Source organism: Rhizobium sp. 18055, assembly GCF_902706285.1.
Lineage (GTDB): Bacteria > Pseudomonadota > Alphaproteobacteria > Rhizobiales > Rhizobiaceae > Rhizobium.
In genome coordinates this window covers 1-115343 of record NZ_CACSKD010000012.1, presented here as the reverse complement: position 1 = coordinate 115343, position 115343 = coordinate 1, and the positions used below count along the sequence as shown (strand labels likewise).

Sequence of the window (115343 nt, the reverse complement as noted above, 5' to 3'; positions counted from 1 at the left end):
TTCAGAACCAGATGCCGCGTTGTATCGACGAAGGCGGCCTTGCGCTGCGCATAGGCGCCCCAGAGGATGAACACCACCGCATCGCATTCGTCGTTGACCTTTCGGATCACCGCATCGGTAAATGTTTCCCAGCCCTTTTTCTGGTGCGAAGCGGCTTGCGCCTGCTCGACTGTCAGCACGCTGTTCAGGAGCAACACGCCTTGCCGTGCCCAATGCTCCAGAAAGCCGTGACGCGCCGGGGCAATGCCGAGATCGCTTTGCAGTTCCTTGTAGATATTGACCAGCGATGGCGGAATCCGCACGCCGGGCTGCACGCTGAAACATAGCCCGTGTGCCTGCCCCTCGCCATGATAGGGGTCCTGCCCCAGGATCACCACCTTCACATCGGCAAGCGGCGTCAGATCCAGAGCGCGGAAATACTCCGATCCCTTCGGAAAAATCTGCTTCCCCATCTGCTTCTGTTCGACCAGAAACGCCTTGAGTTTCTGCATATACGGACTTTCGAACTCCGCAGACAGCGCACCCTTCCAGCTGCCTTCGAGCGCGATGGTCTGTTCATTCATGCGATTGTCTCCATCGTCGACGTCTTGAACGAGCGTCAAATTTGCGTCTACAAGGGATTTGGCGGACATTTTATCGGTCGCCACCCGTCAAAATTTACGAACTCCATGTAGTTTGCTTTCAAAACACCGATGAATTCAAGCGTATCCGAGGGCTTATCAGGATGAAATTTGGCACAAGCGGGCTTCGCGGCCTTTCCGAGGACCTGAAGGGCCGGGCGTCGGCACTTTATGCGACGGCGTTTGGCCACTATCTGCTGGAAAGCAAGCGCGCCCACACCGGCGACGCTATCCTGATCGGCCGCGACTTTCGCGATTCAAGTCCTGAAATCACTGCGGACTGCGCCAAAGCGCTCGCAAAGCTCGGCTTCAAGGTCATCGACTGCGCAACGCTGCCGACACCGGCGCTGGCGCTCTATGGCCTGCAGCGCAACGCGGCCTGTCTGATGATCACCGGCTCGCATATTCCAGCCGACCGCAACGGCATCAAGTTCTACCGCCCCGATGGCGAGATCGACAAGGATGACGAAGCGGCGATCACCACGGCCGCAGCCGAACTCGACCGTGCTGGCTTTGTGCTGGCTGACGGCACCGGGCAGACCGAAGATCGGTCCGCAGAATGCCTGGCGATGTTCACGGAGCGCAATGCGAACCTTCTTTCCGCTGGCGCACTTGAGGGCCTGAAGGTCGGCGTCTACCAGCACAGCACCGTTGCACGGGATTTGCTGGTTGATCTGCTCAAGCAGTTCGGCGCCGAGGTGATCGACTTTGCCCGCTCGGACACCTTCATCCCCGTCGATACAGAAGCCGTTTCAGAAGAGACGATTGCCCTTCTGAAGAAGGCGTCGAAAGACCATGGTCTTGACGCCATCGTCTCGGCCGACGGCGATGGCGACCGCCCGCTGGTGACCGATGAAACCGGCACACCGCTGCGCGGCGACCTTCTCGGCCTGATCGCTGCCAATTTCCTTGGTGCCAGTTCCGTCGTGACACCTGTGACGTCGAACTCCGGCATCGAGGCATCAGGCACGTTCGGCGTCATCCGCACCCGCGTCGGCTCACCCTTCGTGATCGCAGGCATGCAGGCGGCGCTTGAAGCCGGCGAAAAAGGCGTCGTCGGCTTCGAGGCCAATGGCGGCACGCTCGTTGCCAGCAACTTCACCATCAACGGCAAGACGCTGCTCGCTTTGCCCACCCGCGATTGCTTCCTGCCGATGCTGGCGACACTGTCGCTGGCGGCAGCGAGAAAGCAGCCTCTATCGGTGATCGCCTCGGCCTATCAATTGCCATTTGCTGCCGCTGACCGGCTCGAGAATTTCCCGGTGGAAACAAGCGCGAAACTGATGGCCCATCTCCGCGCCAGCCCGGACAATCTCGCCGCTTTCCTGCAGCCGATCGGTACCGTCGGCAGCGCCAGCGATATCGACGGTCTCCGCGTGACGCTGGACGACAAGCGGATCATCCATTTCAGACCATCGGGCAACGCGCCGGAAATGCGCTGCTATGTCGAGGCGGAAACCGACGCTGCGGCCACAGAGCTTCTTGCCACCGGCCTAGCGCGCATCCGCGCATGGGCAAATGCAAACTGATCGACGACATAAGAACTTTCAAGGACAGACCCAGATGACGCAGAAGATCGTTCCCGTAATCATGGCCGGCGGCAAGGGCACACGCCTCTGGCCACTGTCGCGTTCCACTGCACCCAAGCAGTTCATCCGCTTCATCGGCGACACGACGCTGTTCCAGGAAACCCTGCTTCGCGTCTCCGACAAGGCTCTCTACGAGCCGGCGATCGTCATCACCAACGAGGAGTTCCGCTTCCTGGTCGCCGAGCAGGCCCGCGAACTCGACATCGCGCTTTCCACCATCCTGCTGGAACCGATGGCCCGCAACACGGCCGCCGCTGTTGCTGCAGCCGGCGCGCTGGTGCGTGACAGCCTCGGTGAAGACACCATCATCCACGTGCTCGCCTCCGACCACGAGATCGACGCCGACGAGATCTATTTCAACGCCGTGCGCACCGCGATTGCGGCCGCCTCGCAAGGCAAGCTCGTCACCTTCGGCATTGCGCCCACAGAACCCGCAACCGGCTATGGCTATATCGAAGGTGGGGACGCTCTCTCAAGCGGCGCCCAGTCGGTGAAGCGCTTCATCGAGAAGCCACCACTGGCCGAGGCCGAGAAGATGCTGGCCTCTGGCGGTTTCTACTGGAACTCCGGCATGTTCATGTTCCCGGTCGCCTGCCTGCTCAACGAGATGGCGAGCTTTGCGCCCGCCGTCCTGAAAGCGGCAACCGAGGCTGTTGCCCACGGCGTCAAGGATCTCGACTTCATCCGGCTCGACAAGGCGGCCTTCGCCGAGAGCCCTGACATCTCGATCGACTACGCGATCATGGAAAAGACCAGGAACGCAGCCGTCGTTCCCTCACCCTTCAAGTGGTCGGATCTCGGCAGCTGGGATGCGATCTGGAAGAGCGGCAATGGCGATGCCGAGGGCAATGTCGCCGCCGCCAACACCACGCTCGTCAATACCCGCAACTCGCTGGTGATGACCCATGGCGTCCATCTCGCCGTCCACGGCATGGACGACATCGCCGTCGTCGCCAGCGAAGACGCCGTCTATGTCGGGCGGCTGCAGGACGCCCAGGACGTCGGGGCCATCGTCAAGATGCTGGCCGCCAAGCCGGCCACCGCCAAGCTGACCGAGACCCATCCGACCTCCTACCGTCCCTGGGGCGGCTACACCTCGATCTTCAACGGCGACCGTTTCCAGGTGAAGCGCATCTTCGTCACCCCGGGCAAGAAGCTCTCGCTGCAGAAGCACCACCACCGGTCCGAACACTGGATCGTCGTCAAGGGTACGGCTGAAGTGACGATCGGCGAAAACGTGCAGATGCTGCGTGAGAACGAGTCGGTCTATATTCCGCTCGGAGAGGTCCACCGCCTCGCCAATCCCGGCAAGATCCTGCTCGAACTGATCGAGGTCCAGACCGGCTCCTATCTCGGCGAAGACGACATCATCCGCATTGTCGATGAGTTCGGCCGTAACTGATCCCGCAGTCGAGCCTTTGTCTTGAACTTATAAAACTAGCCCTGTAACACCATCGCAGCCTCGCCGGTCGGCCGGGCTGCGATTGATGTTTCAGGGAATGAACCCATGCGTATTGTGATGATTGGCTCGGGCTATGTCGGCCTTGTTTCCGGCGCCTGCCTTGCCGATTTCGGCCATCATATCACCTGTGTCGACAAGTCCGTGGAGAAGATCGATGCGCTGGAGCGCGGCGAAGTGCCGATCTTCGAACCCGGCCTCGACACCATCATTGCGCAGAATCGCGCTGCCGGACGCCTGGATTTCTCCAAGGATCTCGCAGCCCCCGTCGCCTCCGCCGATGTCGTCTTCATTGCCGTCGGCACGCCATCGCGCCGCGGCGATGGCCACGCCGACCTCACTTACGTCTATGCAGCAGCGCGTGAAATCGCCGCAGCTGTAGAGGGCTTTACCGTCGTCGTCACCAAATCGACGGTTCCCGTCGGCACCGGCGACGAACTTGAGCGCATCTTCCGCGACGAGTTCCCCGACAAGGACATCTCGGTCGTATCAAACCCCGAATTTCTGCGCGAAGGCGCCGCCATCACCGACTTCAAGCGCCCCGACCGCATCGTTCTCGGCACCGAGGAACCACGCGCCATCGAAGTCATGCGCGAAGTCTACCGCCCGCTCTATCTCAACGAGGCACCGCTCTATTTCTGCGAGCGCCGCACCTCCGAGCTGATCAAATACGCCGCCAACGCGTTTCTCGCCATGAAGATCACCTTCATCAACGAGATCGCCGACCTTTGCGAGCAGATCGGCGCCGACGTGCAGAAGGTCGCCAAGGGCATCGGCATGGACAAGCGCATCGGCGACAAGTTCCTTCATGCCGGCCCCGGCTATGGCGGCTCCTGCTTCCCCAAGGACACGCTGGCGCTGGTCAAGACCGCGCAGGATTACGACAGCCCGATGCGGCTGATCGAAACCACCGTCGCCATCAACGATAACCGCAAGCGCGCCATGGGCCGCAAGGTGATTGCCGCCTGTGACGGCACCGTCCGCGGCAAGAAGATCGCCATCCTCGGCCTCACCTTCAAGCCGAACACCGACGACATGCGCGACGCCCCCTCGATCACCATTGTCCAGGCGCTGCTCGACGGCGGCGCCGACGTGCACGTCTACGATCCCGAAGGCATGGATGCCGCCCGCGAAGTGCTCGGCCCTGTCGTATATGGCAGGGACCCCTACGAGATCGCCGACGGCGCCGACGCCGTCGTTCTGATCACCGAATGGGACGAATTCCGCGCCCTTGATTTCAAGCGCCTGAAGACACTGGTCAGCCAACCGGTGCTGGTCGACCTGCGCAACATCTATCCGATCGCCGAAGTCACCCGGCATGGCTTCAGTTATTTCGCAGTCGGCAAGAAGAGCGGATCATAAGCATGCGTTATTTCATCACCGGAACCGCCGGCTTCATCGGCTTCCATCTCGCCCGCCGGCTGCTGCAGGACGGCCACGAGGTCACCGGCTTCGATGGCATGACGCATTATTACAACATCAGGCTCAAGCACATGCGCAACGCAGCGCTGGCGCAGTTCCCGAGCTTCCGCCCGGTCACCGCCATGCTGGAAGACCGCGCAGCGCTTGAAGAAGCGGTCGCTGCCGCCAGGCCTGACGTGATGATCCACCTCGCAGCACAGGCCGGCGTCCGCTACAGCAACGAGAACCCTGAGGCCTACCTGAATTCGAACCTGATCGGCTCCTGGAACATCCTGGAGATCGCCAGGACCGTCGGCGTCGCCCACCTGATGCTGGCTTCGACCTCGTCGATCTACGGCGCCAATCCGACCGTTCCCTTCCACGAGACCGACCGCGCCGACGAACCGCTGACCTTCTACGCCGCCACCAAGAAATCGATGGAACTGATGGCGCACAGCTACGCCCATCTGCACAAGATTCCGACGACGGCGTTCCGCTTCTTCACCGTCTACGGCCCCTGGGGCCGGCCCGACATGGCACTCTTCAAGTTCGTCAAGAACATGCTGGAAGATCAGCCGATCGAGATCTACGGCGAAGGCAAGATGAGCCGGGATTTCACCTATATCGACGATCTCGTCGAAGCCGTCCTTCGCCTTTCGTCCGTCATGCCCGCCGAGAGCAATCGGATCGCCTCGGAGAAGGTCGAGACGCTGTCGCATCAGGCCCCGTTCCGGATCGTCAACATCGGCGGCGGCCAGCCGACCAGCCTGCTCGATTTCGTCGATACGGTGGAAAAGGCACTCGGCCAGAAGGCCAAGCGTATCATGATGCCGATGCAGCAGGGCGATGTCCCGCGCACCTTCGCCAGCCCCGACCTGCTGACGGCGCTGACCGGCTACACGCCGGATACCTCGCTTGAGACAGGCGTCGCTGCCTTCGTCGATTGGTATCTCGAGGCGCGTGGCGAACTCGACCCGGCCTGAAATCAGATCCCGATACCGGATCAGGCAGACGGGCAAGCCTGCTTTAACTGGCAAGCAGTGCCGAAAACTTGCGGTCGATCTCTTCAGCCGGTGCAGGCCGGCTGAGCGCAAACCCCTGCAGCGCATCGCAGCCGAGCCTGGCAAGCGTCACTGCATGCTGTTCGGTTTCCACCCCTTCAGCAATCACCTTGACGCCGAGCGCCTTGGCGATCTCGACGATCGACTTGACGACGCGGCGCTGCTCCTCCGACGTATCGATGGCATCGACCAGCTGCCGATCGATCTTCAGCCGCGTCGGGCGCAACCGCACCAGGCCGATCAGCGACGCGTGCCCGGAGCCGAAATCATCGATCTCGATCTCGATCCCCATCAGCTTGATCCGATCGACGCTCTGCATCAGCTCGTCGTCGCAATCGTCGAGAAAAATTGTCTCGATAAGCTCGAACACGATGGCGTTGTCGGGAATATCGAGCGCCTGCAGATCGCCGATCAGCAGCGGATCGTAGAGCCGCTGGCCCGATATGTTCACCGATATCCGCGGCACCCGCACGCCATGGCGCAGCCATTCACGTCGGTCGATCAGCACCCGTCTCAGGATCGACGCATCGATTTCGGCGGTCAGTCCGTGCTCGTCGGCGACTTTGAGAAAATCGGCGGGTGCAAGGATGCCGCGCTGCTTGTGGCGCCAGCGCGCCAACGCCTCGACGCCGACGATTTCGCGTGTCCTGGCGTCGAACTGCAGCTGATAATAGGGAACGATTTCGCCGGCCACCAGCGCCAGCTTGAGCTCTTCGGCGATCCGCCGCTTGCCCATCAGCTCGTCTTTCAGGCGCTGCGTGAAGAACTCGATGCGGTCGCGCCCGCTGGCCTTGGCCGTGTAGAGCGCCATGTCGGACTCGGCCAGCAGGTTTGAATCACCCCGATCCGCCGACCATGAAATACCGATCGAGACACCTGATTGCAGCATTTCGTGGCCGAACCGGATCTTCTTGCGCAACCGCTTCTGCACATGGCGCGCGATCTGCTGCAGTTCGTCCATGCTGGCAAAGTTCACAAGCACGACAACGAACTCATCGCCACCGATGCGCGCCGCCATGCCGGTCTCTGGAAGCGCCGCGGTAATCCGCAGGGCAGCGGCCCGCAGCACGGCATCGCCCGCGGCATGGCCGTAAGCGTCGTTGATCTGCTTGAATTCATCGAGATCCAGATGCATCACCGCAAGTGTCGAAACACTCTCGTCCTCGGCCAGCTGCGCGATCCGCTTGTCGAAGAACCGCCGGTTCGGCAGGCCGGTCAGATAATCGTGCTCGGCTGCATGCTCGATACGGGCGTTGCTCTCTTCGAGCGCCAGCGCCCGCGCCTCCGCCACCGCTTTCTGCCGAGCGGCCTCTTCGTTGAGAAGCACATCTGCCGTCACATCCCATTCCGCACCGATGAAGGACGGCGCCCCTTCCTCGCTGACATAAAAATGCGCACGCGACCGAATGTAGCGGATCTCGCCATCGGGCCAGCGGATGCGAAATTCCGAATTGTACTGGCCACGTCTGGCGACGGCATCCTTGAATTCCGCATAGGCGCGTTCGCGGTCGTCCGGGTGGATGGCGCTCGACCAGATCGACGTCGGCACGGGACCGCTTCGCAGTCCCGTCTGATAGAGGCGGTGCATCTGCACGTCCCAGGATATCTCTTCCTTTTGCAGGTCATGCTGCCACACACCGATCTGCGATGCATCCAGCGCCAACTCCAGCCGCCGCAAGAGATCCTGAAACTCTCGCTCTGACCGTATGGAGTTTTTAGATACCAAAGCCATCCAATGCCTCACGTAACGTCAAAGCAGCATAGTCTCGACTGCCCCGTGGCAGCAACATTCACCCGCGAAAAGATCGCTGAGCGAGACATTAATTAGAAGGCACTAAAAATCTATCAATGATTGCATATCAATAGATTGGCGCTATTTTTTGTTTTCTTGTCGTCCACCCAGCTTATGAATTTTCTCCTGAGCGGCCATTCTTTCGCTCCAGCTGCAGCAGCAATCCGCTGTGATCCGTCTCTCCGCCGCCATCTGCCACGAAGGCCGAGAATTCCGTGCGAACGGCCTCGGTCAGCGGCAATGTCAGCGATAGGCTCCCAGCCTCCGCGACGATGTTGTTGAGGTCCTTCAGCTGCAGCTTCGATGGCCCCGCATGCCCGAAATTGCGCTCCACCATACGTTGACCGTGAACCTCGAGGATTCGGCTTTCGGCAAAGCCACCGCGGATGGCACGGCGAAACGCCTCCGGCGATCCTCCTCCCGCTTCGACCAGCATCATCGCCTCGGCAATGGCACCGATGGTGATGGCAACGATCTGTTGGTTGCCGAGCTTGGCAAGCTGGCCGGTGCCGCTCGGGCCGACATGGGTGACGCGCCCAAGCGGCGCGAACACATCCGCCAATGCCTCAACGACATCCGCATCGCCACCCGCCATGATCGCCAGCGTTCCGGCCGACGCACCGACGACACCGCCGGAAACCGGCGCGTCAAGGTGGCCGATGCCGCGTTTACCAAGGTCTGCAGCATGGTTGCGCGCAGCACCCGGGGTAATCGAGCTGCAATCGATGACGATGGCGCCGCGGTCCAGCGCATCGGCGACACCTTGCGAAAACAGCACGTCGCCAACCGCATTGTCGTCGGTCAGCATCGTGAACACAACGGATGCGCCCTGCGCTGCCGCCGCAGGCGTGTGGGCAACCACGGCGCCATCACTTGCGAGCGCTTCGGCCTTTTTGCCATCGCGGTTCCACACGGTAACGGAGAACCCGGCCTTGAGGAGACGCCGCACCATCGGTGCGCCCATCAGCCCGGTCCCTAGAAATGCTATGCTACGCTCTGCGCCGTTCATCAGATCTTGCCTTCCAATTCGTCTTCTATATGCACGCGAATAATCTCTTCAAAGCTTGTCTCGGCCACGAAGCCGAGGCCTGCCGCCCGCTCGGGCGCAAACGCCCGCGCCCAGCCGCTGACAATCTTCATTACCAAGGCGTCAGGCTCTCGCCGGATCAGCGCCACCGCCTTGTCGCCGGCAATCGAGCGCAACGCCTCGATCTGTTCGCCGACCGAAGCGCTGACGCCGGGCATGGTGAGGCTGCGCTGCGAGCCGAGCGGCTCGAGATCGATGCTGGCGGCATGGATCAGGAAGCCGATCGCAGACCGTGGCGATGCATGCCAATGGCGAACCGTATCCGGCACCGGCAGGATCGCCGGCTGACCGGCAAGCGGCTCACGGATGATGCCGGAAAAGAAGCCGGAGGCCGCCTTGTTCGGCTTGCCGGGACGCACGCACACCGTCGGTAGCCGAATGCCGATCCCGTCGATGAAGCCGCGTCTGGTGTAATCGGCGAGCAGCAGCTCGCTCATCGCCTTCTGCGTCCCGTAGCTGGTCAGCGGCGTCAGGTTGAAATCATCGGGGATGACATCGGGCATCGGCGTGCCGAACACGGCGATCGAGGAGGTGAATACCACGCAAGGCCGGTAGCCATCCTGAAGATGCGCAAGCCGGATCGCCTCGAACAGCGCCCGCGTCCCCTCGAGATTGATACCGTAGCCCTTCTCGAAATCGAGCTCGGCTTCCGCCGAGACGATCGCGGCCAGATGGAAGATCACATCGGGCCTGGAGCTAACGACCCTGCCTGCCTGTCCGGCGCTGGAAATATCGACGGCGCTGGCATCGACCCGACCGGAAAATCCCTGCGGCACGCTGGGCTGGACGACGTCGACCAGCGACAGGCGGGTGACGGCCTGCCCGGCCAGACTGCGGTCCGACACCAGCCGCTCGGTCAGCTTGCGCCCGATCATCCCGGCAGCACCGATAATGGCGATATGCATCCATAACTCCCTGTTGCCCGGTCAAGACCGAAGCACCTGCACGCAGTGTTTTCCCAATTGATAGGGCTAACGTCCCTTGATGCAAGACAAAACCGGCTTGCTGCATGGCAAACAAAAGACTGGACACGCTGCCGGAGATGCGAGACCTGAGGCCGAGCACACCCTGTAAGGATCGCCACCATGAAGCTTCCGCCGCTGCCCTACACCTCCGTTGACTGGCACGCCCTTCCCGCCACCGAACACAAGGGCGAAACCGGCACGGCGACATGGCGGACGCTGAACAATGGCGACGTGCGGATGCGCATCGTCGAGCTGTCGCCGGGCTATCTCGCCGACCATTGGTGCGACCGCGGCCACATCGTCTATGTACTGGAGGGCGAGGTCACCAGCGAGCTGAAGGACGGCCGTTCCTTCGTGATGACGCCGGGCACCGGCTACACCGTCTCGGACAGCGGCGACGCCGCCCACCGCTCCTGGACGACCTCGGGCGCCAAGATGTTCATCATCGACTGACGACGTCGTTCGGCAAAGAAAAAAAGGCGGAACCGTGGTCCCGCCCTTCGATAGCTTCAGAGTTGGCCGACCTATTCGGCCGCCATCCGGATCACCTGGGCACCGCCGTGCCCCTCGTGATCGTCGTCCTTGTGCTGCACCAGCGGACGGTTGCCCGCCAGCTTGCGGATCAGCACGTAGAACACCGGCGTCATGAAGATGCCGAAGAAGGTGACGCCGATCATGCCGGAGAACACTGCAACACCCATGGCAGCGCGCATTTCGGCACCGGCACCGGTGGAGACGACGAGCGGTACGACACCCATGATGAAGGCCATCGACGTCATCAGGATCGGGCGCAGACGCAAGCGGCTGGCCTCGACCGCAGCCTGAACGGGCGTGCGACCTTCGAACTCCAGTTCGCGGGCAAATTCCACGATCAGGATCGCGTTCTTCGCCGACAACCCGACAAGCACGATCAGGCCGATCTGGGTGAAGATGTTGTTGTCTCCGCCGGTGAGCCAGACACCCGTCAAGGCAGCAAGCACACCCATCGGCACGATCATGATGATCGCCAGCGGCAGCGTCAGGCTCTCATACTGCGCAGCCAGCACGAGATAGACCAGAAGCAGTGCCAGCGGGAACACCAGGAAGCCCGAGCTGCCGGCCAGAATCTGCTGATAGGTCAGATCCGTCCACTCGTAGCCGATGCCCTTCGGCAGCGTCTCGTCGGCAATCCGTTCGACCGCAGCCTGCGCCTGCCCCGACGAGAAGCCCGGTGCCGGACCGCCGTTGATATCGGCAGCCAGGAAGCCGTTGTAGCGCGTCGTGCGTTCGGGGCCCGTGGTTGCACTCACCTTCAACAGTGCCGACAGCGGGATCATCTGGCCCGATGCAGAGCGAACCTTCAGCGCGCCGATATCGTCCGCATGGGCGCGGAACTTGGCATCGGCCTGCACGCGGACGCTGTAGGTACGGCCGAATGCGTTGAAGTCGTTGACATAGAGAGAACCCAGATAGATCTGCAGCGTTTCGAAGACATCGGTCACCGAGACGCCGAGCTGTTCGGCCTTGGCACGATCGAGGTCAGCATAGAGCTGCGGCACGTTGATCTGGTAGCTGGAGAACAGGCCAGCAAGCTCAGGCGCCTGGTAGGCCTTGGCAAGGAATGCCTTGGTCGCCTCGTCGAGCGTGTTGTAGCCAAGCCCTGCCCGGTCTTCGAGCTGCAGCTTGAAACCACCCGTCGTGCCCAGACCCTGGACCGGCGGCGGCGGGAACATGGCGATGAAGGCATCCTGGATGGCGCCGAACTTCTGGTTCAGCGTCATGGCGATTGCCCCACCCGAGAGATCCGGCGTCTTGCGTTCCTCGAAAGGCTTCAGCTTGACGAACACCACACCGGCATTCGAACCGTTGGTGAAGCCGTTGATCGACAGGCCGGGAAACGCGATGGCATGTTCGACGCCAGGCGTTGCGAGGGCGATATCGCTCATCCGCTTGATCACGTCTTCCGTGCGGTCGAGGCTGGCGGCATCAGGCAGCTGCGCGAAGCCGATCAGGTATTGCTTGTCCTGCGCCGGCACGAAGCCGCCGGGAACCGCGTTGAACAGCGCATAGGTCGATCCGGCCAGCGCCAGATAGATCACCATGACGATGCTCTTGCGCGACACCAGACCGCCGACACCCTTGCCATAGGCATTCGAGCCCGCACTGAAGGCACGGTTGAAGCCACGGAAGAACCAGCCGAACACGAAGTCCATGCCACGCGTCAGCCAATCCTTCGGCGCATGGTGACCCTTCAACAGAAGAGCGGCCAGGGCCGGAGACAGCGTCAGCGAGTTGATCGCCGAGATGACCGTCGAGATTGCGATCGTCAGCGCGAACTGGCGATAGAACTGGCCGGACAGACCGGTGATGAAGGCCAGCGGCACAAACACCGCCACCAGCACCAGCGCGATCGCCACGATCGGGCCTGACACTTCCTTCATCGCCTTGTAGGTGGCATCCCTTGGCGACAGGCCATTCTCGATGTTGCGTTCGACGTTTTCGACGACGACGATCGCGTCATCGACGACGATACCGATCGCCAGCACCAGTCCGAACAGGCTGAGCGCGTTGATCGAGAAGCCGAATGCATACATCACCGCAAACGTACCGATGATCGACACAGGAACGGCGATCAGCGGAATGATCGAAGCGCGCCACGTCTGCAGGAACAGGATGACGACGATGACGACAAGCGCGATGGCTTCGAGCAGCGTATCCACGACCTTTTCGATCGATGCACGAACGAACTGCGTGGTATCGTAGACGATCTCGTACTTGACGCCTTCAGGCATCGCCAGTTGCAGCTCGTTCATGGTCTTGACGACCTCGTCCGAGATGGTGATGGCGTTGGAGCCCGGTGCCTGGAACACGGGAATGGCCACCGCCGACTTGCTGTCGAGCAGCGAGCGCAGCGAATAATCAGACGCACCGAGTTCGACGCGTGCAACGTCGCGAAGACGGGTGATCTCGCCGTTCGAGCCGCTCTTGACGATGATGTTGCCGAATTCCTCAGGCGTCTGCAGGCGACCCTGCGCATTGACGTTCAGCTGGATGTCGATACCGGGAAGGCTCGGCGACGCGCCGATGGTACCGGCCGCGGCCTGAACATTCTGGGCGCGGATCGCATCGGTGATGTCGCTGGCGGCAAGATTGTGCTCGGCAGCCTTCTGCGGATCGATCCAGATGCGCATCGAATAATCGCCCGACCCGAAGATCTGCACCTGGCCGACGCCCTCGATGCGGGCAAGCCGGTCCTTGACGTTGAGAACGCCGTAATTGCGCAGATAGGTGATGTCGTAGCGATTGTCCGGCGAGGTCAGGTTGACCACCATCATCAGGTCGGGCGAACTCTTGACCGTGGTGATGCCGAGGCTGCGCACTTCGGTCGGCAGGCGGGGTTCGGCTTGGCTGACGCGGTTCTGCACCAGCTGCTGTGCCTGGTCGGGATTGGTGCCGAGCTTGAAGGTAACCGTCAGCGTCATCACGCCGTCGGATGTCGCCTGGCTGGACATGTAGAGCATGCCCTCGACGCCGTTGATCTGCTCTTCGAGCGGCGTGGCGACGGTTTCGGCGATGACCTTCGGGTTGGCGCCCGGATAGGTGGCGCGCACGACGATCGATGGCGGAACGACTTCCGGATATTCGGAAATCGGCAGCGACCGCATGCCGATCAGGCCGGCGACCACGATGAGGACCGATAGGACCCCGGCAAACACCGGGCGGTCGATAAAGAACCTAGAGATATTCATTTCAAAGCCCTCTCCGGGATGAAATTGGGATGCAACGACCCTCTCCGGCGGTTGGGATGCCGCCGGTGGGTTGGAACATTTCGGGTAAAAGTCCTTCTCCCCGAGAGGAGAAGGGAAATTCAGTCTACTTCGCTGCCGCGACTTTCTCTTCCATCTCAGGCGCCACCACGGCACCCGGACGGATACGCTGCAGACCATTGACGACGATCTTGTCGCCGACGGCCAGGCCGCTCTCGACAACCCGCTCGCCTTCGGCGGCAATGCCGAGCTGCACCGGCCGGTAGCTAACCTTGTTTTCGGCATCGACCACGAACACGAATTTCTTGTCCTGGTCGGTTCCGATCGCGCGTTCGCTCACGAGGATCTTGTTCTCGGCCTTCGGCTGGCCCATGCGGACGCGAACGAACTGGCCGGGGATCAGCTTGCCACCCGGATTGTCGAACACGGCGCGCACCCCGATGGTGCCGCTGGCGGCATCCACCTGGTTGTCGATCAGCTGCAGGTTGCCCTTGATCGGCGTGCCCTGATCGGCAAGCGTGCCGACTTCGACCGGGATCTGCTCGATAGGCTGCACAGCACCATCGGAAACCGGAAGCTGCGCAAGCGCCCGTGTGACCATCTCTTCGCTGGCATTGAAGCTGGCGTAGATCGGATCGACCGACACCAGCGTCGTCAGCGCCGGCGAGGTCGAGCCTGCAGCGATCAGATTGCCGGCGGTAATCTCAAGCTTGCCGACGCGACCGGCAACGGGAGCGCGAACCTCTGTATAGCCGAGCTGTAGCTGTGCTGATTGCAGCGCTGCCTGCGCGGTGCGCAGACCGGCCTGCGCTTCGGTAAAGGCGTTCTGACGCTGGTCCATGTCGCTCTGCGAAATGGTCTTGTTGTCGGAAAGCCTGCGACCGCGCTCAAGCTCGATCTTCGCCAGATTGACCTTGGCATCGGCCGAAGCCACCTGCCCTTCGGCCTGCGAAACGGCGGCCTGGTAAGGGGCCGGATCGATGGTGAACAGCAGATCGCCGGATTTTACCAGCGCCCCTTCGCGGAAATGCACCGACTGGACAGCCCCATCGACGCGCGAGCGGATCTGCACGCGGTCGATGGCCTCGAGACGGCCCGAAAACTCTTCCCAGGCGGTCACGTCGCGGCTGGCGACGATGGCAACCGTGACAGGCACCGCGGGAGCCGGCGCCTCCGCGGTTGCGGCCGTGGCCGTTGCACTCATCGGCAGTTCGAAAAAGATAGCTGCGGCCGAAACGGACGCAGCAAGGCTCAGACCGGCGCCCACAAGGGCCCAGCGCTTCTTACTCGACGTCATTGTTATTCTCCTTACGGCCTCCGCGGCCGGAACATCAGGTCTGGTTTAGTGCGATCAATGTCTCACGCTCATTTTCTGAACGAACATTTTGAATTCATTTGTAATCGAAGACTGCCAGGTCGGTGCCTCGGCAGTCTTGCCGCCATAAATTCCCGTCCAGCCCGTCCCGGCAGGAAGGACATTCTGACGGACTGCAACACCGGCCTGCTTCAGGCGGTCGGCGAACCCAAGCGTTTCATCGCGCAGAGGATCGTCGGCAGCGGTGAAAATCAGAGCGGGCGCAACGCCCGCAATTCGTGAACACAGGCACGGCGCCGCATAGGGATGGCAGCCGCCGCCGCTGAGATAGTGGCTCCAGCCCGCCGCCCAGCGCTCACGCATGCCGATCGCATCGGCCTCGCGGATCGAGGACGTCCCCATGAAGGGATCGACCAGAGGAGAGATCAGCACCTGGCCGTCCAGCGCATCGGCGTAATGGTCGCGGGCCTTGAAGGCGACGCTGGCCGCGATGTTGCCACCGGCCTCTTCACCTGCGACCAGCAACAGCGAATTGCGGTCGCCGAGACCGGACGCCCGCTTGTTGGCCATGTAGGAAAACAGCGAATAGCCGACTTCCAGCGGCTTCGGGAAAACCCCGCCGAGCGGTGCATTGTAGTCGGCAACGACGACGATGGCGCCAGCGCTGGCAATGGCTTCCGCCACAGGGCTGTCCTGGAGCCCGGAGCCCTGAAATGCGCCACCGTGGAAGAACAGCACGATCGGCGAACCCTTGCCGTATTCGGCGCCCTGGTAGACGCGGGTAGAGACGGGGCCGATGGCCACCTTCTCGAACACCATGTCTTTCACCTGCACCGTCATCGTATCGATCTCTGCTTCATCGGCGTAACATATTGCCTGCCGCAACGGCTTGCAATTTCCAAGAAAAAGATATTGTTATTCCAGTCACGGAATAAGCGGCCTCATTACGATTACACTGTTCCGTATTTCGAACAATACCGCACTGCAACCTACTCAGGTGACTTCCGATGGACCAGCTCTCGGCAATGCGCGCTTTCATTCGCGTCGTGGAGACGGGCAATTTTACACGGGCCGCCGACACGCTCGCCATGCCCAAGGCGACGGTGACCAATCTCATTCAGGGGCTTGAGGCGCATCTGCACACCAAGCTCCTCAACCGCACCACCCGCCGCGTCATGGTGACGACCGATGGAGCTCTTTATTACGAGCGCGCCGCGCAGATCGTCTCCGAGATTTCGGAGCTGGACGGCAGCCTCACCAACTCGCAAGGACTGCCTGGCGGGCGGCTGCGCGTCGAGATGGCCGGGGCCTTCGCCGACTGGATCGTCGTGCCGGCGCTTTGCGATTTCTACCAGAAATATCCCGACATCCGCATCGATCTCGGCGTCGGCGACCGCACCGTCGATTACCTCGCGGAAAACGTCGATTGCGCGTTGCGCGCGGGCACCCCGGCAGACCAGTCGCTGATTGCCAGGCGCGTTTCGGAGGTGGAGATGATCACCTGCGCCGCACCGCTCTACATCGAGAGGTACGGCCGACCGGAGCGCCCGGAAGAGCTTGAAAACGATCACTATTCGGTCAGCTACTTTCGCGCACAGACCAACCGGACGCTTCCGTTCGAGTTCCGCAGGGACAACGAGGCACTGGAGATCAATGCCCGCTATCTGGTCTCTGTCAACGACAGCAGAACCTTCGTGACGGCAGCGACTTCAGGCCTTGGCATTGCGCAGCTGCCGCGCTTCATGATCCGCGATGCGTTGGAAAAAGGAGAGCTGGTACAGATCCTGCCGGAATGGAACCGCGAGCCGCTCGGGCTCTATATCGTCTATCCCCCGAACCGCCACCTCAGCAACAAGGTGCGCGTCTTCGTCGATTGGCTGGTGAAGCTGCTCGTCGATGCCAAATTGGATGCAGCCTGACAGAACTGCGGCCCGCAAGAAGAGATCTCCGACGGGCCGCAACTATATGTTTTTCATTTCATTCTTTCATTCCCTGCCGCGTCACCAGGGAAAAATGGCCCGGCAGTTATCGAGGCCTGACATCCGGGTTTGGAGGGGTCCCGAATGTCCCTACCAAGCTAATATAGCCAATCCACATATAAATGTAAGGGGATATTGCTCGGCGGCATCATTCGGCGAAATGAAACAATCGAGCGCAGGCTGGACGCTCACACAATGTCCCGGATGGAGCGCGGTATGCGCGACTCGCTGCAGGAAGCGATCTTAGCAGGCTGCGCGGCGAGCACTTTCCCGCCGCGCAATTTTCAGAATCAGACGATGCCGCCATTGGCGCGCAGCACCTGGCCGTTGATCCAGCCACCATCCGGTCCCGCCAGGAACGACACCGAAGCCGCGATATCCTCTGGCGTGGCGAGGCGTTCGAGCGGGTTCATCTTCGCCATCCGGGCAACCAGTTCGTCGGACTTGCCGGTGAGAAAAAGATCGGTCGCGGTTGGTCCCGGCGCCACCGCGTTGACGGTGATGCGGCGGCCGCGCATTTCCTTCGACATGATCGCGGTCATCGTTTCGACAGCCGCCTTGGTGGCAGCGTAGACACCATAGGTCTCGAGCTTGAGACCGACCACAGAGGTCGAGAAGTTGATGATCCGGCCACCATCGCGCAACCGCTTGCCGGCCTCGCGCAGCGTGTTGAAGGTGCCCTTCAGATTGACGCTGATCTGCCGGTCGAAATTGGCATCGTCGGCATCGGCAAGTGACGACAGCATCATGATCCCGGCATTGTTGACGAGCACATCAACACCGCCAAAGGCGGCTTCGGCCGCGTCGAACATCCGGCGAACCGCGTCGGCATCGCTGACATCGGCCTTGGCCGTCAACGCCTTGCCGCCAGCCTGCTCGATTCTGGCAGCCAGTTGCTCGGCCGGCGCCGCATTGCCGGAATAGTTGATGACGACGGTGAAGCCATCCTTGGCCAGACGCTCGGCAATCGCAGCACCAATGCCTCTGGAAGCGCCGGTGATGAGCGCAACCTTGTTGTCTGAATCGGCCATTGTCGTTCTCCTAAGTCATCTGCGCCGCAGCGCGTTGTGGGGTGAGCAACAGATGCGCCTTTTCTCTTGGCGGATAATCATCCATTATTCGCCAACACTATCCGGGGATCGCGAACAAACAGATGGACAGGTTTGATGCCATGCGGGTGTTTTCCCGCGTCGTGGAGCGCCGCAGCTTCACCGCCGCCGCTGAAGACACCGGCCTGCCGCGCTCGACGGTCACCGATGCGGTGAAACAGCTCGAAGCCCGCCTTGGGGTTCGTCTGCTGCAGCGCACGACGCGCCATGTCAGCCCGACGCTCGATGGCGAGGCCTACTATCGCCGCTGCCTGTCGATCCTCGCCGATATCGAGGATGCAGAGGGTGCATTCGCCGGCGCCAAGCCGAAAGGCATGCTGCGGGTCGATGTCCACGGCACGCTGGCGCGCCACTTCGTGCTTCCGAACCTGCCGTCATTTCTGGAAACCTACCCCGAGATCGAGCTTTACATGAGCGAGGGTGATCGGCTGGTGGATCTGGTTCGCGAAGGCATCGACTGCGTGCTCCGCGTCGGCACGCCTGGTGACAGCGACATGGTCGCCCGCAGGCTGGCAATGCTCGAGGAAGTCACCCTCGCCTCACCCGCCTATCTCGAGAAACACGGAATGCCGGAACATCCGGACAGGTTGGACGGCCACCGCATGGTCGGCTTTCAATCGAGCGCATCAGGTAGCCTGATCCCGCTGGAGTTCATGGTGAATGGCCAGATCCGCAACGTCACGCTGACGGCCACCCTCTCGGTCAATGCCGCCGAGAGTTTTCATGCTGCCGCCCTCCTCGGCCTCGGCATCATCCAGGTGCCGCGCTATCATATAGAACGCTACTTACAATCGGGCGAACTCGTCCACATTCTTTCGGAGTACCCGCTAACGCCGACGCCGGTCTCGCTGCTTTATCCGAAGAGCCGCCAGCTATCGCCACGCGTGCGGGTTTTCATCGACTGGTTGACGACGGTCTTCGCAAGGCAAACATAGTCAAACGAGTTCGACGTCTTCAACCGCTCATCAGGGAAGCAGACCATGACCATCACCGACATCAGAGTGAATGCCAGAGACGGCGGTTTCGTCGTCGAATTCGGCGACAAGGCAGGCAACGGCATCTCCGTCACGCTCTATAACGTCGCCACACCGGGCCTGACCCGAGACACCGCCCTGTCACATGCGCGCCATTTGTTGACAACAGCGCTGGAAAATTCCGCCGGCGACGGTCCGCACAGCAAGGATGCGGCGACGCTGGAAGAGGAACTGGACGAGGGCCTTGAGGACACCTTCCCGGCCAGCGATCCGGTGTCCGTCACCAACCCCTCGCTCCCGCTGCACGATCCCAAGGCAGGCCGATAGGCCGAGATGATCGACATCGATAGCGAAACTGCCACGGCACCGCTTGCGGGCGAAAGCCTGACACGCTTCTTCGAGCGCGACGCCATTGCGGTCGCCCGCGATCTGCTCGGCTGCCTCTTCCTCGCTGATGGCATCGGTGGACGCATTGCCGAGACCGAAGCCTACTTCCCCGACGACGAAGCCTCGCACGCCTTTCGCGGCCCGACCCGACGCAACGGCGCGATGTTCGGCCAACCCGGCAACGTCTACATCTACCGCATCTACGGCATGCACTGGTGCCTCAACTTCGTCTGCACCCCGGGTTCGGCCGTGCTGATCCGGGCAATCGAACCGGAGATCGGAACCGCTGCGATGACCGAACGCCGTGGCACCGACAGCCTGACCCAGCTCTGCAGCGGCCCGGGAAAACTCTGCCAGGCGCTGGATATCGGCATCGCCCTGAACGACCGACTGCTCGACCGCGAGCCGTTTTCGCTCACGCCGGCCACGCCGCCCGAGCTCGTCACGGGCAAGCGGATCGGCATCACGAAAAATGCCGAAGCACCATGGCGCTTCGGCATTCTCGGGTCTCGTTATCTCAGCAAACCGTTCCGCTGATCATTCCATCACGGCGCTGTGGTCCATGACAGGCGCCACCTTCGGCTTGCGCAGCAGCAGTGCCAGCGGAATGACCGCGAGCGACATGATCATCAGCAGCTTGAAATCGTCGATATAGGCGATGATCGTCGACTGCAGCGTGATCACCTCGTTCAGTGCCGCACGACCGACTGCCGTGAACGGGCTCATCCCCTGCGCCGCAGCGGCATCGAAGGCATGGTTGAAGGGCGTCACGTAGGCGGCGATGTTCTCGTGGTTCACCTGCGCGTTTTCGACCAGCAGCGCCGAAACGATCGAAATGCCGACGCTGGAGCCGATGTTTCGCGACAGATTGTAGAGACCGGTTCCATCACCGCGCATCTCTGCCGGCAGCGTCGAGAAGGCGATCGTCGTCAGCGGCACGAATAGGAAGCCGAGCCCGGCACCCTGAACGAAGCCGACGGAGATGATCGTCCACTGCGACACATCGGGCGTCCAGCCGGTCATGTCGTACATCGCCCATGCCGTCAGGCCGAGGCCGAGCACCAGCAGAAGCCGTGTATCGACCTTGCCGATCAACCGGCCGACGATGAACATGCACAGCATCGTCCCCATGCCGCGAGGCCCCATGACGATACCGGCGGTGATGACGGGATAGCCCATCAGCGTTTGCAGGTAGGGCGTCATCAGCGCCAGCGAAGCGAGATAGGTGATGCCGATCACGAAGATGAAGATCATGCTGACGGCAAAATTCCGATCGAGAAACAGCTTCGGATTGACGAAGGATTTCTCCGCCGTCAGCGTGTGCACGATGAGGAGATAGAATGCCGATGCGCAGATGACCGCCTCGATGATGATCTCGCCCGATGCGAACCAGTTGAGCTGCTCGCCGCGGTCGAGGAAGAGCTGCAGCGACGCGATGCCCAAACTCATCATCCCGAAGCCGAACCAGTCGAGCTTCGCCAGCGCATCGCGTTTCGTCTCCGTCACGTAGATGACGATACCGGCAAAGGCGAGCGCCCCGATCGGGATGTTGATGTAGAACACCCAGCGCCAGCTGATATTGTCCGTCAGCCAGCCGCCGATGACGGGGCCGAGCACGGGCCCGACCATCACCGAGACGCCGAACAGCGCCATCGCCGAGCCGCGCTCTTCAGCGGTATAGATGTCCAGAAGAATGCCCTGCGACAGAGGCACCAGCGCGGCGCCGAACAGGCCCTGCATCAGGCGAAAGGCGACGATCTGGTTCAGCGATTGCGCCAGGCCGCAAAGCACGGACGCGACCACGAAGCCGATGATCGCCGTCAGCAGCACGTTCTTGCGGCCGAACTTGGCCGCGAGGAAACCCGATGGCGGCGTCATGATCGCGGCCGCAACGATATAGGATGTCAGAACCCAGTTGATCTGGTCGGCGCTCGCCGAGACGCTGCCCTGGATATAGGGCAGTGCCACGTTGGCGATCGTCGTGTCCAGCGCCTGCATGATGACGGCCAGGATGACGCAGGCCGTGATCATGCCGCGATTGGCAACCGGTGTGACCGGAGCGGAGGAAGCGTTACTCATGATCCTTGCCGCCCGAGCGGCCCATCAGCTTGGAGATGAAATCAGGAAGACCGCGGGCATGGCCGGTATCGACATCGACGACCGTGCTCATGCCGACGCGAAGCGGCGGCTTGCCGGCCGTATCCTCGATGCTTACCCGCATCGGAATGCGCTGCACCACCTTCACCCAGTTGCCCGTCGTATTCTGCGCCGGCAGCAGCGAGAAGCTGGAACCGGATGCCGGGCTGATGCTCTCGACCTTGCCCTTCCAGGCAACACCCGGATAGGTATCGACATAGATGGTCACGGACTGGCCGGGCTTGACGTAGGTCAGCTCGGTTTCCTTCGGGCTGGCGGCAATCCAGAGATTGTTGTTCGAAACCAGCGAGAATGCCTGCGTCGCGGCTTCGAGATAGGAGCCCGGCTGCAGCGCGTTGACATTGGTGGCAATGCCATCGAACGGCGCCTTGACGACGCTGTGATCGAGCTGACGCTGCGCATCATCGACCTTGGCCTTAGCTTCGAGGTAGAGCGGATTGGCCTCGACAGGCTGATCGGCATTGCCGCCGAGCTGCGCCAATGTGGCCGCAGCCTCTGCCTTGGCGACAGCGACCTTCTGATGGCCGGCATCGAGATTGTGCTTGGCCTGATCATAGGCTGTGCGGGTCGCCGCAGAGCTGTTCAGCAGGTTCTGCTGGCGATCGAACTCTGTCTGGTAGTAGGGGATGTCAGCCTCGGCCTGCGTGATCTCGGCAAGCGACTGCTGATAGCTGGCCTTCACGTTGAGGATCTGGTTGCGCACCGCCCCCATCTGCGCCTCGGCGCCATCGAGCGCGATCTTGAACGCATCCTGGCTGAGGCTGAAGAGCACCTGGCCCTTCTTGACCGACTCGTTCTCATGAACGTTGATCTGATCGACGATGCCCGAAACGTCGGTCGTCAGCCCGACCATGTCGGCCTGCATATAGGCATTGTCCGTCGACATCACCTGACCGCCATTGACGTAGTAATATCCGCCGACGACAAGCGCGACAGGCAGCAGCGCGAACAGCACCGGGCGCGTTAAGCTGCGCCGGCGACGGACCTTGGTGTCGCCAGGCGCAGCCACTGCGGTGACGGGCGCTGAATTGGATGAAGGCGCCTCGCCGACCGTTTCCTCGCGGGGGGAAACGTTGTTTTCGTCTATTGGGTTCTTGGCATTTGCGTCTGCAACGACGCGCAGGGGGGATTTGTCAGCCATGATCGGTCTCATTCTCGGCCAATGCCAGGGGGGTCCGGCAGGCCTGCACTAGGTTGGTTTTCATTTGGGATAGAACCTCGAACAGTTGTTCCCGCTCCTCAGCGGACACAGCTCCCAGGGCTTCACCGCGCGTCGCATCGCCGAGGTCGCGCATTTCCGCCAAAAGCGGATGGGCTTCCTCGCGCATGTAGAGCAGCCAGACCCGACGATCCGTCGGGTGCTGGCGGCGCTCGATCAGGCCGCGTTCGGCCAGCCTGTCGAGAATACGGACAAGCGTGATCGGCTCGATGTCCAGCATGTCCGCCAGCCCGCCTTGGTGAATTCCCTCATTGTTGGAGAGATACGCCAGCGTCTGCCATTGCGACCGCGTCAGCCCAAGGCACTTCGCCCGCTGCTCGAAGCGTTTTCGAAGCAGACGTGCGACGTCGTGCAAAAGGAAGCCGAGGGTGGGATTGCTGTTCATTGATAACTGCGCCAATCATAAGCACGCTTATAATATGCTCAGATATATTGAGCTTGTGCGTTGCACAAGGGGTCTTGTTTCAGATTCCGCAACTGCGGCCAAATTGTCGCACCACCCGGCTAAGGAAAAGCGAGCCGATTTCCATGTGATTTTTCGGATCTGGCCATACGCTCCCAGATTACATCGGTGCCGGCGGTTTCAACCCATCGGCATTTGCAATTTCGCGCGTCACCCGTTTATATGGAAATCCAGAGGCTTACCGGGGAGCGATGTCTCCGGCCAATCGACCTTGACAGCATGCAAGTCGTGAACGGCGTCCACCGCCGTCATTGCGGGACAGCATTGAGCATAGGCGAACGAGACCTTTTCGTTCGAAGACCGTCTGACATGAACAGCATTCTTTCAGCATAGTCATGGCGGTGCATTTCGGCCGCCCGAATGGGAGCCGCCATGCCTTTCTCGCTTCGACACCTGCTGGCCCTTGGCAGCATCGTCCTCATTCCCCTCACCGCCAATGCCCAGCAGGCAGCCGCCCCGCCCCCTCCGCCGGTCACCGTAGCCAAACCCGTTATTCGTGATGTCATCGACAACGACGAGTTCATTGGCCGTTTCGAGGCCGTGGACGAGGTCTCGGTGCGCTCGCGCGTCGGCGGCTACCTGCAGGAAGTGCACTTCACCGACGGCGCACTGGTCAAACAGGGCGATCTTCTCTTCGTCATCGACCAACGGCCCTTCGTCACCGCGCTGAACGAGGCGAACGCCGCGCTGGAAGTGGCGAAATCCACGCAGACCTATGCCGAAGCCCAGTTCAACCGTGCCGAAAGCCTCGCCACCAACGGCAGCCAGTCGGTCTCCACCCTCGACGACCGCAGGCGCGAGTGGATTACGGCGCAGGCCAACGTCCGCGGCGCCCAGGCGACCGCCGACCGGGCGGCACTCGACATGGAATACACCAGGATCACCGCTCCCTTGAGCGGCCGCATCGATCGCCGGCTGATCTCCGTCGGCAATCTGGTCCAGGCCGATCAATCGATCCTGACGACCATCGTTTCGCTCGATCCGATCGACTTCTATTTCGACGTCGATGAACGCCGCCTGCTGAATTTCGCCGATACCGCCCGCAAGCAGGGCAAGGATCTGCAGCTGGGCGGCGGCGGGGTGAATGTCTCCGTCACCATCAGCGATCCGACCGCCAAACCCTTCACCGGCAAGCTCGACTTCGCCGAAAACCGCATCGACAACCAGAGCGGCACAATCCGCATCCGCGCCCGCTTCGCCAATCCCGATCTCGTGCTGCAACCCGGCCTGTTCGGCCGTATCCAGGTCGCGGCATCCAACACCTACAAGGCGATCCTCGTGCCCGACGAGGCAATCGGCTCAGACCAGAACGAACGCGTCGTCTTCGTCGTCGGCGCCGATGGCAAGGTCTCCACCAAGGCGGTACGCCCCGGCCCGCGGCTCTACGGCTACCGCGTCATCCGCGAGGGGCTGGACGGCACAGAAACGCTGATCGTCAACGGCCTGATGCGCGCCCGCCCCGGCGCAACCATCACCCCGCAGATGACCGAACTGCCGCAGGAACGGCGAGATACGCCACCTGAATCGGCCGGAACGGAGAGCGGACAATGAGATTTGCTCATTTCTTCGTCGACCGCCCGATCTTCGCGGCGGTCATCTCGATCGTGCTGCTCGTCGTCGGCAGCATCGCCTACACGCAACTGCCGGTCTCGCAATATCCGGAGATCGCGCCGCCGACGATCGTCGTGCGCACCTCCTATCCGGGCGCCGACCCGCAAACCATCGCCGACACCGTCTCGACGCCGCTCGAACAGCAGATCAATGGCGTCGAGGACATGCTCTACATGTCCTCCTACTCCAGCGCCGATGGCGCGATGTCGCTGACCATCACCTTCAAGCTCGGCACAGATCTCGACAAGGTGCAGGTCCTCGTCCAGAACCGCGTCTCCATCGCCCTGCCCCGTCTTCCCGAGGAAGTGCAGCGGCTCGGCGTCACCACCGACAAGAGCTCGCCCGACCTGATGATGGTCGTCCATCTCCTGTCGCCGTCGCACCGCTATGACCAGCTCTACGTCTCCAACTACGCCCGCAACCGCATCCGCGACGTCCTCGTCCGCCTCGATGGCGTCGGCGACGTACAGATCTTCGGCGAGCGGCAATATTCGATGCGCATCTGGCTCGATCCGGAAAAGCTCTCGGCCTACGAAATGACCTCCGACGATGTGGTCGCCGCCCTCAGGGACCAGAACGTCCAGGTCTCCGGCGGCAAGATCGGCGCACCGCCGGTCACCGGCAAGAATGCCTTCGAATACACGGTCCGAACCGACGGCCGCTTCTCCGACGTCCGCGAGTTCCGCTACGTCATCGTCAAGTCGACGACATCGGGCCGTCTCGTGCAGTTGCAGGACGTCGCCCGCATCGAGCTCGGCGCGCAGGATTACGTCACCAACAGCTATCTCAACAACGACCCCGCCGTGGCGCTCGGCATCTTCGCCCGCCCGGGAACCAATGCGCTCGACACCGCCCATCAGATCCAGGGGATCATGAAGGACATCTCGCAGACCTTCCCCGAGGGACTGGAATATCGGATCGTCTACGACACCACCGAGTTCATCGCCGACTCGATCTCCGAGGTCTACCGGACCATCGCCGAAGCGGCGATCCTGGTCGCCATCGTCGTTCTCGTCTTCCTGCAATCCTGGCGCACCGCCCTCATCCCGATCATCGCCATACCGGTATCGCTGATCGGCACCTTTGCCGTGCTGCTGGCCTTCGGCTTCTCGCTCAACATGCTGACCCTGTTCGGCCTGGTGCTGGCAATCGGGATCGTCGTCGACGATGCCATCGTCGTGGTCGAAAACGTCGAGCGAAACCTGGCGCGCGGCATGACGCCGAAACAAGCGGCGCATGTGACGATGGACGAGGTCGGCACCGCCGTTATTGCCATTTCGCTGGTGCTGATCGCGGTCTTCGTCCCCACCGCCTTCATTCCCGGCATTTCCGGCCAGTTCTACAAGCAGTTCGCCGTCACCATCTCGGTGACCACAGCCATCTCGGCGCTGAATTCGCTGACGCTATCGCCGGCACTCGCCGGCATCCTGCTAAAACCCCACGACCATGAAGCCAAGCCCACCAACATCGCCTCGCGCTTCGGCAAAACGCTGGCCGACGGCTTCAATCACGGCTTCGACCGGCTGAGTTCCGGCTATTCCTGGATCATCCGCCATCTGGTCAGCAGCTGGATCGGCCTCACCGCCTCGCTTCTGGTTTTCGCCGCCTTGCTCGGCGCTACATATTTTATGGCCAACAAGGTCCCGCAGGGCTTCATCCCGACCATGGACCAGGGCTACGCCATCATCGTCATCCAGCTGCCGGACGGCGCCTCGCTGGCCCGCACGGACGCCGTGGTCAAGCAGGTGGGTAACATTGCCCGCACGGTTCCCGGTGTCGGCAATGCCGTCCAGTTCGCCGGTTTCAGCGGCGCGACCTTCACCAATGCGTCGAATGCCGGCGTCGTCTTCGTGCCCTTCAAGTCTTTTGCCGAACGCGAGGAAGGCGGCGAGACCGCCAACAAGATCATCGGCCAGCTGTTCGGCAAGCTGCAGAGCATCCAGGAAGCCTTCATCATTGCCATCCCGCCACCATCGGTGCGCGGCGTCGGCAATTCCGGCGGCTTCAAGATGCAGATCCTCGACCAGGAAAATCCTGACATGACCCGCGTGCTCGGCCTCGCCCGAGAGATGATGGGTGCCGCCGCCACGACCGAGGGCCTGACCGGCGTCTTCACCACCTTCTCGGATGCCAGCCCGCAATACTTCCTGGCAATCGACCGCGACAAGGCACGCTTCCTCAACGTGCCCATCCCCAACATCTTCAATGCCCTGTCGATCAATCTCGGCGTCGCCTACGTCAACGATTTCAACGCCTTCGGCCGCGTCTACCAGGTGCGCGCCCAGGCAGACCGGCAATACCGCATGGACCGCGAGGATATTCTGGCGCTGAAGGTCCGCTCCGCCACCGGCGCGCTGGTGCCGCTCGGCACGCTGATGGATATCCAGGATTCCAGCGGTCCGGCGCTGGTCCAGCGCTACAACATGTATGTCTCGGTGCCGCTGCAGGGCAATCCGACGCCCGGCACATCGACCGGCGATGCCATCAAGAAGATGGAGGCGCTGGCAACCAAGATCCTGCCGCCCGGCACCAGCTTCGAGTGGACGGAACTCGCCTATCAGGAAACCCACACCGGCAACACGGCGATCTATATCTTCGCGCTCTCGGTCATCTTCGTCTTCCTGGCGCTGGCCGCCCAATATGAAAGCTGGGTGCTGCCGCTGGCGATCATCCTGATCGTCCCGCTCGCAGTCCTGGCCGCGCTGATCGGCGTCTGGCTGCGGGGCATGGACAACAACGTGCTCACCCAGATCGGCCTGATCGTGCTGATCGGCCTCGCCGCCAAGAACGCCATCCTGATCGTCGAGTTTGCGCGACAGGCGGAGGAGGAAGGCAAGTCGCCGGTGGAGGCCGCCGTCGAGGCCAGCCATCTACGCCTGCGCCCGATCCTGATGACGGCATTCGCCTTTATCTTCGGCGTGCTGCCGCTCGCAATCGCCACCGGCCCCGGCGCCGAAATGCGCCAATCACTCGGGACGGCCGTTTTCTCAGGGATGCTCGGCGTAACGTTCTTCGGTCTTTTCCTGACACCCGTTTTCTATGTCGTGTTGCGCTCGCGCCGGAAGAAGGTCGCCCAGCCCGCCGAAACCGGAACACCCGGCGCAGAGGCACCGCCGGCCGAAGCCTCGTCATGAAGGACGGCGCGCCAGCGCCCCCTGCTTCGAGCGTGCGCCGGAGAAGGTCTTCTTCATCGGCGTCTCGATCATCTCATAGGCGATGCAGCCAAGGATCACGCCTGATATGACAGACGTGAACGTGATCATCACCGGAGACATGCCGATCATCTCGCCTGCCTTGACGACGACCGAGACAGCGAAGGTGTGCCAGAGGTAGATCGAATAGGAGGCACCGCCGAGATAGGTCAGCACCGGCACACGCCCGATGCTCCCGTCCGCTTCCAGCGACACCATGCCGTAGACCAGCACCATCGCGAGCGGCCCGCAGATGCCGGCGTTGAAGGCCGCACCCGTGACATGGATCGCGGCAAAGCCGGCCAGCGAAGCGCCGACACAGGCAAGCCCCATGCTGGTGCCGATAATCCACCGGCGCAGCCAGAGCTCGGCCAGGAAGACCCCACCGAGGAATTCGAGAATGATTGGCCGCGTATAGGTGTAGAGCGCCGGCGTTGTCGGATGCAGCATTTGCCCGGCCAGGAAGAAGCCGCCGAACAGCGCAGAAAGAAAAAGCAGCCGCCACTTGCGCGGCAGGAACAGCGCACCGGCAAACAGCACGTAGAAGAAAATCTCGAAATTCAGCGTCCACCCCTGCACCAGCACCGGCCAGATCTGGTCATCGCTCGGCGAATGCGCCGGAATGAAGAAAAGCGACGCGGCGATGTGCGATGCCGTCAGTTGCAGATTGGGAAACAGCCCGGCCAGGGCACCGGCGATCATGATCGCCGTGACCAGCCAATAGGACGGTGCGATCCGGCGAAAGCGGTCGAGCAGGAACCCCTGCGGGGTCATCGGCCGGCGCTCGCTGATCACCCACATGATGAACCCGCTGATGACGAAGAACACGTCCACGCCGGCTGCGCCGATCATGAAAGGCTCGCCCGACTTTTCAGCTGCGTGGAACACGACCACAGCAATGGCCGCAAAGGCGCGCAGATATTGGATGCCGTAAAGGGTCTTCATCCGGTTTCCTCAAATGACCGGTCGCGCCGGTCGAGAAATGAAAATTTGCTAGGATACGACGGGCTCGGACGCCCTATGCTGCATCCAGGCCGCAACAGCTGGCCGTTGGCGTGCAATCACCAGTTTTCCAGCGCAGAAATAGAACAGGAAGGTGCCGACATTGTAGGGCGTCAGAATATCGATCTCGACGAAGGAGCGGATCGCCAGCAGCACCGAGATGGAAAACAGCAGATAGGACTCGTCGTTCCTGATATCCTCGATCAGGCGGCGGAGATGGCCCCACATGATCTTCAACAGCGTCAAGGCAAGGATCACCAGCCCGACGAGACCGAGTTCCACCGTCGTCTCGATATAGGTGTTGTGGAAATGGAAGCCACTGCGCGAACCGATGAAGAACTCTTCCCAGAGGCGTTCCGGCTCGGAGAACCCCTGGACCCAGTAGGCCTGATAGCCGACACCGAAGTACGGATTGTCCATCGCCGCCGCGATGCCCTGCTGCCACAGATAGGTGCGCCCGGTCAGCGTCGAATCCTTGCCGAAGATCCCCAGCACGGCATCGACAGCCCCGAGATAGACGCCGGCAACCGCAAGCACGATGACCGCGACGCCGCCACCAATGACCAGCAGCTTGCGCTGATCAGGCGTCAGCGCCAGAACCACCCGCAACCCGACCATCAATGCGATGACAACGACGGTGGTCAGAACTGACGTCGCGGACTGGCAGACGATCAGGCAATAGGCCGACAACAGCCCGACCACACCGGCAGCGCCCATCCACAGACGCCGTTCGCCGAAGATGAACACAGCCGCGAAGCTGACGATCAGACCGAGCGACGCATAGAACCCAAGCTGGTTCTTCGAGGCGAAGGCGCCAACGAAGCTGTACGTGCCGTCAAGCACGTCAAGCTCGTAATAGCCGAACAGCAGGGAGTAGACGAGAACGATGCCGACGCCGGCGATCATCCCGATCGTCAGCGTTCGCGCATCAAGGATGCGCACCGCGATCAGCGTGCAGATCACCTGCGTCAGATACTGGATGCTGGCGCGCATCGAAACGCTGGGCGCCGCCGACCAGAAGGTTGACAGCAAGGCCAGCCCGCCGAAGGCGAAGAGCCAGACGTAACGATTGTAGTTGCCGAGCACCTTGCGATAATCGACCGCGATCAGCGGCAGCCACAGCGCATAGTAAAGCAGGATCGACACCTGCCCGAACTTGATCGAGTAGGCGAAGGAAAACAGCGATAGCGCCACGGCGGGAACGGCATAGGCCGCGTTCCCGCCGGGCTGAATGAGCGCCGACTTTGCGATACGCATACTGCCTCGTTACCTCATGGCCAGTCCGGACGTGACCTTGATCAGGTCGCCGGGCTGCAACGCGGTGTTCTCCTGCACCGGGATTTCCTTCGGCTTTCCATCCACGTCGCGGATGATCGAGTAGGCAACGGTGGCAGCGCCGCTCGAATTATCGAAACGTGCCGCGTCCGTAGACTGCGTCAAAGCCTCCGACATCAGCGAATTGCTTGTTTCCAGCTTCAGATTGAGGTCGTCGATCTGAGCATCCGTGCTCTGCTGTTCCTCCGCCAGTTGCGCATCCCAGTCGTTGCGAAGCGTGATCTCGTCCTGGTTGGCCTTGCTGATATCCTGCTTGGCCTTGAGCGAATTGGTGTCGATATCGAGCAGAGTGGCTTCAAGATCGGCGGCCCGCTGCTCGGCAGACATCTTTCGGGCACTGAGCGCCAGGCCCTTTTCGGCAAGATCCTCGACCTTGTCGCGGTCAGCGGTTGCAAGCTGCAACTGGCGTGTCTGCGTCTCGGTCTTCTTGGCAAGCGTTTCGACCTCGCTTTGCAGCAGGGCGCGAAGATCATCGAGTGCCTGTAGCTGCAGCGTCAGCCGCTTCTTGCGTGATGTCATCAGTGCCATTTCGCTGGCAACAAGGGCCTTGGCCTCCTGCTTGCCCTCGAGTTCCTTCGGCGTATCGAAGGTCTCCTTGTTTGCGCTCTCGGCCCGCAGGCGAGCCTGCTTCACCAGAAGCCGCGCCCGATCCGCCATATAGACAACGGCGTCGCCCTTGGCGTTGATGAGATCGCGGGCAAATCGCTGGCCGGCATCGGCACGCCGCAGACCGCCGGCAAGGCTGACCGCCTTGATCACGGTAAGGCTGGGAGCGAATGGGTATTCGCCCGGCTTCTCCAGATCTCCGGAGAGATACACCGGACGGAATTCTGACAGTTCCACGGATGCAGACGGCCTGTCCTTCAAAGCGAATTGCTTCTGCAGGGCCAAGCCGATCTGCTGCGCGATGGCATCGGTCGTCTGCCCGGCCGCCGGCAGATCACCGACGAATGGCACTGAAATGCTGCCTGAAGGCCCGACTGTGTAATCGCCGCTGACGACCGACCAGTCGCGGATCGTCCCATCCGCAGTCTGCCATTCGGCCACCCTGATCTTCAGCTTGTCCATGGTCCCAAGACGATAGTCATCTGCACTGGCAATGAATGAAGACAGCAGAAATGCGCTCAGCCCGGCAGCGATTGCGACGCCGGATTGCAGGGCACGGGATCGCCCAGCCTTGCTGTCAAAGATACGTTTGTTCATGGCTTTCCCCGTGTTTCGGCGCGACAAAGCAGAAAGCCTTGCCGCACGCGGGCGCTCGTCGAGCGTTAAGGATGCGGCTTAGTAACTGCCGCGCTGGGCGCAGACCGCAGGAATGGTGCGTGCGATGATGGCGACGTCCCGTGCCATCGACCAGTTTTCGACGTAGTGCGTGTCGAAAGCGATGCGGGCGGCGTAGGATACGTCGTTTCTGCCGCTGACCTGCCAGAGACCGGTCAGGCCCGGACGCGACTGCAGATAGAACACAGCTGCGTTCTCATACATCTCAAGCTCGTCCTGAACCACGGGCCGTGGGCCGACGACGCTCATTTCGCCGCGAATGATATTGAAGAGCTGGGGCAGCTCATCAAGGCTCAGCTTGCGTAGCACGGCACCGACCGCAGTGACCCGGGGGTCGTTTTGCAGTTTGCGTGTGGCACGCCACTCATCCATGGCACCGGGGGTGCTGCGCAGATAGTCCTGCAGTACCTTGTCGCCATTGGTCACCATCGTCCGAAACTTCAGGCAACGGAATTCCTGGCCGTTGTGGCCGATGCGACGGTGCCCGTAGAAAGCTGGACCCTTGTCGGTCAGCTTCACAAGCAGCATCACCATCAAAAAGATCGGGCTGAGAAACAAAAGCCCGAGGCAGGCGGCGGACACATCGAATGCCCGTTTTGCGAAACCGCCTGTGGGCGGAAACGCGTTTGCGTGAACTGCGCCATAGAATGGCGAACTGTCCGATCTCGTCGCAGACTTCATAGAGGTAACTCCACTTATGTTTGCCGTTTGGTCGGTTAAGGCTCAGGGCGCATAGCTAGCGCCGACGAGTTGGGAGTGTATGAGCGGAATTTGTTTTTTTAAGCCACGTTTTTAAAACGCCTCGTTTTCGACGGGTTTTGGAAACGTTTGTTCAACTTTTTGTATTTCAGTAAGCCCTTAAAAACCCATGGATTTTACCTTAAAACGTGAAATAATAGATAGAATTTCAATAGAAAATAATCGCGTTGCTTTGTCTTTCAAAAATACCGAAGGTTATATGTTAAGATTGCCCTCATGGGATATTCATGTTTTCATGGAAAAGTTCTGTGAGAGATCTATATTTAACCTTGCAAAGGCCAATTTTATTGCACTGCAGCACACTTTTTGCGATGCACCTACAAATCGTTTGAAATTAAAACTTTGTAATAAAAGTTGAATGCAAAACACCGCGCGTACCCCCCTGAAAGAATGGAATGTGGCACAAACAAGAACGTGCATTGTCAAATTCCACACAACCGACGGATCGTAAGATAGCTTTAATGATCTTTTTGGATTGGCGCCAAACACAGCCGATAAGTGGCATTTTTACCAATGCTCGGAATAAAGCTTTAATATCGCACTTGTACTGAATGACCACGGAAGCAAAAAATATCTTCGCCGCTTTAGTTACATGACAAAGTCCTGTAAAACGAATCTAGAAAAAGGTCCTGATGGACCGTCGTATTCAATGACTGTTCATTGAGCGCCGGCCATATGGGGAGGCAACAATGTATGCACCTCGCGTTTTTGTCAGCATGTTCGGCGCACTCGCAGTGTTTGCCGTCGCGACCTATTTTCTAAGTGGCTCCCTCTCCGGCGCATTGATCAAGACAGCCGTTTGCGCAATTTTGCTGCAAGCCGGCTACTTTGGCGGCGTTCTGTACCTTGTATGGAAGGAAGCCAAGGAGCGCAGCGGCAGCAAGGTCGCTCCGGCGCGTAGCGAGGAAGCTGAGAAGCTCCACGTGACCCCGTTCAACAGCTCCGAACCGTTCAATCGTTGAGCCTCGGCCTGCCAGGATTTTTGGCGAAACGACGTCACGAAACGCTCCCCCGTAACATCATGTGAAGCGCCATACGTTGTCTGCCGCGCTGCAACGTCCTAGGTCTTGGGCGAAACAACGGAGGTAGAGCGTGGCTGAAACAGCTAGCATATGCGTCATCATCGCTGCCAAGAATGCAGCCGATACCATTGAAACCGCTGTCGTATCAGCACTTCGCGAGCCGGAAGTGTCGGAGGTCGTGGTCGTCGATGACGGATCGAGCGATTCCACGGCGGATGCCGCCAGGGGCGGCGATGACGGAAGCGGCAGGCTGAAAATCGCCCGGTTCGAGCAGAACAAGGGGCCATCCGCGGCCCGCAACCATGCCATCGACATATCCTCGGCACCTCTGATTGCGATCCTCGATGCCGACGATTTCTTCTTCGCCGGCCGCTTCGCCCGGATGCTGGCCGAGGACGACTGGGAATTCGTGGCCGACAACATAGCCTTTGTCGATGCCGGCACGGTGACAGAGGCGCCGCAGAGGCTGGACCACTTCGCAGCGAACCCAATGTTCCTCGATCTTGCAGGCTTCGTCGATGGCAACATTTCCAAACCCGGCGTGCGGCGCGGCGAGATCGGCTTCCTGAAGCCCATCATGCGGCGCAGCTTTCTCGACAGGCATAAACTGAGATACCGCGAAGACATGCGCCTCGGTGAGGATTACGATCTCTACATCCGCGCCCTGGCGCTCGGCGCGCGCTACAAGGTGATCCACAGCTGCGGCTATGGCGCCGTCGTGCGTGGCGATTCCCTCAGCGGCAGCCATCGCACCGAAGACCTTCGCCGCCTCTACGAGGCAGACCGGGCATTGCTCAAAGGCTTCGACCTGAAGCCGCTGGCGGCAGACGCCGTGCGCCGGCACGAGCAGCATGTCCGCGGCAAATACGAGTTGCGTCGCTTCCTCGACATCAAGAAGCAGTCGGGATCAGGTGCGGCAATCGCCCATGTCGCGGCGCACCTCTCAGCCTTCCCGGCAATTGCGTCAGGTATCCTGTCCGACAAGACCGAGCGCTGGCGCAATCCGGCAGGTGTGGCGGTCACCGCGCAGGGTGACCGCTTGAGATATCTTCTCGAGGCACCGGCGAAATAGGCCGGTTACTTGACGATTTTTCCCGCCATCAACTGCAGGGCGCTCTGGATCAGCCGCGGATCCTGAACCAGCCAGCGCGCCAACAAACCAAACTCGGGGCGTTGGCGCCGCTTGATCTGGCCGACCTGCCCCCAGAGCGCCTGCTTTCGCGCCTTGTTCTTGTGCTCCCTGATGATGGCGACCTCGCGCGGTCTCGACGCGAAGCGGCTCTCGAGCCTGTCGAGCGCCATCCAGGTGATGAACTGCTGCTTGAGATATTCCGGCGAGGCGTTGTCGACACCGTGGAAGATGTTGACCCCTTCCCCGCGCAAAGCGCCGGCATCGGCGCATAGCAGCACCTGTTTGGCCGCCATCATGCAGTCGCAGAAGAACAACACGTCTTCGGCCGCCAGCCGCAGCGCGGCATCAAACCGGATGGTCGCGATCAGCGGCCGGCCGATCACCATGCAGGACATGTGCAGGAAAGCCCAATCGTCGAGCATGACGCCGGCGATATCAGGCACGTCGAGAACGACAGGCGCCTCCATCAGCCGCCGCGCGCCGTTGATCTTCTCCAGCGCCGCGATGCCGAAGTGATAGCCGAACTCCTCGCCGCCCTCGATTGATGCCCAGTAGCAATCGCCACCCAGCGCATCCATCGCCGTCAGCGCATTCTTCAGATGATCGACAGTCCAGAAATCGTCGGAATCGAGAAACGCCACATACCGGGTTTCTGCTGGAACATGATCGAGGCCGGTGTTGCGGGCACCACCGGGGCCGGCATTGACCTGGCGTACCACGGTGATCCGCGCCCGCTGTTCATCGCTGAGCGGCGCAAGTTCGCTTGCCGCCGCATAGGGCGACTGATCGTCGACGACAATGATATCGAAATCCTGAAAGCTCTGCGAGAAGGCCGACGCAAGCGCCCGCCGGAGAATGCCGTCATCCCGCTGGTAGAACGGAATGATGATCGTGAAGGTCGCCATACTCTCTCCTTGAGAGGTTCGAATTGGTGCTTCGCTGCGTCGTGCTGCACTGCAAAACTATCAGGGTCACTTGGGCCGAAATTTGTCAAAGTTGATAGGATAAACAACAAGCGACGACAAATCCCCAAGCGGTTCATTCTGAGCCAAATCGCCCCATTTCAGCCATATTGGGCACTTCGGCAACGCCTCACACTGTAACATTTCTCGCCCGCCAATAAAAAACTTCGTGCGCAAACGCCGCCGATTATCCCTAAGCCGGTGAATATAATCATCTTCTGGAATGCACTGGCTATGCTGACTTTCGGGCCGGACAAGAACACTCAAACCGCGCATTTTCGACGCTTCGTTACGGCAAGTAGTAACTGTCACGAACCGAGACCACCGATCACTTTTGCTGCACTGCCATATTTTCTTCCGTGAATTCGCCCTAACTTCCATCGCTGCGGGCTCGAGTCTGCTCTGATTGAAACGGCTGCAAAGGGGAGATGTGGCCCAAAAGGGGTGACTGATAACGTGAATGTTGATGCCAATGTATCCTCACGGATCAACCTTATGCGGATTGTGCTCATCTCGGGCATCGTCTTCGTACACATACCATTCGATGGCGCAAACAGCCCCTTCAACGGGACTTACGGCACATTTGACTGGATAAGGGTATTTCTGGCGGAGGCGCTGTTCCGGGTCGGCGTACCCTGTTTGAGCGCGATCTCCGGCTACCTGCTGTTTCGCGGCGGGTTAGAAAACTTCAGCTATCTCAAGACCGTGCGCAACAAGTCGCAAACGGTCCTTTTGCCGTTCCTGCTGTGGAACGGGGCGTTTTTCCTCGCGGTTCTGGTGGCTCTCGGCCTCGGCCTCGGCGAAGGCTATGTGCCGAGCCCCTGGCAGGCCTCGGCTCGAGAACTGATGACGCAACTCTTTGCCGCGGAAGACTTCCCGATCAACGTGCCGCTTTACTTCCTGCGCGACCTCTTCGTCTGCATCCTGCTGTCGCCGCTTTTGGCATGGCTGGTCAGCCGGGTACCGCTGTTGACGCTGGCTGTGCTGCTTGTGCTTTCAGTGATACCTGAGGCCTCGCTCTACATTGTCCTCAAGCGCTCGATCCTGTTTAGCTTCAGCCTCGGCATCTATATCGGCTTGAACAAGATCGATGTGAAAGCGCTCGACCGCTACGCTCCTCTGGGAACGGCATTGCTGCTCGGCAGCTGCGCGGTGCTGGCAACCGCCATCTACATGACCGGGCCGAGCCTACCGGATTGGGTTCAGTTGCTGCGCAATACCCTCGCAATCGTCGGCGCCCTTGGTTTTTGGCTTCTGTCTGCTTCGCTGATCAAGACGCAGCTCGGACAGCGCCTTTCCAAAACCGGCAGCCTCAGCTTCTGGATCTTTTGTGGCCACTATCCGCTGCTGATTTTTCTCTGGATTGTCTGGGGCAAGACAGGCGTTGATGCCTATCCGCTGTTCTTTGTGCTCTCCCTCCTTGTCCTATTCCCGGTGCTTGCGGTTTCCAACGGCCTCTGCCGCAGGATCACCCCGCGCCTCTACGCCGTCCTGACCGGCGGGCGAACCAAGAAACAACTCGATATGCGGGCCCCGGGCCACGCAATCTCCTCCAAACTCATCTCACAGCAAAGGTGACACATGACGACCAAAATCGCCCATGCGCGAAAACTTTGCCACACACTCGGCCTCTTCGGCACCCTCGTGGTTGGCGCCTCTTCCGCGGTTGCCCAGCAGACCCCGGGCACTTCTTTCGTCGAGAACTTCGACAAGCTCGATCGCAGCGTCTGGTACGTCTCCGACGGCTGGAACAACGGCGCCCATCAGAACTGCACCTGGTCGAAAAACCAGGTCAATGTCGATGGCGGCGTATTGCATCTGTCCTTCACCGACGGACAGTCGAAGGATCGCAAATACCTCTGCGGCGAAATCCAGACAAAGAAGCGTTACGGCTTCGGCACCTATGAAGCCCGCATGAAGGCGGCGACCGGCTCAGGCCTGAACTCCGCCTTCTTCACCTACATCGGCCCGAGCGACAAGAAGGACCATGACGAGATCGACTTCGAGGTGCTGGGCAAGAATGTCGCTGAAGTGCAGGTCAACCAGTACATCAAGGCCAAGGGCGGCAATGAGAAGCTCGTCCCCGTCGGCAGCAAGGCCGATGACGGGTTCAATGACTATGCCTTCGTCTGGGAGCCCGGCCGCCTGCGCTACTACCTGAACGGCAAGCTGGTCCAGGACGTCACCGACCCGTCGAAGATCCCGACCAACCAGCAGAAGATCTTCTTCAGCCTGTGGGGCTCCGACACCATGCCGGGCTGGATGGGCAAATTCTCATACACCCAGCCGACAACGCTGGACATCGAGCGGGTCGCCTACACGGCACCTGGCGACAAGTGCCAGTTCCCTGAATCGATCGCATGTACGCTCAACTAGGCGAAGCCGCAGGCTCGCAACGGAGAAGGAATTCCATGCTCAAAGTCCTCTATCTCGTGCACGATCTGGCAGACCCCGCCGTAAGGCGCCGTGTGCTGATGCTGCGCGAGGGCGGCGCAGACGTGACGCTCGCCGGCTTTCGCCGGGGAGAAAATCGCCTTGCCGAGGTGCATGGAGTAATCCCGATCGAACTCGGGCGCACGGCGGACGCCAAGTTCGCACAGCGGATGGGCGCCGTCGCCAAGGCAATGACCGGGCTGAAGGGCCTCTTGAAGGGCGTTGCCAAACCCGACGTCATCATTGGTCGCAATCTCGAGGCATTGGCCGTCGCCGATCGCGCCAATGCGCTGTTCGGCGGCGACGTCCCCGTCGTCTACGAGTGCCTGGATATTCATCGCCTGCTGTCACGCGATGATCTGCTCGGCAAGGTGATGCGTGGCGCCGAAGCGCGTTTCGGTCGCAACGCCCGCCTGATCATGACCAGCTCCCCGGCCTTCATCGAGCATCATTTCGCACTGAAATCCGGCATCAAGGCGGACATGCTGCTGATCGAAAACAAGGTCATTGCCATTGACGAGGTCGCGATCCAGCCATCGATCGGCCGGCCTTTGAGGCAACCCGGCCAGCCCTGGAAAATCGGCTGGTTCGGTGCCCTGCGCTGCCGCAAGTCTCTCAAGCTTCTGGCCGATTTCTCCCGCCTTATGGAAGGCCGGGTCGAGATCGTGCTCCGCGGTCGCCCTGCCTATTCGGAATTCGAGGATTTCGATGGCTTCGTGCGCGACGAACCCTATCTCAGCTTTGCCGGCCCCTACCGCAACCCCGAGGATCTCAGGGCGATCTACGACGACGTGCATTTCTCCTGGGCGATCGATTTCTTCGAAGAGGGACTGAATTCGAGCTGGCTTCTGCCTAACCGGCTCTACGAAGGTTGTCTTTACGGCACCGTTCCGATCGCACTGGAAGGAACGCAGACTGCGCGCTTCCTGAGCGAAAAAAACATCGGCGTTGCTCTTGGCGAGGCCAGCCCTGTCGGGCTGCAGGCTCTGTTCGAGACAATGACCGACGAGCGGCACAGCGCGCTCGGCGCCGCAGTCGCCGCAACCGACCAAAAGACCTGGCTTGCCGACCGAAGCGACTGCAAAGCGCTGGTCGATAGCCTTTCCCGCCTTGTCCCTGTGGTCGCCGCGAGAGGCGAAACCGGCACATCCGTGACTGAAACCGTATCTCAACAAGGGTGGACACCCATGAAGCCTGATGTCTGTAGCAACGTCTCCAGTCTGATCATCATTCCCTGCCTGAACGAAGAAAAGCACATCGAGCCCCTGCTCGGGAAACTGAGCCAGGAACTCGATCATGTGAACGCCAAGATCGTCGTTGCTGACGGCGGCAGCAAGGATGCGACGCGCGAGATCGTCGCGCGCATCAGCATGGCCGATCCGCGCATCGTCCTGCTCGACAATCCCCGCCGGCTGCAGAGCGCCGCCACCAATCTGGCGGTGGCCACCTTCGGCCGCGACTACGATTACCTGATCCGCATCGACGCCCATGGCGACTACCCGGCCGACTACTGCAGCCGTCTCGTCGAGGAAGCCGTGGAAACGCAGGCCGACTCCGTGGTCGTGGCGATGGAAACCGTCGGCTTCGGCATGTTCCAGAAGGCGACTGCCTTTGCCCAGAATTCCAAGCTCGGCAACGGCGGCTCCAAGCATCGCGAAGGCGCCAAGGGCCACTGGACCAACCATGGCCACCACGCGCTGATGCGCATCGCGGCATTCGAGACCGTCGGCGGCTATGACGAAACCTTCAGTCACAACGAAGATGCCGAACTTGACTATCGCCTGAAGCAGGCCGGTTTCGGCATCTGGATGACCGATAAGACCCGCATGGTCTATTATCCGCGCTCCAGCGTCAGCACGCTGTTCCGGCAGTATCTCGGCTATGGCCGCGGCCGCGCCAAGAACATTCTGAAGCATGGCAGCATGCCGAATGTCCGCCAGATGCTACCGCTTCTGGTCGTTCCCGTCTTCATCGGCGCCTTCCTTGCCGTGCTCAACTGGGCAGCCGTCATCCCGTTCAGCCTCTGGGCGGTCGCCTGCGTCGGTTACGGTTTCTGGATGGCCATCGGCCAGCGCAATCCCTATGGGCCGCTGGCGGCACTGTCGGCCATGGTCATGCATTTCGCCTGGTCGGCCGGGTTTTGGATGGAACTTCTGAGCTTCCGCGGCAGAAAGGTGGCCTCATGAGCCAGCAGAAACAATTGCAGATCGATATCGGCATTTGCACGTACCGCCGCGCGACGCTTGATGAAGCGCTTCTGTCTCTTGCCGTACTGGAGGTTCCAGCCGGCGCCAGACTGCGCATCATCGTCGCCGACAACGACAAGACGCCGAGCGCCAGAGAGCGTGTGGAAGCCTTACGTCCACGGATCGCCCATGAAATCGCCTATGTGCATTGCCCGGCCTCGAACATCTCGATCGCCCGCAATGCCTGCCTCGAGAACGCGACCGGCGATTTCCTCGCCTACATCGATGACGACGAGGACGCCAGCGAAGACTGGCTGGTTGAACTCCTCGCCACGGCACGATCAACCAAGGCAGATGCCGTCCTCGGTCCGGTCCGCAGCGTCTATGCGGACACAGCACCGGAATGGATGCGGGTCGGTGATTTCCACTCGACGCTGCCCGTCTGGGTCGGCGGCGAGATCCGCACCGGCTACACCTGCAATGTGCTGCTCCGCCTGGCCTCCCCATCTGTCGCCGGCCGTCGCTTCAACCTGGCTCTCGGCCATACCGGCGGCGAGGACACGGAATTCTTCAGCCACATGCACGAGGCCGGTGGCAAGATCGCCTTTGCCGAGAAAGCCTATGTCTACGAACCTGTTACCGAAAACCGCGCCGATCTGAACTGGCTCGCCAAGCGCCGGTTCCGTTTCGGCCAGACGCACGGGCGCCTTTTGCAGGCAAAAGGCAACGGCCTCAACCGGGTGAAGCAGATCGGTCTCGCCTCTGCCAAGGCCGGCTTCTGCTATGCGGCGGCGTTGGCCTGCCTATTGTCTCCGGTCCCCCGCTATCGCTATGGCCTTCGCGGCGTCATGCATTCCGGCGTCGTCAGCGGGCTGCTCGGCGTCAGCGAACTCCGCCTGTACGCAACGACGGAGGCCGCATGAAGCAAAACATGCCCGACGTCAGCTTCATCATCGCCGCCTATAACGCGGCGGCGACGCTCTCAAAGGCGATCGACAGTGCGCTCGCGCAGCGCGGCGTGTCGGTCGAGGTGATCGTCGCAGATGACTGCTCGGCGGATGACACGAAGGCGATTGCGCAGGGCTATGCCGACAGGAACGTTCGCCTGCTGGCACTTCCCCGCAATGGTGGCCCGTCCGCGGCGAGAAACGCCGCAATCTCGGCTGCCACAGGTCGTTGGCTGGCAGTGCTCGATTCCGACGACGCCGTCGATCCCGACAGGCTGCAGCGCATGATTGCCCGCGCTGAAAAGTCAGGCGCCGAGATCGCCGTCGATAATCTCCGCGTCATCAGAACAGACGGCACGCCTGCTGAGACAATGTTTGCCGAGACGGCCTTGGCCGAGATGCCGCAGTTGACGCTTCCCGCCTTCATCCGCTCCAATGCCCTTTTTCAAACCACCCATAATTTCGGCTATCTCAAGCCGATCTTCCAGCGCGCCTTCATCGAGCGCCATGCCCTACGCTTCGATGAAGCCCTGAAGATCGGCGAAGACTATGTGTTTCTGGCCAGCGCCATGGCGCTCGGCGGCCGCTGCGTCTTCGAGCCTGCCGCCGGCTACGACTATCATATTCGCGACGGCTCGATTTCCCGCGTTCTCGCGCTTCACCACATCGACGCCATGATCGAAGGGGATAAGGCATTCCTTCGCAAACACACGCTGGATGCAGAGGCAGCGGCCGCCCAGGAATTCCGGGCAAAAAGCCTCCGTCGGGGAAGAGCCTTCCTCGTTCTCGTCCAGAACATCAAAGACCGGTCGATCCTCGGAACGATCAGAACAGCCTGGGGCAACCCGTCCGCCGTGGGGCATCTGAGCATGCCCATCGCCGCACGGGTCAATCGCGCATTTGCGCCGCTCCGCAAACTGATTGGCCCACAGGCCGACCTCACAGCCATCGATGGCGCGACCCGTTCCCGCAAAGGATAGAGCCATGAACCAACGGAACCTCACCTTGCACAGCACTCTGCCAAAAGCGCCCGACGACTCCGATTCCTTCATCGATATCGATCGCCTGATCGCAATCCTGATGCGCCGCGTTGGCTCGATTGCGCTGTGCGTCGGGGCAATGGTCACGCTGGCCGCGATCTATCTGCTGTTCTCCACGTCGCAATACACGTCGATGACACAGATCCTGCTCGATGACAGCATGACCAAATATGCGCAGGACGCAGCGCCGGTGGCCAATTCCCAGCAGGTCGATATGCAGATCGCCAGCGCCGTCGAAATCCTGAAGTCCAACGAATTGGCACTTCGCGTCGTCGATGCCGAAAAGCTGCAGGACAACAGCAGCATTCTCGATCCGCCTGCCTCGCCGGTCGGTCTCGTCAAGTCGGGTGTCAAGCTGCTTGTCAGCGCCGTGCTTCCGGGCCACGCCCCGGTGTCGGAAGATGAAGCCCGCGCCGGACGCCGCCAGAAGGCGGCAGCCCTGATCCAGGATGCGCTGACGGTATCGCGCGTCAATCGAAGCGCCGTTCTCGCCGTTTCGTTCCGCTCCACCGACCGCCTCCTGGCAGCCCGCATCACCAAGGCTTTTGCGACCGCCTATCTGAGCGATCAATTGAACGCCAATTTCGATGCCACCGAGAGCGCCTCCGTCTGGTTGCAACAGCGGTTGACCGATCTGCGCGGACGCTCGCAGCAGGCAGCACTCGAAGTCGCCAACTTCAAGGCGCAGAACGGCCTCACCTCCGCCAATGGCGAACTGATGTCGGAACAGCAACTCGCCGATCTCACCAAGCAGCTGATCGTTGCCCAGGGGGATGCCGCAAGCACGTCGGCACGCTACAACCAGTTCAAGTCGATCGTCGATCTCGGCCCTGACGGCGCCGTCAACAACGCTGCCATCTCATCCGGCCAGACCAACAACACGGTCATCCAGGACCTGCGCACACGCTACATCAATGTCAGCAAGCGCGAACAGGAAGTCACCACCAATTTCGGTGCAGACCATCCGCAGGCTGTCGCGCTGCGCACGGAAAAGCAGGATCTGACCGGTCAGATCTACCAGGAACTGCAGCAACTGACCGCGAACGCCCGCAACGAGTACGAAGTCGCCCGTTCGCGCGAAACGTCGCTCCGCCAGAACATCGACCATCTGACCGGCAAGAACTCCGAAGCGGACAAGTCGATCGTCCAGCTGAACGATCTCGAACAGCGCGCAACGGCACTGAAGACACTCTATGAATCCTATCTCGGCAAGTACGAGGAAGCAGCACAGCAGCAGTCCTTCCCAATCGCCAAGGCACGCGTGATCTCCGAAGCCGGCGTGCCGGTTTCGCCATCCAGCCCGAAGAAGACGATGACACTTGGCCTTGCCATTGTCCTCGGCCTGATGGCCGGCGGCGGCCTCGTCGTGTTTCAGGAGTTCCGTGAACGCTTCTTCCGCGTTGAAAGCGATGTCCGCACCATCCTCGGCCTGAAGTTTCTCGGCTACCTGCCGCTCGTCGGCAAGCAGCCACGCGAACGAAAGATCTTCCGCAACCCGAGCCAGCTTCCTCAGGAGGGCGCCAGCCCGGCCTATGACGAAGGCGACACTTTTGAGCGCATCATGCGCGTGGTTCTCGAAGCGCCGCGTTCGGTCTTTGCAGAAACGCTGCGCAACGCCAAGCTTGCCAGCGACGTGATGTTCCAGGGCCGTTCGGACCGCGTGATCGGTGTCGTCTCGGCGATGCCGGGCGAAGGCAAGTCCACGACCGCCGCCAACTTCGCGGCCCTGCTCGCCTCGAGCGGCAAGCGCACGCTGCTCATCGACGCCGACCTTCGCAACCCCGGCCTGACCCGCATGCTGAAAAAGCCACCGCAGGCCGGCCTGGTCGAAGCCGTGCTCGGCGAGGTTCCGTGGGCAAGTGCCGTCAAGGTCGATCCGGCCACCAAGCTGGCCATCCTGCCGGTTCTGTCCAATGATCACCTGATGCACACCAGCGAACTTCTGGCATCGCAGGGCATGTTCAACCTGATGGAAAATGCCCGCAAGATGTTCGATTACATCGTCGTCGACCTTGCGCCGCTCGGACCTGTCATCGACGCCAAGGCCTTCGCGCCGCAGGTGGACGGCTTCCTGTTCGTCGCCGAATGGGGATCGACACCGACCAACGTGGTGCGCGACGTCCTCAACGCAGAACCACAGATCAAGCAGAAGATCCTCGGCGTGATCCTCAACAAGACCGACATGGCGGAACTTGGAAAGTTCACCAGCTTCGGCGGCACGGAACGCTATCGCCAGAAGTATGCAAGCTACTACACCGAGGAAACGCCGAAGGTCCGGCAGCCGGCCGAAGCCGGCACCTGATCAGGTCGAGAACAGATGAACCTGCCCGCGCCAAAGCCGCGCAACAGTCAGCCTGTTGCTGCGGAAGGCGCCGGTGTCGAGGTTCAGCCTTCTGTCATGAACGCCGGGCCATTCGACCGGCGTATGGCCGTGAACGACGAGCTTCGGCAGTTGCACGCGGCTATCGAAAAACCGCTGGCGAATGAAGACCAGGTCTTCGTCGCTCTGGTTCATGATCGGCCGCGATGGATCGATGCCGGCATGCACGAAAAGAACGTCGGGCGTGTCGGCCATGATCGGCAACGTACGCAGAAAATCGAGATGCGGCCTCGGTAGCGACTGGCGGATAAAGGCATCGAGCTTGCTTGCCGACGGAAAAACCAGCGGCAACTGGGCCGGATCGAGGCCATAGGAACGCAGAAGCGCATCGGCACCCATCTGCATCCAGTCGCCGAAGGAAATCAGGCCGTCGATATAGTCGAGCATCATGATCTCGTGATTGCCGGTCAGGCAGATGCGGTCGAAATCCGGCGGTGGCGGCGCCATCAGATGCGAAATGACCTGCGCCGAGGATGGCCCTCGATCGATGTAGTCGCCCAGAGTGACAATGAGCTTGCGCCCTGGCAACCGGGCTGCGTTGTCGATGATCGAGCGTTCGGCCTGCTGCAGCAAATCGAGCCTGCCGTGGATGTCGCCGATTGCATAGATCGGCATGTCACCGGGATCGAATTGGAGCCGCGTACGGGCGTTGGACGCCATCTATTACCTCACGTTGGTTCATATCTCGAGCAGAAGGTCACGCCTTGCACCGAGCATGCGGCATTCCCGCCTGCATTGCCCAACCGGGCAATAAAATCTCAATAGCACCGTCATTTCGGAAAAAACATGCGCCATCTTCGCACAGCGGCCCCATAACAGCCACGCCCACAAACGGATGCAGCCCAGTCCGCGTGGCCCGGCTTCGGATCGGGAAGGGAAGGACATCGACGCACCCTTGCGTTGCCCCTCCCCAGATCCGGAGAATTGTCTGCCACTGGCGAAAAGCGGAGTGAATTAGCGTCCGGCAATCTTGATCGATGCAGCCGTATTGAGGTTGCTAGGCGACCGACATCGGCAGTGTTTCTTCGGATTCGACCAGCGTCTTGCCGGATACGACGAACTGCTCGAGCGTCATGTTGTCGAGAATGTCAGCGATCGCATCTCTGACATTGGTCATCGACCGTCGCACCTGACAGGTCTCCGGATCGGAACAGTCGTCGCAGGCCTCGAACGCCGTACGGCTGGCGCAGCGGATCGGCGCGAGCGGACCGTCGAGCGTGCGGATCACGTGGCCGATGCGGATATCGGATGCCGGGCGAGACAGCGAATAGCCCCCTCCCGGACCCTTCTTCGACCGAAGGATGCCGACATTGCGCAGTTCGAGCAGGATCGTGTCGAGAAACTTTTTCGGAATGTTGTTGCGTGCAGCAACGTCATTGATGAAGGCTGTTTCGCCCGGAGCCAGCCGAGCCAGATCAACCAGCGCCTTCAGGCCGTATTTTCCTTTTTTTGTCAGCATTTTTGATTGCCCTGCAAGCGCTGCGTTCCATCCCCAATCAACCACCCAATAGTCCCAAAACTGACAACGCACAACAAATAGCTAGAATTTGTATGCTTTATGCGTGAGCCGTGTCGTTCGAGCCGCATATCCGGCCTTGCTCGCCACCAGAACGCATGGCAACGCTCATTCGTCTCCGGCGCCTGCACAAAATAGCGGCGAGGACATACCCTCACGGGATTGCCGCCGCCGGCTCGCCTCAACCGCTGGAACCCGGATTTGGCCCACCGCTTTTGAATACCACCAATGCCAGAACGATCATGGCCACGACAAAGACAGCCGCACCCAGCAGCGCCCAGACGGAAAGCCGCCGACCTTCGCTGAGCATCACTTCTTCCTCGGCATCGTACCGATTGGCTTTGCCGATCGCTCCCTTGTCCGGGCCGTCTTCCTTGCCTGCCATGCCCCTGTCTCCAGCGATTGTCTGCAGCCATTGTCTCTTCGGATCGCACCGACGCGTCAGATCAGAGGATCGCGCCCCTCTGCGAGGCTGCGGTTCAGTTCGTCGGCAATGTCCCGTGCGTCCACTTGTGTCAAACCGATGAGATCACGCCCATTGCTTGCCGCCGGAAGCGAGGTCAGCGTATCCACGATCGTCCAGCGGTCCGGCCCATCGCGCCGGATCTCGTAACGTTGCAGTTCGTCGGAACGGTCGCATGTCAAAATCAGTTCCCCCACGGAGCCAGTGCCTGAATATCTGTCCTGCACATCCGGTTCGGCAAGGTTGCAAAGCCGATCCGGTCAGTCCGCTGCGTCAGGCACGTTTGCCTTCAGTTCCTTCAGCCATACCCGCGCATTGCCATCCGAAGGCGCTCGCCAGTCTCCACGCGGAGAAAGCGATCCGCCCGATGTCACCTTTGGTCCGTTTGGTGACGCCGAGCGCTTGAACTGGCTGATCGTGAAGAAGCGAAACAGGAAGACCTCCATCCACGTCTTGATCACAGGCAGATCGAAACTGCGGCGCTTGTCGTCAGGGAAATGCGGCGGCCAGACGCCGGTATCCACATTCCTCCAGGCGCTATAGGCAAGGAACGCCACCTTCGACGGGCGCAAACCGAAGCGTGTCGTATAAAACAAGGCGAAGTCATGCAGATCATAAGGTCCGATCTTGTCTTCCGTACTCTGCATCACGCCGTTTTCGTCTGCCGGAACCAATTCGGGAGAGATCAGCGTGCCGAGAATGCGTTCCATCGTCGCCTTCGCATCCACATCGAAATCGCCGGTGCGGATCACCCAGCGGATCAGATGCTGGATCAGCGTCTTCGGCACCGACGCATTGACATTGTAATGGCTCATCTGATCGCCGACGCCATAGGTCGACCAACCCAACCCGATCTCCGAGAGGTCGCCGGTGCCAAGCACAATCGCATTGCGCTGATTGGCGGCGCGAAACAGGAAGTCGGTGCGCAAGCCGGCCTGAACGTTTTCGAACGTGGTGTCGTAGATCGGCTCGCCGCCCGCGAACGGATGCTTGAGATCCCGAAGCAGTTGCAGCGCAAGCGGCTTTATGTCCACTTCCTCGGCCGTCACGCCGATGCTGCGCATCAGCGCCCAGGCGTTCGACTTGGTCTCGTCGCCAGTGGCAAAGCCGGGCATGGTGAAGCACAGGATATCCGCCCGCGGCCAACCGAGCTTGTCGAAGGCGCGCGCAGCCACCAGCAGCGCGTGGGTGGAATCAAGCCCGCCCGAGATACCCAGGCAAAGCCGCCTGATGCCGGTGGAATTCAGACGCTTCATCAGGCCTTGCACCTGGATATTGAAGGTCTCGTAGCAATCCTGATCGAGCCTGCTCGCATCGGCGGGAACGAACGGGAAGCGGGCGACATCGCGCTTGAGACCGATATCGCCTTCCGGCGCCTTGAACGCGAAACCGATACGCCGGAATTCGCGGCCCGGGATCAGGTTGAGCGTCGCGGCATCGTTGAACGTACCGGTGCGCAGCCGCTCCAGCCGCAGCCGCTCGAGGTCGATATCGGCAACGCACATCTGCGATGTGGTCGGGAAGCGCTCGGTTTCGCAAAGCATCTCGCCCAGTTCGTAGACACAGGCCTGCCCATCCCAGGCAAGATCGGTGGTCGATTCGCCCGGCCCGGCGGCCGAATAGATATAGGCCGACAGCGTGCGCGCCGATTGCGAAGCGCACAGCAGCTTGCGTGTTTCTGCCTTGCCGACGGTCACGTTGCTGGCCGACAGGTTGGTCAGGATGAGTGCACCGGCCAACGCACCGAGATCACTCGGCGGAGACGGTGCCCACACATCTTCGCAGATCTCGATATGGAAGACGAAATCCGCCCGGTCTTCGGCGGCAAAGATCATGTCGATCCCGAACGGTACTGTCTCGCCGGCAAGCTTGATGGTCTGCCCGCGCACGGTCCGGCCGGAGGCAAACCAGCGCTTCTCGTAAAACTCCCGGTAGTTCGGCAGATGCACCTTGGGCACGACGCCGAGAATGCGTCCGGCGTGAATGGCGATCGCGCAATTATAAAGCCGGCCCTCGCTCTGCAGCGGCGCGCCGACCAGAAGAACCGGCGTGAGGTCGCGGCTCGCGACGACGATCTCGGCAATGGCCGCATCGACAGCCTTCAGCAAGGCATCCTGGCCGAGCAGATCGTCGATCGAGTAACCTGAAATCCCGAGTTCGGGAAAGACCATCAGGCCGACGCCCTGCGCGTGGCCCTCGCGCGCCATGGCAAGCGTGGCGTTCGTGTTGAAATCAGGATCACCGATCTCGCAGATCGGCGTGCAAGCCGCAACGCGGACAAATCCCTGATCATAAACCGAATAGAAATTCACAAATGCCTCCAGCAGCCAAGCGCTTCGCAGAGATCATTACATCCAAATGCGCCGGCGCAAAACCGCATCTCACCGCAACTTGGCGCTCGAATACGTCAATCATTGCAAACTCTAGGACAGGCACTCAATTGAAATATCACCCAAGGTTGCATATCAACAGAATATAACGCCGATGTCGGTAAAAAATTACAAAACTGTCATAAAACTATGGAAGATACCCCCTATATCGGCCCGCAGACCTATCGATTCTCCTCTACAGAGCCTTGAATGCCCCACCAAACCCACGTCCACGCTGGACTGCTCCGGGAAACCTTTCCCGGCGAGTGTCGCGTTGCTTTGACGCCGGAGGATGTGGGTCGGTTGGCTCGGCGCATGGCCGTGAGCTTCGAGCCGGAATGCGGCGCTGCTGCCGGTTATGACGACGAAGCCTACATCGCCGCCGGCGCAAGGCCCGCTGCACTCGAAAGCATTGCTGCCGACTGTACCGTCGTGGTCAGCGTGCGCCGACCGCAGACCGGCATTGCCTTCGCAAGAGCTGTGGCACTTGTCTTCCTCGGCCAACCGGCTGATGTGCCGGCCGGCCTTCGCGCCAGCGGCACGGCCGCCCTGGAACTTGATCTCCGCAGACTTGAGGGCGTGGCAGACGCCGGCAGCATGGACGTTGCAACGGCCCAGGCGACGATCACGGGTCACGCCGCGGTCCTGGAAGGCATCCGCCAGCTTGGCGTCGGACATCCGATGCTGGTCATGGACGGAAACCTCGTCCGGCCGCTGCGCATGGCAACCGTCGGCGCAGATGCCGCTGCCCTTCAGGCAATCGCAACGGCAAGGCGCCTCGGCGCCCTCACCCACGCCTGCGGCTTCGGCGATCATGATCGCAACAAGGTCGAAAGGCTCGGCGCCAAATATATCGCGATGGACCCCACACTGTTGCGCCAGACGATGCCGTCTTCCATCTCCGAGCAGGCAGATCTGCGCCAGCAGCTGGCGAGCCGACTGGCCCAGATGCAGCTCGTCGTCACAAGCGTCCGTGGGGCCGGCCAAGACGCGCCGGTTCTCATCGATGAGCAAACGCTGGCGACGCTGTCACCAGGCACCGTCGTCATCGACCTTGCGGCCGCTTACGGCGGCAATTGCTCGATGACGTCGATCGGCCGGTCGGTCACAAGTAATGCCGTCCGGGTTCTTGGTTCGACTACCTTTGCGAGTGGCGAATCAAACAAAGCCAGCCGGCTGTTCAGCGAAGGCGTAAGCGCGCTTCTGGAGCGCCTGACCGGCAACGACGGCCGGTTTTTGCTCGACGGGCAGGACATGATGATAAGCCACCTGGCCGGCTGGCGAATCGATACGACAAGCATGGCGTCCTGAACACAATCACGGCGTGAACGAAGCATAATATTGCACTGCAGCACAACCAAGGGGCGCCACCCCTGCAATGACATTGCATTGAGAATACTGGATTTTTTCACCAGCTATCTCATCGGCCGACCTGAACCGGACGCAAGAGTTGCCTTTCTGCAACACCCCGATTTTGCATCGCAAATAAAACGAATTATGACTGTATCTGTAATTGATACATTCTTACCAAAATGTAATCTCACCTCACGGGAACACCAACGTCTCCCGTGAGGGCTTGTTTGACTATTGGGGTAGGTAGAGCCGTTTTCGGCAATGATGACCTGTGCCCAATCCACATAGATTGGACTCAACTATGAATATTAGAATGATGCTCATCAGCTCGGCAGCGGCTCTGGCAGCCGTATCGGGCGCCCAGGCTGCCGACGCTATCGTCGCTGCAGAACCAGAAGCTGTCGAATATGTTCGCGTTTGCGATGCATACGGCACTGGCTACTTCTACATTCCCGGCACCGAAACCTGCCTGAAGATCAGCGGTTACATCCGCGTACAGGGCAATGCAGGTCCGAACGCCAGCGTAACGAATGGCAACGGCAGCACTGTCTCCAACCGTTCGGATTGGGACATGTACACCCGCGGCCAGGTTCAGTTCACCGCCAAGAGCGACACCGAATACGGCCCGCTCACCGGCGTTATCGTCATGCAGACCAATGCTGACAACGCTTCCTCGCAGGCAGCAATCCTCGACTCCGCCTACATCGACATCGCCGGCATCCGCGCTGGTCTGTTCTACAGCTGGTGGGACGATGGCCTCTCCGGCGAAACCGACGATATCGGTTCGAGCGTAACGCTCCACAACTCGCTGCGTTACCAGTACGAAGCTGAAGGCTTCTACGCTGGCATCAGCGTCGATGAGCTGGAAGACAGCTACTACAAGACCGGCGAAACCGCCAACAACGTTGGCGTTGCTGTTGGCCTCGGCGGCAAGGCTGGCGTGTTCACGTACCAGGTAACTGCCGGCTACGACACCGACAACGAAGAAGGCGCTGTTCGCGCCATGGGTACGGTCGCAATCGGACCTGGCACCCTCGGCCTCGCAGGCGTTTACTCCAGCGGCCCGAATGCCTACTACCAGAAGTCGGAATGGGCTCTTGCTGCTGAATACGCAATCAAGGCTACCGACAAGCTGAAGATCACGCCTGCTGTACAGTATTACGGCAACTACGGCATCGTTGCTGGCGACTTCAACAGCGACAACGACGCCTGGAAGGTCGGCCTGACAGTCGATTACCAGATCGTTGACAACTTCTACGCCAAGGCAACCGTAAACTACATCGACCCGGACAACGGCAGCGATGTAACTTCGGGCTTCTTCCGCCTGCAGCGCGCATTCTAATAAACGATCGGGCGCCGCTCGCACCGGGCATTGCTCTTTCGAGCAGTGCAAGGCCTGAGCGGCGCCCGAACGGAATGCTTCTGATCAGATTGACCTCCGATCAGTGTCGTGGAGGGTGGCACGGTTTCCCTGCCGGGCCCCCTTTACTTTGTAGGGTTTCTTATTCCGCCGCGTGGCGTTGACTGTCTGCGGACGGTTCGCCGTCAGCGGCCTTGTGCTTTTCCACGTCGAGACGACGCAGTTCGGTCAAGCTGTCCTCGATGGTGACCGACCCCAATAGATCGACCACGGCCTGCTCGGCCCGATCGCAGAGATACTCCGAGAGATCGCCGATATTCTCGCCGACGAGGCCTTCGTGCGGAATCTCATGGCGTGTCGCCCAAAGCTTTCTCGCACCTGTCACCGAAGCATAGATCTCGCTCAGCAGAATCTCGCCGGCAGGGCGTGCCAGGTGAATGCCACCCTTCCCGCCGGTCGAAGAGACCAGAATGTGGTTTTCCGACAGCGGCAGCAGCAGCTTTCGGACAAAGCTCGCATTGGAATCCAGTCCCTCGGCGAGAGACTGGCTTGTGGTGCGCAATCCCGTCTCATCATTGAGCGCGACGCTCACGACAATCTGGATCGCAGTTGAAAAACGAGTATCGATCATACGATAGTCAGCCTTAATATCAGGAACAGGCACGCGGGACAGGCGATGCGCAACCCGGCGCTTGCAACGTTAGATGGTCTGATATTTCCCCTCGAAAACAGTTGTCAATGCAGCCTTGGCGAGATCACGCGTGTTTGATGAGCGCTGACCCGTCTTTTCGATCTATAGCCAGCCGATGCGGCGAAGGGCCCAAAGTGTCGCAACCGACGTCACGGTCACGAATGCGACGATGACGACAAACGCCCAGGTATCGTTCACCCCGGGAATGCCGCCGACGTTCATCCCGAACAGGCCAGCCACCACGCTGGGCGGCAGCAGCAACGCCGCAAGTGCCGCCAAGCGATTGGAATTGCGGGCAATTTTCTCGCTGATCACGGTCGACAAGTCATCATGAAGAATGCCGGTGCGGTCGCGGATCGCGTCGAGGTACTCGATGAAGCGCATCAGTTTGTCGATCACCTCGCGCAGGCGCAGCTTGTCGCGCTCGATCAGCCACGGCGCATCGTCATGCTCGATCCGGTTCAGCGCATCGCGCTGTGGTGCCAGATAGCGCCTGAGCTGTACGGATCGCCGCCGAAGCAACTTTAGCCGCTCGCGCACTTCGCTCGCCTCGCCATGAAAGATCATCTCGTCGAGTTCATCGACCTCCTCGTCCATTGCATCGAGAACCGGCTCGAGATCGCGCACCAGCTTTTCGCCGATCAGCGCCAGAAGATCGCCGCTGCGGTGCGGCCCCTTGCCTTTTTCGAGGGCTGCACGGATGTCGCGAAGCGCGGTGATGTAGTGGCCGCTATCGCGCAGGGAAACGACACGGTCGGCATCGACCCACAGGTGCAGCGGCACGAGATCGATCTCCGGCCCGGGCTCCATCGCCTCTTCGGGAGACGTCGCGCAGACCCCGCGCAGAATGATCAGCAATCCGTCCTCGACCGGTTCGACCCGCGGCCGCGTTTCCTCTTCCAGCAGCGCCTCGGCCACGAAGCTGTCGAACCGCCCCTCCTTGTTGACCCAGGTCGCCGCGGCCGGATGATCCCGCTCCAGATGCAGCCATATCACCCCGTCCCCCGGCTTCCATACACAGACGCCCGCCATGTCGATCTGCTTGCAGCCGCCGCGCCCGTCGAGCAGCAGCGCAAAGCGTATTCCCGGTTCGACACCATAGCTTGCCATAGGCGTATTCACAGTCTTCATTGCCACCACGGGACCATCAAAAGTGCGGGAAATACAGTCAGCTGTCCGAATATTAGAACCGACTCTATCAGGTCGCCGAAAAGGCGCAATGTCGCGCCGCCTGCCTGCAGCCCGTCTCGGCCCGCGTAGCCGGTGAAGCGAACGCGAGCCTGGAAAATCGCTCACCCGGTCACCTGGTCTAGCCCTGCAATCGGCGCAGAAGCACGCCCAGTCGCTGCTCGGATGGGCAATCATCAAGATTGACGCGGTTCGGCGTTCCGCCACCGCCCCGCTTTCTGATGTCGCTCGGGCTATCGCCGAATGCACGCTTGAACGCGCGGCTGAATTCGGCACCGTCGCTGAAGCCGCGCTCTTCTGCGATCTGGAAGATCAGCCGCCGCTCGTTGGGGTCTGTCAGCGCAGCATAGGCGCTCAGCAGCCGGCGATGCTGGATATAGTGCATCACCCCGCCGAAGGGCTCGAAAAGATTGTAAAGCCGCGTTCTGGATATCCCAAGCTCCCGCCGGACCAGTTCCGAATCGAGCTTCGGATCGAGTAGGCGGCACTGCACCAACTGCCGGGCTCGCTCAAGGAAAACGGTGGCGATCGGCCCTTCTGCCACCTCAAAATTATCGCGAGAGGGCGACACGCAGGCCAGGATCATCGCCCGGGTTGCGGCCGCAAGTCCCGGCAGATCGCCAGGCTTGAGCATCGGCAGCCGGTTGGAGACATCGATCAGATAATCCGAGAACAACCGGCCCATCCCGGTCGAAAGCGTCGAAAACTCCGATTGCCCGAGGGTAACGGCGGTCTCCACCGAAAAGTCGCGCGGCACGAACAGCATCAGCATCTCGGTCTTGACGGGAACGACACCGCCGAACACACGCCCCAGCGAATGGATGTGAACCTCACCCGGACCTGAACCGAACGTGTTTCTGGCCGTCTCCGTGTGAATGCGTCCGGATTTCACCAGCGTCATCGTCCAATGGTCAACCGGATCGCGCCTGATGTGGCCGGGCAAACTCGAAAATCCCAGGCTGTCGGTCCCGATCTCCGCAAGGACCATGCTGCCGAGATCCCATAGCGTCTGCCGACCGCTGAAGTCTCCGGCCTTCTGCTCGTTGTCGGTCAGTTCCAGCATCGAACCGAAACTGCTTCGCCAGCCGTCGAATTGCTCTGCGCGGGTCCTGCCGCCGGTGGAAAAATCAAACGACGGCAAGGCCTGCGCCTGTGGCGCGATCGGCCCGCTATCGACCACTGTCAGGCGCGATGTCACGGCGCGTTGATCGCTCTGCCGCCGCTCGAGCAGTTCGGCGTGCATCATGGCCTCTTCCCCGGTCATCATCTTACCTCCAACTGAGCGAGAGCCCGCTTCGGTTCGTCGGCAACGGTGCAGTATGCTTCAAAAGCCGCCGTCACAGACCTTTCGGCTGGGACCGCTGAAGCGGGTGGCGCAATGGTAAGAACTGAAAATATGCCGCATGCCATTCGTACTTTTCCTCTCAGTCCAGCGAACAGAAAGCTACGTGACGTGTGAATGATGCTATCGGTAGATTGTCGGTATCGGCGCCAGCCGATTGCTGGCGCGAATGATCGCCCCGCGGATGCAAATCCACCTTTGGCATCGATACCTTACGACATGCCCTCCCCCCGGTTGCTCATGCCTGATGTGAAGCTACCCCGTTAAGCCCACCAATTCAACCCGTGCGTGAATTATGTATGAATAAGACGAAATCTTCATTCCCCCGCTGGCTGTCCTGACAGACTTTTCGCCTCCGCCTTCGGACCGCTCGACAGCAAGGTCGCGATCCATTGGCCGGAGGGTATGCCTGCGCAATAGACGATGAAGGCGATCAGCATCGGTACGCCGATGAAAGCGCCCGATATCCCCCACATGAAGCTCCAGAAGAACACCGCGAAGATCACTGCAAACGGCGAGATCGCCAGCGAGGCTCCGGTCAGCCGTGGCTCGAGATAGCTGCCGATGATGAACTGGATGACATTCAGGCTGGTGAAGATCACCACGGCCGTCTGCCAGGAATCGAACTGGGCGATGGCAAACAGCGTTGGCAAAGCGGTTGCCACGAAGGGGCCGAGGAAGGGGATGTAGTTGAGTGCGAATGCAATCGCCCCCCAGGCGGCAGCGAGCTCCAGCCCGGCACCGAGCGCAAACAGCCAGACCACGCAGCCGGTGAGGATGCTGGCGAACGTCCTGACGATCATGAAACGTCGAAGCTTGGCCCCGATGATGCGGTTGGCGCTCAGAATCCGCGCGCCATAGGGCTGGGCTGCCGGCAGCGTCAGGCGCTTGTTGAAATCCTCCACCTCGAGCAGACCAAGCATGATGAAGATGAAAACCAGCAACGTGAAGCCGGCAAAGCTGTTCAACCGCCCTGCCATCCCCTGCACAAACCGAACGAGCCAGGAGACATCGAACCGGTCGGTCAGCGGCCCTGCGACGGCAAGGCCGTGCCCCTCGAGCCAGCTCGTCCAGTCGATATAGATCGCCTGGAACCGATCAGCGTTGAGAAACAGCCACTGGGCAAGCTTGCTGAAGCCCCAGGCCACCGACGAGCCGATGGCGATGATTGCCGCCATGGTGATGACGAGCGTGATCAGCAGCGCCAGCAGCTTTGGCAGCCAGCGCTGCAACGCCGCCTGACATGGCCAGACCAGCGCGATGATGAACAGAGAAAATATCAGTGGTGCAAAGATCGATTGCGCCACGTGCAGCAGCGCCAACACGATGATACCTGTGGTCACCGAGCCGACCATCCGGCTGCCGCCTGCCCCTGCCCCTGCTCCTGCCCCTGCCCCTGTCATGCCGACCCCTAGAACATTCTTCAATCTGCCGAGATCCCCACCTCAGACCGCTGCAACGCGCCGAGACCGGCCCAATGCACGCTCTCCTTTGCTGTCCGCAGCGTCCCGCGAAGCAACCGGACTGGTTCCTCCGGGTGCCTGCGGTAACAGCCTGACAGGCGCCTAGCCGGCCATCGTTGCCTTCTCCAGCGCGTCGCGCAGCACCTGTTCTTTCGTTTCGTCGAGAGAGGTTTTCAAAACCACGCCGCCGAAAGCGGAGATCTCCTTCAGCACCTTGTCGGCGGTCATCTCCTGCACCAGCACGAAGAGTGCTGCATTGCCCGGCTGCAGATTGGCGGCAAGATCCTTCATGAAGGGATCGTTGATGCCGACATCGCTCAATGCCCCACCGATCGCGCCCGACGCTGCACCGGCCATCACGCCGAGCAGCGGATTGAGGAAGATCACCCCAATTAGAAGTCCCCAGAAGCTACCGGATGCAGCACCTGCCGCCGTCGTGTTGACCAGCTGGTTCAGCTTGACCTTCCCCGCATCGGTCTTCACGGCAATGACGGCGTCCCCGAGCTTGATCAGATATTCCTTCTGCAGCTCGAACAGCTTCTGACGCACCTCTTCCGCCTTGGCTTCGGTCGGGTAGACGATCGCAATCAAATCAGACATGACTAATCCCCTTTACAAATTCCGGAACGGAAACGCTGGGCAAATCATAGCTATGATCGTATCCAATAAATTAGCAATAAATCCCGCAACTTTGCATTGCGTCTCTTTCTTCTAAATTTTTCAATGATAATCAATGCACACGCACAAACGGTGCGCCGAGGGTTCGGCACACCGTTCGATATGGAAAAGCGAATGGGCAATCGCCCGCGGAAGCTGACAGGCAGCCTTTCCTCAACCGCCAGCCGCCACCGGCTGCGGCTCCGGCGCATCGGCAACGACCGCAGGTTCGGCATCTGCCGGAATGCGGAACCATAGCACGTAGAGTACCGGCAGGAAGATCAGCGTCAGCGCTGCCGCCACGACCAGACCGCCAATGACGGTGAAGGCAAGCGGCGACCAGAACGGATCGCGGATGATCGGCAGCATGCCGAGCACGGTCGAACCGGCCGTCAGGAACACCGGCCGCAGCCGCTGTGCCGTCACGTCGATGACGCCCTGCCACGTCCGCCCTTTTTCCTCCATCGCCTGGTCGATCTGGTCGATCAGCACCACGGAGTTTCGCGTGATCATTCCGATCAGCGCGATCATCCCGAGGACGGCGATGAAGCCGACAGGCGTATTGGTGATCAGCATGATCAGCACCACGCCGATCAGGCCGAGCGGCACGACGCTGATGACAAGCAGCAGCCGCTGCACGCTCTGCAGCTGGAACATCAAGACGATCAGGATGATGATGCCCATGACCGGCAGCATCTCGACCACCGAGCCGAGCCCCTCTTCCGCCCCCTCGACAGCGCCGCCAACCTCGATCTGGTAGTTCGGATTGGCATGGCGGATCTCGTCGATCTTGGCCGCTGCCGCCTCGACCACGCTTGCCGCCATCACGCCTTCTGCCGTATCCGCCTGAACGGTGATGGTGGTCGAGCCGTCGTGGCGCCAGATCACCGGCTGCGTCGTCTGGTAGTCGATCGTCGCTATGCTGGAGAGTGGCACCGTATGGTTGGCCCCGACCGGGATCTGCAGGGCGCGGATCGTGCCGATATCCACCCGCTGCTCGGCCGTTGCCCGCGCCACCACGTTGACGAGATAGATCGAGTCCCGGATCTGCGTCACCGGAAGGCCGGATGCGGTGGCAAACAGCGTCTGCGCGATCACCGATGAATTGAGCCCTACCAGCCGGGCGCGATCCTGATCGACATTGATGATCACCTTGCGGACCGGCTCGTTCCAATCGAGATTGGGCTGAACGACGCCAGGCAGCTTGCTCAGCGCATCGGAGACCTGCCAGGCGACATCGCGAACGCCCGGAATATCTCGTCCGCTGACACGGTACTGCACCGGCCAGCCGACCGGCGGGCCCATTTCCAGCGGCGAGACGCGCACGACGATATCGGAGAGCTTCTCGTCGAGCGCCTTCTGCAGCCGCGCCTGAAGCGCATCGCGCGCGCCGACGCTCTTGGCAATGACCACCGCCTGCGCCCGCGAAGGTGCCGGTGCCTGGAGGTCCATCGACAGGTAGAAACGCACCGGATCGGAGCCGACATAGAAGCTCCAGTCGGCCACATCCTCGTCGGCGGCAAGAACCTCTTCCGCGCGCGACACATAGACAGAGGTCGCCGACTGTGATGCGCTCTGCGGCAAGGTCAGTTGCAGGATCAGCTCCGGCCGATCCGATGACGGGAAAAACTGCCGGTTCATCGCCGACGATGCCAGCAACGCAACGATGAACAGCCCGACGGTCGCCAGCACCACGATCAGCCGCATCCGCATGCAGGCATAGAGAATGTTCTTGAAGCCGCGGATCAGCGCACTATCGGGCTTATCACCCGTCACCGCCCCTGATTTCAGCACCGCAAGCCCGACGATCGGCGTCAGAATCACCGCCACCAGCCACGAGACGATAAGTGCAAAGCCGATCACCAGAAACAGCGACCGCGCATATTCGCCCGACGAGCTGCTGGCAAACCCGACCGGGATAAAGCCGGCGATCGTCACAAGCGTCCCCGCCAACATCGGAAAGGCCGTGGAGGTATAGGCGTGCGATGCCGCCTTGACCCGATCATAGCCCTGCTCGAGCTTGGCCATCATCGTTTCGACCGTGACCATCGTATCGTCGATCATCAGCGTCAGCGCGATGATCAGGGCACCCAGCGACACGCGCTGCAGCGCAATCCCCGCAATGTCCATGAACAGGAAGGTCAGCGCCAGCACCAGCGGTATCGAGACCGCAACGGCAAGCCCCGCGCGCAGGCCGAGCGCCAGGAAACTGACGCCAAGCACGATGACCACCGCCTGCCCCAACGACGTCGTGAAGCTGCGGATCGCCGTCTTCACCACGGCCGGCTGGCTTGCCACATGCGTCATGTTGATGCCGATAGGCAGATCGTCTTCGAACTTCTGCATCGTCGCATCGATATTGCTGCCAAGCTGCAGGATATCGCCGCCTGATGCCATCGAGATGGCGATGCCGATCGCCGGCTTGCCCCTGATGCGGAAACGCGGCTGCGGCGGATCGACGGTACCACGCACGACGCTGGCAATATCGCCAAGCCGCACGAACCCGGAGGCCGTCGGGATATTGAGTTCGCGAACGGTCCTCTCATCGGTCAGGCTGCCCGACACCTGCAGGATTGTCCGGTCACGTTCGGAGGTGATCAGACCGGCCGGCAACACGGCATTCTGCGCCTGGATCGTGTTCATCACCGTGGCAGCGCTCAAGCCCAGGCTCGCGAGCCGTTCCGTCGAGAACTCGATGTAGATCGTCTCGTCCTGCGTACCGATCAGTTGCACCTTGCCGATATTGTCGAGCTTCAGCAGCCGGGTGCGCGCCTCGTAGGCCCAGTCGCGCACCTCGCGATCGCTGAACCCTTCGGAGGTGAAGCCGTAGATGATGCCGAACGTATCGCCGAAGTCGTCATTGAAGGCTGGGCCGCGCACGCCGGATGGCAGCGTACCCACCATGTCGCCGACCTTCTTGCGCGCCTGATACCAGGATTCGCCGACATCGCCGGGCACCGTCGAATCATCCAGCGTCACATAGATGACCGACTGCCCTGCTGTCGTCAGGCTGCGGAGATTGTCGAGGTTCGGCACCTCCTCCAGCGTCCGCTCCAGTCGATCGGTGATCTGGTCGGTGGTCTGCTCGATGGTGGCGCCCGGCCAGGCGGCCGAGACGATCATCGTCTTGAAGGTGAATTCCGGGTCCTCGTCGCGCCCGAGATTGATATAGGCGAGCACGCCGGCAATCGCGCTGAGCAGCACGAGAAAGATGACGAGGCTCTGCCGCTTGATCGCCCATGCTGATAGGTTGAAGCCCTCGTTCATTCCGCACTTCCTTCAAGCAAGCGAACGGTCATTCCGGGCCTCAGCTGCTGGACGCCGGCAACCACGACATTGTCGCCGGTGGCCACACCCTTGGTGACGAGGAAGTCTTCCGTATCGAACCGGTGAACCTCGACCGGCACCAGCTTCGTCGTCTTGTTGGCCGCATCGACCACCCAGACGGCATTCTGGTTGTCCTTGCTGAACAGCGCCGTCATCGGCAGGCGGGCCGCCGGTTCCCCCGAAAGTCGGATCGTGCCGCGCACGGCACTGCCGAAGCGGAAATCGTCCGGCGCCGAATCGAGCCCGATCCGCACCGTGAAATTGCGGGTGACCGGATCGGCCGTCGGCGAGATCTCGCGCACCGTTCCCGTCGCCTTGGCATTCGGATTGCTCAGCAACTGCACATCGACGCGTGCATCGCCACCGGTCGTCTGGATCGTCGCTTCCGGCACCTGGAACACTGCGTCGCGGGTTCCAAGCTGCGCCACCCGCACCACCATCTGCCCGCCGCCCACGACCTGGCCCACCTCGCCGCCGATCGCCGTCACCACACCTGCGGCATTGGCCTTCAGCACCCGGTTGTCGAGATTGGTCTGCGCAATTCTGATCCCCGCCTGCGCCGCATCGACACCGGCCTGCGCCATGCTGGCCTGCGCAATGGCGGCATCGAAGGCCTGGCGGGTGGAGGTGCGCGGATAGAGCTGTTGCTGCCGATCCCGCTCGGTATTGGCATTCTGCTGCTGTGCCTGCGCCGAGAACAGATTGGCCTCGGCCTTGCGCAGCGCGTCCTGCGCATCCTCGGCATCGAGACGGGCGAGCACCGCGCCGACCACCACCTGATCGCCGACCTCGACGTCCCGCTCCCTGATTTCGCCGCCCTGGCGGAAGCTGAAATTGGTCTCGACCCGCGGCCTGATTTCGCCGACCAGCGAACCGAACGTGTCCTCCGGATTGAACGACACCGCCACTGTCTTCACCGGCCGCGGCGGCCGCTCGGTTGCCTCGTCGTCGCGCTGGCAGCTGGAGAGTAGGAAAGCGGACATGACGGCGATTGACACGCCGGATATCACGCTGGATCTGGATACAGCAGGCCGCATTTTCATGGCAATTTCCCCGAATGATTACCGGCGCGACAGCGCGCTGCCTGATGTTGATCTTTGCTGGAGGGTAAAATGGAAGGACTGGCGGTGCAGCGGACCATGATGCCCCGTACACACCATGGCTGGCTCCGCGGCGCCGCGCGCATGGGCGAGAAACGCGCCGGATATCGCCGCGCAAAAGCCCGGCAGAACAACAGCATCGATGCCATATCGGTATGCCATGGTGGCCAACGCCAATAGTAGAAATCCTGTGCAGGAACCCAAACCCCAACGCTCCCCTAGACCTTAGGATCAGTCTCGCGCACGGCACCGACGACCCGAGGACGCTGCGCTCTGTCAGGAACTATAGTGCTGTTCAAGCGGCGAAGTGATCAGCATAGAATCCTGCAATCTGGCCTGGCGTCCAGATTTTACAAACTGTCTTGGATGAGACATCTTGGTGTGTGAAAGTGAAACCGTAAATACATCAGGGCTGTAGCGGAAAGACAGGGGCGATCGACTGTCCGCCCGGGAATTGATCTTCCGAACGCGCCCGAGATAGCATAAAACCAGGAATGGAAGCCGTAAGGCCTGCAGGCCTGGAAGACGCACTGCCGATCATGGACTTGAAGAGTGTGATTGTATTTCGTTTGAGCCGAGCCATGACCTTCATACGATCCTGCGTCATTTTGCTGATGGTGATGGCGCTTTCAGCCTGTGGCGGACCGCGAGCCGTGCTTGGCCTTCCCGTCGATGCGACAGGTGCGCAGCCTTCCGCCATTGTTCCGATTTATGTCGCAACCACCCGCGCTCGCTCCGACAATCTCTCTCTTCCCTATTCCGCCGAGCGCGCGAGAACACTGAATTTTGCCAAGTTCGAGATCGGCATTCCGCGCAACCATGTCCGCGGCCGGGTTGAGAAGACCGGCCGCACCCCCGACCCGAACCGGCATTTTTCCGCGCGCACCTACCAGCCAATCGATGACCGCCAGCAGATGATCCGGCAGCTCAATCAGGCGCTGGCGCAGCGCGCGCCGGAAAATCGCGAGATCTTCATCTTCGTCCACGGCTACAACAACAATTTCGCCGACAGCATCTTCCGCAATGCCCAGATCAGCTATGACTACAACATCAAGGCTGTTTCGCTGCACTACGCCTGGCCATCCGGCGGCGCGCTGCCCCTTTACGTCTTCGATCGCGACAGCGCTCTCGTCGGTCGGCGCGGCCTTGCCGAAACGCTGGAGATTGCCGCCCAGACAAATGCCAAGAGGATCGTGCTGGTCGGCCATTCCATGGGCTCCTATGTGGTGATGGAGGCGCTACGCGACCTCGCCATGACCGGCCACCGCGATGTGTTGAAACGGCTGGGCGGCGTTGTCCTTGCCGCCCCCGACATCGACATCGACGTGTTCCAGAGCCAGGTCGAGGATATCGGCGATATCCCGCGCCCCTTCACCATCATCGTCTCGCAACGCGACCGGGCACTCGGCTTCTCCCGTTTCCTCGCTGGCGGTCATCCGCGCGTCGGCAGCGGTTCCGATGTCATCATGTTGCAGAAGAAGGACATCGCCGTCATCGACGTCTCCGATATCGACGGCGGCCGGCACAGTGTCTTTGCCAGTTCCGAGACCCTGATGGATGTCGTCAACAATGACGACCTGTTGCGCAGCCTGCTGCGAGCCGACCAGCCGACCCAGGGCCAGACCCTTCTCGCCGACGGGACATCGGTGATCGAAGGCGCCGCCTCGCTGATCATTTTCCTTCCCCTGCACATTCTGGGCGGTATGGCACAGGCCACCAGCAACTGAAATGGGCGCGTCGGTCAGAGAATGACCAGACGGAACGTCCCGAGCAGATAGAGGACGAGCACGTAGTACAGCACATGCAGCGCATAGGCCTGACCGTTGCCGTTATAAACCTTGCGCACCACGCCCGCAGCGCTGACGGTCGCGCCGCAGAGGCCGTCCCAGACGAGATTGGCGATCGGCGTCACCAGCGGCGCGAAGACAGCGCGGTAGAAACGGTAGAAATGGGCTGTGTTCGCCGGCATGGAACGACCCCGCCCGCTCCAGTAAATGACCAGGAACAGCCCAAGCAGGATCGCTGCCGCCGCAACCGCTGCCGCCATCACCGGTACCGGATTCCAGTAGCCGTAGATCGTCTCCAGCGACATGCCCTGCCAGACCAGCGTCGAGGCAAAATAGGGGTCAATCGCGGCGGAAACGGGATCCATCAGCAGCTTCGGGAAGAACGACAGGACGAGGATCGCCGCCACCAGCACGAATTGCGCCACCAGCAGCGGCAACGGCGCTTCGCTGATGCTCTCCTGACCCTGTTGTCGTGGTCCGAGGAAGATCGAATAGGCAAAGCGGAACATGTAGAGAAAGCCGATAAAGGTGGCGACGACACCGGCAATCGCCAAGCCATACCAGCCCTTGTCCATCATCGCGCTCAACAGCAGCCACTTGCCACCGAAACCCGCCAGCGGCGGCAGGCCGGACATCGAGATCAGCCCGACGACGACCACGGCAAAGGTCAACGGCATCGTCCGTGCAAGGCCACCGGTCTCATCGAACAGCCGCGTTCCGGTTCGCAAGATCACCCCGGCGGCAGCCAGGAACAGGATGCCCTTGACCATCAGATGGTTGGCGACGAGATAAAACGCCGTCACCCAGCCGAGATGGCTCATCAGCGCGATCGCAGTGATGATGTATCCGATCTGGCTCATGCTGGAATAGCCGAGCATCCGTTTCATGTCGGTCTGCTGCAGCGCCATCACGGCGCCGGCGATCGTCGTCAGCATCCCGATCCAGCCCATCACATGCGCCATCTCAAGCCCGACCTCGGAGCGGATGGCGAGATAGGTGACCATGAACAGCCCGAACACCGCCACTTTGCTGATCACGGCAGACAGCATCGCCGATAGATCATCGTCGGCCTCGGCGTAGGCGCCCGGCAGCCAGACATGCACGCCAACAGCACCGGCCTTGATCAGAAAGCCGATCGCCAGCAGCATGAAGGCAGGCGCAGCAGCCGGCCCAGCTGTGGCGAAGGCTGCAAGCGCCGTGGTGCCATTGGCGCTGGTGGCGATGCCGAAGCCGGCGAGCAGGCAGAAGGCAGAGACAAGCGAGAACAGCAAGAACTGCAGCACATAGGGATGCGCGCCCGGCCTCTGCGCGATCAGGAAATAGGAGGAAAGGGTAATGATCTCCCAGTGGAAGAAGAATTCCAGACTGGTCGTCGCCCGTATCAGGCTCGGGATGGAGACAAGCAGGATCGCCATCACAGGATAGAAGCCCGGGCGCCGATCGTCGCGGTACAGGCTGCCAAAACCGACCACCAGCCCGCCGGCGAGCAGAACCAAGGCAAACAGCTGGCGCAACCCGCCCACATCATGCGCGATCCACAGGCCGGCAACGAGCACCACGGCCAGCATCGCCAGGCATTTCACCCGTCCTGGAAGCCAATCGAGCAGCCAAAGCCCACCGCCGATACAAAGCGGCGCAACCAGCCACACGGATGCTGCGCCGGCAAACGATGCAGCGACATAGCCGCTGACGAACAGCAGGACAGCGGCGATCAGGACCGGCAGCAACCGCGCCGGTGACAGGTTGACAGGCGGCATGCTGGCCATCGAAACGCCGGCGCCAGCCTGATCCAACATCGGTCGCGTCGCCTGCTTGAACCAGCGGAACATATAGGCGGCCTCGAGCAACGAGCCGACCAGGATCACCCCGATCCACACATATCGCTCACCCGCCGCCGCCTGCATCACCAGCTCCCACTTCGCCCAGAAGCCCGGAAACGGCGGCAGGCCGGCAATCGCCACCAGAAACACCGCCATGATGGCCAGCACCTGCGGCTTGCCCGCAATATTCGACCAGCCTTCGATCTCGCGGCGCTCGACGATACCGGCAAGCCAGAACAATCCGGCCTTGGCCAGCAAATGGTTGATGAACAATCCGCCCACCACCAGCGGCAGGGCCTGCTCGGCGTCCAGCAGGTGAAGCAGCGCGAGCGCCAGCATCAGCAGCCCCATCTGCGCGATCGAGGAATAGCCGAGCATCCGCTGCACGCTCGTCTGCCGCAGCCCGATGAGATTGGAAAACAGGAAGGTTACGCCGCCCGAGATGGCCAGAATGCCGAGGTGATCCGCAAACAGCGGCAGCAGCTTGAACAACGCGAAAAACACGCCGGCCGAGACGCCAACCGAGACCAGCGCCGCGATGCCACCAGGCGCCGTCTCATAGACATCGAGCCCCCAGCCATTGGCCGGAAACGGTTTTAGCTCCAGCACCAGGCAGGCCATCACGAACAGCAGTGCGGTGATGCCGATCGGCCCTGCAATTGCCGCCCGGTTGGTGATCATCGCGTCGATATTGAGCGTGCCGGTCACATGATAGAGCAGCCCGGCGCCGAGCAGGAAGAAAGACGAGGCCAGCACCGTTGCCATGATGTATTTGAAGCTGGCGGCAAGGGCCGCCGGCGTCCGTTCGAAGCCGAGCAGCCCATAGGTGCCGATCGACATGATCTCCAGGAATACGAACTGGTTGAACAGGTCGCGGGTCATCACCATGCCGTTGATGCCCATGATCAGGATCAGGTAGAGCAACAGCGCCGCATAGCTGGCGCGCAACCGCTCCCAGAGATGCCAGGCGCCGAGCATCGCCACCACATTGACGCAGACCGAGAAGAACCCCTCCCACGCGCCAAACCGCAGATTGATCGAAAACGGCGGCATGCTCCCCGCCGTCAGCACCTCGATGGCCGTTCCGCCGTGATAGACCCGCCACAGGCAGGCGACTGAAATAACCGTCATTCCCGATAGAGCCAGGATGAAGCCTGCCGCCGGCAGCGGCTTGGCGATGCGATAGAGCAAGGGAATGAGAAACCCGCCGCCAAGGCCGAGCAGGAAGATGTTCAGCGGCTGAAGAAAACTGTCTACCATCGAGACTCCGTCAGCGCATCGATCGACAGCGTCTTGCGCACCGCATGGATACGGATCGCGAACGACAGCATGATCGCCGTGACCGAAAATCCGATGACGATGGCGGTGACGACAAGCGCTGACGGGATCGGATCGACCGCCCGGGCCGCTGCCTCCGAGACGCCCAGCGCCTTGTCAATGATCGGCGCCGTGCCGCCGGTGACATAGCCGGTTGCCACAAGGACAATGTGCATCCCGGTGTCGATAAGCGAAAAGCCGATGATGATGCGCAGGATGTTGCGGTGCTTCAGCATGCCCCAGAAGCCGATGAGCACGAGGACAAACCCCGTGGTGAGTAGTATCTGCGATATCGGCAGGCCCATGATGATCCTCTATTTCCTGTCGCTCAACTGCGGAACCGGTCGATGATGACGCTCAATTCTGCGCCGACCTTGATGCCGAGCAGCGCTGAAATGACAGGGATGGCGCCGGCGCTGAACAGCGTCCCGAATTCTCCGCGCGGCAGGATATGGCTGTCGAGAAAACCGGCGCCGAAGACCATGCCGGCGATGCCGATCGACACGTAGACGACACCGGCCAGCGATTCCGTGATGCTGAGAAACCCGTGGTGCAGCGGCCCCTTGGGATAGGCGAGCATCAGCAGCATGACGCCGGAGGCAACGACCGCCCCGCCCTGAAAGCCGCCGCCGGCCGACAGATGCCCGTTCATGATCACATAGGCGCCGAACAGGAAAATCAGCGGCAGCACCACCTCGGCACCGTTGCGAACCAGCTCGCTCGGCGCTTGCGGGCTGGTTGGCTGCGAAACCGTCTTCCCGCCCGGTTCGCCTGCCAGAAGCACACCGACGCTCGCCGCCACCATGAACAGAACAGCCACCTCCCCCAGCGTATCGAAGCCGCGATAGGAGATCAGGATGCCCGTGACGACATTCGGCGCGCCGAGATCGGCAGGTACCTGCGTGAGATAATAGACCGCCAGATCCGACACGCTCTGGCGCTCGCCATAGCCGGTGATCAGCCCGACGAAGATGGCGCCGAATGCCAGAACGGCGAGCAGACCTGAAAGCCGCTTCATGTGGCCCCCTCATCGGCAGATGGATCATCTGCGTCCCTCAGCGCATCAATGATCGTGGTCCGCGCCATCGGTGAGCGGATCGCATGTGCGGCCCGCGACAGCGCGTGCGACGACAGCGGATTGGTCAACAGCACGAAGTAGGCGATGATCAACAGCTTCAGCGACCAGTCCGGATGATAGATGCCGAGGCCGGCAAGAACCAGGATGTTGCCGAGCGTGGAGGCCTTGGTTCCGGCCTGGATGCGGGTGAACACATCGGGCATCCGCAACAGCCCGACGCCGGCGGAAAACAGGAAGAACGCGCCCAGAAGAATGACGATGCTGCCGACCAGCTCACTCATCCGCCGTGCCCCCGCCATTGGTCTTGCGGATCGCGTAGAGAAAGATCAGCGTCGCCAGCCCGGAGCCGATCGCAGCCTCGGCCATCGCCACATCGGGCGCTGCCAACAGCACATAGGACGCAGCCGCAAACAGGCTGGCGAGCCCCGCGCTCACCATCGCCGCCATCAGATTATCCAGCACGACGGCCAGCACACCGCTGACCAGAATGCTCCCGCAGACCAACAGGATCAGCAATTCCAGCATGGCCGCTACGGTCCTTTTTCCAGAAAGCGGGCGATGGCCAGCACCGCCAGAAAGCTCAGCAAACCATAGACCAGCGCCACGTCCAGATAGACGAAGCGCCCGGAGATGTGGGCATAAAGCGCAATCAGCGATATCGTCACGACGGTCAGCATGTCGATTGCCACAACCCGGTCGATCGCCGTGCGGCCGATCACCAGCCGCAGCACGCCGAAGACGATGCTGAAAAAGATCAGGACAACGGCAATCTGCAGGATGATCTCAGCCAAACACCGCCTCCAGATGCTTTTCGAACGGCCCGATGATCATCCGCGTCGCCTCCTCGGGATCGGTGGACTTGACGTCGAGCCAATGGATGAACAGCGCATCGCCCCTGATATCCATCACCAGCGAACCCGGCGTCAGCGCGATCGAATTGGCCAGCGCCAATCGTCCGATCGGCGATTTCAGCGGCATCCTGACCTTGACGATACCGGGCCGGATATCGATGCGCGGCGAATAGACATAGCCGAGCATGCTGATATTGGCCTTCACCAGCTCGACGAAGAAGACGCCGGTATAGGCAATGAAATGAACGACCGTCGCTGGGGTCACCCTAATCCGCCAGACGTCGCCGCGCCGCACGAAAATCCATGCCACGACCAGCGAGACCAACGCGCCGACAGCCACGATCGGCGGGGCAACCGAAGAATTGATCACCAGCCAGACGACAAGCAGAAACGCCCAGAGGAGGATCAGACCCTGCGGCAATCCGGACGATGGCTGTTGCACTGTTCCCTGTTCTTCTGGCATTGCGGAGGCTTTCGACAATGATGATCGGCACGCAGTCATGGCGGTCGATTTTACCTCATGCATCTCCCCTGACTGGCTCATGCGGACGACGCCGACGGCGCGGATCGAACCGGCATTGCTCCATTGTCTCAGCACCTTAGCACCGGCCGAGACGGGCTGTGATCGGCACTGAATCCAGAAACTTTGCTCCATGTCCGGGATGCTGCCGCAAGGCCCGGCATTTCACCCTAAGCTCTTGACCCGCATGCAAAACCGGGAAATCAATGACCCAAGGGAGGCGGCCGGCCAGCCGCAAGAGACGGCACCCTGGCATTGCAAGGGTTTAGGCAAGGGCTAGGCAAGGGTTTAGCCGATGCTGGCATTCACCAGCCTGCTGTCAGCGGGCCGCTGCCGTGATCTGGCTTTGTCGCGCCAAACACGATCGCGCCGCGCGCGACACACATGCTGCAATGGAGGAACTGATCACATGCCAGGACGCGCCTCCAACGCTCATTCACCCGCATCCATTCACCACGCATCTCCCTCCGGTCCCGCTGTGCTGGCAATCTGGCCAGCCGATCATGCCAATCGGATGCCGCGCTTATGAACGCGAAAGCACCGCAACCGACATCCGCAGCCATGTCCCCCATCAGCCTCGCCACCTTCCATCCGCTGAGCGCTGCAGAAGCCAAGATCGTCGCACATCTGCAGGGCGGCGATTTCGACCGATTGGGCGACGGCCTGCGCCCGGAGCAGCATGAGCAGGATGACCCGGAACGCACCGTACGCGCCGAACTCCTGCGCCTGCTCATTGTCGGCAGCGAGAGCTACCGCTCGCATGAAAAGGGATTGCGGCTGAGCGGCGCATGGATCACCGGTATTCTCGATCTCGAGGGCTGCCGCATTCCGCGTGACATCGGCCTGAAGGACTGCCGCTTCGAAGCCTCGCCGGTGCTGCGCTCCGCCATCATCGACAATCTGTTTCTGGATGGCTCGGCCCTGCCCGGCCTGCAGGCCGATCGGCTGGAGGCGCGAGGGTGCCTCTCCATGCGCGGTGCCGCCTTCACCGGCCAGATCCGCATTCCCGGCGCCCGCATCGGCGGCAGCATCGAGGCCGACGGCGCATCGATCACCTCGTCGGATGGAATAGCGCTTTACGCCGACGGCATGGAAGCGCGCGGTGGCGTGCTCATGCGCGGCGCCGATATCCGCGGTGGCATCATCCTCTCCGCCGCCCGGCTTGGCGGCGATGTCAACGCGGTGGGTGCCCGCATCGAACGGCCAGGCGAAATCGCGCTCAACGGAGACGGCATCGTCGCCAGCGGTGATCTCGCCTTGCGCGGCGCCACCATCACCGGCGAAACCCGGCTGCTCGGCGCCCGCTTCGGCGGCGATGTCGACTGCACCTCGGCGACGCTCACCCAGCCCGGCGGCTACGCGCTGCGACTGAACCGCACCAGCATCGACGGCGCCTTCTTCCTGCGCCAGGGCGCCGCATTCGAGGGAACCCTCGACCTGACGGCGACCACGATCGGCGCCATCGACGACGAGCAGGCCTGCTGGCCAGCTAGCGGCGACCTGCTGCTCAACCGCTGCCAGTACGGCGCCTTCATCGGCGGCCCTGTCGATGCCGAAAGCCGGCTTGATTGGCTGTCACGCCAGACGCCGGATCGCTGGAAGGCGGATTTCTGGCCGCAGCCCTATGAACATCTCGCCACGGTTCTGCGCGAGATGGGCCACGACGAGGACGCCCGCGCCGTGCTGATCACCAAGGAACGCCTGCAGCGCCGCGCCCGCCGCGGCCGCGCCAGAAACCCCTTCTTGCGTGCGACACTTGCCGCGACCGACGCCATCCTCGCCGTCACCCTGCGCTATGGCCGCCAGCCGCTGTTGGCAGTGGTCTGGCTGATCCTGTTCTGGGCTATCGGCAGCGGCGTCTTCGCCGTCGCCTATCGGACGGGCGCGATGAAACCCAACAGCCCCGTCGTGCTGCGCTCGGCGGAATGGACGATGTGCGATCTTCAGCGCAGCGAAAGCCGCTACATGCCATCGAGCGCACAGGTGCTGGCCGGGCGCGCCGATGCCGGAGAAAACCAGCTCAGCTGCTTTCGCAATCAGCCGGAAGCAGCGAGCTACCCGGAATTCAATGCGCTGATGTATTCGCTGGATGTTCTGCTGCCGGTGGCCTCGATCGGCCAGAAGGAATACTGGCGTCCTGATTCGCGAAAATCCAACGGCAGCTTCACGCTGAACTACTATTTCCTGCAGTCGATTATCGGCTGGACCCTCAGCCTGCTCGCGGTGGCCGGCTTCTCGGGACTGGTGAAGTCCCAATAGGCCAAATGACCTCAGCTGCGCACCGGAAGACCGGCTGGTAACCGCATCACCCTTGGCAAAGCCGCACTCGCCCACCGACGATCTGCCTCATCCGATCCGGCCGAGCAAACCGCAACGGCGAACTCAGAACCGCCAGATCAACGGCACGATGAAAACCGAGACCACGAAGAACCAGATCAACAGCGGCAGCCCAAGCTTCCAGTAGTCGTTGAAGGCATAGCCGCCCGGACCCATCACCATCAGGTTGGTCGGCGTCGCGATCGGTGTCAGGAAGGCGCCGGCGGCAGCGACCGCCGTGCTCATCAGCACCGGACGTGGCGAGATCCCCATCGCGGTTGCCGCTGCCACGCCGATCGGGATGACGATCAGCGCCGTTGCCGTGTTGCTGATCAGCTGCCCCATGACGGCCGTCAGGATGAACAGGCCGGCGAGCAATGCAAGCGGGCCGGCATCACCGACGAGATTGACCAGATGCTCGGCCATCAGCTTTGCCGCCCCTGTTTGCACCATCGCCGTCGACAGCGGCATCATCGCGCCGACGAGAATGACCGTGGTCCAGCCAACGGCGCGGTAGGCCTGCTCGACACTCATGATCCCGGACAAGATGATCGCGCCGGCGGCCAGAATGCCGGCCACAGCAGGCGGCACGATGCCGGTCGCCAGGAGCAGGACCATCGCCAGCAGAATGACGATCGCCTGCCGCGCCCCCGGCCCCATCGGCACCGCCTGACGGCGCACCAGCTCGGGCGAGTTGACGACCAGCACGTCGGGATCGTCGAGGTGAACATCAAGCGCCTTCCACGTGCCCTGCAGCAGCATGGTATCGCCGGCCTGCAGCACGGTGCCGCCGCCATCGCGCGTAGTGCTATCGGCCGTGACCTCACCGCCGGCGCGCTGCACCGCGAGAACGATCAGGTCGCCGCTTTCGGTGACCATGCCGGGAAAGACGCTCTTGCCGATCAGGCCCGAGCGCGGCGGGATAACGACTTCGGCAAGGCCGGAGCTGCGGTTGAACAATGTGTCCTCGCCCTGCCCCGCGGCTTTCTCGTCGCGAAATGCCAGATGCATCTTCGCGCCGAACGCGGCCGCAATGTCGGCCTCGCCCCGCACAATCAGATGGTCCCCCTCGGCCAGGGCAGGCCGGCGCAGCGGCCCTGCCGTCTCGCCCTCCTGGATGGCAACAAGTTGCAGCCCCGGATAGGCCGAAAGATCAAGCGCCGACGTCGCCACTCCGACATAGGGCGAGCTTGCCCGCAGCCGCATCTGGTAGACGCCGCTCGCCAGCCCGTATTGCTCCACCAGGGTCTTGGCATGATGGCTGAAATCGGCCGGCATGGTCGCACCATTGCGCTCCGGCAGCAGCTGCTTTCCGAACAGCACGATGATCACCATCGTGCCGGCCAGCAGCGGCACACCGACCAGAGCGAATTCGAAGAAGCCGAACCCCCCGACGCCCGCATCGAGCCCCGCCTCGGAGACCAGCACGTTGACAGGCGTTCCCGTCAGCGCCAGCATCGAGCCGGCGTGCGCCGCAAACACCAGCGGCATCAGCAGCTGCGAGGAATTGCGCCGCAGCCGCACGGCAATCACCACCACGACAGGCAGCAGCGCCGCCACCGCGCCGTTGACGCTGATCAGCGCCGTCAGCAGCGAAACCAGGATCATCGTCAGGACCAGCAGCCGCGCCCGGCTTTCGGCACCCGCGCCGCGGATCAGCAACTGGCCGGCCCAGGCGGTGACGCCGGTAGCCTCAAGACCGGAACTGACGACAAACAGCGATGCGATGAAGATGACGGCCGGATCGCCGAAGCCACCCAGCGATTGCCCGAGCGTCAGCACCCCGCTTGCCCACAGCGACAGTGCCGTCAGCATGGCGACGAAGACCACAGGCAACTTGTTCCAGACGAACAGAACGACGGCAACGGCGATGATGGTGGCTGTGTATGCTATCGGACTCAATCGCTCTGCTCCCCAATTGGCCTCGTCGGGCCGTCTTCACTATTCGGCCGCACAGAGATGCGCAGCGCGGTCTTTCCACCCCTCTGCCCGTCCTTCGAATGAAATCGCCTTTGAAACCGTCGATCGGCGAGAGGCATTGAGGCCAGGCACAGGAAGGATCGACTGCCGCCAGCCTTCGCCGGCAGCGGCCGATCCCTCAAACCCGAAACGTCAATCCTCGAGCGTTGCCATCAGCACGCCCAGGCGGCAGCCCTTTTCGTATTCCTTGAGGTTCACATATTCCTTGATCGTATGGATCTCGGCCTGCCCCGCCCCGATTGTGATGGTCGGCACGCCATGCTTGTCGAGCCAGTTTGCATCCAGCCCCCCGTTGGAGAACACATAGACAGGCTCGATCCCGAGAATCCCCAGCGCCTTGGTGGCCCGCTTGACGATCGCGGTATCCTTGCCCAGTTCGAACGGCGGATAGGCGGCAACATGGCTGAACTTCACCTCGGCCGTATCACCCTCATCGGTCGTCACCTCGCTCTGCGCCTTGGCGAAGGCCTGCTTGTAGCCATTGGCAATTTCGGTGGCGAAGGCAGATGTCGGGCTGCGCGCCTCGCCTTTGAGATAGGCGTAGTCGGTGACCACATTGGTGGCGTCGCCGGCCGGTTTGCTGTCCTTGCCGCCGAAGATGCCGATATTGCTGGTACCGCGGCCATCCGGCTTCACCACCTTGCCGAACCAGCCGTTTTTCCGCGCATCCGCCAGTGCCAGCGCGCCGACCATGGTCGCCGAAATCCCCTTCTCCGGTGCGACGCCGGCATGCGACGCCCGCCCGGTGATCTCGACCTCCCAGTTCTCCTGGCCCACAGCGCCGACAATCAGATCCGACGCCAACTGGCCATCGACATTGATGCACATCACCGCACCGTTGAGATCGGCCGGGTTGAGCTCGCGCGCACCATGCAGCCCGCTTTCCTCGCGCACCGTGAACAGCAGCGTGATCGGCGGATGCGGCAGCTCGTGCTTGATCAGCGTTTCGGCAACCACGACCAGCAGCGCCACGCCGGTGCGCGCATCGCCGCCAAGCGCCGTCGTGCCGTCGGAGACGATCCGGTCGCCTTCCCGCCGCGGCTTGGCACCGGCGCAGAGCGGCACGGTATCCAGATGCGTCGAAAACAGCAGCCGTGGCCCCGGCCGGGTGCCGGGAATATCGACGATCAGATTGCCGGTTTCGGTCGGCACCGGAATGCGCGTGTGAACATCGTCGAAGCGAATGGCCGATTCAGGCACGCCGATCTTCTTCAGCGCATCGCAGACCGCAAGACCGATATTTTTCTCCTGTCCGGTTACGCCCTCCACCGAGAGGAAACGCAGCAGATGTTCTTCCGCCGCAGCGACGTCGAGAGGAATTGAGGGATTGCTCATGATACCCATCCGATTGTTTGCTTCTTATTTCCAGGCTCGCCGGACGCCAGATGACGTCACAGACCCCAAGGCAGACCGAGCGCCTTCCAGACCGCGAACAGTCCGGTCCACAGCACGAACATCAGCACCACATACGGGAGCATCAGCGAGACGATCGTTCCCACACCTGCCGACTTGTCGTATTTCTGCGCAAAGCCGACCACGAGTGCGAAATAGGCGTTGAGCGGGGTAATCGCATTCATCGGCGAATCCCCGACGCGATAGGCGGCCAGCACCGCTTCCGGCTCGACACCGAGCTTCATCAGCAGCGGCACGAAGACCGGTGCAAAGATTGCCCATTTGGCAATCGCACCCGTCAGCAGCAGGTCGATGATTGCCACCACGACGATGAAGCCGATCAACAGGGGCAGCGCACCGATATTGGCCGCCTGCAGCACGCCGGAGAGGCTGAGCGCCATCACCGTGCCGATATTGGTATAGGTGAAGTAGGCAACGAACTGGCTGAGCACGAAGAACAGAAAAATCGTGCCGCCCATGTTCTTGATCGATTTTTCGATCGCGGCGATCACTTCCGCCAGCGTCTTCATCGTGCCGGCGCCGATGCCGAAGGCCCAGCCGGTCACCAGGAAGATCAGCATGATCAGCGCGATCAGCCCGTTCATGAACGGCGAGTTGCCGATCAGTTCGCCGGTATCGGCATTGCGCAACGGCGCACCGCTCGGCAACGTCAGAAGCAGAAAGACCGCGATAAGGCCGATCAACCCGAACAGCGCAAACCGCAGACCGCGCGATTCCTGATCGGAAAGCGTCGCCCCCTGGTTCGGTACGCCACCCTCCGCTCCGTCGGGATTATAAGCGCCAAGCCGCGGCGCGATGATCCTGTCGGTGATGAAGGCAATGATGACGGTCAGGAACAGCACAGACGCGATGGAGAACCAGAGATTGGACGCCAGCCCGATCGACCGGTTTGGATCGACCAGATGCGCCGCATCATTGGTGAATTCGACCAGCACGGCATCGAGCGGCTTGATCAGCATGTTGACCGTGAACGCACCCGCGACGGCGGCAAAACCGAGCGCCAGGCCGGCAAGCGGATGCCGCCCGACGGCGAGATACGCCACACCGGCAAGCGGGATCAGCACGAGGTAACCGGCATCGGCCGCGATACTGGCAAGAATGCCGACGAAGGCCAGAATGTAGGTCAGCGCCCAGCTCGGCGAGACGATCACCAGCTTGCGGATAAGCGCCGTCACCAAGCCCGATTCCTCGGCAACACCGGCACCGATCATCGCCGCGATCATCAGGCCGACGGCGGTGAAGCTCATGAAATTGGGGATCAGCGAGGAATAGAGAAAACGGATGCCCTCGATATTGAGCAGGCTGCGGATCGCCGTCGACGCCTGTTCGATCTCGAACGTGTCGGGATTGATGCGCTCATAGCTGACCGCCGCCCCGAACGCGCCGAGCACGGCCGACAGCACGATGACGATGCCGATCAAGATCAGGAAGATGACCACAGGATGAGGAACCATGTTTCCCACCTTCTCGACCCCGTCGAGAAATCTCTGCATCGCGGTCTTTGGTGCGGCATTGGCAGTGGCCATGTGTTGCCTCCGTTGAACCAGGGCCATCAGGCCGAGGACTGCGCCCCAGAGTGCGGCTGACATTGCAGTCGGCCAGATTTGCAATCGAAGGAACGCGTTTCTTTAAAACCACCGGGCAGCAAACTGGCCCCAATGAGCCCACGCAACCTGATGAACCTATGGATTTTGGTAGGAAGTCTTGAATCGGTCAGGCCTGGATGAGCGCGCCGCTTGCGGCTGAACCCTGCAAATCCAAATCCCCCTTGGCTGAAACGGATTTTTGAAAGAGCGACGGCGCCGTTTGCGCCGGGGCAACCTTTGGGAGCCATCCCTCACCTATCGGACCTGAGATGCACCGCCTAGCGCTGCATCTCGGTGACCGATCAGCGTGGGCAGGCTGCGACGTATCGCCGGCCATTGCGGTCCTGAAACTCGCATTGTCCTGGCCGTCCAGCGACATTGCCGATCACGGCGCCCGAAACGCCACCGATCGCCGCACCCACGGCCGCACCACGAACATCACCCGTGACAGCGCCACCGACGACAGCACCGGTCGCAGCACCAATGCCCGCGCCCTGTTGGGTCGGCGAGCAGCTTGTAAGCGACAGACTTGCAAGCAAAAGGCCGATCGACGAAAACACCACTAACTTGTTCATTCCACTCCCCTATGCCTGCTCGTGGGCCGCCAGGGTCTCGACAGGAGCCCTGCGCCATCGGGTTTGACTATAGTGTCGCCAAAGACTGTCTGTGATCGGCACAGAATCCCGAAACCAAGCGCTGAGTTCAAATTTCAGCCCTGAGCGGGCCGCCCTCAAGCCGAAAACCGATGCAAACTCAATGCCAAGCGCACTTGGTGCCGAACCGCTTGTTTGCCCCTCCTGCAGCCGCATCAATCACGCAAAAACGACCTGCAACCGGCCTTCCTCACCCGCCTTCTGTCCACAGACAGCATGGCTCTGGTCGTGCAGTATGATAATTATGTCGTAGACAGGCTCTACACGTCGCGTCTCAATCCCTAAAATCCGATTTCAATATTCAATCAGGGTCGTCCTCAATGGCAGAGTTTCCTAAGCAGGCTAAGGTCGTCATCATCGGTCTCGGGGGGATCGTCGGCGCATCCATCGCCCATCATCTGATAGAGCGTGGATGGGATGACATCGTGGGCATCGACAAGTCAGGGATCCCGACCGATATCGGCTCGACGGCCCATGCCTCCGACTTCTGTTACACCACGTCCCACGACTATCTCTCGGTCTGGACGACGCAATATTCGATCGATTTCTATGAGAAGATGGGCCACTACTCGCGCATCGGCGGCCTCGAAGTGGCACGCACCGGCGACGACGCCTGGATGGAAGAGATCAAGCGAAAGCTGACCTCCGCCAAGGCCTTCGGCACCCGCGCCCGCTATGTCGGCCCTGCCGAGATCAAGGAAATGTTCCCGCTGATCGAGGAGGATCAGGTCCAGGGCGGCCTGTTCGACCCCGACGCCGGCCTCGTCATCCCGCGCAGCCAAACGGTCGCCGGCAAGCTTGTCGATGCCGCTGAAAAGTCCGGCAAGCTGACGATGTTCGGCAACACGCCGGCTCAGTCGCTGATCGTCGAGGGTGGTCGCATCAAGGGTGTCGTCACCCATCGCGGCACCATCATGGCCGATCACGTCATCGTCTGCGCCGGCCTCTGGGGCCGCCTGATCGCCGAAATGGTCGGCGAAGACCTGCCGGTCATGCCGGTCGATCATCCCCTCACCTTCTTCGGCCCCTACAACGAGTTCGAAGGCACCGGCAAGGAAATCGGCTTCCCGCTGCTGCGCGACCAGGGCAACTCCGCCTATATGCGCGACACCGGAGACCCGAAGACCACCGAAGGCGGCCAGATCGAGTGGGGCTATTACGAAACCACCAATCCGCGCATGTGCCACCCGCGAGACCTTCTGGAGAAGCACGAGGCACGCCTGTCGCCGTCGCAGCGCGATCTCGAGATGGAACAGATCCTCGAGCCGCTCGAAAAGGCTATGGAACTGACGCCGATCCTCGGCGAACTCGGCTATAACGAGGGCCATTCCTTCAACGGCCTGCTGCAGGTGTCTGCCGCCGGCGGTCCGTCCTGCGGCGAAAGCCAGAAGGTCCGCGGCCTCTGGTATTGCGTCGCCATCTGGGTCAAGGACGGCCCGGGCTACGGCAAGCTGATCGCCGACTGGATGACTGATGGCCGCACCGAAATCGACCACAACAGCATCGATTACGCCCGCTTCTATCCACACCAGCTGACCGAAGAATTCATTGCCAACCGCTGCTATGAAGCCGCCCAGAAGATCTACTTCCCGGCTGTGCACACCCGCGAACCCTACGCCACCAGCCGCAACGCAAAGCGCTCGCCCTTCTACGAGCGCGAGAAAGAACTCGGCGGCCACTTCATGGAACTCGGCGGCTGGGAGCGTGCGCACGGTTACGCCGCCAACGAACACCTGCTGGAGAAATACGCCGACAAGGTTCCAGTCCGTGAGAACGAATGGGACAACCGCCACTTCTGGCGCGTCTCCAATGCCGAGCATCTGGCGATGAGCGAGGATTGCGGCATCGTCAATCTCAGCCACTTCCACATGGTCGATATCGAAGGCCCTGACCATGTCGATCTTCTCGAGTGGCTGTGCGCCGCAAAGATCGGCGGCGACGGCAATATCGGCAAGGGCATCTACACCCACTTCCTCGACGACGAGGGCATGGTCCGCGCCGACTTCACCGTCATCCGCATGGCCGATCGCTGCCGCCTGATCAACGGCGCCGACGCCGGCCCGCGCGACTTCCATTACATGAAGCGCGTGGCGGAGGATCGCGGCCTCGACGTCACCATCACCGACGTCTCGGAAAAGTTCATCACCATCGGCATCTGGGGCCCGAACGCCCGCGACACGCTGAAGAAGGTGGTGGCCGACCCGGCAGCCCTCGACGCCGAAAACTTCGCCTTCGCGGCCATCAAGCCGATCGAGATCGCAGGAAAGACCGTCACCGCCTTCCGTATCTCCTATGTCGGCGAGCAGGGCTGGGAACTGCACATGAAATACGAGGACGGCCTCGCCGTCTGGGACGCGCTGCGCGCCACCGGTGTCATGCCCTTCGGTGTCGAGACCTATGCCAACTCGCGCCGCATGGAAAAGAGCCTGCGCCTGCAGAACGGCGATCTGCTCACCCAGTACAATCTGCTGGAAGCCGACCTCGCCCGCCCGAAGGTCAAGGAAGCCGATTTCCGCGGCAAGGCCAAACATCTGGAGTACAAGGCCCGCGACCACCAGCCGGCCATGCTCTGCACGCTTGTGATGACCGAAAACACCGACAAGTCTGGCGTCAAGCGCTACCCTGTCGGCTCCATGCCGGTGATGGACCCGGAAACCGGCAAGTCGCTGGTCGATAGCCTCGGCCGCATCTCCTACACGACCTCGGTGGCCTACGGCCCGACGGTCGGCAAGAACATCGCGCTCGCCTACCTGCCGCACGACTACTGCCAGGTCGGCCGAAAACTGAACGTCGAGTACTTCGCCGAGACCTATCCGGTCGAAGTCGTCAGCGTCGGCTACAAGCCGATCTACGACCCTGAAAACCTGAAGCCGCGCACCTGATAGGTTGCCTGCCATGAAACAAAAGACGCCCGCTCACAGCTGAGCGGGCGTCTTAGGAACTGGCAAGGCTTGGATTATCGCCTTCTCTCGAGGCGACGTATGCACGTTCTCCACCCTCATCCCGTGCTTGTTACGGGATGAGGGCAGCACGGTGTCCATGCCCTCAATTGAAAGGTCGTCAGTTCGACCCGGACGCGGCCACCAGCACCGGCTTGGCGCTGTAATCCTTGGGGAACAGCTGCTTCAGACTTGCCACCTTCGGCAGGTCGTTGATCACGATATAGGGGTAGGTCGGATTGTTCGTCAGGAAATCCTGATGATAGGCCTCCGCGACATAGAACGCCTTGCCCGGCTCGATCTTGGTCACGATCGCTGCGTCGTAAACCTTCGCCTGGTCGAGCTGGCTGATATAGGCCTTGGCAACCTTGGCCTGCTCGTCACTGGAAGGGAAGATCGCCGAACGGTACTGCGTGCCGCTATCGGGTCCCTGCCGGTTCAACTGCGTCGGATCGTGTGCCACCGAGAAGTAGATCTGCAACAGGCGGCCGTAGCTGACCTTCGTCGGATCGAACACCACCTGCACGGATTCCGCATGGCCTGTATCGCCGCCGCTCACCGCTTCGTACTGCGCCGTGCCCTTGGCGCCGCCGGCATAGCCGGACTTGGCGCTGATCACACCGTTCACATGCTGGAACACACCCTGCACCCCCCAGAAGCAGCCGCCGGCGAAGGTCGCCGTCTCGCTGTTCGAGGTGGCCTTCTCATCCATCGCAGGCGCCGGAATGACATGCACCTCTCCCGCGGACGAGGGGGTGAAATGCAGCGCCAATCCTGCCGCGAGCACGATGGCGGCGCCGCAGACAGCTGCCCTCAACGGGCGTCGCGAGGTGGGGGAGTCTTTACGAGTGGTCATGGTGGTCTCCTCTCAGAAAAGATGAAGGCGTAAGCTTGCACGCCCGGATCAGGAAGGCGAATTTCAAATCTGTGATCGGCGACGGCCCCAGGCCTGCGGACGGCAGGCAAAGCCGCAGCCCCGCGATCGCCCTGTCGATCAGACCGCAGCCGGATGGAACTTCAGCGCAACGCCGTTCAGGCAGTAGCGCAAGCCTGTCGGCTTCGGGCCGTCGTCGAAGACGTGGCCGAGATGGCCGCCGCAACGACTGCAATGCACCGCCTCGCGCACCATGCCGAACTGCGTATCCCGCGTGGTGCCGACCACCTTGCGGTCAAGCGGTGCCCAAAAGCTCGGCCAGCCGGTGCCGCTGTCGAACTTGGTGGCTGACGCAAACGCATCCTGATCGCAACCGGCGCAGGCGAAATTGCCCTTGCGCGCCTCGTGCAGCAGATCGCTGGTGAAGGGCCGCTCGGTGCCCTCCTCGCGCAGCACGGAGAATTGGTCACCGCTAAGCAGCGTCTTCCACTCCGCATCCGTGTGCGTGACGGGATATGTCTCCGCCGCAATCACCTTCGAGCGGTCAAAGGCCAGCGGCAGGCCGATCGCGGCAAGACCGGCACGCAACATCAATCGACGTCTATTCAGCATCGTCTCGCCTCCTCGTGCGAATTCACGGTTCTGACAGCATCTACGAGAGCGTTGGCCATTTTGTTACACGCTGCCTCCGAAAATCAGGGCACGGCGGTCACGGCAGGCATCGAGCCCGGTATCGGGCCAAGGGCGAGCCCGCGCTAAAGATCCCCTGCCCGCGCCAATAGCTCGCGCCAGCGCTTCACGTATCCAGCGACGAGCGGCTGATGCAAGTCGGACGACGACAGCCGCTCGGCCAGCACGTCGAGGTCGAAGGCGTCCAGTCGGGTGTCCCTCGAATAGTGCTTCAGCGTGTATCGGAACATCTCTTCCCAGCTCCGTCGAACGCCGATCGACTCGTCGGCCAAGTGCGGTCGGTATCTGTCGATCAATTCCTCCAGCGTCATATCTCCCCCCGCCCCTGCACTGCTGCCAACATACCACGAAACACAAAACGGGCGCCCATCACAGGCACCCGTCCAAAATATCCAAGCGTTCGATCCGCTCAGACCGGCCGATGCAAAAACGCCGGCATTGCGGCGCCGTCGGCCTTTTTCGCCAGGTAAAGCCGCGCCGTATCGAGCGCCTCGCGGATCGTCACGTCCATGTCGAGATAGCGATAGGTTCCGAGCCGGCCGACGAAGGTGACATCCGTCTCCTCTTCGGCACGCGCCACATATTGCGCCAGCTGCTCTTTTTCCTCGACCATGCGGATCGGATAGTAAGGAATATCGTCAGGACCACAGGCGCGCGAAAACTCGCGGTAGCAGACCGAGCCGGCATGCTCTTCCCAGGGCGAGAAATGCTTGTGCTCGGTGATCCGGGTAAACGGCACCGACGCATCGCCGTAGTTCATCACCGCACAGCCCTGATAGTCGCCGTCATAGCTGAAGCGTTCGAAATCGAGGGTGCGATAGCCAAGCCTTCCGGCTTCGTAGTCGAAATAGCCATCAAGCTGCCCGGAATAGAACACGTGGCCAATGTCGGCATCGTCGGCACGCTCGAACCGCGTGCGGAGCTTTACCGTGATGTTGGAATGGTCGAGAATGCGGCCGATCATGTCGGTATAGCCGTTCTGCGGCATGCCCTGGTACTGGTGGAAGAAATAGTTGTCGTCGTAGTTGAAGCGAACAGGCAGCCGCTTCAGGATCGAGGCCGGCAGCTCGGTCGGCGAGCAGCCCCACTGCTTTTCGGTGTAGCCCTTGAAGAAGGCCTCATAGAGGTCCTTGCCGACGAAGCGCATGGCCTGCTCTTCGAAAGTCTGCGGATCGACGATTGACTTGTCGGCGGCATATTCCTCGATGAACGCGCGCGCCTCTGCCGGCCGGAAGGTTTTGCCGAAGAACTGGTTGATCGTATGCAGGTTGACCGGCAGCGAATAGACGGCATCGTTACTCGTCGTCTTCACCCGGTTCTTGTAGGGCATGAAGGTCTGGAAGTCGTTCACATAGTTCCAGACTTCGGCATCGTCGGTGTGGAAGATGTGCGGCCCGTAGACATGCACCATGACGCCGGTATCGGCATCGCGTTCCGTGTGACAGTTGCCTGCAATATGCTCGCGCGCATCGATGATTTCGACCTGGTGGCCCGCCAGCGCAAGTTCCCGCCCGATCACCGCGCCCGAAAGCCCAGCCCCGACGATCATAATCTTTTCGTTCCCCGACATCAGACCCAATCCTATCTTATGTTTCCCCTGCGAGATCCCGGCAGCGATACGCAACACCGCAGCGGCACCCGTGACCTCGGCCGATCCCTCTACTCCACCGTTGTCCGGCGGAGCCTTGTTCTGTCATTTACAATCCGAGTTTGGACCGCATCAGCGCATCATAGCCATCGAGCAACCGGTCAAGGTCGAGCCCGTTTTCCTGCGGTCCGAAGCTCAGATGGCTGACCACAAAGTCCGAATAGATGGCGGAAGGCCGACCTAGAAACGTCGGCAGGCCAACGGTCAGCGCGTACTCGTCATCGCCCTTCGGCAACGCCATGTGAACAAGGTCCTTTCCGAGCCATGCGACGAAATTGATCGAGTGACGCTCGTTCCATTCGACCGCGGCGCTGGGCAGCGGCAGATGCTTGCGCTCCCGCTTCAGGAAGAAGTCGTGCAGCGCCGTGGCGCGTTCGGCACTCAGCCACAAGCTGCCGCCAAAGCCGCCGGGCGGGTGTTCGAAATGTCCGACCTCTTCGGGAATGGCGCCGGCCGACTGCTGCAGGAACGCGCATACGCCGTTGTTCACCACATTCGCCGAAACGACGAAATACTCCGGATTGGCAAGTCTGAACTCAATGAAATCATTGAGCTTATCGACATCGACATAAACAATGTCATCGTCGCACTTCAGGAATACCGCATCGGAAAACTGCGGAACGCGCCGTGCATAATAATCGTAGGCCTGCCAGTAAGGCAGCTGTTCCTTCGGATTGCCGACATAGCGGCGCACCGACGCGTGGACATCGCAAAGCTCCAGATTGGCGCCCCACCCGCCACGCACCATGACCTGTGCGCCAGCGCTGAGATTAAGCTCCGGCCAGGTGCCGAGCGTTACGCCGTTGACACGCAGCGACGTCGTGCCGGCCTGATCCACATAAAGGACAACGTCATTCGGCACGCTCGGCGAGAGAACAGCGGGCGTTGCCTTGCTCCATATGGTCTCTTCGGTCGTGCGAGCGGTCGCGTTCAGCTCGCTTGAGGAGACCTTGCGGACAACGGACTGCATATTGTTCCAGCCGCCGACAACGATCTCGAAGCACTGCTCGGGATTGCCGTTGGGAACGACGGCGATATGAAAATCGTGTTCGATCTTCACGCTGGTGCGGAACGCAGACTGCGGCGTGACCGCGCCTTTTTCCTGATACGGTGCCTTGTCGCCCATGAACCGGGCCGGCCCGAATTCACGGGTGACCCAGTCACTATCCTCGGCGGATCGGGTAAAGTCCCAGATGTGCCACTCGTCGATAATGCCGTCCGCAATTGCCCTGCGAATATATTGGGTGAGGATATCCATCCTCTTCTGCCTTCCGGCAAACGTCACAAGTATAACCGGCGCCATAACACCCTGCCCCTAAAACCAATACCGAAATTCAGCGTCTACCAACAAATGCCATGACGTCGCTTAAGCCGCAGGCTCGCGCCACAAGCGTGTGTCACGCGCCAGCGGTGCGTAATCATGCAACTGCGCCAGCTTCTCCCGGTAATGTCTGCGGTAAGCGCTATCGTCCTCGAATTCGGCGTGGACAGACAGAAGCTCGGCGCCGACCTCGTAATAGGCATCGAGATTGGCAAGATCCGGCACCGGCGTTTCACCGCGCTCGGCCTCGCCCTGCATCTGCCAGAACAGCTCTTCCAGGCGGCGTGCAAGGCCCGGAATATCGCGCAGCGCGCTGGTCTCGCGCTTGCCCTGCAACGATTGCCTGACGGCCGCAAGACTTGCACGATCCTGTGCGAAGCCGATTGCCCGGCTGACATATTCGTCGGGCCCGCTGCAGATCAATTCGGGCACACCGGCTGCGGCAACGATGCTGCTGCAGAACCGCGATGCGAAGCTCTTTCCCGGCGCCGTTAGCACAGGCAGACCCATGGTGATCGCGTCCGCGGCGGTGGAGTGCGCACCATAGGGGAACGTATCGAGGAAGAGATCGGCCACACCGATGCGCGCCAGATGATGCGCATTTGGGGCCTTGGGTGCAAAGATGATCCGCTCGGGCGCAATGCCGTGCTGGGCCGCCATCTTGCGCAGGCGATCGTTGACCGCATCGTCGGCGGCCAGCAACCACAGCACACTGCCCGGCGTTGCGGCAAGAATGGTCATCCAGCGGGCAAAGCACGGCGCGGTAATCTTCTGCATGCCGTTGAAGCAGGCATAGACGAAGGCGCCTTCCGGAAGCCCAGCCTGCGTGCGTGTCGGCTGTCCGGCGATCTGCCGCTTGCGGTCGATCGGCTGGTTGCAGGCGATCCGCAGCACTTTTTCGGAATAGTAGATTTCGTTCTCAGGCGGCACGATTTGCTCGTCGGCGATCATGTACTGATGCACGGGGCTCGCCATCGAACCGGGGTAGCCGCAGAAATTGACGATCACAGGCGCCGGGCGATAGGCGAAGAGCTTGGTTCGTGCATGCTTGGTGTAGCCGTTGACATCGATCAGGATATCGATCTGGTCAGCCTGTATCAGCGTCGCCGCCTCGAGGTCGCCGAGCGTGGTAATATCGCGCCAGCAATCGACCGCGGCCTTGATCCGGTCCTGCGTCGCGTCGCCGGTCCTCGGCTCACCGCAGTAATAGGCAAAGACCTCGACCGCGTTCTTGTCGTGCAACTCCAGCACTTCACGGAGCGCAAAGCCGACTGCGTGGTCGCGCAGGTCCGAAGAGACATAGCCGACGCGCACGCGCTGGCCGGTGCCCGTCTTTTGCTGCACAGCCTTGCGCGCGAAAGCGCTGACGTTCGGTTTCCCGATCAGCGACTTGTTGTAACGATAGGCTTTCGCAAGCAGGAACAGCGGGTCATCCGCCTGGCAGGAGAGCGTCATCGTCGACATCGCATCGACCAACTGCCGGGTCGAGACATGGATCGACGAGGTCAGGATCGGCCATTTGCACTGACGTTGGCGCAGCGACGTCCAATGCTGCCCCGCCTCGGGCCGGTTGGGCTGCAGTTCGATCGCCTGCCACAGGATTGTCTCGGCTTCATCCAGGCGACCATGGCTTTCGAGCACACGCCCCATATGCTGAAGCGTCATCAGACGGTGTTCGATCCGCTCGCCGGTAATCTCGGTGGTCGCATCGGCAAAGCTTCGCCACTGCTGAACCGCCTGATCGATCAGGCCGCAATCTTCCAACGCACGGCCGAGATTGATATGCGCAGGCGCAAATTTCGGGTCGATCTTCAAGGCGGCGCGCAGCGCGCTGATGGCGCCGGCGATATCACCGGCTTGTCGGCAAGCGACCGAATAGTTGAAATAGGCCAGATGCAGCAGCGGATTGCCGTCGTTGAACGCGATCCACGTCTTGTAAAGCTCGACAGACTGCGGTCGCTGATCAGCGCCATTCAAGCCCTCGGTAATCTGAATCAGCTCTCCAAGCGACATGCGTTGATTTCGCGCCTGCTCCAACACGCCGTTGATGGGCGAAATGCGGCTCGAGGCAATTGCGGTGTTCGCGTTCATGGACATCCTACGGCAAAACGGCCCTTCGACCGGAGAGTGAGCGACGCCGGAAAGCGTCATGCCTTTTGCTATCGGATTTACCTTGCGTCGGGCTGATCGGCCTTGCAGCCAAGGCCGTCCGGGCCGCAATCAACCAGAGACGAGTCCCCACCCCCAAGGTGCCGTTAACGCAAAACGCCGCCCGACGATAGCCGGGCGGCGCCTGAGATTTGAAAGGGTGCGGCCGAAGCAGCACGAGCAGTTGTTAGCTGCCGTTGAAGGCGGCGTAGGCTGCAATCGCTGCTTCCACCTGCGCGCTGTTCAGCAGAGAAACCTGCGTGGTCGTGAAGGCTTCCAGCTGATCGCTGCTCATGGCCGAGATGTCATCAGTAGAGAGACCCGAAAGAGCCTTCGTGCTGATTGCCGCAATCTCGTCTGTCGAGAAGGTTGCAATGTCATCGGTGGACATGGAGCCGATCTGCGCCGACGTCAGAGCCGCAATCTGGTCGCTGTCGAGGATCCCGATCTGATCCGTCGACATCGCTTCGATCTGCGAGCTGTTGAGCGCCGCAATCTGGGTCGTCTTCAGAACACCAACCTGGTCGGTCGAGAGCGCTGCGACTTCATCCGTGGTGAGAGCCGCAACCTGCTTGGAGTTCAGGGCGCCAACCTGGTCGGTGCTGAAGGCAACGATCTGGTCGGTGGTGAACGCCGCGATCTGGCTGCTAGTCAGCAGTGCGATCTGGTTGGTCTGCAGAGCAGTGACCTGTTCGGTGGTGAACGCCGTCAGGCTGGCGGTGGTCAGCTCGGCTACAGCCTTCGTGCTGATCGCCGCGATGTCGTCGGTCGAGAAGGTTGCAATGTCGTCCGTGGACATCGCGCCGATCTGGGCCGCCGTCAAGGCAGAGACCTGCGAGCTGCTGAGGATTTCGATCTGATCCGTCGACATTGCCGCAATCTGGGTGCTGCTCAGAGCGGCAACCTGGGTTGTCTTCAGAACCGCAACCTGTTCGGTCGAGAGCGCTGCAACCTCATCGGTCGTCAGTGCCTTGACCTGTGTGGAGTTCAGAGCGCCAACCTGATCGGTGCTCAGCGCAGCAACCTGGTCGGTGGTCAGAGCCGCGATCTGAGTGCTGCTCAGAAGCGCGATCTGGCTCGTCTTCAGGGCACCGACCTGGTCGGTGGTGAGTGCTGCCACGTCGTCAGTGGATAGGCCCGACAGAGCCTTCGTGCTGATCGCCGCGATCTCATCCGTCGAGAAGGTAACCAGATCGTCAGTCGACATCGCAGTCAGCTGAGCCGAAGTCAGGACGCTGACCTGATCGGTGGTCAGTGCCTCGAGCTGGTCGGTCGACATGGCCTCGATCTGCGTGCTGCTCAGGGCCGCAATCTGGGTCGTCTTCAGAATGGCAACCTGTTCGGTCGAGAGCGCTGCAACCTCATCGGTCGTCAGTGCCTTGACCTGCGTGGAGCTCAGGGCGCCAACCTGATCGGTGCTCAGTGCAGCGACCTGGTCGGTGGTGAATGCTGCCACCTGGCTGCTGCTCAGAAGAGCGATCTGGTTTGTCTGCAGGGCACCAACCTGATCGGTGGTGAGGGCCGCGATGTTGTCGGTGGTGAGACCACCCACAGCCTTCGTGCTGATTGCCGCGATTTCATCGGTCGAGAAGGTGATGATGTCGTCGGTGGACAGCGCGCTGAGTTCAGTCGATGTCATGGAGCCGATCTGCGCACTGGTCAGTGCCTCGATCTGGTCCGTGGACATCGCTGCGATCTGCGTGTTGTTCAGCGCCGTGATCTGGCTGGTCTTCAGCGAAGCGACCTGGCCGGTCGAGAGCGCCGCCACCTCATCGGTGGTCAGAGCCTTGACCTGCGTGGAGTTCAGAGCGCCAACCTGATCGGTGCTGAGTGCGACGATCTGGTCAGTGGTGAACGCCGCCACCTGGCTGCTGCTCAGAAGAGCGATCTGGTTGGTCTTGAGAGCGGCGACCTGTTCGGTCGAGAGCGCTGCAAGGTCATCCGTCGAGATACCCGCCAGAGCCTTCGTGCTGATCGAGGCGATTTCGTCGGTCGTGAAGGTGACGACATCGTCCGTCGACATTGCGCCGAGCTGAGCCGCGGTCAGAGTGCTGATCTGCGTGCTTGTCAGCGCTTCGACCTGATCGGTCGACATTGCTGCAAGCTGCGACGTGCTCAGCGATGCGATCTGGCCGGTCTTCAGAATGGCGACCTGTTCGGTCGACAGTGCCGCCACTTCGTCGGTGGTCAGAGCTGCAACCTGCTTGGAGTTGAGCGCGCCGACCTGATCGGTGCTGAGTGCGGCGATCTGGTCAGTGGAGAGGGACGCGATCTGCGTGCTGCTGAGCAGCGCGACCTGGCTTGTCTTCAGGGCAACGACCTGGTCGGTGCTGAGGGCGGCAAGATCGTCGGTGGACAGCTGCGGGATAGCCGAGGTGTTGATCGCCGCGATATCGTCGGTCGTGAAGGTGGCAATGTCTTCACTGGACATCGCACCGATCTGGGCCGCGGTAAGGGCAGCAACCTGCGAACTGCTGAGGATTTCGACCTGATCCGTCGACATTGCTTCGATCTGGGCGGTCTTGAGCGCCGCGATCTGGCCTGTCTTCAGGATTGCAATCTGATCGGTGGAAAGCGCCGCGACGTCATCTGTCGTCAGAGCGCCAACCTGCACGGAGGTCAGGACACCAATCTGGTCGGTGCTCAGAGCCGCGATCTGGTCGGTGGTGAATGCCGCAACCTGGGTGCTGCTCAGAAGTGCAACCTGGCTCGTCGTCAGGGCACCGACCTGGTCGGTGCCGAGGGCTGCAACGTCGTCGGTGGAGAGACCTGACAGCGCCTTTGTGCTGATCGCCGCGATTTCGTCGGTCGTGAAGGTGGCGACGTCATCCGTGGACATCGCGCCGATCTGGGCCGATGTCAGAACGCCGATCTGCGTGCTGGTCAGCACGTCGATCTGGTCGGTGGAAAGCGCACCGATCTGGGTCGAGGTGAGAGCGGAAACCTGGCCCGTCTTCAGGATGGCGACCTGTTCGGTCGACAGCGCTGCAACTTCGTCAGTCGTCAGGGCCGCAACCTGCTTGGAGTTCAGTACGCCGACCTGATCGGTGCTGAGGGCGACGATCTGGTCAGTGGAGAGGGACGCGATCTGGCTGCTGCTGAGCAGTGCGACCTGGCTTGTCTTCAGGGCTGTGACCTGATCGGTCGTGAAGGCGGCGATGGTGGCTGTAGCGAGAGCCGTCACGGCCTTCGTGTTGATCGCTGCGATCTCGTCGGTCGAGAAGGCTGCAATGCCATCGGTGTTCATCGCGCCGAGTTGAGTTGCGGTCAGAACGCCGACCTGAGTGCTCGTCAACGCCTCGACCTGATCGGAGGACAGTACCGCGACCTGCGTGCTGCTCAGGGCAGTGATCTGGGTGGACTTCAGAACGGCAACCTGGTCGGTCGACAGCGCTGCGACTTCATCGGTCTTGAGTGCGGCAATCTGCTTGGAGTTCAGCGCACCGACCTGATCAGTGCTCAGGGCGACGATCTGGTCGGTTGTCAGCGACGCGACCTGGCTGCTGCTCAGGAGAGCGATCTGGCTGGTCTTCAGAGCGGCGACCTGTTCTGTCGTGAACGATGCAAGGTCATCGGTGGAAAGCCCCCCAAGCGACTTCGTGCTGATGGCTGCAATTTCGTCGGTTGTGAAGGTTCCGAGGTCTTCGGTGGACATCGCGCTGAGCTGAACCGAGCTCAGAACGCCGATCTGCGTGCTGGTCAGGGCCTCGAGCTGGTCGGACGACATCGCCGCGATCTGCGTGGAGTTCAGCGCAACAACCTGGCTCGTCTTGAGAATGGCGACCTGATCGGTGGAGAGCGCTGCAACTTCGTCAGCCGTCAGGGCTGCAATCTGCTTGGAGTTCAGCACACCAACCTGATCGGTGCTCAGGGAGACGATCTGGTCGGTCGTCAGAGACCCGATCTGGCTGCTGCTCAAAAGTGCAACCTGAGTGGTCTTCAGAGCGCCGATCTGTTCGGTCGAGAGTGCTGCGAGGTTGCTGGTGGTAAGACCGGCAAGCGCCTTGGTGCTGATGGCCGCGATCTCGTCGGTCGAGAAGGTGGCGATATCATCGGTGGACAGGGCAGCAAGTTCGGCCGAGGTCATCGCGCCGATCTGCGCGCTGGACAGCGCCTCGATCTGCTCGGACGACATGGCCGCGATCTGCGTGTTGTTCATCGCAGCGATCTGGCCGGTCTTCAGCGAAGCGACCTGTTCGGTCGTGAAGGCCGCGACTTCGTCTGTGGTCAGAGCTGCAACCTGCTTGGAGTTCAGGGCGCCGATCTGATCCGTGCTGAGAGCAACGATCTGATCCGTCGAAAGCGCCTTGATCTGCGTGCTGCTCAACAGTCCGATCTGGCTGGTCTTGAGAGCCCCGACCTGCTCCGTTGTCAGTGCCGCAAGTGTCGCTGTGGAGAGACCCTGAACTGCTTTGGTGCTGATGGCTGCGATCTCGTCGGTCGAGAACGTTGCGATATCGTCGGTCGACATGGCGCCGAGCTGGGCTGCGGACAATGCGCCGGCCTGTGCGGTCGTCAGAGCTTCGACCTGGTCGGTGGAAAGCGCGGCAAGCTGGGCAGTGTTCAGCACAGCGATCTGGGTGGTCTTCAGAGACGCAACCTGTTCGGTGGTGAATGCAGCCACTTCATCGGTGCTGAGCGCCGCGACCTGCTTGGAGCTCAAAGCGCCAATCTGCGTCGAGCTGAGAGTGACGATCTGGTCGGTCGACAGCGCGCCAACCTGGGTGCTGGTCAGCGCTGCGATCTGGCCGGTTTTCAGCACGGCAATCTGGTCGGTGCTGAGGCCGGCGAGGCCGTCCGTGGTCAGACCGGCAAGCGCCTTCGTGCTGATGGCAGCGATTTCGTCGGTCGAGAAGGTTGCAATATCGTCGGACGACATGGCGCCGAGCTGACCCGAGGTCAACGCGCCGGCCTGCAACGTCGTCAGTGCTTCAACCTGATCGGTCGAGAAGGCTGCAAGCTGTGCCGTGCTCAGCGCTGCGATCTGCGCGGTCTTGAGCGAAGCGACCTGCTCGGTCGTCAGCGCTGCAATATCGTCGGAGGAAAGGGTTGCGAGCTGCTTGGAATTCAGTGCGCCAACCTGCGCAGTGCTCAGGGCGCTGAGCTGGTCCGATGAAAGGGCTGCGACTTCAGTGGTCGAGAGCGCGGCCATCTGGCTCGTTGAGAAGCCGCCGAGCTGCGCCGTGGAAAGAACGGCCAGCTGGTCCAGCTTCAGGCCGACGATGGCAGTTGCCGATACGGCCGCCATCTGGGTCGAGGAAAGGGCGACGAAGTCCCGTGTTTCGATCGCTCCAAGCTGTGTTGAGCTGAGCGCCTTGATCTGCGCCGTGTTCAGCGCGGCAACGTCGTCGGAAGAAAGACTGGAGATCGCGGTGGTCGAAAGAGCCCGGATCTGGTTGACGGTCAAAGAAGTAACAATGGAAGTCATAGACGAGCGCCCCTCGTGTTGGCTGATCAAAAAAGCTATTCCCATTCCGTCGGCCAAATGCACCCGGCGTTCGCTGGCGACGCAAAGCGTTCACCAGGCGCCACCATCGGCGACGATCCAGGTTCCGTATCGGAAGAAAATATATTGAACTTGACATGGCTCGCTCGAGCCAGCGCATCGGAGGGGCATCATGCGCCCAGAGCCACAAAGTGACTCTGATCCCTACGCCGTGAACACGAATGTCTCACTTTGCAACACGGCGACCTGAATGTGTTTGGCACAAACAGGCACAACGCGTTCTTCGGCAGAACTATCGCGACGAAGAAAAGTCTTATTCAGCAGTCTTTAATTTCCAGTTAATGACCACTCGATCTCGGCTGCCGATTGCAACACAATCGGCCTTTTAAAGACTAAAATATGGATCAACTAGATGCAATCGAAACATACGAGAAAATTTCCAAGGCCAAATGCGCCTAAGAATTCGATGCGAAAACGATGATCCCGCTCCGACGTTTCGATTTACCAAGGAATGAAAGATAGCTGTAATATATCCGTTATAAAACCGACATTTTCCAAATATTATCAAGTAGATTCAATATTGTCTGTGAAGTGGAAACGCGAATTGAAATGCCTGTCATGTTGAGATTTCGGTCTCGCCTGATCGGGCAACCGGCGCACAAGCCAAGATCCAAGCGCTCTTGCAGCTTGCCGTACGGCCGGACCGGAGGCCCGACCGCGACCTATTTTGGGCCATTTTGCAGCTTGTTCGCCTGCCGTGCAGCGAAGCTGGCCGAATCAGTCCGCGCTTATCCAGCGAACGCTAAATCACGCCGCCGACGAGTTGCTCGCCAAGCGCAGCAACGCGTCCTTCAGGCCGACGCCGCTGACGCCGGTATTGGTCATATTGGTGACCAGTCCTGCGATCGTCCGTGCCGCCTGCTCCATGGATAGGCCGCCATCGCGCATGTTCGACACGCAGTTGCGCCGGGAATCCGGCGTCCCGACGGCAGGCTCGTAGGTAATATAGGCACCGAGACTGTCCGCGGCGGAAAGGCCGGGGCGTTCTCCGATCAGCGCGATCGTCAACCTCGCGCCCAGAATTTCACCGATTTGATCCGCAAGCGCCACCCGCGCCTGGCGCGCGATGACGACCGGCCCGAGGCAAAGCCCTGCATCGCCCAGGAAAACCACCAGTTCTCTGACAAGCGCCACCGCGTTGATATCGACAGCACTCGAAGACAGCCCGTCGGCGATGGTGATGACGACATCTGACCCCTTGGCGTCCTGCGGCAGGGCGGCCAGCCGTTCGGCGGAAGCCGGCGATAGCCTGCGCCCGAGATCGGGCCGTCGCAGATAGCTGCTGCGATCTTCCGCCATGCTTTCGACCGAGACGACACCAAGCCCCAGCGCCTCGATCTCGTTCCTGACCCTGTCTTCATCGACGGTCGACCAGACCGCCTCACGCGCACGCGCATGATCCAGCTGGAATGCCAGCTGCGCCTTGGTCGGCGCACCCGATCCGAAACGCCCGAGCGACACGCGCGCATCGGTCATCTCGGCCAGATCGACGGTTGCCGGATTATAGTCGGCCTTCAGTTCGGTGGCGTTAAACTTAGACAAGGGCAGCCCTCGAGAAATAATCGGTCAGCATCACAGGAGCGCCGGATAGGGCGCCGGCATCGTTGGTAAGCCCGACATCGCGCAGCCACGTCTCGAACTCAGGCGCCGGTGGGCGGCCAAGGGTTTCGCGGCAGAACACAGCGTCGTGGTGGGAGAGCGACTGATAGTTCAGCATGATGTCATCGGCACCGGGCACGGTAATGACGAAGTTGACGTTCGCCGCGCACAGCAACGTCAACAGCGTATCCATGTCTTCCTGGTCGGCATCGGCATGATTGGTGTAGCAAACATCGACGCCCATCGGCAGGCCGAGCAGCTTGCCGCAGAAATGATCCTCGAGACCGGCGCGGATGATCTGCTTGCCGTTGAAAAGATACTCGGGGCCGATAAACCCGACAACGGTGTTGACCAGCAGCGGATCGAACTCGCGTGCCACGGCATAGGCCCGGGTCTCCATCGTCTGCTGATCGACGCCGAAATGCGCGTCAGCCGAGAGCGCCGCTCCCTGCCCGGTTTCGAAATACATCAGATTGGCGCCGGGCATGCCGCGCTTCAACGAGCGCCCGGCCTCATGCGCCTCTTTCAGAAGCGCCAGATTGATGCCGAAGCCCTCATTGGCCTTCTGCGATCCGGCAACGGACTGGAACATCAGGTCGATCGGTGCTCCGGCCTCGGCAGCCTGGATCGCCGTCGTCACATGGCCGAGGCAACAGGTCTGCGTCGGGATTGCCAGCCGCTCGCGAATCTCGTCGAGCAGCGAGACGATGCGCACATAGTCCTCGACGCTATCGGTCGCCGGATTGACGCCGATAACAGCATCGCCGGAGCCCATCAGCAGCCCGTCGATGGCAGAGGCCGCAATGCCGCGGCTGTCGTCTGTCGGATGGTTCGGCTGGTTGCGCGTCGATAACCGTCCGGCCAGACCGATCGTGTTGCGGAACCGCGTCACCACCTGCCGCTTGGCCGCAACCGCGATCAGATCCTGCAGCCGCATGATCTTCGACACGCCGGCCAGCATCTCCGGTGTAATTCCGTAGGTGATCGCCTCAAGCTGGCGCTGTCCGGTCTCGGGCTTCAGCAGCCACTCGCGAAACTCGCCGACGGTCAACGCACTGATCGGGGAAAATGCAGCGGCATCGAACTGCTTGGCGATCAGCGCCGAGACCTCGTCGTCATCCGACGGGATCACTTCCTCGGCCAGAAACGCTTTCAGCGGCAGATCGGCCAACGCCATCTGCGCCGCCAGCCGCTCGACCGGGCCGGCCGCCGCGATCCCGGCGAGCTGGTCGCCTGATCGTTCCGGCGTTGCCTTGGCGAGGAGATCCTTGAGATCGCCAAAGCCAAACCGGGTTCGCTCGATCGTCGTGCTGTATGCCATTGCGGGAGTCCCACCGATGAAGGGTTTCCAGCACGTCCCGATTCAATCGAGGCATTGCTGGAGGCGCGTACTCCTCCCTTGGAATTCAGTGTCGGCTCTTCGCCTTGCAATTGGGTGAATACCGCCTCCCGCGCCGATCACCACAGGCACAAGAGCCATGTCGTCGCACAGAGAAAGCCCTGTCTTGACGGTCAGGTCAATCCATATTCACGCATGTGCGCACCTGTTCCGTCATTCCTCGATCGTCGCGTCGATCTTGCCGTTGAGATCGGAGACTGTCCCGCGATTGATACGGATGCCCCACACCACCTCGACAGTGGCCCCCAGGCGTTGCACGCAGCAGCCGGATACATCTCAATCATGCATCGCAGAACAGGCTTCCCGTCGCAGATAGCACCACTCGACTGTCGTGGTCTCTCCACGCGCCACATCTGCCTGCGCGCGCCGGACGATCCGGCAAAGGTCGGCGGGCTTGTTGGTTAGATCTCGAAAAATCAGACGAGTATGAATCCCTGATAGGAGTCTTCCAACGCGCCATTGAGTTTTATCACAATCCACAAAACTGGCCGCTCCTCCTCCTTCTGACCAGATAGAGCGCCAAGCCCTGGCCTGGCGGTGAGTGGCCATACCTTTTCGGTCCTCGTTGCGGACTTGTCCTGACGTAACGCGACATCAACGTCATCGCTACCGTCTGCCTTGGTCGATATATAGACATGCATATCGTCACTGAAGCCGTAGCCTATCAGCTTGAAATCCGTTCGAGCGCCCAACGGCGCTTCCACAGGATCGGGGTCGTCGATACGCAGAATTTTAACATTGGGTTTTGCGGGCATGTTTGCCTCCCTGGTCCGTCCTTACCCGTGGATCAATCATTTTCACCCGATCTCCGAGGGATGAACCCGCCCGATCTTGACATCACGCCGCCTGAACGCGACAGGGCACCACCCGATCTGGACAGTCCGCCGCTTGCCACTCCCCTGGGGTCAGACGAAGCCTCGACCGAGAGCAGGATTTGCTCAAAGGTTCCCGTTTCGGCATCGAGCCTCATCGAGAAATCGCCCTTGTCGTAAATCCAAACCTTCATGTCCTTGGCGAGAGCGCCAATTTGGTAGCCGAGGCCTGTTCGCGCACTCGAACCCGGAGAGCGATACAATCGGTCATATTCGATATCGCCCTCGGCGTTCCTCGGAGGGGGATCATCGGGAAACGCGCCGCTGCCGTGGACGATGAAGATCGCCGGCCGGCTCAGTTCGATGAAAGCTCCCTCGAAAGAGAAAGCGTAAATGCGCGCGAGCGTCGCCTCGTTCGCACTAAGCTGGCCCCTCAGAAAACTGTTCGCACCGAGTTGAGGTCCGACCAGAGGCTGGTAAACGCCGCCCCTGAGAATCAGATCGCTGATTTCGCGCCCGAACAGATAAACCGCCGATACGCCAAGCAAGGTTTCTTTGTCTGCCATGTCTCCCTCCGTCCACCTGGTTATTGAGCCCTAGATGATTTCGACAGCAGAAATTTCTCGCGATAGCGCATCTTCGGAAACGCGAGATGATCGATCGGCAGTAACGTGCGTGCAGAATGGATATGGCTACGGTGCTCGCAGCCTTTGACATGCACGCCAGCGTGCAACTCGCCGATCCCTCTTTGCTTGAAGTTTCTGCTGATTATCCGTGCGAACTCGCCGTCGGATTCGGCCTGATCGACTGCAAGCATCGTTCTCGCAACGTCGCCATAGTCGAGGAAGTTGGGAGCAAGAGCCCACAGGGTTTCCGCCAGATAAGTCCCGACGATATCGCGTGCATCGACCAGCGCCTGGACAAATCCGTCTGAATTGCGCGCGAAAGCGCGGTCGAAAGCGTGCTGCACAAGCACCTCGGCATCCGCATCGAACTCGGCCGTATCTGCGAGATCTTCGATGGCACGAGAGATAAGGCCGCGCGCTACCAGGCTCTCGTGAAAGATGTCGACAAGGATGTCGAAGATCGCACCGGTAAGCGGTTGCGAGAGCTCATGCTCGTCCTTCCATCCGCGAACGAATTCGGCCATCGTGCGCTTATTGCTGGCCGAGCGTATCTGGCGATGCGGCGAAAATTCTGAAAAGCGCGCCAGGCGATTGGCAAGGTAGAGATTGCCGCGGGTCTCAGCGAGAACATTGTCGATCACCGACGGAAAATGCATGGCGGCAATCAGCGACACGCAGTCGGAGAACGCCTCGTGGAAACCAAGATATTCGGGGTATTCGGTTCCAGGGTGCGGCACGCCGAGTGCGCTGAAAATGATCGCGTGCCCGACCTCATGGGCGATGACGTCGAAATCCAGGCTGAACGGAAGGACACGTCCATCCTTCTCGAACTGGCTGCCAACTTCGAGGTAGCCATAGCCCAATTGCGCGTTGTCCCACTGCGGCAGGATCGAGATTTCCAGCCGGTCATAGTGATCTCTAAAATGCCAGACGATCGGCTGTCCAAGATAGCGTTCCCACACATCCAGCGTGAAACGCACGCAACCGAAGACATGCGCGGCCTCGAAGCCGGGCATCGAGGGTCGCAGATGATCGAAATCGCCGTATCTGTCGGGCTCGCTCGGCTCGAGGATTTTTCCTGTCCATGGTGCCAGGTATAAGTACGGCGTCCCCAGCGGCCCGCGGTTCACACCGTATGGACAGGTCTTGCCGACCGGCTCCACAACAAACATGCGATCGTCGGCGGGTCCTGCTGTCACACTCCCCGGTCGAGACGAGACCTCGACAATCTCGGGGCTGGAGCGCGCATCCGCAAACGGAGGCTGTACAAAAAGTCTGAACCGGGTGCCCATCCACCCCTCCCAAAAGAGGCCTTATCACCAATCAACGTGACCCTTGCCGTCCGATGTTATTTTAGCACATCATAAAGTAGCAGGAGAAACAGTCAACTAAATGTAAGGGGGCATTATCCGGCAAGCGCAAGCAGCGTTAAATAGCGGGGGTGGTCGCGAAGCGTATCGAGGTCGGAATCGTTCTTGAACCAAAGCCTCATCTCGACGCCAACCTGAGGCATCCAGACCTCAAGCAGGTCGATGGCTCGCTCGATCTCGCCCAAGAGCGCGTAGGTGCAGGCAGCGTTGTATTGGATGTTTATATCGTTGGGATCGGTCGCCAGTGAGCGGGCCAACCATTCCAGTGCCCGATCGCGGACACCGAGAAAGGCCAGCGCAGTCGCTCCAAGACAGGCGGCATTGGCGTTCTCCGGATGGAGACGCATTTCCTCCTCGGCCTTTTCTATCGCGAGGTGCGCGTAGGTCTCGGCCCTTTCTATCTGCCCGAGCGACCGAAACACGTTCACCAGCATCATCGGCGCACCATAATCCGAAGGCTTGATTTCCAATGCGCGCTGAAAGTATGTCGCGGCTGGCTCGAACTTCCCGTCAGTGACGCAGAACTCGGCATAGTAGCGATTGGCTTCGTGGCAATTGGGGCCGAGCAACAATGCCTGCTCGAATGCATAAACCGCCTCGACCCGATTGCCGGCGACCGCCAGCGCAAGCCCCCGGGCCGCATGCGCCTCCGCCAGTTTGGGATCGATCGCCAGCGCCTTCGCCGTATTTGCAAGAATGTCGTCCACCGAGATCGCGACGCCAAACTGGGAGCGCAGACGCGCATCGCAGACCGCGACGCCGGCATAGGCGCGCGCATAGCCCGGATCCAGTTCGATGGCTCTGGCAAAACTCTGTCGAGCCATCAGATGGTTTGATCTCGAGGCAATGTGGTAGTATTCGCGTCCCCGCAGATAGTGCGTGTAAGCTTCCACGCTCTCTGTCGGCGCCAGCTCGATAGCCCTCTGCTCGTCCGGGAGTAGCTTGACCTTCAGTTGTTCGACGATCGCCTTGGCGATCTCGTCTTGCACTTCGAAGATGTCAGTCAGGTCCCGGTCGTAGCGCGCGGCCCAGAGGTGACCGTCGCTCGCGGCTTCTATCAGTTCGGCATTGATCCTCACATGGTTGCTGGCCTTGCGGCAGCTACCCTCGACGACATAGGCGACACCGAGTTCGCCGGCAATGCGCTGCAGGTTCTCGCTTCGGCCTTTCCAGGCGAAAACCGTATTGCGGCTCAGCACAAACAGACCGGAGACATTCGACAGGTCGGTGATCAGGTCTTCGGTGATGCCGTCGCTGAAAAACTCCTGCTCGGGATCGTTGCTGATGTTGGCGAATGGCAGGATTGCAACGGACGGCTTGCTGAACGATGCCCGCGTATGGCCGCTTGCGACCGGAGAAACCTCTTCGCCGGAGACTACGCTGTCCCAATCGGCAAAATAGACGTGCACCGGGCGGGAAATATTCTTGACGGTCCTGTCGCCCAGATCCGCGAAGTTGACACCGAGCTTATTCCCGACTTCGTGGCGCACGGGCGCCGAGCAGGCAATACCGCCGGGATCTGCCAGGGCTTGCAGCCGCACAGCCACATTGATGCCATCGCCGTGAAAGTCATCCGTATCGAAGACGATGTCGCCCAGATTTAGGCCGATCCGGAACGCGATGTGTCTGTCCGCTGGAATCCCGATGTTGCGCTCCAGCATGCCGCGCTGGATTTCGACGGCGCAGCGTGCAGCGCTGAGCACGCTGCCGAACTCGACCAGGAAACCATCGCCCATGACCTTGATGATATGCCCGCCATGGCTGGCGACAGCGGGATCGAACAGCTCACGTCGATGCAGACGAAGGGCATTGAGCGTATCCTCCTCATTGGCCTCCAGGAGACGGCTGTAGCCCACGACATCGGCAGCCAGGATAGCCGCCAGCCGACGTTCAACATGCTCTGCGCACATGCCCGTCTCCCCAACCTGCTGTTAGCAAGACTACTCAATTCAAACAGCTAACCAGCGATGGTGCCGGACGATTGCATGACTGACAACTAAAATATCGCTCTGCCGGTGAATCGACAGTATGAGCCACCCCGGCCTGGCAACCCCGTCTGCCCGGCTTGTCTCTGCTCGCTAAGAGGCGAGCGGCAACCCTGCCGGTCCCCGGAACCCAATGCCGTTTGCGCGCAAGCCCGACTGAGCCAGTTGTTTCGGGAGCCCAGCGCCGGCAGCACGTGTTCGCGATGCCGGCGCCCTGATTTTATTAGTGCTTTTCCTCGCGCACCGGTGCAACGTCTGCGTTCGATACGGCAGGAGCCTTGTTGTGCCAGCCTTCGCGCAGGAACGTCGCAAGGGCAGCAACTTCGTCGTCGGACAGGCGGTCGTCGTAGCCCTGCATCCGAACCTTCATCGGGCGGTCGGCCGTCGACGGCAGTTCCGCACCATGCAGGATGACGCTGATCAGGCCCTTCGGTGATTTCGCCGTGACGAGCGAGTTGCCATCGAGTTCCGGGAATATTTCCCCGGCGCCCTTGCCGTTGACGGCGTGGCAGGCTGCGCAGTTGTCGATGTAGAGACGCGGCCCGAGCGGCATGTCCGCCTTGGCGTCCGTCAACATTTTCTCGGTATCGTTAGCCTCGACCTTGGCCGGGGCCGCACCGTCATGACCGCCGCTGCCGATCGTCTTGAGGTACGTGGCAATCGCCATGTTGTCCTCATGCGTCATGTACTGCAGCGAGTCGCGAACGACGAGCATCATTTCGCCGGTTGCCGTCGAGTGGGCGTTGCGGGCAGTCGCCAGATAGGCGGCGGTCTGTTCGGTGCTCCACGTCTGCGGGCCGCTTTGCGGTCCACGAAGATCGGGAGCGCTGAAGCCATCGATCTCGCCGCCGGAAAGGAAGGCCTGATCCTTTTCGTTGGAACCGGACTGCATCATCAGCGGGTTGCGTGGGCTGTGGCATGCGGCGCAATGGCCGGTGCCCTGGACCAGATAGGCACCACGGTTGAACTGGGCATCTCCATCGGCAGCCGGCTGGAAGCCCGCCTTGCCCAGTGCCAGCCAGTTCCAGGCGCGAAGACCGAAGCGCATGTTGAAAGGAAACGCGAGCTTGGTTTCCGCAACCGCGTTCGAAATCGGCTGCACGTCCTTCATGAAGTAATCATAAAGGGCGCGGATATCCTCTTCCGACAGCTTGCGATAGCTGTCGTAGGGCATGGCCGGATAGAGGTGCGCACCATGCTTGTCGACACCGTCGTAGAGGGCGGCGCGGAAGTCGGCGAGCGTATAGGTGCCGATGCCGGTTTCCTTGTCGGGCGTGATGTTGGTGGTGTAGATCGTGCCCATCGGGCTCTGGATGGCACGGCCACCGGCGAAAGGCTTGCCGCCCTCTGCCGTATGACAGGCCATGCAGTCCGATGCCCGCATGACATATTCACCGGCGCCCTTCGGGGGCTGGTAGTCGGCTGCGAGTTCGGTGACCGGGCCGGTTCGTTGAACCGGCACGAAGATGAAGGCGACGAGGGCGATAACGCCGAGAACGACCAGCGCAAGGATCGTGCGAAGAAAGGTTTTCATCGTCGCTCTCCTTATGCCAGCGGCCGTGGGTTGGGCAGGTAATCCTTGCGGATGTGATGCGCCGCCCAATAGGCCAGAGCGCCGACCATGCCGGTCGGGTTGTACTGCGTGTTCTGCGGGAAGGCGCTGGCACCCAGGACGAAGACGTTATGCGCGTCCCAGGACTGGAGATACCGGTTGACGACCGAGGTCTTGCGGTCGTCGCCGGTGACGGTGCCGCCGGTGTTGTGGGTCGTCTGGTAAGGACGCACGTCGAACATCGCGCCTTCCTTCTTGAAGCCGGCCTGCGCAATGTCGGGGTTCATCGACTTCACGATCGGCTCCATCTTCGACTTCATGAACTCCATCATCTTGATGTCGTTGTTTTTCCAGTTGAAGGTCATGCGCATCAGCGGGCGACCATGGCGATCCTTGTAGGTCGGATCGAGATCGAGGTAGTTGTCGCGGTAAGACATCAGCGAGCCGTGCGCACCGATCGACATCGCATGGCCGTACCAGTCGCCGATGCCCTTCTTCCATCCCGCACCCCAGCTTGGCGTGTCGGCCGGAAGCGGCATGCTGTGGCCCGGCTGGCCATTGCTCTGGCCAGCACGCCAGTAGGCGCCGCCGATGAAGCCTTCCTTGCCGAAGTCGATATTGTCCATGCCGTAATCGTCGATGCAGAAGCCGTTGGCACCGGTGCCGATGAACGGATTGAACTCTTCGTCCTTGAAGAACATCGTGTAGCCGCCGAGCATCTGGTAGGCGTAGTTGCGACCGACGACACCTTCACCGGTGTTGGGGTCGTAAGGCTGGCCGATCTTCGACAGCAGCATCAGGTGGACATTGTTCAGCGAGAAGGCCGAGAGGATGACCAGGTCGGCCGGCTGGAAGACGTTTTCGCCGGTCTTGTGGTCGAAATAGGTGACGCCGGTGGCGGTCTTGCCGTCGGCGGCCATCTCGACGCGCAGCACTTCTGCATTGACGCGGTATTCAAAGTTCTTCTTGCGCTTCAACGCATCGATGATCGCCGTCTGCGGCGAGGACTTCGAATAGTTGTAGCAGCCGTAGCGCTCGCAGAAGCCGCAGTGATTGCACGGGCCCATCTGCATGTTGTATTCGTTCACATAGGCTTGCGAGGCGATGCCGCCCGGAGCCGGGAACGGGTGACAGCCGGCAGCCTTGGCCGCGTCACGGAACTTGACGGCGTCCCAGGTCGTCGGCATTGGCGGCATCGGGTAGTCGCGCGAGCGCGGTGCCTCGAACGGGTTGCCGCCTTCGATGATCTTGCCGTTGAGATTGCCGGCCTGGCCGGAAATGCCGGCGACGTATTCGAAGCGCTCGAAATGCGGCTCCAGCTCTTCATAGGTCATCGGATAGTCCTGGATCGTCATGCCCTCAGGAATGACGCCGGCGCCGAACTTTTCGGTCGCATAGGACTTCAGACGGTATTCCGACAGCATCGGACGCCAGTTCAGGCCATTCCAGTGCGTGCCAGCACCACCGACGCCGGTGCCGAGCAGGAAGGTGCCGAGGCTGCGATAGGGCAGCGCGGTCTCGTCGAGCGAACGACGGATCGAAACCGTCGTGTTCGCCGGTTTCTCCATCATCCCGTAGCGAATGCCGTATTTCAGTTCGTCGATCATCTCCGGGTACTGGAAATCCGGAACGGTGGCCTGATCGTTGCCGCGCTCGAGGGCGAGGATTTCGAGGCCTTCATTGGCAAGCTCGATGCCCATGATCGCGCCGGTCCAGCCGAAGCCGACGAGGACGACGTCTTTTTTCTTTTCTGTGCGTGTCATGGCGCTTAAGCCCTTTCGCCTTTGATGGAGACCGGGCCGAGCGGATACTTGACGTTATGCTTGCCGACCCATTCCTTGTAGGAGCCGCGGGCGCCGGGGAAGCCGATATATTTCCAGGCCTGCATGCCGTGGTTGCCGCCATACATCGGATCGGAGAAATAGCCTTCCTTGGTGTTGCCAAGCAGGATGGTGAAGAACTCGCGCAGCTCAGGCTTGATCTTCATCTCGTCCTTCTGCAGCGAGGTCAGCGCCTTGTCCTGGGTGGCGCCGTCGAGTTCGGCAAAGATCTTGCCGTGCGTCGCCTTGCACCATTCGTCGAACACCGGGATCGCCTGCTGGTAGATCTCCAGCGGGTTGAGCGGCGTCTGCCAGCCGCGCAGCGGGCTGGCTGCTGCGTCGTGCGGGCCCTGCATGTACCAGGCAGACGCCTTGCCGAAATCACCGGCGAGCTGCTTGTCGATGAACACGGGCACGCGCGCCTCGATCGCGCCGGGGCCATCGCCTTCGGACGGGATCAAACGTGCTGTCGCTGCCATGACGAAGGCCCACTCCGTGGGCTTGAGACAGTCTGGCTTGTAGTCGGCGAGCGGGACGGGGGCTGGTGGCTCTTCGGCCTTGACCGGAACGGCAATGCCGGCGATGGCCGCGGTCGCCGCCGATGCTTTCAGGAAGCTTCGGCGGGACGGCAGACCCGGAAGATCTCTCATGATTGGCTCCTTTGTGGCTGTGGGAGGCAGCCACCGGGTTTTGCTGAGGCGTCAATTCAGCGCGGGGCAATTTGACGCTGGCGGCTTATGCCCGCTGCGAAGCAGTGACAAGGACCGTTAGGATGAAAACGGTTCTGAATTGTTCAAAAATGGGTAGATTTTTGCACATGTTCAAAGAATTTTGACAGTGACATGCCATCATAGCCACATATGTGGAATTATATACTCAACATTACGGAATCAAAATGCGAAGGCCTGCCCACAAAAGCGGCCCTCTTCGCAAAAGCGTCTGACGACGTAACGCACGAATGTCGACGGCAATCACCCACTTCGATCGCCGGTCGCGCTACTGCGCAGGAGTTGGCACCATTGACAGGATGAGGGTTCAAAGGCGTTTAGCGACCCCGTGGCCGCCTTATCCGTAACGCGAGACGGCCCGGTGGAATGCTCCACGCGAGCTGTTCTGTTTCGAAGCTGGTCGGATATTACAAATGGTTGGTTGCGGGGTCTGATGGCATGGAGGCTTGACAACGTATTTTTTAAGAATTTGCGAATTTTATTCGCCTTTGAGCTCTGATCGACAGGACCCTTTCCTCTTAGGGGAACTTATCAATCTGCTTTCAACCAATTAGGAATCTGAGGGTCAATCTGCTCTTGTTCCATAATTTTTGCTCCCGGTTCCGCAAAATAATTAGCAAGATCGGATATCAGTGAGTGGGACGCCTCGTTTCGCCGCAGCCTGGAATACCCAGCCAATGGCTCCCCGTACTCTTCTGCGAGTTCACGCGACATCAGATGCGGGCGCAGAACACGCCCTAACTCACGTTCGATGGTGCGAAAGATCCATGTGCCGTCCGGGTCGATATCCGACCAATGGAAAAATGGCACGGTCAGAGGGAGAATGGTCCCCAGTTCCGAGAGCGCTTTTTGTGTCGCCAGAGAAGGGTATCCGCCGACATAAAGCGTGAGCCCGACCCGATCCGGATCCGCCTCCAGGACGTGCCGGTTGAAGCTCGCGAAATTCTCGATCGTTAGGACGTAAGCGGGCAATCTGTCGAAACCTATCCGCATCATCGCGGTCGGCGGAATACCCAGATATGGCAGCGATGGTGAAACCGGTTGCCGGTCAAGCAGAAACGCGCCGGACAGCAGCAGTGGCGGGCCAAAACGCTCCAGGCCAAGAGCTGCGAAAGCCGCCCGCGCATTGCTTGACGGCGGAACATCGACGACCGATCCGATCAGCCGCAGTACCGGACCCTCCAACCTTTCCAGCGCCTTGCTGTTGGCAACGGTCCGCCGCGAAAACGTACGATAATCCAGGCCGCGGTGGGATCCGTCCAGCATGGCCTGGGCAAGCATGATGGCGGTGCGCATCAATACCGCGTCATCGCGCCCCAGGGAGGCCCAAGTTCTATTTCGCGACCATGCATCGATAGCGGCAAGAACAGCCTCACGGAGCTTCGGATGCAGATCCAACCCATCCAGCATGGCTTCGCCGACACCCGCGGCCGCCTCGCGCGCCGGTATCCGATCCAGAAAGCGGTATAGCGAAGGAGCGTCGGCCAGCCTGACAAACTTGAGTTCCGCACGTCGTCGCCCGACACCCCAGACACGCTCGACACAACCGGCACGCTCGGCCTCGGCAGTTGCCCTGGCAAACGTATCGCTCGCCGTGACGCTTAGGAATGCATCATGATCGGGATAACCGACCGGCTGCGCCGTGCCCGCTTCGAAACGATCGAGCAGGTCGTTAAGCAGGCCGGCTGCCGTCTCGAATTTACGCGCCACCAGCTTATTCCGCCGCCATCCGTGCGACGATTTCGTCATCGCTCAATGTCTCCGGGTCCATGGCAAGAAGTTCGTCCCGGGCACGTTGACCGACATAGACCGTATCCGCAGACGATTGCTCGCCGATGCGGTCTATCTCGACCAGAGTATGCATATAACCGCTGATGGTTGCCTTCTTTTCCAAAGGCGCGGCAATCACCACCTGCAGGCCGAGCTCGGCGTAGAACGACATCATGGCTCGCTGGTTCTTACCATCCATCTTCGAGAACGCTTCGTCGAACAATGCTGGCGACATGCCTCTTGCGCCACCACGCAACCCGGAACTGCCGTATACGGCTGCAAGCGACGCACCGATGGCGACATAGAGAGGCACCTGCTGTTCGGCACCCGAACCCGTATTCCGCCGTGTTTCCCAGCGCGTCCTCGACTTGGTCCGGACATCCTCCATATGGATCTCGAACGTATAGAAATTTCTGTAGTCCTCGAATGCCGAGACATCCTTGTCTGGATCCTCCAGCAATTGCTCGACCGCGTTGATCGTGTCCTTGTGCGGGAAATCGTCGGGCATGTCAGGCTTGAACAGGGCATCGAGGGCGTCGTCGGAAATCCTGCTGATTTCGATGATTTTTAGGATCGGCAGGAATTCGGCCTCCGCAGACCGATGGAAAGAGTAGATCTCGTAGTGAAACGGATGTCCCTTCAGGCTGCGGTTAAGCGCCTCGATATCACGCTCCATCTTTGAGACGCGCGTGTTGAGAGCGTTGACAAACTCGCCGCGAAACAGGACAGAGGCGCGCTCCGAGGCTTCACGCGCCCTGTCTTCGTAACGCCGCAGTTCATTGCTCTCGATTTCGTCGATCAGTTGATCCATCCATGGCTTAATGTCGGTCAGTAGCGGGCTTTCGGGGCCGACCTGCGAGCTCACGCCAAATTTCGCGTTGTTGAAATATTCCCGCAACGTGCGGCGGGTTTCCAACTCGGCGATACGGTTTCGCTCAGCCGCTCGCGTGGCCTCTTCTGTCGATTGATGACCCAATTTACGATGCGCAGCAGCTTCAAAACGCGCCGTCTGACCGCTCAGGACCGAAGCGGGAGATCGCGAGCTTCTCAGCAGAACCAGTTTTTCGCGATAGGCAGCGGAGCCTTCCGGATAATTGTAAAGCTTGCGGAACGCGTGATACAGGGTTCGAGCCACTTTCAGGTTTGAGGCCGAACCTTCCATACCATCGCCGCCCTTGAGGTTGCGCTCCCCCGCTTCCGCATCGACACGATATTTCCCGACGCGATCCTCGATCGCCCGCAATTCCGCTTCCTTGCGGCCAAGAAAGCCTTCCTGCCCCAGAAGCCGGTCCCGAAGCCCATCATCACCGGCGGCGTCGATGGCATCGACCTTCATCTGAGCATCGGTTTTCCGCATCCTGCAATCATCGATACCGTCGAGCATATCTGCCAGCCAGTCGGCATCCGGCCGCGACGAGGCATCAAGCGTTGCGACGACACGCGCCAGGAGGCGATCCTCGCGGTGCAGTTCGGACAGGATTGTGCCCTTGCTGGCGAATTCTTCCTGCAGATTACGCAGGTGATCGGCTTGTGCAGACTTGCCGATCTTATGCTCGCGAGGATTGATCGACCTGTGACTGCGGACCAATCCGTCATCGTAAAGACCGTCCTGCATCAGCGCGCGGCCGGGCAGATTGAAGTGCTCGAGTGTAAGCGCGAGTCGTACATTGCCGTACCGCCGCTGCAAAAATGCACCCGCGTCCGGATCTTCCGTCCTGAAGATGGTTGGGAATGTTGACGCCTGCGGATGATCTCGAAACTCGGCAAGCTTGTTCAAGCTGACGAGCGACGCTCCTCGAAAATCCCGTCGCCCATCACGAAACAGCGCAGTCGCTTCCTGGATATGACGTCTTTCGACAAACACGGCTTCCCTGTCGCGGCCAAGCAGGGCTTCCGCAGCATTGGTCCAGCCTGGATCGATGATTTCCAGCAAGTCGCACAAAGGGCGCGCATCCATGCCCTGACTTTCGAGCTTTCGCAGCAGGGATCTCGTGTCCGGCGAGAGGTACGTGGAAAATCCGGGTTCATGCGCCTGCATCAATGCCTTGTGGAGATCAGCAATCTCGTTCTCCAGCGGGACGATCTGCGCCGCGACGGCTCGGCGGCGTTTTTCGACTTTTTCAAGGATATCGGCAGCTTTCACTCTCAACTCATGCTCTGCCCGCCTGAGCGCGGACCGATCACTGTCGCGCAACACCGCCAGCGTACAATAGACTTTAACGATCGCCGCCTCATCGAACCCATGAATTATGTCGGCGAGATCGGCCGCCGCCCTGCGCCGCTTATCGACATCCCTAGCCAGCCGGTCATGTTCCGCCGCGACGCCTCTCAAAGTTTCCAGCCATTGGTCGCGGCCGGATTTGGCAGCGTGGATCGCAATCGCCTTGGTTAGGCGGGAGATCTCCTGCCTAGCCTCTTTGATACCCTCGAGTGCGATATCCCTGTCTTCACTTTCCGCATCGATAAAACGCCTCGCTTCGGCAATCTCTTGCTTGATCGCCTGGTTTTCCGCACGCGACGCCAGCCAACGCGCGCGGCGGGCAAGCCAATTAGCCAGATCCTTTTGATGTAGACTGTCCGCGAAGGCCAACACCTGTATCCTGATTTCCTTGAGGGCCTCGAGTTTCTCGCGCAAGGTGACAATTGTGGCACTGACACCGCGATAGGTCTCAATGGAACTGCGCAATTCACCGATCTTGATCGGGTTTTCCTCCAGGATGAAACGACGAACGAACTCCGTGGCGGAGTATCCCTGATTGAGCGTCATCGCATTGACGATGGCTTTCAGCAATGACGTGGCGCTCTGTTCGGCATTGGGCATGCTCGGCACGAGCCGCCGCATATACTCGCGGACGAAATCGATCGCCTTGTCGCGATGGTTGATGAAGTTTGCTGGGCCAACGGAGGCAATCGTACGCGCCTTGACGTCATCCCAAGAGGCGGCATAGCTGCCTTCTTCCCGTGTCTCGGTGAAATCGGCGGTCGTCAGCAATTTGCCGATGCAGACAAAACGCCCAAGGATTGTCTCTGACGCCTCAGTCTGGCGCGCCTCTATCGCCAGGCCGATCGTTACCGGAGGTCTTTTGTTGTCCTTGTCCTCGAAACCGAGAGCAATATAGGTGATGGTTTCCGCCCGCCGGACATCTCCATCGCCGAGCGTTCCAAGGCAATAACTCAGCACTGTGCGTTTTGACGCCGTCCGCCCCTTGCCACCTTCCCCAGCCACGGCATTCAGTTTGAGATATTGCCGGCTTGCACCTGACAGAACCACCTGCACCATGTCGAGGATTGTGGATTTTCCGGATCGGTTTTCCCCGAGGATCCCGAAATTGCCGCGAACCTCGATGTCTTCGACGTCGAACAGGTCCCAATTGACCAATGTCAGTCGTCGCAATTCCATCATGTGATATTGTCCCCGGTGACGGCTATATCGGTCGTGGCAGCGGCAGGAACCGGGCGTGCACGCGTGCGCTGCTCCTCGCTTTTCACATAAGTTTCCAGACGGGCAAGGGCGTCGGCGCCGCTAATGAACTTGATCATCGGCCGAATTTCGATTTCGCGGTCCTGCGCGTCATGATCAAAATCGCCAATCCATATAAGATTGCGTGCCGCGACATCCTTGAGCAGGTCGAAGAAGCGCGATGCCGCGAGCATCGGCTTGGCTGCACCTTGCAGCATATCCCTGTAGCGATCGTGGAGGACATTGACGGTCGTGACGGCAATCGCTCGGTCGATCAGATTGCCAACATCGGCTTCCTCCTGCCAATGGCTGCCAAGCACCAGAACGGCGATGGTTTCATCGATCCGCATTTTCGGAACGGACGCGACATCGTCATCCTCGAACAGAATTCCGACCCATTGCTCATCCGCGTTTCTCTGGACGCGGTAACCGATGCTGTCGAAAAAATCGTCGGCAATGCGCCGGAAACGGTTGTCTGTGAGAGTATTGTAGATCGTTGCCACACCACGGTCGCCGGAATAGGCGAACTGGTGCCGCAACAGATAGCGGCATGCCTTTTTCAGATCCGCTGCTTTTTCGATACCGAAGCTCGCCTCGACCTGCTCGAATTCACTCAGCATGCCGAGCCTCCCTGTGTGACGGGACGCCGATATGGCGGATGGAGAAATTGCTGCAACGGAGCCATTCGCAATCATGCGGTTCGCTGTTCGGCAGGTATTCCAGTGCGAACTGAGTGGAGATGGGGCTCGGTATTTCCCGTGTCAGCGCATACCGTCGTACCGCGTCGAAGGCAAGGAAATCATCGACACTCCCGATCGTGATAAACCGGGCCTCCACCGTGTGGTGGGAGGCGACGGTTCGGGCCAGAAACTGGCGGACCCGCTCAGGCGAGGGCGAGATGCGATCGAGGTAATCGGCGCGCATGCGCTTTCGGAAGGCGTAGACCGGATCGTATGGACGCTGGGCGAGAGGCCTCGCTGCAATCGGCAACCTGGCTTGCCGTTGCGGCGCAAGCTGACCTTGCGACCAGGGTATAAAAACCCGCTCTACCGCGGCAGGGACTGTCGGTTCCGCATATTGACCGGGATTGGCGGCCAACAAGGCTTCCAGGCGTCCGACAAGGCCTCGCGCGCGGGACGACAGTCCGCGCTCGCCCTGCTCGGCGTATTTGACCGTGTTCCGCAACCGCGTCTCAAGTGCGCGGCGAAACTGGGCGATACGCTCGAACATCTCACCGACCGTATCAAACGTCGTCTCGATGGAAAGAAGGTCGCTGACCGCCTCTTCGCGGGCCTGTTGGATATCCTTTGCGATACCGATTTCCAGATAGCCCTCCGCAATGATCGGAACGAGGTCGGCAGAATAGGAAATGCGCCGAGCCGTGCCCACGATCTGATCGCGGAAACGATAGGGATGGTTGAAGGTCAGGATCGCCTGGAAATCCTTCAGGATGAGTTCGCCGATGAACTCTTCGAAATAGGTGTCCATCTTCTGGCGAATATCTTCCGACTCCATCAGGGATTTGCGGATGCGGCGGAGATCCGACAGGATAGCCCGCAGCGTCTTGACGAACTGCCCCGCCTGAACCCGCGCCTCGCGAAGCACATGCGCGGCGTTTGACCGCGGCTTATCGCGGTTTTCCGACGACAGTTTCTCGACCAGCTCAAGGCTCGCCTTGATGTGGACGACCAGCCCACCGAACCGCTGCGACACGTCCGACTTCAGGCTTGAAAGCCGTTGAACCACCAGAAGCGCGCCCATTGGCATATCGGTCGTCACCTTCAGACCGTACTCTTCCTCCTCAAGCCAGCCTGTGCGCACCAGGCCCTGATAGACCTGCTGTGCAGCCTTCAGCGCCCTGTCTCCAGCCTCGTCGCCATGACCTGCAAACTTCAGCCGGCGGCGCCCCTTCGAGACCACTTCCGGCAACCCTTCGGCTGGATCATCCGCATCAAGAAGCAGTTCCGGCCGACGGGCAATCACGTCGTAAATCGCGTGAATCAGTTCCTGAGGTGTGGGGAAGACCGCCCCGCTCGAGAAAAAGCGGTCATAGACTTCAAGCAACGCGGCCTCATAGAGGTAGCGATGCTTTCGAGAAAATACGAGAAACGCATCATCACTAAGATATCTAAACAATGACATTGTTTATGAACCGTCAAGTCAACGACAATAAACCTAAGGTAGCAACTGAAGTTCATAATTAAAACAGAAAATTCTCAAAACGGCGAATTGTTACATTTGACGTAGGTCGGACGTCTTGGCGAATGCTTCTATTCGCCACCGCGGCCTCGAAATACTGTTGGTTTACCCAGGCGATCACCGGCTGACATTTCTGATTGTATTGAACGAGCATTTCCGTAACCGGTGCTCCGCTCCCACGTTGTCCCATCCGCCCTGATCTGTGATCGCATTTCTCGGACGAGCAACGGGAGTTTCTCCATGGAGGGTGCAGACCGTTAGCCTTGGTCTTTCTGCTTCAGGGGATGGTCAGCCTTCAAGGCTTCCACCAGCATCGTGAACGCCGGGGAAGGATGTCTCCGCGACGGATAGTAGAGGTGATAGCCGGGAAAGGGCTGTGACCAGTCGTCGAGGACGCGGATCAAACGGCCATCGTCAATGTATTTTCGAACGACGTCTTCGTGGACGAAGGCCAATCCATAACCGTCGAGCGCGGCCTGGATCAATTGCGGCACGCCGTTGAATGCTACCTGACCATCGACCCTCACGCGCACTTCCTGTCCATCGCGTTCGAATTCCCAGGCGTAGAAACCGCCATAGCTCGGAAGACGGATGTTGATGCAGCGGTGGGCCGTCAGCTCCTGCGGGGTTGCCGGCGGGGGCATCTCTTTGAAACAGGATGGCGCTGCCACGACGATCATCCGGGCCAGCGGCCCGATGCGGACGGCGATCATATCCTTCTCGACCTGATCGCCCAGCCGGACCCCGGCGTCGAAGCGGTCGGCGACGATGTCGGTCATGGCGGAGTCCGCGACCAGTTCGACCTTGATATCAGGATAGTCGCGAAGGAACGTCGAAAGCTTCGGCCAGAGCAGGGTTTCGATCGCATGTTCCCCGGCCGTGATCCGGAAGCTTCCGGCAGGTTTGTCCCGGAATTCGCTGAGCGCCGACAGTTGTGCCTCGATGTTGCCAAGTGCGGGGCTGAGGGTGGAAAGCAGTTGCTCCCCGGCGGCAGTCGGAGCAAGACTTCGCGTCGTGCGCGTCAGCAGGCGGAGGCCAAGCCGCTCTTCCAGGCGCTTGATGATCAGACTCAGTGATGACTGCGATGTTCCCAGGCGGGCCGCCGCCTTGGTGAAGCTTTTCTCTTCGGCAACAGCCAGGAAGGCCATGAGGTCACCGAGTTCTTCCCGCTTCATTCATTGATCTCCGATATAAGTTCAATCTCACATTAGCGTCTAATCGAGATAAATGGAACGGACTATATTCTCCGTATAGGCGACAGCTTTTTGTTGCCCATGGAGATGGCCATGAAGTTCAGGCACGGTGCAATGGAAACACGAAGCGATACCGGAGCTGCCCTTGGTCCGTCGGTTCCATGAGTACGCTATCGCCCAGTGTCGCTCCCGAGACCGGGCCGCTTCGGACCTCAAGCAGCGACTTCAGGTCTGTGCTGTTGATCATGTTCGGCGTCTTCGTTGCCTTCTTCGTCACAGGGCTGGCCATGCCAGTCCTGCCGCTCTTCGTCCACAATGGCCTTGGAATGAGCGCCCTTGTCGTGGGCTTCGTGACCGGCAGCCAATTTGCTGCGGCGCTGATCTCGCGCGTCTGGTCCGGTAATTTCGCCGACAGCCGTGGCGGCAAGCCTGCCATGGTGGCGGGACTGTTGGCTGCGATCCTGGCGGGTGTGTTTTACCTGGCTTCAATGCCGTTCGTTGGCACACCGTCCGTCGCGGTAGGCCTGCTGTTGCTCGGCCGGGCGATCCTCGGCGGGGCGGAAGGTTTCATCATCACCGGCTGCTTCAGTTGGAGCCTGATGATCCTCGGGCCGAAGAGCACAGGCAGGATCATGTCCTGGATCGGCATCGCGATGTACGGAGCCTTCGCCATCGCGGCTCCGATCGGTGCGGAACTCTACGCCCATTTCGGCTTCGTCGCGATCGGGCTTGGCACATTGTTGCTGCCGCTGGCCAGCCTGCTGCTGATTGTGCCCATGCAGTTCTCGGCTCCTGCGCCACAGACGCGGTCGTCCTTCATCGAGGTGATGGGTGCCGTCTGGCTTCCGGGCATCGGCCTTGCTCTGGCCAGCGTCGGGTTCGCCGCGGTCAACGCATTCATTTCGCTCCTGTTCGCCGAGCGAGGCTGGGGACCGATCTGGCTGGTCTTCACCTTCTATTCCGGAGCCTTCATGCTGTCCCGCGTGCTATTCGGTCACCTGACCGACAAGGTCAACCCAAGCAGGCTCGCGCTGATCTGTATCACAGTCGAGGCTACAGGGCAGGCTCTCGTTTGGCTGGCACCGCGACCCGAAATCGCCTTCATTGGCGTGGCTCTCACCGGATTTGGCTATTCCCTCATCCACCCGTCCTTCGGCGTCACGGCGGTCCGTCAATCGCCTCCGCAGAGCCGAAGCCTCGCCATGGGTGCCTACACCGTATGCCTCGACCTGGCGCTTGCCGTGGCGGCCCCCCTTCTGGGTCTCGTCGGCGGAAGTGTTGGGCTGGCCAGCGTCTATCTGACCAGCACCGTTTTCGTCGCCTGCTCGGGCATCGTCGCCATCGTGCTGCTGCGCGGTCGGCCGGACGCAACAAATCAGGAAAGGGCATAGCCATGGAATGGTTGGAAGCCGAACTCGCCCGGATCGCCACGACTGACGATCTGCATATCTCTCCACTTCGGGACGACGGCACTACCTACGGAACGCCGACCTGGATTTGGTCGGTTGTCGTCGAGGATGTGCTCTATGTCCGAGCGTACAATGGCCAGAGGTCTCGCTGGTATCAGGCCGCGATCAAGCAGAAGGCCGGGCGTATTATCGCTGCAGGCATGACCATTGACGTTGGCTTCGAGCCTGTCGATGGAGCCGTCAATGAGGCCATCGATGAGGCCATCGATGAGGCTTACCGGGCCAAGTACGGCAACAGTTCGTATCTCGGCTCGATGATCAGCCCACGAGCCCGCGCCGCCACCGTCCGGATCGCGCCTTTCACGATCAAAGACTGATCATAACAAAACTCAGGCGGCATCGCGATGATCGGCGGCGCCAATGGAAGACACAAGAATGCTGATTTCAATCGTCTATGACAGCGGCTACGGGCACACGGCCAAACAGGCTCAGGCCATCGCCGACGGCGCAGCCAAGGTGCCGGATATCGAAGTGAATCTGGTCTCTGTCGCGGCTGGCACAGTCTCATGGGAGAAGCTCGAAGCCAGCGACGCCATCATCTTCGGGTCGCCAACCTATAACGGCATGATCAGCGCCCGCTTCAAGCAGTTCATGGAGGACTCGACCAAGATTGCATGGTTCGAGCAGAAGTGGCGCAACAAGCTGAGTGCCGGCTTCACCAACTCCGGCGCGCAGCACGGCGACAAGCTGAATTCGTTGATCTCCATGTCGCTGTTCGCCGCCCAGCACGGAATGATCTGGGTCGGCCTCGACCTGATGCCAGGCAACAGCAGCAGTACGGGCAGCCTCGAAGACCTCAATCGCCACGGAAGCTGGCTCGGCGCGATGGCGCAGTCCAACAACGATCAGGCGCCTGACGTCACGCCGGGCGATAGCGACCTTCGGACCGCCGCCCACCTTGGCCAGCGTGTCGCGGAAGTCGCGCTTCGTTTCAAGCACTAACACGGCTGCAGCACGCGGGCCTCGGTATCTGGCGTGCCGACCTTTCATCGAACAACAATCAGATTGGATGTGTCATGACGACCTCAAACTCTCCTCGCACAGCTTTGACCCTTGACGATGTGGCCAGTGTTTCTCCAGCGCTGGAAAATTTCACCAAGACCACAATCGTCAGTGAACTCTGGAGCCGGCCGGACCTTTCGCCACGGGACCGCGCCGTGGTGACGATTGCTGCACTGGTTGCCCGCAACCAGACGATTGGCATGCAACACTACTTCACCAAGGCCCTGGACAGCGGCGTTACGCCACCCGAAATCTCCGAGATCATCACGCACTTGGCTTTCTATTGCGGCTGGGGAAACGCCTTCTTCGCCGTCGAAGTGGTCAAAGACATCTTCGCGGAACGCGGTAGAAGTGGCTCGGGAAATCTGCACATTGGGGATAAGTGGAATTTCTGCCTGACTTCGGCTTAGATGCCGGGAACAGGAGATACCATGACGAGACGACCGCGCCGGAACCATAGCCCGGCTTTCAAGGCGAAG

The 115343-nt window shown here is 60.8% G+C and carries 90 protein-coding genes (1 of these 90 running past the window's edge); 30 read left to right on the top strand and 60 right to left on the bottom strand.

What is annotated here, in order from left to right:
- Positions 1-563, bottom strand: the 5' portion of a protein-coding gene (gene ung / locus GVL52_RS19830) for a uracil-DNA glycosylase (protein WP_160010312.1). It extends 139 nt beyond the left edge of the window; 563 of the gene's 702 nt are visible here — the first part of the coding sequence; its start codon is at positions 561-563; its stop codon lies beyond the left edge, outside the window.
- A gap of 161 nt (positions 564-724) precedes the next feature.
- Here ung and GVL52_RS19825 point away from each other — a divergent pair, with 161 nt between their 5' ends.
- From GVL52_RS19825 to GVL52_RS19810, 4 genes are all read left to right on the top strand, one after another.
- Positions 725-2149: a phosphomannomutase gene (locus tag GVL52_RS19825; RefSeq protein WP_160010310.1), complete on the top strand. Its 1425-nt coding sequence runs from the start codon at positions 725-727 to the stop codon at positions 2147-2149.
- Positions 2150-2183: 34 nt separating this feature from the next.
- The gene (locus GVL52_RS19820; RefSeq protein WP_160010308.1) at positions 2184-3611 is read left to right on the top strand and encodes a mannose-1-phosphate guanylyltransferase/mannose-6-phosphate isomerase; all 1428 of its coding nucleotides are present in this window, start codon (positions 2184-2186) and stop codon (positions 3609-3611) included.
- Between the two features lie 105 nt (positions 3612-3716).
- Entirely contained in the window at positions 3717-5030 is a 1314-nt protein-coding gene (locus tag GVL52_RS19815) for a UDP-glucose/GDP-mannose dehydrogenase family protein (protein ID WP_160010306.1), read from the top strand.
- A gap of 2 nt (positions 5031-5032) precedes the next feature.
- Entirely contained in the window at positions 5033-6052 is a 1020-nt protein-coding gene (locus GVL52_RS19810) for an NAD-dependent epimerase/dehydratase family protein (RefSeq protein WP_160010304.1), read from the top strand.
- Positions 6053-6095: 43 nt separating this feature from the next.
- Here the strand turns inward: GVL52_RS19810 and GVL52_RS19805 are convergent, their stop codons facing one another.
- From GVL52_RS19805 to denD, 3 genes are all read right to left on the bottom strand, one after another.
- Complete coding sequence (locus tag GVL52_RS19805; protein ID WP_160010302.1) at positions 6096-7862, bottom strand: bifunctional diguanylate cyclase/phosphodiesterase; 1767 nt, start codon at positions 7860-7862, stop codon at positions 6096-6098.
- 172 nt (positions 7863-8034) lie between these two features.
- Positions 8035-8931, bottom strand: a complete 897-nt coding sequence (locus tag GVL52_RS19800; RefSeq protein ID WP_160010300.1) for an NAD(P)-dependent oxidoreductase — start codon at positions 8929-8931, stop codon at positions 8035-8037.
- A complete protein-coding gene (gene denD / locus GVL52_RS19795) occupies positions 8931-9914 on the bottom strand; it encodes a D-erythronate dehydrogenase (protein ID WP_160010298.1) in 984 nt (327 codons plus the stop codon). The genes GVL52_RS19800 and denD overlap by 1 nt, the downstream gene beginning before the upstream one ends.
- A 180-nt stretch (positions 9915-10094) precedes the next feature.
- Between denD and GVL52_RS19790 the strand changes: the two genes are divergently transcribed.
- Positions 10095-10427: a DHCW motif cupin fold protein gene (locus GVL52_RS19790; RefSeq protein WP_160010294.1), complete on the top strand. Its 333-nt coding sequence runs from the start codon at positions 10095-10097 to the stop codon at positions 10425-10427.
- Positions 10428-10498: 71 nt separating this feature from the next.
- On the opposite strand, the gene GVL52_RS19785 is transcribed toward GVL52_RS19790, so the two are convergent.
- The 3 genes from GVL52_RS19785 to GVL52_RS19775 all read right to left on the bottom strand — a co-directional run bounded on the left by GVL52_RS19785 (position 10499) and on the right by GVL52_RS19775 (position 15875).
- Entirely contained in the window at positions 10499-13702 is a 3204-nt protein-coding gene (locus GVL52_RS19785; protein WP_160010292.1) for an efflux RND transporter permease subunit, read from the bottom strand.
- A gap of 124 nt (positions 13703-13826) precedes the next feature.
- Entirely contained in the window at positions 13827-15017 is a 1191-nt protein-coding gene (locus tag GVL52_RS19780) for an efflux RND transporter periplasmic adaptor subunit (protein WP_160010290.1), read from the bottom strand.
- Between the two features lie 54 nt (positions 15018-15071).
- Positions 15072-15875: an alpha/beta hydrolase fold domain-containing protein gene (locus GVL52_RS19775; RefSeq protein WP_160010445.1), complete on the bottom strand. Its 804-nt coding sequence runs from the start codon at positions 15873-15875 to the stop codon at positions 15072-15074.
- 167 nt (positions 15876-16042) lie between these two features.
- On the opposite strand from GVL52_RS19775, the gene GVL52_RS19770 reads away from it, so the two are divergent.
- Positions 16043-16954, top strand: coding sequence for a LysR family transcriptional regulator (locus GVL52_RS19770; protein ID WP_160010288.1), 912 nt, complete (start codon positions 16043-16045; stop codon positions 16952-16954).
- Positions 16955-17304: 350 nt separating this feature from the next.
- Here GVL52_RS19770 and GVL52_RS19765 read toward each other — a convergent pair whose 3' ends face one another.
- Positions 17305-18045, bottom strand: a complete 741-nt coding sequence (locus tag GVL52_RS19765) for an SDR family oxidoreductase (RefSeq protein ID WP_160010286.1) — start codon at positions 18043-18045, stop codon at positions 17305-17307.
- Between the two features lie 122 nt (positions 18046-18167).
- On the opposite strand from GVL52_RS19765, the gene GVL52_RS19760 reads away from it, so the two are divergent.
- The 3 genes from GVL52_RS19760 to GVL52_RS19750 are packed head-to-tail and all read left to right on the top strand — an operon-like array spanning position 18168 to position 20021.
- Entirely contained in the window at positions 18168-19058 is an 891-nt protein-coding gene (locus GVL52_RS19760; protein WP_160010284.1) for a LysR family transcriptional regulator, read from the top strand.
- 45 nt (positions 19059-19103) lie between these two features.
- Positions 19104-19424 (top strand): hypothetical protein, encoded by a 321-nt coding sequence (locus GVL52_RS19755; protein ID WP_160010282.1) that lies wholly within the window; start codon positions 19104-19106, stop codon positions 19422-19424.
- A gap of 6 nt (positions 19425-19430) precedes the next feature.
- Positions 19431-20021, top strand: a complete 591-nt coding sequence (locus tag GVL52_RS19750) for a DNA-3-methyladenine glycosylase (protein ID WP_160010280.1) — start codon at positions 19431-19433, stop codon at positions 20019-20021.
- Here GVL52_RS19750 and GVL52_RS19745 read toward each other — a convergent pair whose 3' ends face one another.
- Genes GVL52_RS19745 through GVL52_RS19735 form a run of 3 tightly spaced genes read right to left on the bottom strand, consistent with a single transcriptional unit; the run spans position 20022 to position 23245 of the window.
- Positions 20022-21563 carry a DHA2 family efflux MFS transporter permease subunit gene (locus tag GVL52_RS19745; RefSeq protein WP_160010278.1) on the bottom strand — a complete coding sequence of 514 codons (1542 nt, stop codon included), beginning with the start codon at positions 21561-21563 and terminating at the stop codon, positions 20022-20024.
- Positions 21556-22782, bottom strand: coding sequence for an HlyD family secretion protein (locus tag GVL52_RS19740; protein ID WP_160010276.1), 1227 nt, complete (start codon positions 22780-22782; stop codon positions 21556-21558). Before GVL52_RS19740 ends, GVL52_RS19745 begins: the two co-directional genes overlap by 8 nt.
- A complete protein-coding gene (locus tag GVL52_RS19735; protein ID WP_160010274.1) occupies positions 22775-23245 on the bottom strand; it encodes a MarR family winged helix-turn-helix transcriptional regulator in 471 nt (156 codons plus the stop codon). The genes GVL52_RS19740 and GVL52_RS19735 overlap by 8 nt, the downstream gene beginning before the upstream one ends.
- 450 nt (positions 23246-23695) lie before the next feature.
- Here GVL52_RS19735 and GVL52_RS19730 point away from each other — a divergent pair, with 450 nt between their 5' ends.
- Both GVL52_RS19730 and GVL52_RS19725 read left to right on the top strand, forming a co-directional pair.
- Positions 23696-24874 carry an efflux RND transporter periplasmic adaptor subunit gene (locus GVL52_RS19730; protein WP_160010272.1) on the top strand — a complete coding sequence of 393 codons (1179 nt, stop codon included), beginning with the start codon at positions 23696-23698 and terminating at the stop codon, positions 24872-24874.
- On the top strand, positions 24871-28068 hold the full coding sequence (locus GVL52_RS19725) for an efflux RND transporter permease subunit (protein ID WP_160010270.1): 3198 nt from the start codon (positions 24871-24873) through the stop codon (positions 28066-28068). Before GVL52_RS19730 ends, GVL52_RS19725 begins: the two co-directional genes overlap by 4 nt.
- Here the strand turns inward: GVL52_RS19725 and GVL52_RS19720 are convergent.
- The 4 genes from GVL52_RS19720 to GVL52_RS19705 all read right to left on the bottom strand — a co-directional run bounded on the left by GVL52_RS19720 (position 28063) and on the right by GVL52_RS19705 (position 32424).
- Positions 28063-29070: an acyltransferase gene (locus tag GVL52_RS19720; protein WP_160010268.1), complete on the bottom strand. Its 1008-nt coding sequence runs from the start codon at positions 29068-29070 to the stop codon at positions 28063-28065. The genes GVL52_RS19725 and GVL52_RS19720 overlap by 6 nt on opposite strands.
- Positions 29071-29118: 48 nt before the next feature.
- Positions 29119-30384: an O-antigen ligase gene (locus tag GVL52_RS19715; protein ID WP_160010267.1), complete on the bottom strand. Its 1266-nt coding sequence runs from the start codon at positions 30382-30384 to the stop codon at positions 29119-29121.
- 9 nt (positions 30385-30393) lie between these two features.
- Positions 30394-31665 carry a polysaccharide biosynthesis/export family protein gene (locus GVL52_RS19710; RefSeq protein WP_160010265.1) on the bottom strand — a complete coding sequence of 424 codons (1272 nt, stop codon included), beginning with the start codon at positions 31663-31665 and terminating at the stop codon, positions 30394-30396.
- Between the two features lie 78 nt (positions 31666-31743).
- Positions 31744-32424 (bottom strand): sugar transferase, encoded by a 681-nt coding sequence (locus GVL52_RS19705; RefSeq protein WP_160010263.1) that lies wholly within the window; start codon positions 32422-32424, stop codon positions 31744-31746.
- Between the two features lie 767 nt (positions 32425-33191).
- Here GVL52_RS19705 and GVL52_RS19700 point away from each other — a divergent pair.
- Both GVL52_RS19700 and GVL52_RS19695 read left to right on the top strand, forming a co-directional pair.
- Entirely contained in the window at positions 33192-33464 is a 273-nt protein-coding gene (locus GVL52_RS19700; protein ID WP_160010261.1) for an exopolysaccharide production repressor protein, read from the top strand.
- A gap of 130 nt (positions 33465-33594) precedes the next feature.
- Positions 33595-34596, top strand: coding sequence for a glycosyltransferase family 2 protein (locus tag GVL52_RS19695; RefSeq protein ID WP_160010259.1), 1002 nt, complete (start codon positions 33595-33597; stop codon positions 34594-34596).
- Between the two features lie 5 nt (positions 34597-34601).
- On the opposite strand, the gene GVL52_RS19690 is transcribed toward GVL52_RS19695, so the two are convergent.
- Positions 34602-35561: a glycosyltransferase gene (locus GVL52_RS19690; protein WP_160010257.1), complete on the bottom strand. Its 960-nt coding sequence runs from the start codon at positions 35559-35561 to the stop codon at positions 34602-34604.
- 513 nt (positions 35562-36074) lie between these two features.
- Between GVL52_RS19690 and GVL52_RS19685 the strand changes: the two genes are divergently transcribed.
- The 6 genes from GVL52_RS19685 to GVL52_RS19660 all read left to right on the top strand — a co-directional run bounded on the left by GVL52_RS19685 (position 36075) and on the right by GVL52_RS19660 (position 44526).
- Positions 36075-37196: an acyltransferase gene (locus GVL52_RS19685; protein WP_160010255.1), complete on the top strand. Its 1122-nt coding sequence runs from the start codon at positions 36075-36077 to the stop codon at positions 37194-37196.
- Positions 37197-37199: 3 nt separating this feature from the next.
- Entirely contained in the window at positions 37200-37994 is a 795-nt protein-coding gene (locus tag GVL52_RS19680; protein ID WP_160010253.1) for a family 16 glycosylhydrolase, read from the top strand.
- Between the two features lie 1244 nt (positions 37995-39238).
- Positions 39239-40237, top strand: a complete 999-nt coding sequence (locus GVL52_RS30445) for a glycosyltransferase family 2 protein (RefSeq protein ID WP_200847863.1) — start codon at positions 39239-39241, stop codon at positions 40235-40237.
- Entirely contained in the window at positions 40234-41160 is a 927-nt protein-coding gene (locus GVL52_RS19670; protein ID WP_160010249.1) for a glycosyltransferase family 2 protein, read from the top strand. The genes GVL52_RS30445 and GVL52_RS19670 overlap by 4 nt, the downstream gene beginning before the upstream one ends.
- Positions 41157-42164, top strand: a complete 1008-nt coding sequence (locus GVL52_RS19665; protein WP_160010247.1) for a glycosyltransferase family 2 protein — start codon at positions 41157-41159, stop codon at positions 42162-42164. The genes GVL52_RS19670 and GVL52_RS19665 overlap by 4 nt, the downstream gene beginning before the upstream one ends.
- Positions 42165-42168: 4 nt before the next feature.
- Positions 42169-44526: a polysaccharide biosynthesis tyrosine autokinase gene (locus GVL52_RS19660; protein ID WP_160010245.1), complete on the top strand. Its 2358-nt coding sequence runs from the start codon at positions 42169-42171 to the stop codon at positions 44524-44526.
- Here GVL52_RS19660 and GVL52_RS19655 read toward each other — a convergent pair whose 3' ends face one another.
- The 5 genes from GVL52_RS19655 to GVL52_RS19635 form a co-directional block, all read right to left on the bottom strand.
- Complete coding sequence (locus tag GVL52_RS19655; RefSeq protein ID WP_160010243.1) at positions 44527-45264, bottom strand: metallophosphoesterase family protein; 738 nt, start codon at positions 45262-45264, stop codon at positions 44527-44529.
- 337 nt (positions 45265-45601) lie between these two features.
- Entirely contained in the window at positions 45602-46063 is a 462-nt protein-coding gene (locus tag GVL52_RS19650; protein ID WP_160010241.1) for an Rrf2 family transcriptional regulator, read from the bottom strand.
- Positions 46064-46301: 238 nt separating this feature from the next.
- On the bottom strand, positions 46302-46505 hold the full coding sequence (locus GVL52_RS19645) for a hypothetical protein (RefSeq protein ID WP_160010239.1): 204 nt from the start codon (positions 46503-46505) through the stop codon (positions 46302-46304).
- Between the two features lie 56 nt (positions 46506-46561).
- The gene (locus tag GVL52_RS19640; RefSeq protein WP_244619236.1) at positions 46562-46780 is read right to left on the bottom strand and encodes a hypothetical protein; all 219 of its coding nucleotides are present in this window, start codon (positions 46778-46780) and stop codon (positions 46562-46564) included.
- Positions 46781-46843: 63 nt separating this feature from the next.
- Complete coding sequence (locus GVL52_RS19635) at positions 46844-48895, bottom strand: NAD(+) synthase (RefSeq protein WP_160010237.1); 2052 nt, start codon at positions 48893-48895, stop codon at positions 46844-46846.
- A gap of 267 nt (positions 48896-49162) precedes the next feature.
- Here GVL52_RS19635 and GVL52_RS19630 point away from each other — a divergent pair, with 267 nt between their 5' ends.
- Both GVL52_RS19630 and GVL52_RS19625 read left to right on the top strand, forming a co-directional pair.
- Positions 49163-50263 carry an NAD/NADP transhydrogenase subunit alpha gene (locus GVL52_RS19630; RefSeq protein ID WP_160010235.1) on the top strand — a complete coding sequence of 367 codons (1101 nt, stop codon included), beginning with the start codon at positions 49163-49165 and terminating at the stop codon, positions 50261-50263.
- A gap of 343 nt (positions 50264-50606) precedes the next feature.
- On the top strand, positions 50607-51647 hold the full coding sequence (locus tag GVL52_RS19625; RefSeq protein WP_160010233.1) for a porin: 1041 nt from the start codon (positions 50607-50609) through the stop codon (positions 51645-51647).
- A 160-nt stretch (positions 51648-51807) separates the two neighbouring features.
- On the opposite strand, the gene GVL52_RS19620 is transcribed toward GVL52_RS19625, so the two are convergent.
- The 7 genes from GVL52_RS19620 to GVL52_RS19590 form a co-directional block, all read right to left on the bottom strand.
- Entirely contained in the window at positions 51808-52296 is a 489-nt protein-coding gene (locus tag GVL52_RS19620) for an Rrf2 family transcriptional regulator (protein ID WP_160010231.1), read from the bottom strand.
- 162 nt (positions 52297-52458) lie between these two features.
- A complete protein-coding gene (locus GVL52_RS19615) occupies positions 52459-53487 on the bottom strand; it encodes a CorA family divalent cation transporter (protein ID WP_160010229.1) in 1029 nt (342 codons plus the stop codon).
- A gap of 178 nt (positions 53488-53665) precedes the next feature.
- Complete coding sequence (locus GVL52_RS19610) at positions 53666-54808, bottom strand: helix-turn-helix domain-containing protein (RefSeq protein WP_244619235.1); 1143 nt, start codon at positions 54806-54808, stop codon at positions 53666-53668.
- Between the two features lie 395 nt (positions 54809-55203).
- Positions 55204-56241, bottom strand: a complete 1038-nt coding sequence (locus GVL52_RS19605) for an AI-2E family transporter (protein ID WP_160010439.1) — start codon at positions 56239-56241, stop codon at positions 55204-55206.
- 210 nt (positions 56242-56451) lie between these two features.
- Positions 56452-56949 carry a DUF1269 domain-containing protein gene (locus GVL52_RS19600; protein WP_160010227.1) on the bottom strand — a complete coding sequence of 166 codons (498 nt, stop codon included), beginning with the start codon at positions 56947-56949 and terminating at the stop codon, positions 56452-56454.
- A gap of 231 nt (positions 56950-57180) precedes the next feature.
- Positions 57181-60273, bottom strand: coding sequence for an efflux RND transporter permease subunit (locus GVL52_RS19595; RefSeq protein WP_160010225.1), 3093 nt, complete (start codon positions 60271-60273; stop codon positions 57181-57183).
- Positions 60270-61316: an efflux RND transporter periplasmic adaptor subunit gene (locus GVL52_RS19590; protein ID WP_244619234.1), complete on the bottom strand. Its 1047-nt coding sequence runs from the start codon at positions 61314-61316 to the stop codon at positions 60270-60272. The genes GVL52_RS19595 and GVL52_RS19590 overlap by 4 nt, the downstream gene beginning before the upstream one ends.
- On the opposite strand from GVL52_RS19590, the gene GVL52_RS30440 reads away from it, so the two are divergent.
- A complete protein-coding gene (locus GVL52_RS30440; RefSeq protein WP_200847864.1) occupies positions 61315-61476 on the top strand; it encodes a hypothetical protein in 162 nt (53 codons plus the stop codon). The genes GVL52_RS19590 and GVL52_RS30440 overlap by 2 nt on opposite strands.
- A gap of 538 nt (positions 61477-62014) precedes the next feature.
- Positions 62015-63160 (top strand): alpha/beta hydrolase, encoded by a 1146-nt coding sequence (locus GVL52_RS19580; RefSeq protein ID WP_160010219.1) that lies wholly within the window; start codon positions 62015-62017, stop codon positions 63158-63160.
- Positions 63161-63174: 14 nt separating this feature from the next.
- On the opposite strand, the gene GVL52_RS19575 is transcribed toward GVL52_RS19580, so the two are convergent.
- From GVL52_RS19575 to GVL52_RS19545, 7 genes are read right to left on the bottom strand one after another with little or no spacing between them, the layout of a single operon-like run.
- A complete protein-coding gene (locus GVL52_RS19575) occupies positions 63175-66300 on the bottom strand; it encodes a complex I subunit 5 family protein (protein WP_160010217.1) in 3126 nt (1041 codons plus the stop codon).
- Positions 66294-66662, bottom strand: coding sequence for a sodium:proton antiporter (locus GVL52_RS19570; RefSeq protein ID WP_200847860.1), 369 nt, complete (start codon positions 66660-66662; stop codon positions 66294-66296). Before GVL52_RS19570 ends, GVL52_RS19575 begins: the two co-directional genes overlap by 7 nt.
- Positions 66663-66685: 23 nt before the next feature.
- On the bottom strand, positions 66686-67375 hold the full coding sequence (locus tag GVL52_RS19565) for a Na(+)/H(+) antiporter subunit B (protein ID WP_160010215.1): 690 nt from the start codon (positions 67373-67375) through the stop codon (positions 66686-66688).
- Positions 67372-67716: a monovalent cation/H(+) antiporter subunit G gene (gene mnhG / locus GVL52_RS19560; protein ID WP_160010213.1), complete on the bottom strand. Its 345-nt coding sequence runs from the start codon at positions 67714-67716 to the stop codon at positions 67372-67374. The genes GVL52_RS19565 and mnhG overlap by 4 nt, the downstream gene beginning before the upstream one ends.
- Complete coding sequence (locus GVL52_RS19555; protein ID WP_160010211.1) at positions 67709-67960, bottom strand: hydrogenase subunit MbhD domain-containing protein; 252 nt, start codon at positions 67958-67960, stop codon at positions 67709-67711. The genes mnhG and GVL52_RS19555 overlap by 8 nt, the downstream gene beginning before the upstream one ends.
- A 5-nt stretch (positions 67961-67965) precedes the next feature.
- Positions 67966-68226: a monovalent cation/H+ antiporter complex subunit F gene (locus GVL52_RS19550; protein WP_160010209.1), complete on the bottom strand. Its 261-nt coding sequence runs from the start codon at positions 68224-68226 to the stop codon at positions 67966-67968.
- A complete protein-coding gene (locus GVL52_RS19545; protein ID WP_160010435.1) occupies positions 68219-68749 on the bottom strand; it encodes a Na+/H+ antiporter subunit E in 531 nt (176 codons plus the stop codon). Before GVL52_RS19545 ends, GVL52_RS19550 begins: the two co-directional genes overlap by 8 nt.
- A 582-nt stretch (positions 68750-69331) precedes the next feature.
- Here GVL52_RS19545 and GVL52_RS19540 point away from each other — a divergent pair.
- Positions 69332-71065 carry a hypothetical protein gene (locus GVL52_RS19540; RefSeq protein ID WP_160010207.1) on the top strand — a complete coding sequence of 578 codons (1734 nt, stop codon included), beginning with the start codon at positions 69332-69334 and terminating at the stop codon, positions 71063-71065.
- Between the two features lie 123 nt (positions 71066-71188).
- Here the strand turns inward: GVL52_RS19540 and GVL52_RS19535 are convergent, their stop codons facing one another.
- From GVL52_RS19535 to GVL52_RS19520, 4 genes are all read right to left on the bottom strand, one after another.
- Positions 71189-73024: an SLC13 family permease gene (locus GVL52_RS19535; protein ID WP_160010205.1), complete on the bottom strand. Its 1836-nt coding sequence runs from the start codon at positions 73022-73024 to the stop codon at positions 71189-71191.
- 210 nt (positions 73025-73234) lie between these two features.
- Positions 73235-74446 (bottom strand): M20/M25/M40 family metallo-hydrolase, encoded by a 1212-nt coding sequence (locus GVL52_RS19530; protein WP_160010203.1) that lies wholly within the window; start codon positions 74444-74446, stop codon positions 73235-73237.
- A gap of 47 nt (positions 74447-74493) precedes the next feature.
- Complete coding sequence (locus GVL52_RS19525; RefSeq protein WP_160010201.1) at positions 74494-76041, bottom strand: AbgT family transporter; 1548 nt, start codon at positions 76039-76041, stop codon at positions 74494-74496.
- A 362-nt stretch (positions 76042-76403) separates the two neighbouring features.
- Positions 76404-76676, bottom strand: a complete 273-nt coding sequence (locus GVL52_RS19520) for a YMGG-like glycine zipper-containing protein (protein ID WP_160010199.1) — start codon at positions 76674-76676, stop codon at positions 76404-76406.
- A 398-nt stretch (positions 76677-77074) separates the two neighbouring features.
- Here GVL52_RS19520 and GVL52_RS19515 point away from each other — a divergent pair, with 398 nt between their 5' ends.
- Positions 77075-79636 carry an FAD-dependent oxidoreductase gene (locus GVL52_RS19515; protein ID WP_160010197.1) on the top strand — a complete coding sequence of 854 codons (2562 nt, stop codon included), beginning with the start codon at positions 77075-77077 and terminating at the stop codon, positions 79634-79636.
- 178 nt (positions 79637-79814) lie between these two features.
- Here the strand turns inward: GVL52_RS19515 and msrA are convergent, their stop codons facing one another.
- From msrA to GVL52_RS19470, 9 genes are all read right to left on the bottom strand, one after another.
- Positions 79815-80549, bottom strand: a complete 735-nt coding sequence (gene msrA, locus GVL52_RS19510) for a peptide-methionine (S)-S-oxide reductase MsrA (RefSeq protein ID WP_160010195.1) — start codon at positions 80547-80549, stop codon at positions 79815-79817.
- A gap of 138 nt (positions 80550-80687) precedes the next feature.
- Entirely contained in the window at positions 80688-81179 is a 492-nt protein-coding gene (gene msrB, locus GVL52_RS19505; protein WP_160010193.1) for a peptide-methionine (R)-S-oxide reductase MsrB, read from the bottom strand.
- Between the two features lie 143 nt (positions 81180-81322).
- A complete protein-coding gene (locus GVL52_RS19500) occupies positions 81323-81568 on the bottom strand; it encodes a hypothetical protein (protein WP_160010191.1) in 246 nt (81 codons plus the stop codon).
- A gap of 98 nt (positions 81569-81666) precedes the next feature.
- Positions 81667-82827 carry a UDP-galactopyranose mutase gene (gene glf, locus GVL52_RS19495; protein ID WP_160010189.1) on the bottom strand — a complete coding sequence of 387 codons (1161 nt, stop codon included), beginning with the start codon at positions 82825-82827 and terminating at the stop codon, positions 81667-81669.
- Between the two features lie 127 nt (positions 82828-82954).
- Positions 82955-84163: a hypothetical protein gene (locus GVL52_RS19490; protein ID WP_244619233.1), complete on the bottom strand. Its 1209-nt coding sequence runs from the start codon at positions 84161-84163 to the stop codon at positions 82955-82957.
- A gap of 108 nt (positions 84164-84271) precedes the next feature.
- Positions 84272-86317, bottom strand: a complete 2046-nt coding sequence (locus GVL52_RS19485) for a tetratricopeptide repeat protein (RefSeq protein ID WP_160010185.1) — start codon at positions 86315-86317, stop codon at positions 84272-84274.
- Positions 86318-86561: 244 nt separating this feature from the next.
- On the bottom strand, positions 86562-91802 hold the full coding sequence (locus tag GVL52_RS19480; RefSeq protein WP_160010183.1) for an S-layer family protein: 5241 nt from the start codon (positions 91800-91802) through the stop codon (positions 86562-86564).
- Positions 91803-92627: 825 nt separating this feature from the next.
- Entirely contained in the window at positions 92628-93422 is a 795-nt protein-coding gene (eutC, locus tag GVL52_RS19475) for an ethanolamine ammonia-lyase subunit EutC (RefSeq protein WP_160010181.1), read from the bottom strand.
- Positions 93415-94800, bottom strand: a complete 1386-nt coding sequence (locus tag GVL52_RS19470; RefSeq protein ID WP_160010179.1) for an ethanolamine ammonia-lyase subunit EutB — start codon at positions 94798-94800, stop codon at positions 93415-93417. Before GVL52_RS19470 ends, eutC begins: the two co-directional genes overlap by 8 nt.
- A 360-nt stretch (positions 94801-95160) precedes the next feature.
- Here GVL52_RS19470 and GVL52_RS31200 point away from each other — a divergent pair, with 360 nt between their 5' ends.
- Complete coding sequence (locus tag GVL52_RS31200) at positions 95161-95283, top strand: hypothetical protein (RefSeq protein ID WP_280179111.1); 123 nt, start codon at positions 95161-95163, stop codon at positions 95281-95283.
- A gap of 11 nt (positions 95284-95294) precedes the next feature.
- Here GVL52_RS31200 and GVL52_RS19465 read toward each other — a convergent pair whose 3' ends face one another.
- The 12 genes from GVL52_RS19465 to GVL52_RS19410 form a co-directional block, all read right to left on the bottom strand.
- Complete coding sequence (locus GVL52_RS19465) at positions 95295-95633, bottom strand: hypothetical protein (RefSeq protein ID WP_160010177.1); 339 nt, start codon at positions 95631-95633, stop codon at positions 95295-95297.
- A 32-nt stretch (positions 95634-95665) separates the two neighbouring features.
- A complete protein-coding gene (locus tag GVL52_RS19460) occupies positions 95666-96256 on the bottom strand; it encodes a hypothetical protein (protein ID WP_160010175.1) in 591 nt (196 codons plus the stop codon).
- Between the two features lie 20 nt (positions 96257-96276).
- Positions 96277-97608 (bottom strand): hypothetical protein, encoded by a 1332-nt coding sequence (locus GVL52_RS19455; protein WP_160010173.1) that lies wholly within the window; start codon positions 97606-97608, stop codon positions 96277-96279.
- Positions 97609-97721: 113 nt separating this feature from the next.
- The gene (locus GVL52_RS19450; RefSeq protein ID WP_160010171.1) at positions 97722-99596 is read right to left on the bottom strand and encodes an adenylate/guanylate cyclase domain-containing protein; all 1875 of its coding nucleotides are present in this window, start codon (positions 99594-99596) and stop codon (positions 97722-97724) included.
- Positions 99597-99894: 298 nt separating this feature from the next.
- Entirely contained in the window at positions 99895-101205 is a 1311-nt protein-coding gene (locus GVL52_RS19445) for a cytochrome c (protein ID WP_160010169.1), read from the bottom strand.
- Between the two features lie 11 nt (positions 101206-101216).
- Positions 101217-102986: a GMC family oxidoreductase gene (locus GVL52_RS19440; RefSeq protein ID WP_160010167.1), complete on the bottom strand. Its 1770-nt coding sequence runs from the start codon at positions 102984-102986 to the stop codon at positions 101217-101219.
- A 5-nt stretch (positions 102987-102991) separates the two neighbouring features.
- Complete coding sequence (locus tag GVL52_RS19435; protein ID WP_160010165.1) at positions 102992-103693, bottom strand: gluconate 2-dehydrogenase subunit 3 family protein; 702 nt, start codon at positions 103691-103693, stop codon at positions 102992-102994.
- Between the two features lie 609 nt (positions 103694-104302).
- Positions 104303-105520, bottom strand: a complete 1218-nt coding sequence (locus GVL52_RS19430) for a Wadjet anti-phage system protein JetD domain-containing protein (RefSeq protein WP_244619232.1) — start codon at positions 105518-105520, stop codon at positions 104303-104305.
- Entirely contained in the window at positions 105486-108941 is a 3456-nt protein-coding gene (locus tag GVL52_RS19425; RefSeq protein ID WP_244619240.1) for an SbcC/MukB-like Walker B domain-containing protein, read from the bottom strand. The genes GVL52_RS19430 and GVL52_RS19425 overlap by 35 nt, the downstream gene beginning before the upstream one ends.
- Positions 108941-109621 (bottom strand): DUF4194 domain-containing protein, encoded by a 681-nt coding sequence (locus GVL52_RS19420; protein ID WP_160010161.1) that lies wholly within the window; start codon positions 109619-109621, stop codon positions 108941-108943. The genes GVL52_RS19425 and GVL52_RS19420 overlap by 1 nt, the downstream gene beginning before the upstream one ends.
- Entirely contained in the window at positions 109611-111065 is a 1455-nt protein-coding gene (locus tag GVL52_RS19415) for a Wadjet anti-phage system protein JetA family protein (RefSeq protein WP_244619231.1), read from the bottom strand. The genes GVL52_RS19420 and GVL52_RS19415 overlap by 11 nt, the downstream gene beginning before the upstream one ends.
- A 392-nt stretch (positions 111066-111457) precedes the next feature.
- Complete coding sequence (locus GVL52_RS19410) at positions 111458-112375, bottom strand: LysR family transcriptional regulator (protein ID WP_160010157.1); 918 nt, start codon at positions 112373-112375, stop codon at positions 111458-111460.
- A gap of 179 nt (positions 112376-112554) precedes the next feature.
- On the opposite strand from GVL52_RS19410, the gene GVL52_RS19405 reads away from it, so the two are divergent.
- From GVL52_RS19405 to GVL52_RS19390, 4 genes are all read left to right on the top strand, one after another.
- Positions 112555-113784 carry an arabinose transporter gene (locus GVL52_RS19405; protein WP_160010155.1) on the top strand — a complete coding sequence of 410 codons (1230 nt, stop codon included), beginning with the start codon at positions 112555-112557 and terminating at the stop codon, positions 113782-113784.
- A gap of 2 nt (positions 113785-113786) precedes the next feature.
- Complete coding sequence (locus GVL52_RS19400) at positions 113787-114179, top strand: DUF2255 family protein (RefSeq protein ID WP_160010153.1); 393 nt, start codon at positions 113787-113789, stop codon at positions 114177-114179.
- 58 nt (positions 114180-114237) lie between these two features.
- Positions 114238-114804, top strand: coding sequence for a flavodoxin family protein (locus GVL52_RS19395; RefSeq protein ID WP_160010151.1), 567 nt, complete (start codon positions 114238-114240; stop codon positions 114802-114804).
- A gap of 74 nt (positions 114805-114878) precedes the next feature.
- On the top strand, positions 114879-115274 hold the full coding sequence (locus GVL52_RS19390; RefSeq protein ID WP_160010149.1) for a carboxymuconolactone decarboxylase family protein: 396 nt from the start codon (positions 114879-114881) through the stop codon (positions 115272-115274).
- The last annotated feature ends 69 nt before the right edge of the window (positions 115275-115343 follow it).

Coding starts and splice junctions, on each gene's coding strand:
- GVL52_RS19825 (WP_160010310.1), top strand. CDS start 725: ATGAAATTTGGCACAAGCGGGCTTCGCGGCCTTTCCGAGGACCTGAAG.
- GVL52_RS19820 (WP_160010308.1), top strand. CDS start 2,184: ATGACGCAGAAGATCGTTCCCGTAATCATGGCCGGCGGCAAGGGCACA.
- GVL52_RS19815 (WP_160010306.1), top strand. CDS start 3,717: ATGCGTATTGTGATGATTGGCTCGGGCTATGTCGGCCTTGTTTCCGGC.
- GVL52_RS19810 (WP_160010304.1), top strand. CDS start 5,033: ATGCGTTATTTCATCACCGGAACCGCCGGCTTCATCGGCTTCCATCTC.
- GVL52_RS19805 (WP_160010302.1), bottom strand. CDS start 7,862: ATGGCTTTGGTATCTAAAAACTCCATACGGTCAGAGCGAGAGTTTCAG.
- GVL52_RS19800 (WP_160010300.1), bottom strand. CDS start 8,931: ATGAACGGCGCAGAGCGTAGCATAGCATTTCTAGGGACCGGGCTGATG.
- denD (WP_160010298.1), bottom strand. CDS start 9,914: ATGCATATCGCCATTATCGGTGCTGCCGGGATGATCGGGCGCAAGCTG.
- GVL52_RS19790 (WP_160010294.1), top strand. CDS start 10,095: ATGAAGCTTCCGCCGCTGCCCTACACCTCCGTTGACTGGCACGCCCTT.
- GVL52_RS19785 (WP_160010292.1), bottom strand. CDS start 13,702: ATGAATATCTCTAGGTTCTTTATCGACCGCCCGGTGTTTGCCGGGGTC.
- GVL52_RS19780 (WP_160010290.1), bottom strand. CDS start 15,017: ATGACGTCGAGTAAGAAGCGCTGGGCCCTTGTGGGCGCCGGTCTGAGC.
- GVL52_RS19775 (WP_160010445.1), bottom strand. CDS start 15,875: ATGACGGTGCAGGTGAAAGACATGGTGTTCGAGAAGGTGGCCATCGGC.
- GVL52_RS19770 (WP_160010288.1), top strand. CDS start 16,043: ATGGACCAGCTCTCGGCAATGCGCGCTTTCATTCGCGTCGTGGAGACG.
- GVL52_RS19765 (WP_160010286.1), bottom strand. CDS start 18,045: ATGGCCGATTCAGACAACAAGGTTGCGCTCATCACCGGCGCTTCCAGA.
- GVL52_RS19760 (WP_160010284.1), top strand. CDS start 18,168: ATGGACAGGTTTGATGCCATGCGGGTGTTTTCCCGCGTCGTGGAGCGC.
- GVL52_RS19755 (WP_160010282.1), top strand. CDS start 19,104: ATGACCATCACCGACATCAGAGTGAATGCCAGAGACGGCGGTTTCGTC.
- GVL52_RS19750 (WP_160010280.1), top strand. CDS start 19,431: ATGATCGACATCGATAGCGAAACTGCCACGGCACCGCTTGCGGGCGAA.
- GVL52_RS19745 (WP_160010278.1), bottom strand. CDS start 21,563: ATGAGTAACGCTTCCTCCGCTCCGGTCACACCGGTTGCCAATCGCGGC.
- GVL52_RS19740 (WP_160010276.1), bottom strand. CDS start 22,782: ATGGCTGACAAATCCCCCCTGCGCGTCGTTGCAGACGCAAATGCCAAG.
- GVL52_RS19735 (WP_160010274.1), bottom strand. CDS start 23,245: ATGAACAGCAATCCCACCCTCGGCTTCCTTTTGCACGACGTCGCACGT.
- GVL52_RS19730 (WP_160010272.1), top strand. CDS start 23,696: ATGCCTTTCTCGCTTCGACACCTGCTGGCCCTTGGCAGCATCGTCCTC.
- GVL52_RS19725 (WP_160010270.1), top strand. CDS start 24,871: ATGAGATTTGCTCATTTCTTCGTCGACCGCCCGATCTTCGCGGCGGTC.
- GVL52_RS19720 (WP_160010268.1), bottom strand. CDS start 29,070: ATGAAGACCCTTTACGGCATCCAATATCTGCGCGCCTTTGCGGCCATT.
- GVL52_RS19715 (WP_160010267.1), bottom strand. CDS start 30,384: ATGCGTATCGCAAAGTCGGCGCTCATTCAGCCCGGCGGGAACGCGGCC.
- GVL52_RS19710 (WP_160010265.1), bottom strand. CDS start 31,665: ATGAACAAACGTATCTTTGACAGCAAGGCTGGGCGATCCCGTGCCCTG.
- GVL52_RS19705 (WP_160010263.1), bottom strand. CDS start 32,424: ATGAAGTCTGCGACGAGATCGGACAGTTCGCCATTCTATGGCGCAGTT.
- GVL52_RS19700 (WP_160010261.1), top strand. CDS start 33,192: ATGTATGCACCTCGCGTTTTTGTCAGCATGTTCGGCGCACTCGCAGTG.
- GVL52_RS19690 (WP_160010257.1), bottom strand. CDS start 35,561: ATGGCGACCTTCACGATCATCATTCCGTTCTACCAGCGGGATGACGGC.
- GVL52_RS19680 (WP_160010253.1), top strand. CDS start 37,200: ATGACGACCAAAATCGCCCATGCGCGAAAACTTTGCCACACACTCGGC.
- GVL52_RS30445 (WP_200847863.1), top strand. CDS start 39,239: ATGAAGCCTGATGTCTGTAGCAACGTCTCCAGTCTGATCATCATTCCC.
- GVL52_RS19670 (WP_160010249.1), top strand. CDS start 40,234: ATGAGCCAGCAGAAACAATTGCAGATCGATATCGGCATTTGCACGTAC.
- GVL52_RS19665 (WP_160010247.1), top strand. CDS start 41,157: ATGAAGCAAAACATGCCCGACGTCAGCTTCATCATCGCCGCCTATAAC.
- GVL52_RS19660 (WP_160010245.1), top strand. CDS start 42,169: ATGAACCAACGGAACCTCACCTTGCACAGCACTCTGCCAAAAGCGCCC.
- GVL52_RS19655 (WP_160010243.1), bottom strand. CDS start 45,264: ATGGCGTCCAACGCCCGTACGCGGCTCCAATTCGATCCCGGTGACATG.
- GVL52_RS19650 (WP_160010241.1), bottom strand. CDS start 46,063: ATGCTGACAAAAAAAGGAAAATACGGCCTGAAGGCGCTGGTTGATCTG.
- GVL52_RS19645 (WP_160010239.1), bottom strand. CDS start 46,505: ATGGCAGGCAAGGAAGACGGCCCGGACAAGGGAGCGATCGGCAAAGCC.
- GVL52_RS19630 (WP_160010235.1), top strand. CDS start 49,163: ATGCCCCACCAAACCCACGTCCACGCTGGACTGCTCCGGGAAACCTTT.
- GVL52_RS19625 (WP_160010233.1), top strand. CDS start 50,607: ATGAATATTAGAATGATGCTCATCAGCTCGGCAGCGGCTCTGGCAGCC.
- GVL52_RS19620 (WP_160010231.1), bottom strand. CDS start 52,296: ATGATCGATACTCGTTTTTCAACTGCGATCCAGATTGTCGTGAGCGTC.
- GVL52_RS19615 (WP_160010229.1), bottom strand. CDS start 53,487: ATGAAGACTGTGAATACGCCTATGGCAAGCTATGGTGTCGAACCGGGA.
- GVL52_RS19610 (WP_244619235.1), bottom strand. CDS start 54,808: ATGACCGGGGAAGAGGCCATGATGCACGCCGAACTGCTCGAGCGGCGG.
- GVL52_RS19605 (WP_160010439.1), bottom strand. CDS start 56,241: ATGGTCGGCTCGGTGACCACAGGTATCATCGTGTTGGCGCTGCTGCAC.
- GVL52_RS19600 (WP_160010227.1), bottom strand. CDS start 56,949: ATGTCTGATTTGATTGCGATCGTCTACCCGACCGAAGCCAAGGCGGAA.
- GVL52_RS19595 (WP_160010225.1), bottom strand. CDS start 60,273: ATGAACGAGGGCTTCAACCTATCAGCATGGGCGATCAAGCGGCAGAGC.
- GVL52_RS30440 (WP_200847864.1), top strand. CDS start 61,315: ATGACGGCGATTGACACGCCGGATATCACGCTGGATCTGGATACAGCA.
- GVL52_RS19590 (WP_244619234.1), bottom strand. CDS start 61,316: ATGTCCGCTTTCCTACTCTCCAGCTGCCAGCGCGACGACGAGGCAACC.
- GVL52_RS19580 (WP_160010219.1), top strand. CDS start 62,015: ATGACCTTCATACGATCCTGCGTCATTTTGCTGATGGTGATGGCGCTT.
- GVL52_RS19575 (WP_160010217.1), bottom strand. CDS start 66,300: ATGGTAGACAGTTTTCTTCAGCCGCTGAACATCTTCCTGCTCGGCCTT.
- GVL52_RS19570 (WP_200847860.1), bottom strand. CDS start 66,662: ATGGGCCTGCCGATATCGCAGATACTACTCACCACGGGGTTTGTCCTC.
- GVL52_RS19565 (WP_160010215.1), bottom strand. CDS start 67,375: ATGAAGCGGCTTTCAGGTCTGCTCGCCGTTCTGGCATTCGGCGCCATC.
- mnhG (WP_160010213.1), bottom strand. CDS start 67,716: ATGAGTGAGCTGGTCGGCAGCATCGTCATTCTTCTGGGCGCGTTCTTC.
- GVL52_RS19555 (WP_160010211.1), bottom strand. CDS start 67,960: ATGCTGGAATTGCTGATCCTGTTGGTCTGCGGGAGCATTCTGGTCAGC.
- GVL52_RS19545 (WP_160010435.1), bottom strand. CDS start 68,749: ATGCCAGAAGAACAGGGAACAGTGCAACAGCCATCGTCCGGATTGCCG.
- GVL52_RS19540 (WP_160010207.1), top strand. CDS start 69,332: ATGAACGCGAAAGCACCGCAACCGACATCCGCAGCCATGTCCCCCATC.
- GVL52_RS19530 (WP_160010203.1), bottom strand. CDS start 74,446: ATGGGTATCATGAGCAATCCCTCAATTCCTCTCGACGTCGCTGCGGCG.
- GVL52_RS19525 (WP_160010201.1), bottom strand. CDS start 76,041: ATGGCCACTGCCAATGCCGCACCAAAGACCGCGATGCAGAGATTTCTC.
- GVL52_RS19520 (WP_160010199.1), bottom strand. CDS start 76,676: ATGAACAAGTTAGTGGTGTTTTCGTCGATCGGCCTTTTGCTTGCAAGT.
- GVL52_RS19515 (WP_160010197.1), top strand. CDS start 77,075: ATGGCAGAGTTTCCTAAGCAGGCTAAGGTCGTCATCATCGGTCTCGGG.
- msrA (WP_160010195.1), bottom strand. CDS start 80,549: ATGACCACTCGTAAAGACTCCCCCACCTCGCGACGCCCGTTGAGGGCA.
- msrB (WP_160010193.1), bottom strand. CDS start 81,179: ATGCTGAATAGACGTCGATTGATGTTGCGTGCCGGTCTTGCCGCGATC.
- GVL52_RS19500 (WP_160010191.1), bottom strand. CDS start 81,568: ATGACGCTGGAGGAATTGATCGACAGATACCGACCGCACTTGGCCGAC.
- glf (WP_160010189.1), bottom strand. CDS start 82,827: ATGTCGGGGAACGAAAAGATTATGATCGTCGGGGCTGGGCTTTCGGGC.
- GVL52_RS19490 (WP_244619233.1), bottom strand. CDS start 84,163: ATGGATATCCTCACCCAATATATTCGCAGGGCAATTGCGGACGGCATT.
- GVL52_RS19485 (WP_160010185.1), bottom strand. CDS start 86,317: ATGAACGCGAACACCGCAATTGCCTCGAGCCGCATTTCGCCCATCAAC.
- GVL52_RS19480 (WP_160010183.1), bottom strand. CDS start 91,802: ATGACTTCCATTGTTACTTCTTTGACCGTCAACCAGATCCGGGCTCTT.
- GVL52_RS19470 (WP_160010179.1), bottom strand. CDS start 94,800: ATGGCATACAGCACGACGATCGAGCGAACCCGGTTTGGCTTTGGCGAT.
- GVL52_RS31200 (WP_280179111.1), top strand. CDS start 95,161: ATGCATCGCAGAACAGGCTTCCCGTCGCAGATAGCACCACTCGACTGT.
- GVL52_RS19465 (WP_160010177.1), bottom strand. CDS start 95,633: ATGCCCGCAAAACCCAATGTTAAAATTCTGCGTATCGACGACCCCGAT.
- GVL52_RS19460 (WP_160010175.1), bottom strand. CDS start 96,256: ATGGCAGACAAAGAAACCTTGCTTGGCGTATCGGCGGTTTATCTGTTC.
- GVL52_RS19455 (WP_160010173.1), bottom strand. CDS start 97,608: ATGGGCACCCGGTTCAGACTTTTTGTACAGCCTCCGTTTGCGGATGCG.
- GVL52_RS19450 (WP_160010171.1), bottom strand. CDS start 99,596: ATGTGCGCAGAGCATGTTGAACGTCGGCTGGCGGCTATCCTGGCTGCC.
- GVL52_RS19445 (WP_160010169.1), bottom strand. CDS start 101,205: ATGAAAACCTTTCTTCGCACGATCCTTGCGCTGGTCGTTCTCGGCGTT.
- GVL52_RS19440 (WP_160010167.1), bottom strand. CDS start 102,986: ATGACACGCACAGAAAAGAAAAAAGACGTCGTCCTCGTCGGCTTCGGC.
- GVL52_RS19435 (WP_160010165.1), bottom strand. CDS start 103,693: ATGAGAGATCTTCCGGGTCTGCCGTCCCGCCGAAGCTTCCTGAAAGCA.
- GVL52_RS19430 (WP_244619232.1), bottom strand. CDS start 105,520: ATGACGAAATCGTCGCACGGATGGCGGCGGAATAAGCTGGTGGCGCGT.
- GVL52_RS19425 (WP_244619240.1), bottom strand. CDS start 108,941: ATGGAATTGCGACGACTGACATTGGTCAATTGGGACCTGTTCGACGTC.
- GVL52_RS19420 (WP_160010161.1), bottom strand. CDS start 109,621: ATGCTGAGTGAATTCGAGCAGGTCGAGGCGAGCTTCGGTATCGAAAAA.
- GVL52_RS19410 (WP_160010157.1), bottom strand. CDS start 112,375: ATGAAGCGGGAAGAACTCGGTGACCTCATGGCCTTCCTGGCTGTTGCC.
- GVL52_RS19405 (WP_160010155.1), top strand. CDS start 112,555: ATGAGTACGCTATCGCCCAGTGTCGCTCCCGAGACCGGGCCGCTTCGG.
- GVL52_RS19400 (WP_160010153.1), top strand. CDS start 113,787: ATGGAATGGTTGGAAGCCGAACTCGCCCGGATCGCCACGACTGACGAT.
- GVL52_RS19395 (WP_160010151.1), top strand. CDS start 114,238: ATGCTGATTTCAATCGTCTATGACAGCGGCTACGGGCACACGGCCAAA.
- GVL52_RS19390 (WP_160010149.1), top strand. CDS start 114,879: ATGACGACCTCAAACTCTCCTCGCACAGCTTTGACCCTTGACGATGTG.